91 protein-coding genes and 4 tRNA genes are annotated in these 106,511 nt (G+C 65.7%); 23 read left to right on the forward strand and 72 right to left on the reverse strand.

What is annotated here, in order from left to right; translation table 11 throughout:
* Nucleotides 1-30 precede the first annotated feature (30 nt).
* The 6 genes from BN3001_RS00090 to BN3001_RS00115 all read right to left on the reverse strand — a co-directional run bounded on the left by BN3001_RS00090 (nucleotide 31) and on the right by BN3001_RS00115 (nucleotide 6,826).
* The gene (locus BN3001_RS00090) at nucleotides 31-831 is read right to left on the reverse strand and encodes a murein hydrolase activator EnvC family protein (protein WP_148362906.1); all 801 of its coding nucleotides are present in this window, start codon (nucleotides 829-831) and stop codon (nucleotides 31-33) included.
* A 159-nt stretch (nucleotides 832-990) separates the two neighbouring features.
* Nucleotides 991-1,488 carry a Cys-tRNA(Pro) deacylase gene (gene ybaK, locus BN3001_RS00095; RefSeq protein WP_058269811.1) on the reverse strand — a complete coding sequence of 166 codons (498 nt, stop codon included), beginning with the start codon at nucleotides 1,486-1,488 and terminating at the stop codon, nucleotides 991-993.
* 9 nt (nucleotides 1,489-1,497) lie between these two features.
* Entirely contained in the window at nucleotides 1,498-4,392 is a 2,895-nt protein-coding gene (gene uvrA / locus BN3001_RS00100) for an excinuclease ABC subunit UvrA (protein WP_058269812.1), read from the reverse strand.
* A gap of 127 nt (nucleotides 4,393-4,519) precedes the next feature.
* Nucleotides 4,520-6,130, reverse strand: coding sequence for a DUF4153 domain-containing protein (locus BN3001_RS00105; RefSeq protein ID WP_058269813.1), 1,611 nt, complete (start codon nucleotides 6,128-6,130; stop codon nucleotides 4,520-4,522).
* A 16-nt stretch (nucleotides 6,131-6,146) separates the two neighbouring features.
* Nucleotides 6,147-6,365 (reverse strand): helix-turn-helix domain-containing protein, encoded by a 219-nt coding sequence (locus tag BN3001_RS00110; RefSeq protein ID WP_058269814.1) that lies wholly within the window; start codon nucleotides 6,363-6,365, stop codon nucleotides 6,147-6,149.
* A gap of 2 nt (nucleotides 6,366-6,367) precedes the next feature.
* Nucleotides 6,368-6,826 carry a DUF2975 domain-containing protein gene (locus tag BN3001_RS00115; RefSeq protein ID WP_058269815.1) on the reverse strand — a complete coding sequence of 153 codons (459 nt, stop codon included), beginning with the start codon at nucleotides 6,824-6,826 and terminating at the stop codon, nucleotides 6,368-6,370.
* Between the two features lie 247 nt (nucleotides 6,827-7,073).
* Here BN3001_RS00115 and BN3001_RS00120 point away from each other — a divergent pair, with 247 nt between their 5' ends.
* From BN3001_RS00120 to BN3001_RS00135, 4 genes are all read left to right on the forward strand, one after another.
* Complete coding sequence (locus tag BN3001_RS00120) at nucleotides 7,074-7,940, forward strand: Mrp/NBP35 family ATP-binding protein (RefSeq protein WP_058269816.1); 867 nt, start codon at nucleotides 7,074-7,076, stop codon at nucleotides 7,938-7,940.
* A gap of 320 nt (nucleotides 7,941-8,260) precedes the next feature.
* Nucleotides 8,261-9,379, forward strand: a complete 1,119-nt coding sequence (locus BN3001_RS00125; protein WP_058269817.1) for an NAD(P)/FAD-dependent oxidoreductase — start codon at nucleotides 8,261-8,263, stop codon at nucleotides 9,377-9,379.
* Entirely contained in the window at nucleotides 9,376-11,040 is a 1,665-nt protein-coding gene (locus BN3001_RS00130; RefSeq protein WP_058269818.1) for an NAD(P)/FAD-dependent oxidoreductase, read from the forward strand. Before BN3001_RS00125 ends, BN3001_RS00130 begins: the two co-directional genes overlap by 4 nt.
* A gap of 67 nt (nucleotides 11,041-11,107) precedes the next feature.
* Nucleotides 11,108-12,025 carry an Abi family protein gene (locus tag BN3001_RS00135; protein WP_058269819.1) on the forward strand — a complete coding sequence of 306 codons (918 nt, stop codon included), beginning with the start codon at nucleotides 11,108-11,110 and terminating at the stop codon, nucleotides 12,023-12,025.
* A gap of 78 nt (nucleotides 12,026-12,103) precedes the next feature.
* Here the strand turns inward: BN3001_RS00135 and BN3001_RS00140 are convergent, their stop codons facing one another.
* From BN3001_RS00140 to BN3001_RS00150, 3 genes are all read right to left on the reverse strand, one after another.
* Nucleotides 12,104-12,379 (reverse strand): PTS sugar transporter subunit IIB, encoded by a 276-nt coding sequence (locus BN3001_RS00140; RefSeq protein WP_058269885.1) that lies wholly within the window; start codon nucleotides 12,377-12,379, stop codon nucleotides 12,104-12,106.
* A 122-nt stretch (nucleotides 12,380-12,501) separates the two neighbouring features.
* Nucleotides 12,502-13,374, reverse strand: a complete 873-nt coding sequence (locus tag BN3001_RS00145) for a 4Fe-4S cluster-binding domain-containing protein (protein ID WP_058269820.1) — start codon at nucleotides 13,372-13,374, stop codon at nucleotides 12,502-12,504.
* 23 nt (nucleotides 13,375-13,397) lie between these two features.
* A complete protein-coding gene (locus BN3001_RS00150; protein WP_058269821.1) occupies nucleotides 13,398-15,698 on the reverse strand; it encodes a formate C-acetyltransferase/glycerol dehydratase family glycyl radical enzyme in 2,301 nt (766 codons plus the stop codon).
* Between the two features lie 352 nt (nucleotides 15,699-16,050).
* On the opposite strand from BN3001_RS00150, the gene BN3001_RS00155 reads away from it, so the two are divergent.
* The 4 genes from BN3001_RS00155 (at nucleotide 16,051) to BN3001_RS00170 (ending at nucleotide 19,191) form a co-directional block, all read left to right on the forward strand.
* On the forward strand, nucleotides 16,051-16,809 hold the full coding sequence (locus tag BN3001_RS00155) for a DeoR/GlpR family DNA-binding transcription regulator (protein ID WP_058269822.1): 759 nt from the start codon (nucleotides 16,051-16,053) through the stop codon (nucleotides 16,807-16,809).
* Between the two features lie 372 nt (nucleotides 16,810-17,181).
* On the forward strand, nucleotides 17,182-17,613 hold the full coding sequence (locus BN3001_RS00160; RefSeq protein WP_058269823.1) for a PTS sugar transporter subunit IIA: 432 nt from the start codon (nucleotides 17,182-17,184) through the stop codon (nucleotides 17,611-17,613).
* Between the two features lie 91 nt (nucleotides 17,614-17,704).
* Nucleotides 17,705-18,799: a PTS fructose transporter subunit IIC gene (locus tag BN3001_RS00165; protein ID WP_058269824.1), complete on the forward strand. Its 1,095-nt coding sequence runs from the start codon at nucleotides 17,705-17,707 to the stop codon at nucleotides 18,797-18,799.
* 74 nt (nucleotides 18,800-18,873) lie between these two features.
* The gene (locus BN3001_RS00170; protein WP_058269825.1) at nucleotides 18,874-19,191 is read left to right on the forward strand and encodes a PTS fructose transporter subunit IIB; all 318 of its coding nucleotides are present in this window, start codon (nucleotides 18,874-18,876) and stop codon (nucleotides 19,189-19,191) included.
* Nucleotides 19,192-19,355: 164 nt separating this feature from the next.
* Here the strand turns inward: BN3001_RS00170 and BN3001_RS00175 are convergent, their stop codons facing one another.
* The 6 genes from BN3001_RS00175 to rpsA form a co-directional block, all read right to left on the reverse strand.
* A complete protein-coding gene (locus BN3001_RS00175; RefSeq protein ID WP_058269826.1) occupies nucleotides 19,356-19,991 on the reverse strand; it encodes a hypothetical protein in 636 nt (211 codons plus the stop codon).
* 1,045 nt (nucleotides 19,992-21,036) lie between these two features.
* On the reverse strand, nucleotides 21,037-23,328 hold the full coding sequence (gene uvrB, locus BN3001_RS00180; protein WP_082629844.1) for an excinuclease ABC subunit UvrB: 2,292 nt from the start codon (nucleotides 23,326-23,328) through the stop codon (nucleotides 21,037-21,039).
* 168 nt (nucleotides 23,329-23,496) lie between these two features.
* Complete coding sequence (locus tag BN3001_RS00185) at nucleotides 23,497-24,105, reverse strand: lytic transglycosylase domain-containing protein (RefSeq protein ID WP_058269827.1); 609 nt, start codon at nucleotides 24,103-24,105, stop codon at nucleotides 23,497-23,499.
* On the reverse strand, nucleotides 24,098-24,727 hold the full coding sequence (gene coaE / locus BN3001_RS00190; RefSeq protein ID WP_058269828.1) for a dephospho-CoA kinase: 630 nt from the start codon (nucleotides 24,725-24,727) through the stop codon (nucleotides 24,098-24,100). The genes BN3001_RS00185 and coaE overlap by 8 nt, the downstream gene beginning before the upstream one ends.
* A 103-nt stretch (nucleotides 24,728-24,830) precedes the next feature.
* Nucleotides 24,831-25,247: an RING finger protein gene (locus tag BN3001_RS00195; RefSeq protein ID WP_058269829.1), complete on the reverse strand. Its 417-nt coding sequence runs from the start codon at nucleotides 25,245-25,247 to the stop codon at nucleotides 24,831-24,833.
* Between the two features lie 227 nt (nucleotides 25,248-25,474).
* Nucleotides 25,475-26,665, reverse strand: a complete 1,191-nt coding sequence (rpsA, locus tag BN3001_RS00200; RefSeq protein WP_058269830.1) for a 30S ribosomal protein S1 — start codon at nucleotides 26,663-26,665, stop codon at nucleotides 25,475-25,477.
* 254 nt (nucleotides 26,666-26,919) lie between these two features.
* Between rpsA and BN3001_RS00205 the strand changes: the two genes are divergently transcribed.
* Nucleotides 26,920-27,723, forward strand: a complete 804-nt coding sequence (locus tag BN3001_RS00205; RefSeq protein ID WP_197407424.1) for an HAD family hydrolase — start codon at nucleotides 26,920-26,922, stop codon at nucleotides 27,721-27,723.
* A 2-nt stretch (nucleotides 27,724-27,725) separates the two neighbouring features.
* Entirely contained in the window at nucleotides 27,726-29,039 is a 1,314-nt protein-coding gene (locus tag BN3001_RS00210; RefSeq protein ID WP_058269831.1) for an L-cysteine desulfidase family protein, read from the forward strand.
* 75 nt (nucleotides 29,040-29,114) lie between these two features.
* Here BN3001_RS00210 and BN3001_RS00215 read toward each other — a convergent pair whose 3' ends face one another.
* From BN3001_RS00215 to polA, 3 genes are all read right to left on the reverse strand, one after another.
* Entirely contained in the window at nucleotides 29,115-30,527 is a 1,413-nt protein-coding gene (locus BN3001_RS00215; RefSeq protein ID WP_058269832.1) for an MATE family efflux transporter, read from the reverse strand.
* 156 nt (nucleotides 30,528-30,683) lie between these two features.
* A complete protein-coding gene (gene rnhA, locus BN3001_RS00220; RefSeq protein ID WP_058269887.1) occupies nucleotides 30,684-31,193 on the reverse strand; it encodes a ribonuclease HI in 510 nt (169 codons plus the stop codon).
* A 65-nt stretch (nucleotides 31,194-31,258) separates the two neighbouring features.
* Complete coding sequence (gene polA, locus BN3001_RS00225) at nucleotides 31,259-34,027, reverse strand: DNA polymerase I (RefSeq protein ID WP_082629845.1); 2,769 nt, start codon at nucleotides 34,025-34,027, stop codon at nucleotides 31,259-31,261.
* A gap of 314 nt (nucleotides 34,028-34,341) precedes the next feature.
* Here polA and BN3001_RS00230 point away from each other — a divergent pair, with 314 nt between their 5' ends.
* Nucleotides 34,342-36,432: a glutamine synthetase III family protein gene (locus BN3001_RS00230; RefSeq protein ID WP_058269833.1), complete on the forward strand. Its 2,091-nt coding sequence runs from the start codon at nucleotides 34,342-34,344 to the stop codon at nucleotides 36,430-36,432.
* A gap of 165 nt (nucleotides 36,433-36,597) precedes the next feature.
* On the opposite strand, the gene BN3001_RS00235 is transcribed toward BN3001_RS00230, so the two are convergent.
* Nucleotides 36,598-37,179, reverse strand: a complete 582-nt coding sequence (locus BN3001_RS00235; protein WP_058269834.1) for a manganese efflux pump MntP — start codon at nucleotides 37,177-37,179, stop codon at nucleotides 36,598-36,600.
* A 147-nt stretch (nucleotides 37,180-37,326) separates the two neighbouring features.
* Here BN3001_RS00235 and BN3001_RS00240 point away from each other — a divergent pair, with 147 nt between their 5' ends.
* Nucleotides 37,327-38,253 (forward strand): zinc dependent phospholipase C family protein, encoded by a 927-nt coding sequence (locus tag BN3001_RS00240; protein WP_058269835.1) that lies wholly within the window; start codon nucleotides 37,327-37,329, stop codon nucleotides 38,251-38,253.
* A gap of 106 nt (nucleotides 38,254-38,359) precedes the next feature.
* On the opposite strand, the gene ligA is transcribed toward BN3001_RS00240, so the two are convergent.
* Entirely contained in the window at nucleotides 38,360-40,573 is a 2,214-nt protein-coding gene (gene ligA / locus BN3001_RS00245) for an NAD-dependent DNA ligase LigA (protein WP_082629846.1), read from the reverse strand.
* 278 nt (nucleotides 40,574-40,851) lie between these two features.
* Between ligA and BN3001_RS00250 the strand changes: the two genes are divergently transcribed.
* The 3 genes from BN3001_RS00250 (at nucleotide 40,852) to BN3001_RS00260 (ending at nucleotide 44,574) form a co-directional block, all read left to right on the forward strand.
* Nucleotides 40,852-41,175 (forward strand): metal-sensing transcriptional repressor, encoded by a 324-nt coding sequence (locus tag BN3001_RS00250; RefSeq protein WP_058269836.1) that lies wholly within the window; start codon nucleotides 40,852-40,854, stop codon nucleotides 41,173-41,175.
* Nucleotides 41,176-41,204: 29 nt separating this feature from the next.
* Nucleotides 41,205-43,844, forward strand: a complete 2,640-nt coding sequence (locus BN3001_RS00255; RefSeq protein WP_148362908.1) for a heavy metal translocating P-type ATPase — start codon at nucleotides 41,205-41,207, stop codon at nucleotides 43,842-43,844.
* Between the two features lie 109 nt (nucleotides 43,845-43,953).
* Nucleotides 43,954-44,574, forward strand: a complete 621-nt coding sequence (locus BN3001_RS00260; protein ID WP_058269838.1) for an NUDIX domain-containing protein — start codon at nucleotides 43,954-43,956, stop codon at nucleotides 44,572-44,574.
* 75 nt (nucleotides 44,575-44,649) lie between these two features.
* On the opposite strand, the gene BN3001_RS00265 is transcribed toward BN3001_RS00260, so the two are convergent.
* From BN3001_RS00265 to pfkB, 3 genes are all read right to left on the reverse strand, one after another.
* The gene (locus BN3001_RS00265) at nucleotides 44,650-45,408 is read right to left on the reverse strand and encodes a DeoR/GlpR family DNA-binding transcription regulator (protein ID WP_058269839.1); all 759 of its coding nucleotides are present in this window, start codon (nucleotides 45,406-45,408) and stop codon (nucleotides 44,650-44,652) included.
* A 195-nt stretch (nucleotides 45,409-45,603) separates the two neighbouring features.
* Nucleotides 45,604-46,869 carry a zinc-binding dehydrogenase gene (locus BN3001_RS00270; protein ID WP_058269840.1) on the reverse strand — a complete coding sequence of 422 codons (1,266 nt, stop codon included), beginning with the start codon at nucleotides 46,867-46,869 and terminating at the stop codon, nucleotides 45,604-45,606.
* A 67-nt stretch (nucleotides 46,870-46,936) separates the two neighbouring features.
* Nucleotides 46,937-47,866, reverse strand: a complete 930-nt coding sequence (gene pfkB / locus BN3001_RS00275; protein ID WP_058269841.1) for a 1-phosphofructokinase — start codon at nucleotides 47,864-47,866, stop codon at nucleotides 46,937-46,939.
* Between the two features lie 347 nt (nucleotides 47,867-48,213).
* Between pfkB and BN3001_RS00280 the strand changes: the two genes are divergently transcribed.
* Both BN3001_RS00280 and BN3001_RS00290 read left to right on the forward strand, forming a co-directional pair.
* Complete coding sequence (locus BN3001_RS00280; RefSeq protein ID WP_058269842.1) at nucleotides 48,214-50,085, forward strand: PTS mannitol transporter subunit IICBA; 1,872 nt, start codon at nucleotides 48,214-48,216, stop codon at nucleotides 50,083-50,085.
* Nucleotides 50,086-51,101: 1,016 nt separating this feature from the next.
* Nucleotides 51,102-52,394, forward strand: a complete 1,293-nt coding sequence (locus BN3001_RS00290) for an Nramp family divalent metal transporter (protein WP_082629847.1) — start codon at nucleotides 51,102-51,104, stop codon at nucleotides 52,392-52,394.
* A gap of 583 nt (nucleotides 52,395-52,977) precedes the next feature.
* Here the strand turns inward: BN3001_RS00290 and BN3001_RS00295 are convergent.
* The 27 genes from BN3001_RS00295 to BN3001_RS00425 form a co-directional block, all read right to left on the reverse strand.
* Nucleotides 52,978-55,128 carry an FtsX-like permease family protein gene (locus BN3001_RS00295; protein ID WP_058269844.1) on the reverse strand — a complete coding sequence of 717 codons (2,151 nt, stop codon included), beginning with the start codon at nucleotides 55,126-55,128 and terminating at the stop codon, nucleotides 52,978-52,980.
* Entirely contained in the window at nucleotides 55,118-55,927 is an 810-nt protein-coding gene (locus BN3001_RS00300; protein ID WP_058269845.1) for an ABC transporter ATP-binding protein, read from the reverse strand. Before BN3001_RS00300 ends, BN3001_RS00295 begins: the two co-directional genes overlap by 11 nt.
* A gap of 77 nt (nucleotides 55,928-56,004) precedes the next feature.
* The gene (locus BN3001_RS00305) at nucleotides 56,005-57,060 is read right to left on the reverse strand and encodes a sensor histidine kinase (protein ID WP_058269846.1); all 1,056 of its coding nucleotides are present in this window, start codon (nucleotides 57,058-57,060) and stop codon (nucleotides 56,005-56,007) included.
* The gene (locus BN3001_RS00310) at nucleotides 57,057-57,722 is read right to left on the reverse strand and encodes a response regulator transcription factor (RefSeq protein ID WP_058269847.1); all 666 of its coding nucleotides are present in this window, start codon (nucleotides 57,720-57,722) and stop codon (nucleotides 57,057-57,059) included. The genes BN3001_RS00305 and BN3001_RS00310 overlap by 4 nt, the downstream gene beginning before the upstream one ends.
* A gap of 82 nt (nucleotides 57,723-57,804) precedes the next feature.
* The gene (locus BN3001_RS00315; protein WP_058269848.1) at nucleotides 57,805-58,125 is read right to left on the reverse strand and encodes a Gfo/Idh/MocA family oxidoreductase; all 321 of its coding nucleotides are present in this window, start codon (nucleotides 58,123-58,125) and stop codon (nucleotides 57,805-57,807) included.
* A 32-nt stretch (nucleotides 58,126-58,157) separates the two neighbouring features.
* Entirely contained in the window at nucleotides 58,158-58,841 is a 684-nt protein-coding gene (gene deoC, locus BN3001_RS00320) for a deoxyribose-phosphate aldolase (protein WP_058269849.1), read from the reverse strand.
* Nucleotides 58,842-58,980: 139 nt separating this feature from the next.
* Entirely contained in the window at nucleotides 58,981-59,973 is a 993-nt protein-coding gene (locus BN3001_RS00325; RefSeq protein WP_235814992.1) for a CobW family GTP-binding protein, read from the reverse strand.
* Between the two features lie 72 nt (nucleotides 59,974-60,045).
* Nucleotides 60,046-61,104: an NAD(P)-dependent alcohol dehydrogenase gene (locus BN3001_RS00330; RefSeq protein ID WP_058269850.1), complete on the reverse strand. Its 1,059-nt coding sequence runs from the start codon at nucleotides 61,102-61,104 to the stop codon at nucleotides 60,046-60,048.
* 159 nt (nucleotides 61,105-61,263) lie between these two features.
* Nucleotides 61,264-61,950: an ABC-2 transporter permease gene (locus BN3001_RS00335; protein ID WP_058269851.1), complete on the reverse strand. Its 687-nt coding sequence runs from the start codon at nucleotides 61,948-61,950 to the stop codon at nucleotides 61,264-61,266.
* Between the two features lie 40 nt (nucleotides 61,951-61,990).
* Nucleotides 61,991-62,944 (reverse strand): ABC transporter ATP-binding protein, encoded by a 954-nt coding sequence (locus tag BN3001_RS00340; RefSeq protein WP_058269852.1) that lies wholly within the window; start codon nucleotides 62,942-62,944, stop codon nucleotides 61,991-61,993.
* The gene (locus BN3001_RS00345) at nucleotides 62,944-63,330 is read right to left on the reverse strand and encodes a GntR family transcriptional regulator (protein WP_058269853.1); all 387 of its coding nucleotides are present in this window, start codon (nucleotides 63,328-63,330) and stop codon (nucleotides 62,944-62,946) included. The genes BN3001_RS00340 and BN3001_RS00345 overlap by 1 nt, the downstream gene beginning before the upstream one ends.
* Nucleotides 63,331-63,553: 223 nt before the next feature.
* Complete coding sequence (locus BN3001_RS00350; RefSeq protein ID WP_197407425.1) at nucleotides 63,554-63,868, reverse strand: DUF4298 domain-containing protein; 315 nt, start codon at nucleotides 63,866-63,868, stop codon at nucleotides 63,554-63,556.
* Nucleotides 63,869-64,010: 142 nt separating this feature from the next.
* Nucleotides 64,011-65,456, reverse strand: coding sequence for a sensor histidine kinase (locus BN3001_RS00355; RefSeq protein ID WP_235814993.1), 1,446 nt, complete (start codon nucleotides 65,454-65,456; stop codon nucleotides 64,011-64,013).
* On the reverse strand, nucleotides 65,437-66,174 hold the full coding sequence (locus BN3001_RS00360) for a response regulator transcription factor (RefSeq protein WP_058269854.1): 738 nt from the start codon (nucleotides 66,172-66,174) through the stop codon (nucleotides 65,437-65,439). Before BN3001_RS00360 ends, BN3001_RS00355 begins: the two co-directional genes overlap by 20 nt.
* An 18-nt stretch (nucleotides 66,175-66,192) precedes the next feature.
* Entirely contained in the window at nucleotides 66,193-66,741 is a 549-nt protein-coding gene (locus tag BN3001_RS00365) for a UBA domain-containing protein (protein WP_058269894.1), read from the reverse strand.
* 143 nt (nucleotides 66,742-66,884) lie between these two features.
* Nucleotides 66,885-67,343: a PTS sugar transporter subunit IIA gene (locus BN3001_RS00370; protein ID WP_058269855.1), complete on the reverse strand. Its 459-nt coding sequence runs from the start codon at nucleotides 67,341-67,343 to the stop codon at nucleotides 66,885-66,887.
* Nucleotides 67,344-67,407: 64 nt separating this feature from the next.
* Nucleotides 67,408-68,286 (reverse strand): ROK family protein, encoded by an 879-nt coding sequence (locus tag BN3001_RS00375; RefSeq protein ID WP_328585276.1) that lies wholly within the window; start codon nucleotides 68,284-68,286, stop codon nucleotides 67,408-67,410.
* A gap of 41 nt (nucleotides 68,287-68,327) precedes the next feature.
* Nucleotides 68,328-69,230, reverse strand: a complete 903-nt coding sequence (locus BN3001_RS00380) for a ketose-bisphosphate aldolase (protein ID WP_058269856.1) — start codon at nucleotides 69,228-69,230, stop codon at nucleotides 68,328-68,330.
* A 52-nt stretch (nucleotides 69,231-69,282) separates the two neighbouring features.
* A complete protein-coding gene (locus BN3001_RS00385; RefSeq protein WP_058269857.1) occupies nucleotides 69,283-70,140 on the reverse strand; it encodes a class II fructose-bisphosphate aldolase in 858 nt (285 codons plus the stop codon).
* Between the two features lie 100 nt (nucleotides 70,141-70,240).
* The gene (locus BN3001_RS00390) at nucleotides 70,241-71,341 is read right to left on the reverse strand and encodes a PTS fructose transporter subunit IIC (protein WP_235814994.1); all 1,101 of its coding nucleotides are present in this window, start codon (nucleotides 71,339-71,341) and stop codon (nucleotides 70,241-70,243) included.
* Between the two features lie 56 nt (nucleotides 71,342-71,397).
* On the reverse strand, nucleotides 71,398-71,796 hold the full coding sequence (locus BN3001_RS00395; RefSeq protein WP_328585277.1) for a PTS fructose transporter subunit IIB: 399 nt from the start codon (nucleotides 71,794-71,796) through the stop codon (nucleotides 71,398-71,400).
* 223 nt (nucleotides 71,797-72,019) lie between these two features.
* Complete coding sequence (locus BN3001_RS00400) at nucleotides 72,020-72,892, reverse strand: MurR/RpiR family transcriptional regulator (RefSeq protein ID WP_058269859.1); 873 nt, start codon at nucleotides 72,890-72,892, stop codon at nucleotides 72,020-72,022.
* 275 nt (nucleotides 72,893-73,167) lie between these two features.
* A complete protein-coding gene (locus BN3001_RS00405) occupies nucleotides 73,168-74,292 on the reverse strand; it encodes a DUF1648 domain-containing protein (protein ID WP_058269860.1) in 1,125 nt (374 codons plus the stop codon).
* Nucleotides 74,289-74,699 carry a GntR family transcriptional regulator gene (locus tag BN3001_RS00410; RefSeq protein ID WP_058269861.1) on the reverse strand — a complete coding sequence of 137 codons (411 nt, stop codon included), beginning with the start codon at nucleotides 74,697-74,699 and terminating at the stop codon, nucleotides 74,289-74,291. The genes BN3001_RS00405 and BN3001_RS00410 overlap by 4 nt, the downstream gene beginning before the upstream one ends.
* A gap of 243 nt (nucleotides 74,700-74,942) precedes the next feature.
* The gene (locus tag BN3001_RS00415) at nucleotides 74,943-75,731 is read right to left on the reverse strand and encodes a nucleoside/nucleotide kinase family protein (protein WP_058269862.1); all 789 of its coding nucleotides are present in this window, start codon (nucleotides 75,729-75,731) and stop codon (nucleotides 74,943-74,945) included.
* Nucleotide 75,732: 1 nt separating this feature from the next.
* Complete coding sequence (locus BN3001_RS00420; protein ID WP_058269863.1) at nucleotides 75,733-76,668, reverse strand: hypothetical protein; 936 nt, start codon at nucleotides 76,666-76,668, stop codon at nucleotides 75,733-75,735.
* 127 nt (nucleotides 76,669-76,795) lie between these two features.
* The gene (locus tag BN3001_RS00425; protein ID WP_058269864.1) at nucleotides 76,796-77,713 is read right to left on the reverse strand and encodes a magnesium transporter CorA family protein; all 918 of its coding nucleotides are present in this window, start codon (nucleotides 77,711-77,713) and stop codon (nucleotides 76,796-76,798) included.
* 265 nt (nucleotides 77,714-77,978) lie between these two features.
* Between BN3001_RS00425 and BN3001_RS00430 the strand changes: the two genes are divergently transcribed.
* From BN3001_RS00430 to BN3001_RS00445, 4 genes are all read left to right on the forward strand, one after another.
* The gene (locus tag BN3001_RS00430; RefSeq protein ID WP_058269865.1) at nucleotides 77,979-79,139 is read left to right on the forward strand and encodes an extracellular solute-binding protein; all 1,161 of its coding nucleotides are present in this window, start codon (nucleotides 77,979-77,981) and stop codon (nucleotides 79,137-79,139) included.
* Between the two features lie 162 nt (nucleotides 79,140-79,301).
* Nucleotides 79,302-81,020, forward strand: a complete 1,719-nt coding sequence (locus tag BN3001_RS00435; protein ID WP_058269866.1) for an ABC transporter permease — start codon at nucleotides 79,302-79,304, stop codon at nucleotides 81,018-81,020.
* Nucleotides 81,021-81,023: 3 nt separating this feature from the next.
* Nucleotides 81,024-82,100 (forward strand): ABC transporter ATP-binding protein, encoded by a 1,077-nt coding sequence (locus BN3001_RS00440; RefSeq protein ID WP_058269867.1) that lies wholly within the window; start codon nucleotides 81,024-81,026, stop codon nucleotides 82,098-82,100.
* Nucleotides 82,101-82,382: 282 nt separating this feature from the next.
* A complete protein-coding gene (locus tag BN3001_RS00445) occupies nucleotides 82,383-82,913 on the forward strand; it encodes a pyridoxamine 5'-phosphate oxidase family protein (protein WP_058269868.1) in 531 nt (176 codons plus the stop codon).
* Between the two features lie 17 nt (nucleotides 82,914-82,930).
* Here the strand turns inward: BN3001_RS00445 and BN3001_RS00450 are convergent, their stop codons facing one another.
* The 10 genes from BN3001_RS00450 to BN3001_RS00490 form a co-directional block, all read right to left on the reverse strand.
* On the reverse strand, nucleotides 82,931-83,578 hold the full coding sequence (locus BN3001_RS00450) for a VanZ family protein (protein WP_058269869.1): 648 nt from the start codon (nucleotides 83,576-83,578) through the stop codon (nucleotides 82,931-82,933).
* A gap of 183 nt (nucleotides 83,579-83,761) precedes the next feature.
* The gene (locus BN3001_RS00455) at nucleotides 83,762-84,409 is read right to left on the reverse strand and encodes a GntR family transcriptional regulator (protein ID WP_058269870.1); all 648 of its coding nucleotides are present in this window, start codon (nucleotides 84,407-84,409) and stop codon (nucleotides 83,762-83,764) included.
* Between the two features lie 144 nt (nucleotides 84,410-84,553).
* On the reverse strand, nucleotides 84,554-86,047 hold the full coding sequence (locus BN3001_RS00460) for a basic amino acid/polyamine antiporter (protein ID WP_058269871.1): 1,494 nt from the start codon (nucleotides 86,045-86,047) through the stop codon (nucleotides 84,554-84,556).
* Nucleotides 86,048-86,122: 75 nt separating this feature from the next.
* Nucleotides 86,123-86,899 (reverse strand): dimethylarginine dimethylaminohydrolase family protein, encoded by a 777-nt coding sequence (locus BN3001_RS00465; RefSeq protein ID WP_058269872.1) that lies wholly within the window; start codon nucleotides 86,897-86,899, stop codon nucleotides 86,123-86,125.
* A gap of 476 nt (nucleotides 86,900-87,375) precedes the next feature.
* Nucleotides 87,376-87,519 (reverse strand): hypothetical protein, encoded by a 144-nt coding sequence (locus tag BN3001_RS08280; RefSeq protein ID WP_156410029.1) that lies wholly within the window; start codon nucleotides 87,517-87,519, stop codon nucleotides 87,376-87,378.
* Between the two features lie 59 nt (nucleotides 87,520-87,578).
* Nucleotides 87,579-87,653, reverse strand: a tRNA-Val gene (locus BN3001_RS00470).
* 365 nt (nucleotides 87,654-88,018) lie between these two features.
* Nucleotides 88,019-88,234 (reverse strand): type II toxin-antitoxin system RelB/DinJ family antitoxin, encoded by a 216-nt coding sequence (locus BN3001_RS00475; RefSeq protein WP_058269873.1) that lies wholly within the window; start codon nucleotides 88,232-88,234, stop codon nucleotides 88,019-88,021.
* Nucleotides 88,235-88,625: 391 nt separating this feature from the next.
* A complete protein-coding gene (gene mnmA, locus BN3001_RS00480; RefSeq protein ID WP_058269897.1) occupies nucleotides 88,626-89,741 on the reverse strand; it encodes a tRNA 2-thiouridine(34) synthase MnmA in 1,116 nt (371 codons plus the stop codon).
* A gap of 28 nt (nucleotides 89,742-89,769) precedes the next feature.
* On the reverse strand, nucleotides 89,770-91,041 hold the full coding sequence (locus tag BN3001_RS00485) for a cysteine desulfurase family protein (RefSeq protein ID WP_058269874.1): 1,272 nt from the start codon (nucleotides 91,039-91,041) through the stop codon (nucleotides 89,770-89,772).
* Nucleotides 91,038-92,102, reverse strand: coding sequence for a putative ABC transporter permease (locus BN3001_RS00490; RefSeq protein ID WP_082629855.1), 1,065 nt, complete (start codon nucleotides 92,100-92,102; stop codon nucleotides 91,038-91,040). Before BN3001_RS00490 ends, BN3001_RS00485 begins: the two co-directional genes overlap by 4 nt.
* A 268-nt stretch (nucleotides 92,103-92,370) precedes the next feature.
* Between BN3001_RS00490 and BN3001_RS00495 the strand changes: the two genes are divergently transcribed.
* Together BN3001_RS00495 and BN3001_RS00500 are read left to right on the forward strand one after the other, a co-directional pair.
* Nucleotides 92,371-92,446: transfer RNA gene (locus BN3001_RS00495), tRNA-Gly, on the forward strand.
* A 38-nt stretch (nucleotides 92,447-92,484) separates the two neighbouring features.
* Nucleotides 92,485-92,558, forward strand: a tRNA-Cys gene (locus BN3001_RS00500).
* 591 nt (nucleotides 92,559-93,149) lie between these two features.
* Here BN3001_RS00500 and BN3001_RS00505 read toward each other — a convergent pair.
* The 12 genes from BN3001_RS00505 to gap form a co-directional block, all read right to left on the reverse strand.
* On the reverse strand, nucleotides 93,150-93,881 hold the full coding sequence (locus BN3001_RS00505) for an anti-sigma factor antagonist (RefSeq protein WP_058269875.1): 732 nt from the start codon (nucleotides 93,879-93,881) through the stop codon (nucleotides 93,150-93,152).
* A 112-nt stretch (nucleotides 93,882-93,993) separates the two neighbouring features.
* A complete protein-coding gene (locus tag BN3001_RS00510; RefSeq protein ID WP_235814996.1) occupies nucleotides 93,994-96,237 on the reverse strand; it encodes a SpoIIE family protein phosphatase in 2,244 nt (747 codons plus the stop codon).
* Between the two features lie 187 nt (nucleotides 96,238-96,424).
* Nucleotides 96,425-96,515, reverse strand: a tRNA-Leu gene (locus BN3001_RS00515).
* Nucleotides 96,516-96,652: 137 nt separating this feature from the next.
* Nucleotides 96,653-97,693, reverse strand: a complete 1,041-nt coding sequence (locus BN3001_RS00520) for an ABC transporter ATP-binding protein (RefSeq protein WP_058269876.1) — start codon at nucleotides 97,691-97,693, stop codon at nucleotides 96,653-96,655.
* Nucleotides 97,694-98,848 (reverse strand): ABC transporter ATP-binding protein, encoded by a 1,155-nt coding sequence (locus BN3001_RS00525; protein ID WP_058269877.1) that lies wholly within the window; start codon nucleotides 98,846-98,848, stop codon nucleotides 97,694-97,696.
* A 1-nt stretch (nucleotide 98,849) separates the two neighbouring features.
* Nucleotides 98,850-99,809 (reverse strand): ABC transporter permease, encoded by a 960-nt coding sequence (locus BN3001_RS00530; RefSeq protein ID WP_058269878.1) that lies wholly within the window; start codon nucleotides 99,807-99,809, stop codon nucleotides 98,850-98,852.
* 13 nt (nucleotides 99,810-99,822) lie between these two features.
* A complete protein-coding gene (locus tag BN3001_RS00535; protein WP_058269879.1) occupies nucleotides 99,823-100,863 on the reverse strand; it encodes an ABC transporter permease in 1,041 nt (346 codons plus the stop codon).
* A gap of 155 nt (nucleotides 100,864-101,018) precedes the next feature.
* Nucleotides 101,019-102,650: a peptide ABC transporter substrate-binding protein gene (locus BN3001_RS00540; RefSeq protein WP_058269880.1), complete on the reverse strand. Its 1,632-nt coding sequence runs from the start codon at nucleotides 102,648-102,650 to the stop codon at nucleotides 101,019-101,021.
* Nucleotides 102,651-102,863: 213 nt separating this feature from the next.
* The gene (gene secG, locus BN3001_RS00545) at nucleotides 102,864-103,121 is read right to left on the reverse strand and encodes a preprotein translocase subunit SecG (protein WP_058269881.1); all 258 of its coding nucleotides are present in this window, start codon (nucleotides 103,119-103,121) and stop codon (nucleotides 102,864-102,866) included.
* 110 nt (nucleotides 103,122-103,231) lie between these two features.
* Entirely contained in the window at nucleotides 103,232-103,996 is a 765-nt protein-coding gene (gene tpiA / locus BN3001_RS00550) for a triose-phosphate isomerase (RefSeq protein WP_058269882.1), read from the reverse strand.
* On the reverse strand, nucleotides 103,989-105,179 hold the full coding sequence (locus BN3001_RS00555) for a phosphoglycerate kinase (protein WP_058269883.1): 1,191 nt from the start codon (nucleotides 105,177-105,179) through the stop codon (nucleotides 103,989-103,991). The genes tpiA and BN3001_RS00555 overlap by 8 nt, the downstream gene beginning before the upstream one ends.
* A gap of 101 nt (nucleotides 105,180-105,280) precedes the next feature.
* Nucleotides 105,281-106,306: a type I glyceraldehyde-3-phosphate dehydrogenase gene (gene gap / locus BN3001_RS00560; RefSeq protein WP_058269884.1), complete on the reverse strand. Its 1,026-nt coding sequence runs from the start codon at nucleotides 106,304-106,306 to the stop codon at nucleotides 105,281-105,283.
* Nucleotides 106,307-106,511: the final 205 nt, after the last annotated feature.

Raw genomic sequence — 106,511 nt, forward strand, 5'->3', positions numbered from 1 at the left:
ACACATCTAGATGTGTATAAGAGACAGCGGCTAGTCCGCGCGCGCTGCGGCGGCCGCGGCGGCCTTGCGCTGCTCCTCCTCGCGGGCGGCCTCGATCTCGGCGTCACGCTTGGCCATGAGGTCCTTGACGTCCTGGTCAAGCCCGTCCACGACCCTCTGGGACTCCCGTCGCCTCTCCTCCATGGCCGCCCGCTGGCCCCTGAGCGTGTCACCAAGGTCCTGAAGCCGCCTCTTCTGCGCCTCGAGGTCGGCCTTCTGGCTCTCGAGCTCAGACTTCTGGCGCTCGAGCTCAGAGCGCTGACGCTCCAGCTGGGCCTTGAGGTTCCTTATGGACTCGATCTGCTCGTTCTGCGCCTGGGCGATCTTGTCGGAGTAGTAGATGCTGCTGGCAAGGTCGTCGAGGGACGAGGAGTTCAGCACGATGTCCAGCATGCTGATGCCGCCCGAGGTGTAGGTGGCCGCGACGCGCTCGCCGAGCTGCCTGCGCTTGTCGTCCATCTGCCTCTGGCTGCGCTCGACGTCCGCCTGCTTGGCCGCGATGGCCTTCGTGGACTCGCCGATCTTGTCCTGGGTGCCGTCTATCTGCCTCTGGGTGTCGTCAAGCTGGGCCTGGGTCTGGTCCTGCTTGTAGGCGAGCTCCTCGAGCTGGGCTCCCAGGGCGTTGAGCTTGTCCTCGGCGGCATCGAGCCGAGACTGCGCGCCCGAGAGCGCGTCGAGCGTCTCCTGGGTGGCCTGGGGCTCGGCATGGGCGCGCGCGGAGAGGAGCCTCGTGGTGGAGAGCACCAGCCCCGCGGCCAGTGCGATGGACTGTCTCCTTGTGACGCCCGCCATGTGTGCCCGCACCCCCGTCCACGCCATGACCGCCACGACGACGGTCGCCTAGGAACATCCACTATAGCGCAGCACCAGGCGTCCCTCCCCGAGAGGGCGAGCCCTGCCAGCTGCGCGCAAGCTGGCCTCTAGCGACGCGCGATGACGCGCCGTCGCAGCCTACCCGCGCACGATGTCCGCGAAGCGCGCGCCGACGAAGGACGCGAGCTTGAGGGGGTCAAGCTCAAGGCCCAGTCCCCGGCGCCCCCCGGAGATGCCGATGGCCTCAAAGAGCTGCGCCGTCTCCTCGATGAGCGTGGGAAAGGGCCGCTTCATGCCGATGGGCGTGCAGCCTCCGCGCACGTAGCCCGTCGTGGCCTCGAGGTCCCTCATGGGCACGAGCTCGAGGGACTTCTCGCCCGCCGCCGCGGCGGCCTTCTTGAGGTCGAGCTCCTCGGCCACGGGCAGGCAGCAGACCACGTGGTCGCCCGAGGGCGCCACGCACACGAGCGTCTTGAACTGGGACTGAGGGTCGGCGCCCGACTCCTCGGCCATCCTGAGGCCCAACCCGCGCGAGACGTCCGTCTCGCCCGCGTGCTCATGGACGACGTAGGCGATGCCCGCCCGGTCGAGCTCGCGCATCGCGTTGGTCTTTTCCGGTCGCCTCTTGCGTGCCATGGCCCTCCCCTATGCGCGATCCGCCATGCGGGCGCGGTCGCGCTCGAGGATGGGGGCAAGGTAGCGGCCGGTGTGGCTTTCGGGCAGGAGGGCGATCTCCTCGGGCGTCCCGTAGCCCACGATGGTGCCGCCGCCCTCGCCGCCCTCGGGTCCCAGGTCGATGATGCGGTCGGCCATCTTGATGACGTCCAGGTTGTGCTCGATGACCAGCACGGTGTTGCCCACGTCCACGAGCTTCTCGAGCACCTCAACGAGCATGCGCACGTCCTCAAAGTGCAGGCCCGTGGTGGGCTCGTCGAGGATGTAGAACGTGCGCCCCGTCTGCTGGCGGTGAAGCTCCTTGGCGAGCTTCACGCGCTGGGCCTCGCCTCCCGAGAGCGTCGTCGCGGACTGCCCCAGGCGGATGTAGCCCAGGCCCACGTCAAAGAGGGTCTGCAGCTTGCGCTTGACCCGCGGGATGTTGCCAAAGAACGCCAGCGCCTCCGTGACCGTCATGTCCAGCACGTCACTGATGGTCTTGCCGTGGTAGGTGACCTCGAGGGTCTCTCGGTTGTAGCGCTTGCCGTGGCAGACCTCGCAGGGCACGTAGACGTCGGGCAGGAAGTTCATCTCGATCTTGATCTGGCCGTCTCCCTTGCAGGCCTCGCAGCGCCCGCCCGACACGTTGAACGAGAAGCGCCCCGGGCTGTAGCCGCGCGCACGACTCTCGGGCACCGAGGCAAAGAGATTGCGCAGGTCGTCCCAGAGGCCGATGTACGTCGCGGGGTTTGAGCGCGGCGTGCGGCCGATGGGGCTCTGGTCGATGTCGATGACCTTGTCGATGGTCTTGCGTCCCTCGGCGTCGACCAGCCCCTCAAGCGAGCGGTACGCGCCCACCGGACGCTGCGAGTGGTGCACGGCGTTGGTGAGCGCGGGCGCGAGCGTGTCCGTGACGAGCGACGACTTTCCCGACCCCGAGACGCCCGTGACCACGGTAAGCGTGCCAAGCTCCACCTGCACGTCCACGCCCTTGAGGTTGTTGGCCCGGGCGCCCGTGAGCTCGATGGCGCCGGCGTCGGGACGCCGGCGCGCCTCGGGCAGCTCCACGATCCTCCTGCCCGTGAGGTAGGCCCCCGTGATGGAGTCGGGATGCCTGCAGATGTCCTCGGGGGTGCCCGCGGCGACGACGGACCCGCCCAGCTCGCCGGCGCCCGGGCCCATGTCGATGACATAGTCGGCGGCGCGGATGGTGTCCTCGTCGTGCTCCACCACGATCACGGTGTTGCCCTGGTCGCGCAGGCGCTTGAGCGTGTCGATGAGACGATCGTTGTCGCGCTGGTGCAGGCCGATGGAGGGCTCGTCCAAGATGTAGAGGACGCCCATGAGGCCGGCGCCTATCTGGGTGGCCAGGCGGATGCGCTGCGCCTCGCCGCCCGAGAGCGTCGCCGCGGCGCGGGACAGCGTCAGATAGTCAAGTCCCACGTTGACCATGAAGCGCAGGCGCGCGACGACCTCCTTGACGACGGGCGCGCCGATGAGATGCTGACGCTCGGTGAGCGTGAGCCCCTGGAAGTACGCCAGGCACTCGGCGCAGGACATCTCGCAGACCTCCTGGATGTTGCGTCCGCCCACCGTCACGGCAAGGTACTCCGGCTTCAGTCGGGCGCCGTGGCAGCTGGGGCAGGGCACCTCGCGGATGTAGCGCTCGAGGTGGGTGCGCATCGTCTCGCTCGTGGTCTCCTGGTACTTCTCGAAGAGGATGGCCCGCACGCCCGAGAACTTCGTGAGCCAGCTCGTGTCGCGACCGCTCAGCGTGTGATAGTTCACGCGCACCTGGGTGTCGCCCAGGCCGTCAAGAAGCGCCCTCTGCGTCCGCTTCCTGAGGTCCTGCCAGGGCGTCTTCTCGCTCTCGCCCAGATGCTGGCAGACGGCGGCCAGAATCTGGGGATAGTAGTTGGACTTGCCGACGACGCCGGCGAACACGCCTCCCGCGACGGAGAGCGTGGGGTCCTCGATGAGCGCCTCGGCGTCCACGATGCGCCTCACGCCGATGCCGTCGCAGTCGGGACAGGCGCCGTAGGGGGCGTTGAACGAGAAGTCGCGGGGCTGGAGGTCGTCGATGGAGTGGCCGTGCTCGGGGCAGGCCAGCGCCAGCGAATACTGGAGCAGGTCTCCCTCCTCGCCCGCGGGGGCGTCGCGGCCGGGAAGGAGGTAGAAGGCGACGCGGCCCGAGGCCAGGCGGCAGGCCGTCTCGACCGCCTCGACGATGCGGCCCAGGCTCCCCTCGCGAATGACCACGCGGTCGACGACGACCTCGATGGAGTGCTTGTACTTCTTGTCGAGCTTGATGGGGTCGGACCCCAGCTCGCGCACCTCGCCGTCCACGCGCACGCGACTGAAGCCCTCCTTCGAGAGGTCCTCGAAGAGCTTGGCGTACTCGCCCTTGCGCCCCAGCACGACGGGCGCCAGGACCAACGCGCGCCTGCCCTTGCCGGCGACGAAGACCTTGTCCGCCACCTGGTCGGTCGTCTGGCGCTCGATCACGCGGCCGCACTCCGGGCAATGGGGCGTGCCGACGCGCGCAAACAAAAGGCGCAGGTAGTCATAGATCTCCGTGACGGTGCCCACCGTGGAGCGAGGGTTCTTCGAGGTGGTCTTCTGGTCGATGGAGACGGCCGGCGACAGGCCGTCGATGGAGTCGAGGTCGGGCTTGTCCATCTGTCCCAGGAACATGCGGGCATAGGACGAGAGGCTCTCCACGTAGCGACGTTGCCCCTCCGCGTAGATCGTGTCAAAGGCGAGGCTCGACTTGCCCGAGCCCGAGAGCCCCGTGATGACCACGAGCCTGTCACGCGGAATGGTGACGTCGACGTCGCGCAGGTTGTGCTCGCGCGCGCCGCGAATGACGATGGATTCAGATGCCATGTGTGCCGCCTTGATAGATGAACATGCCCTACGTTCAGCCGCATATCCCTATACCCGCTGCGGCACGCCGTCTATCGTAGGCCTCCCGTCCATCCCGCGCCGCTCGCCGCGGCCCAGTCACGAAATCTCACCTGCCGCCCGAGAGGAGCTCCGCGGCCGTCAGCGTCGACCAGGTTTCGCCGTCCCAGTAGTGCTCGAGGGCGTCGAGCTCGAGGCGCGCCTGGTCCTCGCAGGCAGGGCTTTCCTCGGCAAGACGCGCGATGGCCCACCTGGCGTCGGGAGAGAGGGACCCCAGGTAGTCGACGTCGATGACCTCGATGCTTCCCGACAGGTAGCCGTCCACGTTGAACGAGGCGATCCGAGCGGCGGGCCCGCTGAGGATGAACGCGCACCAAAGCGCCAGGAGAAAGGCGAGCGACAGCCTGAACGTCGGCAGGTGCGGGAGGGCGATGCTCGCCCCCACGAGGGCGACGAGGCCCGCGATGGCCACCATGCCCAGGTAGGTGAGGGCCCTCAGCAGGCTCAGCCCATAGACTCCCACGTACAGGCTCATGCGCAGGGCGGCCGAGGCGAGCACGACGAGCGTGGCCGCAAGAAGCAGATACTGCAGGACGCCCACGTGACGCGCCGACTCGGCGTCGCGGCGCAGCCACCGGCTCACGAGCACGACGGCCAGGTTGATGGCGGCGTCGGCGACGAGCTGGAAGAAGCCCGAGCGCGCGTAGGCGGCGTAGCCCCCGAACGCCGCCGTGGAGGCGGCCCCCCCAAAGAGATAGGCAAACTGGATGATGACGAAGACGGCATACACGACGTCAAGCATGAGGAGGGGCACGGTCACGGACAGGGCGCTCGCGTCGCGCCGTCGAGCGGACGGCGCGCCTTGCACCTGAGAGCCCTGACGGTCGGCGAGGGCGACGAGCAGCGAGAAGGACAGCGTCCCCACGACGGCCACGCGCACGGCCCGCCAAACCCAACGCTCCCAGCCCTCCCCCACCCACAGGAAGCTGTCCTCAAGAAGGCGCATGAAGACGGCGTCCGCAGACGCCAGGAGGGGAACCACCAGCGCGAGGACCACGACGCCCGCCAAAAGTCCCAGCCCTGCGGAGACAAGGCTCCTCGTCGCCAGCGAGGGGCGCAGCGACAGCAGGCGGCCCGCGTTTCTCACCTGGGCGCTAAAGAAGAAGGCCAGGGCCGCCAGACAGCCCCTGAGCGAGAGGGCGATCCTCTCGGCGCCGCCCGAGAGCAGCAGGAACGTAAGGACGCAGCAGGGCCCCAGCACGAGGGAGTTGAGGAGCCTGAGCTCCGTGCTGGCCGTGAGGGAGGGCGCCACAGACAGAAGGGCGCAGACGACGGCGAGGGCAATCGTCTCCCTCCCCAGGCGTCGAGGACCGCGCCCCAGCACGAGGGCGACCGCAAGGAAGCACAAGAGCGAGAGGGTCACGCCCACGCCGCCAAGACAGGGAAAGAAGGGGGCGAGACCCAGCGGCAAACCGTCCACGCAGGCGGTCCACAACAGCGCGAGGAGGAGGGCCAGGCCCAGGCACGGCAGATCCTTGGGACCGGGGGCAAGATTCTTTGGGCCCGGGGCGAAATCCCGGGGACCCGCAGGGCCGGGGGCGACCTCCGGTCTTGAAGGCGTCGCCTCGTCACGTTGCGGCGCGAGGGGCGCCAGGGCAGCGTTTGAGGTAAAGCTCGCCTCGGGGGCCGGCGGGCGGCCCTCGTCACGACGTTTGTCCATGATGTGTCGCTTTCTGCTAGGGTTTCTCTTCAGGCAGATATTCCAGCAGGTCGGCGGGCTGGCATCCCAGCTCCCTGCACAGCGCCTCGAGCGTCGAGAAGCGGATGGCCTTCGCCTTGCCGTTCTTGAGGATGGACAGGTTCGCCATCGTGACCCCCACGCGCTCCGAGAGCTCCGTGAGGCTCATGCGGCGGTCCGCCAGCACGAGGTCGAGCTTCACCCTGATGCTCCCCATCCCTACACCACCAGGTCGTTCTCGTCCTTGAGCTGGGCGGCGCCCTCGGTGAAGGCCGAGAGCGCCACGCAGACGACCGCCAGCGAGACGCAGAACACGAGGGCGACGGAGAGCGACGCCACGACGGAGAAGACGATCTGATCGGCCGAGGCCACGTAGGCGACGGTAACGGCGAGCCAGACAAGGACGTCGATGGCGGCAAGGTAGCCCATGGAGCGCAGGCGACGCGCGTTGTTGCGGGAGAAGACCTCGCCCTCCCCTATGGCCGAGAAGAGCGTCCATGACACGACGGCCAAGGCCATGAGGGGCGCCACGCCCAGGGCGAACGCCAGGGTCGAGCCGGAGGGGACGACGTCGCGGGCCTCTATGGCGGGTATGACGAGCGCCAGGACGAGCACGCACGCCGCGACGGCAAGGAGGTCGATGGCCTTGAGCACCACGGACATCTCGCGCTTGGACATGGCTGCCTTCCCTCTCTCTATCTGACGCTGCCCAAGAGCATAGCAGTTTTATATCGAATTTCAATAAGAACTTATCGTTTTTCGATAAATACTTTGATGCGAAACGCCGGGCTGGACGCTACGCGCGCCGCAGACCCCGCGCAGGCGCCCCTCCCCTCTCATGGGTAGAATGGACGAGACAGCCAGACCCCGACAGCGCGCGGACGACGCGCTGGCTTCATTGGGTTCATCCAGGAGAGGAACGTTCATGCCAGACATCGACAAGGAGGCCCTGCGCCGCGAGGTTGACGCGGCGCTCGGCCACAATCGCGCGGCCGCACAGGCGCAGCAGGGCCCGCAGCGCTTCATCCCCGGGCCAGGAACGACCATCAAGCACGTCATCGGCGTCGTCTCCGGCAAGGGGGGCGTCGGCAAGTCACTCGTGACGGGCGCCCTGGCCGTGAGCCTCTCTCGCGCGGGAAGGAAGGTCGGCATTCTCGACGCCGACATCACCGGCCCCTCCGTGCCCAAGATGTTCGGCATGGGCGGCCGGCACGCCCGCGCCGTCAACGAGAGGATCGTGCCCCTCGTCTCGAAGGGCGGCATCAAGGTCATGAGCACCAACCTCGTGCTTGAGAACGAGACCGACCCCGTGCTGTGGCGTGGCCCCATGCTGATGGGCGCCCTACGCCAGTTCTTCGAGGACACCGACTGGGGCGAGATCGACTACCTGCTCGTGGACATGCCCCCCGGAACGGGCGACGTGGCGCTCACCGTGTTCCAGAGCCTCCCCGTAGAGGGCATCGTCATCGTCAGCTCCCCCCAGGACCTCGTCCAGATGGTCGTGGGCAAGGCGCTCAACATGGCCGCGATGATGGACGTCCCCGTGGTGGGCCTCGTGGAGAACATGAGCTGGCTCTCCTGCCCCCACTGCGGCGGGCGCGTCGAGCCCTTTGGCCCCAGCCGCCTTGCCGAGACGGCCGAGCACGTGGGCATCGCCGCCCTGGACGAGCTGCCCATCGACCCCGCGCTCGCCGCCGCCTGCGACGCCGGCACCTTTGAGGAGGCCCTGCCGGAGGGTTTCGTGGCGAAGGCGCTCGACCAAATCCTGGCCCACGAAGAGCTGGAGGGATAGGGTCCGATGGCGCCATCGAGCAGAACGGGCGCGCGGAGGTCGTCGCGCGCGGCGCGGCGCGAGGAGCTGCTGCGCGCGGCGGCGCGGGTGGAGGTCCCGTCGTCCGTGGACGTCTGCGTCGTGGGCGGCGGGGCCTCGGGCCTCGTTGCGGCCGTCTGCGCCGCCGATGCCGTCGCAGTCGGCGGAGGTCGATGGGGTCGTCAGGAACACCGGGCTCGACGCGGGGGTCAGCCATGGGGTCCCGTTCCGCCGGGGCGGGAAGTGCGGGCCGGGCGCCTGCCCTGGGCCTGTCTCTGATACCCAGCTAGGCCGGCGCCGGCGTGCTCGTGGCGGACGCCGCGCCCGAGTGCGGCAGGACCATCCTCGCCACGGGCAACGGGCGTTGCAACTTTTCCAACGTGTCGCTCGACCTCAGGCGCTACAACGACCCCGCCTTCGTGGGGGCCGTCTTCGGCGAGAGGCCCCTCGACGACATCCTCGGCTTCTTCAGGGACTGCGGCCTGCGCTGGGGTCTGGAGGAGGACCGCCTGTACCCCCGCTCGCGACGGGCCGCGAGCGTCCGCAACGTGCTTCTGGCGCGCCTGGCGCGCTCGGGGGCGGTCGTGGCGGCCGCCCGCGCGGCCCTGGGGGCGCGCCGGGAGCGCGACCGCACCCTGCTGCGCCTCTCCGGGGTGCCCGACCACGGCCTCGACGCACGTCTTTCGTGCCGCTCCCTGGTCATCGCCTGCGGAGGCGCCGCCCAGCCCTGGCTCGAAGACCTAGGGCTTGCGACGCGTGCCGCGCATCCCGCGCTCTGCCCCGTCGCCTGTGAGCGAGACCCCCTTCTCGCGCTGGACGGCCTGCGCGCGCCCGTCGCCCTGTCCCTCGTGAGCCGGCGGTCAGGCCTGCCCCTGTGGCGCGAGCGCGGCGAGGTCCTCGTGCGCCCCTACGGCATCTCGGGCATCGTGAGCCTCAACCTGTCGCGACGGGCCGCCGCAGGGGACACGGTGCTCATCGACCTTGCGCCCGACCTCTCGTCATCGGAGCTGCGACGGCTGGTGGACCCGCGGGCGCACGGACGCGCCGCGCGGGGCCGTCTGGACGGCGTCCTCGACCCCGAGCTCGCCGCCCTTCTGGAGAGGCGTGCCAAGGGCGACGTGGAGCAGCTCCTTGCGCTGGCGAAGTCCTATCCCCTGGTCGTGCGCGGCCTCGCCGACCAGGGACATGCCCAGGTGTCGTCGGGCGGCCTCGTCACCGGGCAGTTTGCGCCCGACACGCTCGAGGCGCAAGAGCTTCCGGGCGTCTTCGCCTGCGGCGAGGCGCTTGACGTGGATGCCGACTGCGGGGGATTCAACCTGTCCTGGGCCTGGAAGAGCGGCATGGTGGCGGGTGCGGCGGCAGCCGCTCGCGCGTTGGGGTGCTCCCGGTCGCACGCGAGCGGTGAGGAGGAGGGCCGATGATCGACGTCTCCAACGTGCGCGTGGAACTCGGACCCCTCGACGGCAGCGAGGAGTCCGAGCGGGCCGCCCTCCGGCGGGCGGTGTCGCGCAAGCTGCACCTCACCCCGGACGACCTGGCGTCCCTGGAGCCGCGCAGGCGCTCCGTGGACGCTCGCAGGAAAGCTCAGCATGACGTCCACCTGCTCTTTACCGTGCGCGTGCGTCTGCGCGGCGGCGCCAACGCCGAGCAGGAGCTGCTGAGGCGGCTGGCCCGCCGCCAGGGACGCGACGTGCGGCTTGCCAATGACAGACCGCTGCGGGCGCCTCGCGCGCCGCACGGCGGGATCACGACGCGCCCCGTGGTCGTGGGGGCGGGCTGTGCGGGACTCTTCTGCGCGCTCACCCTCGCCGAGGCGGGCCTTGAGCCCCTGCTTGTTGAGCAGGGCTACGAGGCTGACCGCCGTGGCAGGGACGTGCGGCGCTTCGTTGAGACGGGCGAGCTCGACCCCCGGAGCAACATCCAGTTCGGGCTGGGCGGCGCCGGGGCCTTCTCGGACGGCAAGCTGGGAACCGGCACCAAGAGCGTCGCTCACGGGCTCATACTCCAGGCGCTCGTCGACGCGGGGGCCCCGCGCCAGATCCTCTGGGACGCCAAGCCTCACGTTGGCAGCGACGTGCTGCCCCGGGTGGTGACCCGGCTCTGCGAGCGAATCCGGCAGGCCGGCGGCGAGGTACGCCTTGGATGCAGGCTCACCGAGCTTTCGCTGGCCGGCGGCCGAGTGACGGCGGTCACGCTCGAGACCGTCTCGCCGACGGGAGACGTCACCAGGGAGCGGGTCCTCGCGAACGACGTGGTGCTGGCCTGCGGCCATTCCGCCCGCGACGTGTTCTCGCTCCTTAAGGAGCGGGGCGTGGCGCTCGAGCGCAAGACCTTCGCCATGGGCGTGCGCATCGAGCACGAGCAGCACATGGTGGACCTGGCGCAGTACGGCCCCTGCGCCGGGCATCCCGCCCTGGGGGCCGCACCGTACAAGCTGGTCGCCAAGGCGGGCGCGCGGCGAGCGGCCTTCTCGTTCTGCATGTGCCCGGGCGGGTTCGTGGTGGCCGCGGCCAGCGAGCCTGGCGGCGTGGTCACCAACGGCATGAGCCTGAGCGACCGCGCGGGACGTAACGCCAACGCCGGCCTGCTCGCCAACGTCTTTCCCGACGATCTCGCAGGCGACGACGTCCTGGCGGGCGTGGCGCTCCAGAGGCGCTGCGAGCGGGCCGCCTTCGAGGCGGGAGGCGGCAGCTACGTGGCGCCCGCCCAGCTGGTGGGCGACTTCCTTGACGGCGTGGCGTCAAGCGCCGGCGCCGAGGTGCGGCCCACCTACCCGCGCGGCGTCGCCTGGGGCAGCGTCGAGGGCTGCCTGCCGGCGTACGTGACGCAGGCGCTGCGCGCCGCCATACCCCAGATGGACCGGCAGCTGCGCGGGTTCGCCAGCCGAGGCGCCGTGCTCACGGGCGTCGAGACGCGCTCGAGCTCGCCAGTGCGCGTGACGAGGGGCCCTGACCTGCAGTCCGTCTCGACGAGAGGGCTCTGGCCCTGCGGGGAGGGCGCGGGCTACGCGGGCGGCATCATGAGCGCGGCGACCGACGGCATACGCGTCGCCCGGGCGCTCGCGGAGGGCCTGGGACGCTAGGAGGGCATCCGGGACGAGCCCCGCGGCGGGCGGGGCGCCCGGACGGCAAGAGGACCGGAGGACCCGCATGAACAAGGTGTTTCTGAGCATCGACGAGCAGATCGCGCTGCTGAGGTCTCGCGGCGTCGCCTGTGACGAGCGGGCGGCAGACATCCTGACCCGCGAGGGCTACTACGCCATCATCAACGGCTACAAGGGGCCCTTCCTCAACGAAGGCGCCCAGGTCGAGAAGGATCACTTTGCGCCCGGCACCACCCTGGAAGACCTCTACGCCCTCTGCCGCTTTGACCGCGAGCTGCGCGGCCTCACCTTCAAGCAGATCATGCACGTGGAGACCCTCCTGCGCTCCGTCATCTCGCTGAGCTTCTGCGAGTGCCATCGCAGGCCCAACGCCTATCTCGACCGCAACAGCTACACGAGCGAGCGCCACTACCTGCGCGGCGCCGGCGAGTACCAGAAGGACCTTGACTGGCTCATGAACACGCTGTCGCGCTACGCCCATGCCCAGGCGGGGCAGGACAACGTCCGTGTGACCTGGTACCAGACGCACTATGACGCCATTCCCCTGTGGGTCATCTTCTCGGACCTGACCTTTGGCAACCTGCGCTACTTCTACGCCCTCATGCGCAAGGCGGAGCAGCAGGCCGTGTGCGAGCGCATCATGCAGTCGAGCGGGCGGGGCGCCAAGGAGCGCCTGCACCTGACGCCGCGGGGCGTCTACGCTGACCTGATGTGCCTGGTGGACGTCAGAAACGCCTGCGCGCACGAGGAGCGACTCTACTCGACGCGATTCGGCCAGGACGCCACGACGAGCTTCACCGATGTCCTGCGCGTCGTCCGGCGCTATCTGACCAAGGACGAGACCCGCCAGTTTGGCATGGAGCTCGTGCGCATGATGGACGAGTTCTCCCAGGGGCAGGCGTCTCTCTTGCGCATCCTGAGCACGAGCGGCATCAGGGAGGCGGCCCAGGAGCTCACGGGATAGCGCGGACGCAGTCAGACGTCAGGCGCCGGGCACCGGACGCGTCATCGACGCCCAACGACCCGCCCGCGCAACGCGCGACTAGCGCAGCGCCTCGATGAGCCGAGCAAGCTCGACGTCCTGCCCCATGCCCGTGAGGAAGGCCACGCCGTTGATGGTGGGGACGTCGTAGCTCCTGTCGTCCCTGACCACCGCCACGTAGGCGTCGGCGCCCTCAAGGGCCGCGTCGAGCTCGGCCATGGAGACGGCGCGGATCTCGGCCTTCACGCCGCGCTCGGCCAACAGGCCCTCGATCCTCTTTGCCACCGCATGCGACGTGGCCACGCCGGCCCCGCAGGCGACTACGACCTTTGCCATGCTGCACTCCCCCAACGACGCGTTTGCAACGGGACGGACGGCGCGAGGCCGCCTCTCCTGAGTATACCAGCCGGAACGCTCAGACCCCAGGCGAGCAAAGGGACGGGCGGCGAGGCGGCGCGTCACTCGCCGTGAACGACGGCCTCGATTCCCTCCGCCTCAAGCGCGTCCACGACGTCCGCGACGTCGGAGCCGCCCAGCTGGGGCACGCCCGCCATGGCGTAGCCTCGCCCGGATGACGCGTACTTCGCCTCGCCAAGCTGATGGAAGGGCAGGACGTCCGCGCGCGAGATTCCCAGGCCCCTGATGCGCTCGGCGTTGGCCCTCGCGTTTGCCAGCCCCCGCGTGAAGCCCGGCACGATGGGCAGGCGTGCGACCACCGCGGCGCCCAGGCCCAGGACCGCGCGCAGGTTTGCGTCACGCAGCCCCACGTCAAGGCCGAGCACCGCCATGCTGCGACCGGGCGAGGCTATCTTGAAGTCCACGAGAAGGAGGTCGCAGGCGGCCACGAGACGGTCGGGGTCAGCCAGGGGGACCGCGAGGGTCGTCTCGACCGCCGTATGCACGCCCCGGCGATGGGTCTCCTCGAGCACGGCGAGGGAGAACTCCTGGTTGCGTCCCGCCAGGCACTCTCCGCCTGACAGCGTGATGCCGCCGCCCGACTCGTCAAAGAAGGTCCTGTCACGCACCAGCTCGTCCACGAGCTCGCGCACGCCACGCTCCCTGCCCACCACCTCCTTGGCGCCGGTGGGACACTCGCTGGCAGGGCGCGGGCAGTCGATGAGGCCGTTGCCGCCCGGCGCCATGGCGCAGTGTATGCACAGCCGCGACTTCCAGGACGGCTCGGGCTCAAACGAGAGGTTCTCGGGATTGCAGCACCAGGGACAGCGAAAGGGACAGCCCTTGAGAAAGGCGACCGTCCTGATGCCACCCCCGTCGTGCAGCGAGAAGCGCTGCACGTTGGTGACGATGCCCGCAAGCTCGCCCTCGTCCATGACCCCCCTCCCCTCTTTGCGCCCTACAGCTCGTGTTCCGTGCGGTTGATGATGTCGTTCTGGATCTGCGGACTCAGCTCCACGAACATCGCCGAGTAGCCGGCCACGCGCACCACGAGGTCACGATGGTCCTGGGGATGCCGCTGCGCGTCAAGCAGCGTCGCCTTGTCAACCACGTTAAACTGAATGTGCTGGACGTCAAGCCTGCAGAACGCCCGCAGATACGCCATGAGCTTGCGCAGGCCAGCCTCCCCCGCCAGCGTGCTCGGCGAGAACTTGACGTTGAGGAGCGAGCCGTTGGAGTCTCTCCAGTTGTCCAGCTTCGCGACGCTCAGGAGGCTGGCGGTGGGGCCGCTCTTGTCACGTCCCACCATGGGCGAGAGGCCGCCGTCGGCGAGCTGCTCGCCCGCATGGCGTCCGTCGGGCGTGGCGCCGACCGCCTCGCCCAGAGGTATGTGGGCGCTCACCGTGTACGACCCCGGCTGGAAGGTGCCGCCGCGGGGGTTCTCGTAGGTCTCCACCTGCCTGCCGTAGTGGCGCAAAAAGCGGGCGCCCAGATGGTCGACCTCGTCTATGTCGTTGCCGTACTTGGGATAGCGGTGCATGAGGCGCTGGCGAAGCTCCTCGTCTCCCTCGCCTGACCAGTTGCGCCGAAGGACCTCGAGCAGCTGGGCATACCCCAGGCTCCCCTCCTCGAAGACGGCCTTCTTCATGACCGCGAGGGAGTCGGCGAGGTTGGCGGTTCCCACGCCCTGGACCCCGGAGGGGTTGTAGCGCGCGCCGCCCGCCGTGATGTCCGCGCCCGCCTCGAGCGCGTCATGCACGAACGTGGACAGAAGCGGCGTGGGACTCGTCGCACGATGGGCGAGGTCGCAGGCGTCGCACCCCTTGACCATGAGGGCCACGTAACGATCGATGGTGCGCTCGACCTCCTGGCACAGGTCCTCAAAGCTCGTAAAGCCCTCGGGGTGCTCGCGCAGCGTGATCTCGAAGCACTTCATCATGTTGAACATGCTGATGTCGTGCAGGCCGTACATGCGCCCGGGAATGGAGAGCTCCACGCAGCCGACGACGGCGTAGTCGCGCGCGTCGTCGACGCTCACGCCGCGGTTCGTGAAGGCGCGAACGTTGACCTCGTCGTTGAAGCACTGGGGAATGCCGTCGCCCAGGCGGATGACCTCCGCGGCCTTGTGCAGGAGCGAGTCGGGCGTGGTCGGGTGCACGCGCAGAGACAGGTTGGGCTGGGGCAGGCGCGTGTCGTGCTGCAGGTCGAGAAGGAGCTCCGAGAGCTCGTTGGACGCGTCGCCCCCCTGGGCGTCCAGGCCGCCCACCACGAGGTTGTAGCCCGTCGGGAACCCGCCGAAGAACTTGGCGCTCTCGGTGGACCTCAGAAAGACCACCGTGTTGCACTTGAGGTAGAAGCACTGGAGGAGCTCGCGGACGGCGGCGTCGGAGACGCCCCGCTCCACGGTCGCGCGCCAGTAGGGCAGCAGGTAGCGGTCCATGCGCCCCAGCGAGATGGAGCTGGCGTTGCTCTCGTGCTGCAACGCCACGCAGAAGATCCAGACGAGTTGCAGGGCGTCATAGAGGTCGCGTGCGGGCCTCGTGGCGACGTGGTCCAGGACCTCGGCGATCCGCTCGAGCTCGCCTCGACGCACGTCGTCGGTCGCGACGTCGGCGGCCTTAATCCGCACCTCTCGCCCCAGGCGGCCCACGTAGGCGACGAGAGCCTCGACGCAGATGAGGGCGGCCTGGTAGAAGAGGTTGTCTGGGGACGCGCAGGCGCGCTCGGAAAGCTCGCGGCAGATGTCTCCGAGGCCGCGGCTCAGGAGCATCTCATAGTCGGGAATGATATGGCCCTGCCCCTTGTCGGTCTGGGCGACGGCAAAGACCTTGTCCCTCTCGGCGGACTCCACCTCGGCCGGGCGATGGGCCCTGTACCAGTCGTTGAGCGACCTGCCGCTCCAGTACGGCGCCAGGACCTCTCGATAGAACGCCTTGTCTTGTTCGCTGACGTCAAAGCGGTCTTGGGGACGCTCGGCAAAGCAGTCGAGCTCGTCCAGAATCCAGTAGGGGCTCATCTCGGGCGAGACGACGCCGGCGCGCGGCGTGGCCGTCCTGTTGCCAACCAGCAGGTCATCGTCATCGATGACGATGACGTGCCGCTCAAGCAGATGCCGAAAGGCCTTGGCACGACGCAGGATGGCCGGCTCGCCCTCGGTCTTCTGGTAGCTCTCCATGTACAGCGTGGCCCGCTCAAGATCCACCTGGCGACGTTGAGTGACGAGCCGGTCCTTGATTCGTTGGGTGCGAGCCGTGAGCATGGGCCTCTCCCTCTGTGCCTCCCGCACATGACAACGACGGGATTTCCTGATAAGTACCAATATGTTATCCTGATTGATATTGTTCGTAAAGTATTTGACCAAAAAATAATATCAAACAATATACGTGAACGAAGCATGCCTGGGCTCGCCCCTACGATTGTGGCTTAGCCTTACGAACGCTCGCCTGGCGTCAGGGCCTGCGCCATTGCCTCCTTGGAATCACGAGGGCGGCAGATTCGCGTGGGAACTTCCTGAGGAAGGGCAGGAGTGAGGGACAGGAGGCCCACCGACGGCGCTTCCCTTGTATCATGGGGCTTGATCGGCAGCGGGTTGACAGATCGTGAGGGGCCACATGTTCAAGGCGGAGCGACTGGACGCCATCCTTGAGGAAGTCGCGTTGGAGGGGCGCGTCACCACGACGGCGCTCGCCAAACGCTTCGGCGTGAGCGAGGACAGCATACGCAAGGACCTGCAGGGGCTGGGTGCGCAGGGCAAGCTACAGCGGGTCTATGGGGGCGCCGTCAGCATCGACACCGAGCAACCCAGCCGCACCGTGACATCCCGACTCGACTGCCACCGCACCCAGAAGCTCGAGATTGCCCAGAAGGCCTACGACCTCATCGAGGACGGGCAGACCATCTTCCTTGACATCTCCTCGACGAACCTGTTTCTGGCGGACCTCCTCGCCCAGGGCGACAAGAGGGTCATCGTCATCTCGAACATGCTCGACGTCGTGAAGAAGGTCGCAGCGGGCAGGAACATCGAGGCCCAGTGCCCCGGCGGCAAGGTGAACCTCGAGCTCTCCGGCTTCGTGGGGGCCTCGACGGCCCGCATGCTCGGCAAGCTGCGCTTTGACATCTCCTTCCTGGGGACGCTCGAGATGAACATCGAGGAGGACTGCGCCTCGACCTTTGACATGGAGGACGGCACCATCAAGCAGACCGTGCTCGAGAACTCTCGCAGGTCATATCTCGTGGCGGACTCCCACAAGTTCAACAAGCGGGGCGAGTATCGCTACGCCAGGCTCAGCGACTTCACCGGCATCATCACCGACGGGGAGGACGCGGCGCACCGTCAGGCGGCGGCCGCCCTCGACATCGAGGTCATCTGACGTCTGACCCGCATCGCCAAGGGAGCCGTCTCGTACGCCACAGCTGACCCCGGAAGGCGCATCCCCATCAACGTCATCGCCTATGTTCGGTACCTTTGGCATCGAGATGCCGGGGTGTCGCCGTGCGTCCCGCGTCACGATGCGCCCATCTCTGCCGCAGCCTGAGACACCGATGGCATGAGGGATAGCTAAATAGTATTGATTGTTGTTTAATTTACTTGCGCTCCATTTGTCGAAAAAACAATAATTAATCTTGAAGTATCAGTAACTTATCGGTAGTATCGCGCTTAAATGATATCAATTAATTATGAACAATAGAATTCAGTCAATTAGCTAGAGCCTGCAAAGGCCCTGAGGCGGAAGGAAGCGGCGATGAAGCTCATTGATGAGGGATTGGTCCGCCTGGACGTGAAGGCCAGCACGAAGGAGGAGGTCATCTCCCTGCTGGCCGACTCCCTGGATTGTGAGGGCAGGCTTGAGGACCGCGACCAGTACGTCCTGGACGTCCTCGCCCGCGAGAAGGAGTTCAGCACCTCCATCGGGTTTGGCGTCGCTACGCCCCACGCCAAGGCAGACAGCGTGAGAGTCGCGTCGCTCGGCTTTGCGCGCCTTGCCCGTCCCCTGCTCTGGGGCGAGGACGAGGTGAGCATGGTGTTCCAGATCGCCGTCCCCCTCGCCGAGGCGGGAGAGCGTCATCTGCAGATTCTGGCGTCCATCTCGCGGCGTCTCATCCATGAGGACTTCCGTACGCGCCTGGCGGCGGCAAAGACCGCGAGGGAGGTGCTGGAACTTCTGGCCGAGTGAGTGTGCGTCAAGCCTCTCGGCCACACGACACACCCACAAGCGAGCGTCAGCAAAGCGCCCAAAAGGGCAATACCATCAGAAAGGCGAGATCATGAGCAGTAACGCGAGCGTCTTCAAGGACATGAGGCAGCACCTCATGAACGGCGTGTCCCACATGATTCCGGTCGTGGTGACGGGAGGAATCCTCTTTGCCTTCGCCACCATGCTCTCCATGAGCACCGTCACGACCGAGGGCGCCGTCACGGCGTCCAACCCCGTCATCGACCTCTTCAAACAGGTCGGCGGTATCGGCCTGGGGCTCATGGTTCCCGTCCTGGCCGCCTTCATCGCCAACTCCATCGCAGATCGTCCCGGCATCGCGCCCGGCATCATCTGCGGGCAGCTCGCCGTCAACGTCGGCTCCGGCTTCATCGGCGGCATCATCGCGGGCGTCCTCGCGGGCATCGTCGCCGAGCAGATCAAGCGCATCAAGCTTCCTCAGTCCATGCAGTCACTGATGCCTATCCTCATCATCCCGATTCTCACCACCCTGATAGTGGGCGCCATTACCCTCTATGTCATCGGCGGCCCCTGCGCATGGCTGCTGAGCACCCTCACCACCTGGCTCACGAGCATGAGCGGCACGGGCGCCATACTGATCGGCGCCATCACGGGCGCCATGATCGGCTTTGATTTGGGCGGCCCCGTCAACAAGGTCGCCTACTCCACGGGCGTCGCCATCGTCGGCACCGAGGTGGCGGCAGGCGCCAACTGCGCGTTCTTTGGACCCATCGCGCTCGCCATCTGCCTTCCCCCCATCGCCCTGGGCATCGAGTCCTACCTCCTCAGGGGCAAGTTCTCCGACGAGGAGCGCGACGCCGGGATCGGCGCCATCATCATGGGCGCCTGCGGCATCACCGAAGGGGCCATCTCGTACACCACGGCTGACCCCGGAAGGCTCATCCCCATCAACGTCATCGCCTGCGCCGCTGCCGGAGGCATCGCCGGCGCCCTCGGCGTGTACTGCAACGCTGCCTGGGGCGGACTTGTGGTGCTTCCCGTCACGTCTGCCCTCACCTACCTCATTGCCCTCGCGGTCGGCATCGCCATCCATGCCGGGCTTGTCTTCCTTCTGAAGAAGGACTACGTCAAGCCCGAGACGGTTGACGCAAGCGACGAGGACGTCGATTTTGAGATCGAGTTCTAGTACGAGTCATACGGCGGTCGGAGGGGCCGTTACCGGGCCTTCCGCAACCATCTGGATATTGAGAGGACCATTTCATGAAGATTCTCGCCGTCACCGCATGCCCGTCCGGGGTCGCGCACACATACATGTCTGCAGAGGCGATCAAGGTGGCCTGCAAGAAGGCCGGCATCGACTGCAAGGTCGAGACGCAGGGGTCTATCGGCATCGAGGACGAGATTGGTCCCGATGACCTCAAAGGTGCCGATGCGGTCATCCTGACCACAGACATGCCCATCAAGAACGTCGAGCGCTTTGAGGGTCTTCCCAAGGTCAAGGTCCGCGCCGGCGTCGCCATCAAGCAGGCGGACGCCCTCATCGCCAAGGTGAGCGCGGCACTGAAGGATCGCGCGTAGGGGCGTCTCCCTTCACGAAGGTCTCCCCTTCACGACGGAGCGACCGAAAAACGGTTTTATCCGCAGGGCAGACGCGAGTCGCTCAAAGCGATGGTCATCCATTCGAAGCGTCAGGGGTCAGGCGAGCTTTCTCGCTTGACCCCGTCCTCTGTCGCGTGCGCCTCTCAGGTCGTCCGCCCGCTTTGCGAGACCCAGCGAGGCAGCCTTCTTCTCACGTCGACGTTTCGCATGCGAGAGGTGCGCGGCACGCCAAAGCCCTCGAGAAGCCTACGCATGTAGCCAAGGTCCCGTGCCTGCTGGTACGAGAACCTCATGACCTCAAGCCGTCGCGAGAGCCTTGACTCCCTCAGGCGCTCGGCCGTCATCGTTTGTATGGCGTGCTCGCTCACGGACGTGGCCCCCTCGGACTTCTCGACATCTTCTGCGAGGTACTTGCCCCAGCCGCCCAGCTCCCCGGCGACGCTACGACCGCCGGGGAGATCCCAGAAAAAGTCGACGCGGAACATCCCACCTTCGATCTCGTTGGGGACCTCCACCTGAAGCTCAGGAATCTGGTATCCCAGCTCGATCATTGCGGCGCGGGCGCAGGACTCTCCGCCATTCTCGGACCTCCCGTCGGCAAATGAGAGGGTCACCTTGGCCTGATTCAGATTGTCGCTCCCGCCCCAGAGCCCTAAAGCCTCTCGCAGGTCTCCCCTGCCGGACCCGCTCATCCTGAGATAGGAGTCGGCAATCGCAAGTCCCCTGGAAAAGGGCAGGTGGCGCATGCAGTCGAAGGCGGTGCGCGCGACGGAGGTCACGGGTATTCCTCCCACACGCACCGGCCGTTCATGTGGGAGCCAATGCCAGACCAGCGACTCGCTCGAGGAGCGCCCCACGTTGGGGCAGCTCGCGTGAATCCGGTTGAGATAGGCGTAGGAAATCTCAAGCCCATGCACGACAGCGGCCGTCGGTCCACAAAACACCCAGTTTGGATGGGCGTCAGAGAGGCTTCTTGCCAGATGAAGCACCCGCGCCTTCGGTCCCAAGCCAGCCCAGTACTCGCTGCCTGCATAGAGCCCGCGAAAAACGCGTGTCGCGAGTCCCCTCCTGCAAAGCTGACAAAGGCAGTCACGCATGGGCCTCGATTCAGGCCTCAGGCAGCGCAGACGCTTGTTGGCTTCTCGCAATTGGCTTAGGCATTCTTCCTGGCCCCTTATGAGAGGGCGCGTATCGACCTCCCGAGTGGACGGTCCGCTCAAGCTCTGAGCTGCAGTCGTTCCCACAGTGGCCCTCCTCGCCTGATTTTGCATGTCGAAGTGGTGAGTCGATGACTCAATCCTGGGCGACGAGACTTGCAGCGTGCTAGCCCAGTGCTGGCGGGAGGGTGCGAGTTGAGCCTAATCCAAATGAAGACGCTGATCACCGACGGTACCTACGGGAGGTTTCGCGCATTGGCGGCGATGTGCGCCTAGGAAACCCCCACATTTTGAGGACGGGAGATTGTTTTTTGTAGTCTTGGGGCATCGAAGGGTATTCCCATAGGTTTGAGAGTCCCGCGCGCGGGTTCTAATAGGTTTGACGGCCTCTCCCGTGCAGAGCTATAGGTTTGAGGAAAAAGGTGAATTTCTACCTGGGCAAACGCCGCGACGGTTCCTCAAACCTATAGCTCTGCCTCCTCCGACCTCTCAAACCTATAGGTGCGTGGTGGCGCCGCCCTCAAACCTATAGGTGCGGCGGGTTGCGGCACGCGAGCCCAGGGGACGGCCCGCACGACGGCGGCGCGCAAGGCACGCCCGCGGCCCATAGCAGCAATGCCGGCGCATCACAGCCATATCGACCATGAGCAAGGGACGCGCACCGCCCCTAGCGCTTGCCACGCTTGCGGAACCTGCGTCGGGTCGCGTGCGCGCTCCCCTTGCGGTCCGTCGCCTTCAGGCGCGCGATCACGTCGTCCGCGCTCTCGCCTGACAGACGGGCCCTCAGCGCCACGACCTGGTCGCGCAGCCGCGCCGCCCGCTCAAAGTCCATCTCGGCGGAGGCCTGGATCATGTCGTCCTCAAGCGATCCCAAGAGCTTCGAGACCTCCTCCTTGGGAAGCTCCGCCAGCTCGGCGGCGACGGCGTCGGCGGCAGCCTCGCGATCCTCGGGCGAGGGGACGCCCTCGGAGCCCGCCGCCGTGAAGAACTCGCCGTCGACGCGCGACTTGTCGCCCAGGGTGCGATTGGCCTCCTCGATGAAGCTGGCGACGTCCGTGATGGACTTCCGGATGGTCTGGGGCACGATGCCGTGCTCCGCGTTGAACGCCTCCTGGATGGCACGGCGGCGCGCCGTCTCGTCCATGGCCTCGCGCATGGAGTCCGTGATGCCGTCGGCATACATGATGACCTGGCCGTTGGCGTTGCGGGCGGCACGGCCCATCGTCTGGATGAGGCCCCTGCGATTGCGCAGGAACCCCTCCTTGTCGGCGTCCAGGATCGCCACGAGCGAGACCTCGGGGATGTCCAGGCCCTCGCGAAGCAGGTTGATGCCCACCAGCACGTCGATCTTGCCCAGGCGCAAATCGCGAATGATCTCCACGCGGTCGAGCGTCGCCGTGTCGGAGTGCATGTAGTTGACGCGGACACCCTCGTCAAGCAGGTGGTCCGTGAGGTCCTCCGCCATACGCTTCGTGAGCGTGGTCACGAGCACGCGCTCCCGGCGCTCGACGCGGCCCCTGATCTCGTCCAGGAGGTCGTCTATCTGCCCGCGCACCGGCCGCACGTCGACCGTGGGGTCCAGAAGGCCCGTGGGACGAATCACCTGCTCGACCTCCTGCTGGCTCACGCGCTCCTCATAGTCGCCGGGCGTCGCCGAGACGTACAGGAACTGGCCCACCCGCTGCTCGAACTCGTCAAAGCGCAGGGGGCGGTTGTCCAGGGCCGAGGGCAGCCTGAAGCCGTGGTCCACGAGCGTGACCTTGCGCGAGCGGTCGCCCTCGTACATGCCGCGGATCTGCGGCACCGTGACGTGGCTCTCGTCGATGATGCAGAGCATGTCCTGGGGAAAGTAGTCGATGAGCGTGTAGGGCGGCTCGCCGGCCTGGCGGCCGTCCATGTGCCGGGAGTAGTTCTCGATGCCCGAGCAGTACCCCATGGTCTCAAGCATCTCCAGGTCGTAGCCCGTGCGCTGCGAGAGGCGCTGCGCCTCCAGGACCATGTCGTTGGCCTTGAGCTCAGCCACCCGCGCCTCGAGCTCCTCCTCGATGGTCTTGATGGCATGCGTGACCTTGGGACGTTCGGTCACGTAATGGGAGGCGGGCCAGACGGGGATGGCGTCAAACTCGCGCACGACCTCGCCGGACACGCTGTCGATCTCGGCGATGAGCTCCACCTCGTCGCCAAAGAAGCTCACGCGCAGGGGGTTCTCGGCGTAGGGGGGAAACACGTCCACGGTGTCGCCCCGCACGCGGAAGGTGCCGCGCGCAAGATCGTAGTCGTTGCGGTCGTATTGAATGTCGATGAGCTCCCGTATGAGGTCGTCGCGCTCGAGCGGCACCGCCTTGTCGACGTTGGGCGCCAGGCCGGCGTAGTCCTGGGGCGAGCCGATGCCATAGATGCAGCTCACCGAGGCGACAACGATCACGTCGCGTCGCGAGAGAAGGCTCGAGGTGGCCTGGTGGCGGAGCTTTTCGACCTCCTCGTTGATGGAGGCGTCCTTCTCGATGTAAGTGTCGGTCTGAGGGACGTATGCCTCGGGCTGATAGTAGTCGTAGTAGCTCACGAAGTAGACGACGGCGTTGTGGGGAAAGAGCTCCTTCATCTCGCTCGCCACCTGGGCGGCAAGCGTCTTGTTGGGCTCCATGATGAGCGTGGGGCGCTGAGTGGCCTCGATGGTCTTGGCCATGGAGAAGGTCTTACCCGACCCGGTCACGCCCAGCAGCGTCTGATAGCGCAGGCCCCGCTCGATGCCCTCGGAGAGCTTGGCGATGGCCTGGGGCTGGTCGCCCGCCGGCTCAAAGCTCGAGACCACCTCCAGGCGCTCGTCGCCATGCTCAAGGCCAAAGCGCCTGAGCTCGGCGCCGACGCGCTCCTTGGCCTCTGCCGTGCCGGCGAGGGGCTCGTAGCTGATCGTGGTCCCGGCGTCATCCACAAACGTGCGCCGCTGCTGAGCTGACATGTCCCCCCTCATCGCAAAGTCGCGGCGTCATCCGAACGACCGCACTGAGCTGTCCTTGCCCATTCTACCGCCGCACGCTCGGCGGGGGCGCGCGTCGCATGTCCGGCGCGCCGCGGGTCCGCAGGCGTCATGTGCTCTCACCCGCACGCCTCAACCGCGCGGCGCGGTCTAGCCCACGCTCAGCCCGTCGGGATAGAGAGCCTTGTACTGCGCGTAGGCCTGCCTGACGCGCACCAGGTAGGCGGCCGTCTCGGCGTACTGGATGTTGCCCGCCACGTCCCCTCCGCCCGACTGCCAGCTGCTCACGTTGCCGATGCCGGCGTTGTAGGCCGCGATGACCTCGTCCTGCGATGACAGGTGCCGGCTGAGGTAGCCCAGATACGCCGTGCCGTAGACGATGTTAGTGGTAGGGTCGGTAAGTCGCGCGGGGTCATACGCCGAGCCGCTCACCACGCCCAGCCTCGCCATCTCCTGAGCCGTCGAGGGCATGAGCTGCATGAGGCCGACCGCCCCGGCAGACGACGTGACGCCAGCGTCCCAGTTGCTCTCGCACTTGATGACCGCGCACACGAGATACGGGTCAACCCCCTGCTCGGCGCTGGCCTGCTCTATGACGGAGGCGTGCCTCACCGGGTAGAACCAGCTGCGGACGAGCTGGGCGGGGGCAAGCCCCACGACGACGTCCGTCGCAAAGGTCAGCAGGCAGACGGCGAGCAGGGCGAGCAGGGGCACGACCCTGAACCAGCGAAAGAAGCGCGGTGCCCTGCCGTCAGCCACGATGTCCTCGCTCCTTTGCCCACGCCCGGTCCTGATGGGCCTTCCACCATACGCGAACGTCCGCCCTCAGTTCGTCGAGACTGCCGGAGTTCTCAATCACCACATCAGCGTGAGCACGCAAAAACTCGTCACTCGGCTGCAGGGCGCGGCGACGCTCAAAGTCCGCCAGATCCATGCCCCGGCCTCGCGCGCGGGCGCGACGTCGGTCGAGGGGACAGGTGACGCAGACGACCTCGTCAGCAAGAGGAAGCAGCCCCATGGCGCGGTCTAGCAGGGGAACCTCGACCACGACCACCCTGCTGCCCGTCTCTTCGAGCCGTGACAGGTCGCGGCGCAGCAGCGCGATGACGTACGGCAGCTCAAGCTCCTCCAAGAGCCGCGCCGTACGCTCGTCAACAAAGGCGCGCCGCGCGAGAAGGGAGCGGTCAAGCCGGCCCGTGCGTCCGTCCACGATGTCCGCGCCAAACGCGCGTGCGACGCTCTCGAGACAGGAGCTTTCCGGCTCAAGCGCCTCGCGCGAGAGTCGGTCCAGGTCAAGCCGGGCGGCCCCCAGCCGCTCGAGCTCCGTGGCGACAGTCGATTTTCCGGAGGCTATCCCTCCCGCGAGAAAGACCGTGTACATGAGCACCCCCTGCCGCAGCCCAGCCTGTCGTCCGCCAGCCGGGTCGCCCGCGAGCGCGACGACGCACGTCTCGCGGCGCCGCCACCATCAGGTCAAAGAGGCGTCAGGCCCTGATCTCGAACTTCTGACGACACTGGGGGCAGGTGATTCGCACAAGCCCCTTGCCGCGCGGCACGCGGACGCGCTGGTGGCAGTTGGGGCAGGTCGCATGCTTGTACTGACGGCTCTCCTCAAGGGCCGCCCGGGGGTCACGCAGCCACACGCGCGCCGGGCCTATGCGGTCGCAGAAGCTCTCGTTCTCGTTGCGGCGAGCCGAGACGTTGGTGGACAGCGTCCTGAACGTCGCGTAGGCAAGCAGAAGGAGCAGGACGACGGTAAGGGGGGCCCAGCGGCCAAAGAGGTTGACGAGGGCAAGAAGCGCGCTCAGCGCGAGGGCGGCCATGCCCAGCTCGTCCATGCCGTTGCGACCCCGCATGAAGTCGTTCGCCTTGTCCTGAAAGCTGCCCTTAGAAGTAGCCATGACCTCGTCCTTCCCAATGCCGCGGCGTAGCGCCGTCTCGCGAGCGCATCGATGTCGTATGTCACTGTAGCATGCCCAATGTCGCAGGGGTTCACACGCCGGCGGCCTGCATGCGATTATTTCTCACAACGTCTGCGCCTGCGCCACCCCTGCGCCACGTGTCGCGGGGCACAAAGAAGGTGGGGCCGCTCGGCGGCGACCCCACCTCAGACGATCAACGTGTGTGCCTACTCGGCGTCGGCAGCCTCGTCCTTGGGCTCAGAGCGCTCCTCGGAGGCGTCCTCGCCCTCCAGGGGCTTAACCTCGACCTCATAGCCGAGGGTCTCAGCGGCGGCCTTCATGGAGAGGGAGATGCGGCGACGGTCGAGGTCAACCTCCATGACCTTCACCTGCATCTTGTCACCCACGCTGCACACCTGCGCAGGGACGTCCACGTGCTTGTTGGCCATCTCGGAGATGTGCACCAGGCCCTCCACGCCGTCGCCCAGGTCGACGAAGGCGCCGAAGGTGACGAGCTTGGTCACGACGCCCTCCACGATGGCGCCGGCAGGATACTTCTTGACCAGCGACTTCCAGGGGTCGTCCGTGGTCTGCTTGAGGCCCAGCGAGATGCGCTCGCGGTTAAGGTCGACGTCCAGGACCTGCACCTCAACCTCCTGGCCCTGCTTGACGACCTCGGAAGGATGGTTGACGTGATTCCAGGAGAGCTCGGAGATGTGGATGAGGCCGTCGATGCCGCCGAGGTCCACGAAGGCACCAAAGTCCACGATGGAGGAGACGGTGCCCTTCAGGCGCATGCCCGGCTTGAGCTTGGAGAGAATCTCGGAGCGCTCGGCCTTGCGGGCCTCCTCGAGCACGGCACGGCGGGAGAGGACGACGTTGTTGCGGTTGCGATCCATCTCGATGACGCGCGCCTCGACGCGCGTGCCCAGATAGGCGTTGAGGTCCTTGACGCGGCGAAGGTCCACCAAGGACGCGGGAAGGAAGCCGCGCAGGCCGATGTCCAGGATGAGGCCGCCCTTGACGACCTCGATGACCTCGCCCTCGACGTTCTCGCCCAACTGGTACTTCTCCTCGACGCGCTTCCATGCGCGCTCGTACTCGGCGCGACGCTTGGAGAGGATCAGGCGACCCTCCTTGTCCTCCTTGGTGATGACCATGGCCTCGATCTGGTCACCCCTGGCAACGACGTCCTCGGGATTGGCGTCCTTGCGAATGGAGAGCTCATGCTGGGGGATGACGCCCTCGGACTTGTAGCCAATGTCAAGCAGGACCTCGTCATGCTCGATCTTGACGACGGTGCCCGTCACAAGATCGCCCTCGTCGAAGTTGGTGATGGTACCGTCGATGAGGTTGTTCATCTCCTCGTCGGAAACGTCATCTAGGGAGAAGATCGACGAGTTCTGAATCTCACTCAAAGGTGGACCCCTTTCAAAAGCGGGGCCCCGATCTACATGATCGCTGCCTAGGGCGCTCGGCGGTGCGCGTCGCGCAATTGGAAACTTACATGCTCTCGGGGGCCGACAGATACAGTCGCATGGCACCATGCACATGCATTGTTGAGAATAGCATTTCTCGGCGCGTCGTTTCAAGTTTTAGGGGAAAATCGCCGCAATGGGTACACTGGTCTGGTGCCCAGGCGACGAGGCCGCTCTTGACGATTGGAGGCGCCGTGATCAAGGCCGTCCTGTTCGATCTTGACGACACCCTCATCGACATCAACTTGGGCGCCTTCATGGCACGCTATCTTGCGGGCCAGGCACGCATCCTCTCGCGCGTGTTCAGGGTCGCGCCGCCTTTTGCCTACCTCGCCGTCGTCGAGGGCTACCTGAGGATCGACAGCTTTGCGCGCACGGACGACCTCACGAGCGAGCGGCTCTTCTTTCAGACCGTCTGCCGGCGCGTGGGCCGCCCGCTGGACCTTGACGTGCTCGCGGAGCCCCTCGCGTACTATGACGCCGAGTACATCGACCGGTTCAGGGGCGGCATCGTCCAGGCGGGACCGCGCGCGGGATCGCACGAGGCCATCGCGGCGGCGCGCTCCCTCGGCCTTGAGGTTGCACTCGCCACCAACCCGGTCTTCTCGCTTGCCGTGGACAGGACGCGCATGCGCTGGGGCGAGATCGACCCCGCCATATTCGCGGGCGTCTCCCACTGGGCCAACTCGCGCCGCTCCAAGCCGTGCGCACGCTACTATCAGGAGTTCGTGAGCTCACTGGGCCTCATCCCCCAGGAGTGCCTCATGGTGGGCAACGACGCCGGCAGGGACTTTCCCCGGCCCGCCATCGGCATGCCGACGGCCTACGTGGGCCATGGGCGGCCCGGCAGGGGCGTCTTTCGCGGCAGCCTCCTCGAGCTGGCTCACCGCCTGCCCGAGCTCGTCGTATCCTTGAACGAACGAGAGGGCCGCGGCGCCGTTGGCCAGGCTTCGCCGTCGCGACCAACCGACTCTTACCACGACCGCACCCGGAGGTAGCCTTGGACCAGGCAAGCTATGCCAACCATCTGCTCATCCTGAGGGAGGAGCTCGTCTTGGCCCTTGGCTGCACGGAGCCCATCGCCGTCGCCCTTGCCGCGGCGCTCGCCCGCTCCGTCTTGGGGGTGGAGCCGGAGCGTCTCGAGGTCGCCTGCAGCGGCAGCATCATCAAGAACGTCAAGAGCGTGACGGTGCCCAACTCAGGGGGACTTCGCGGCATCGAGGCCGCCGCCATTCTCGGCGCCGTGGGAGGGGACGCGACGGCATCCCTCGAGGTGCTCCAGGGCGTCACGCCACAGGAGCTACGTCGCACGAGGGAGCTCCTCGACCAACCCGGATACTGCAGCGTGACGCTTGAGGAGGGCGTGCCCAACCTCTACGTGCGCGTGGTGGCCCGGGCGGCGGGACACGAGGCCGTCGCGCGGATCGAGGAGCGTCATACCAACGTGACGGAGCTCTCTCTTGACGGCGGCGCGACGCGAGAGGAAGCCGCCTCACGTACGCCCGTGGGGTGTGAGGACCTGCCCGTCTCCTCCGCCGCGGGGCGGGCAGAGAGGGGCGCTCTCTCGCTTGCCTCCATCTGGGAGTTCGCCCACGACACGAGCCTGGCTGACGTGGACGAGCTCATCTCTGGCCAGTTGAGCTGCAATGACAAGATCTCGCGCGCGGGGCTGAGCGGCAGCTGGGGCTCGAACATCGGCTCCACCCTCTTGGCGAGCAGATCCAATGACGTGTGCTGCCGGGCGCGAGCTGCTGCGGCGGCGGGCTCCGACGCCCGCATGAGCGGCTGCCCGCTGCCCGTCACCATCGTCTGCGGCAGCGGCAACCAGGGCATCACCTGCTCGGCCCCCGTCCTCGAGTACGCGCGCGAGCTGGGGGCGAGCCACGAGGCGCTCGTGCGTGCCGTCGTGCTCTCGGACCTCACCGCCGTGCACGTGAAGTACTACATCGGCGAGCTCTCCGCCTTCTGCGGGGCGGTGTGCGCCGCCTGCGGCGCGGGAGCGGGCATTGCCTACCTGCGCGGATGCACCTTCGACCAGTACGGGGCAACCGTCGTCAACACCCTGGCCAACGTGGGTGGCATCGTCTGCGACGGCGCCAAGCCCTCCTGCGCCGCCAAGGTGTCCGCCGCCGTGGACGCGGCCGTTCTCGCAGGCGACATGGCGTTCGCCGACAAGAGCTTCAAGGCGGGCGACGGGCTCGTCGGCGCTGACGCCGAGAGGACCATCCGCACCATGGGCCGCGTGGGCCGCGTGGGCATGCGCCCCACCGACGTGGAGATCCTCAACATCATGATCGGCAAGACGGACGTGTAGATCAGGGGGCATGCGGGAAGACGGCCGTCCTTGCGCCGCCCTCCTTACGGGGCGCCGGCCGAGGCACCATCCCCGTCAGCCGCCATCCTGGCCGTCCGGCAGCTCGTCATGCCCGACGCCCCTCTCTCCCTCGCCTTCCAGCTCGCGAAAGAGCGCGGCGCCGAAGGGGATGGCTATCGCGATGCTCATGAGGTCTGCCACCGACTGGGAAAGCTGGACGCCCAGGAGCCCCAAGGTGCTCGACAGCAGCACGACGACGGGCCCGAGGACGATACCCATGCGCGCAAGGCCCACGAGCGTCGCCCGCCACATGCGACCGGTGGTCTGCAGCGAGAAGTTGATGATCATGGCGACGCCCGTGAGCGGCAGCGTCACCGACTGGAGCCGGAGGGTCAACGTCGCGATGCGGATGACGTCGGGGTCATCGCGCAGCAGGGCCACAAGCTGAGGCGCCAGCGCGAACGTGACTACGCTGATCAGCGCGACGGCGGCAAGGGACATCCTGACGGCCACGCCGAAGCCCTCGCGCATGCGCTCGTAGTTGCGCGCGCCGTAGTTGTAGCCGCACACAGGCTGATAGCCCTGCCCGATGCCGATCTGGACGTAGTTGCCAAAGCTCACGATGCGACCGACGATGGCAATCGCCGCGAGCGCGGCGTCCCCGAAGGGACGAGCCGCGCTGTTGAGCAGCGTCGTCGCAATCCCGGCGACGACCTGACGAGCCATCGAGGGAAAGCCGCCGTTTGCCATCTCGGCGAAGACGCCTCCGGTGACGCCGAAGGCGCGCCGCGAGAGGCGCACGAGGCCGCACGTCTGCAGGCCGGCGACGAGCAGAAGGAACGAGACGAGCTGGCAGATGATCGTCGCCAGGCCGGCGCCGGCGATGCCGAGACCAGCGCCAAAGATGAGCGCGGGAGCAAGGGCGACGTTGAGCAGCGCCCCCGAGACGAGCGCCACCATGGCGTAGCGCGCCTCCCCCATGAAACGCAGCTGCATGTTGAGGGTCAGGGAGGCCGCCATCCACGGCGCCCCGACGAGGATGAGCGAGACATAGGTGCGCGCGAAGGGCAGGATGGTGTCCGTGGACCCCGCGAGGCGACACAGCGGCTCGAGAAAGACATGTCCGACCACGGCGAGCACGAGTCCGCACAAGAACGAGAGCGCGAGGCCCGTCACGGCCATCGTGGCGGCGGCGTCCTCATCGCGGCCGCCCAGATAGCGGCTCATCGCATTGCCCGCCCCCTGGCCAAAGAAGAATCCTATGGCTTGGATGAGCGTCATGGTCACGAAGGCGACGCCGATGGCGCCCTCGGCCGCAGTCGAGATGCGCCCTATGAAGTAGGCGTCGGCAAGGTTGTAGATCGTGGTCACGAGGTTCGAGACGATCGACGGCAGGGCCAGGGACATCACCAAGGGCCCCACCGGGCCCTCCGTCATCTGCCGAAACTTCTCGTCCGCCCCGCCTTCCGCCACGCCAACGCCTCCCACGGCTCGCCTCCCGCAGCGCCACCCCGCAGGCTGACAGAAAAGTGTGAACCCTCTCGCGAGCACGAAAGGCCAGACGGCTCATTCTTGACGAGAGGGACACACTCCGCAGGCCCCTGGGGGCGCCGCGCACTGCCGGCGAGGGCCAGGGCCGTATGGCTACCCCTCGAAGCCCTCGTCGCGCACGAGCGGACCGGCCTGGCCGTCTGCGGCGCTCGTCGCCAGCTCGTCACAGAGCTCGTTGAGCTGCGTGCCCGCATGCCCGCGCACCCAGACCCAGCTGACCTCATGCGGGCGGGCGGCGGCAAGGAGGCGCCGCCAGAGGTCGGGGTTCTTAACGGGCTGCTTGCTCGAGGTCGTCCATCCCCTTTTGACCCAGCCCCAGACCCAGCCCTTGGTCATCGCGTTGATGAGGTATTGGGAGTCGGAGTGCAGCTCGACGACGCAGGGCCTCGTGAGCGCCTCGAGGGCCGCGATGGCCGCAAGAAGCTCCATGCGGTTGTTGGTGGTGCGCGCGAACCCCTGGCTCAGCGTCCGACGGTGCTCCCTGCCCGCTGAGTCCACAAAGCGCAGGACGGCGCCGTAGCCGCCGGGACCGGGGTTGCCCCGCGACGACCCGTCGGTCCAGACCTCCACCGACGCCGGGGACAGGGGGGCGGGGCCCACCATGCCCGGATGCGCGCTCGCAAACGCCTCCAGGCTCATGCCCGCCACGTCGTTCTCTCCCGCCGCCACTACTTGGCCTCCGCCCACGTGGGGCCATAGCTCACGTCGGCAATGAGCGGCACGCGCAGCTCGACCACGGATTCCATCGTCTCCTTGACCAGGGCCGAGAGGGTCTCGACCTCCGCCTGGGGTACCTCAAAGTCAAGCTCGTCGTGAATCTGGAGCACGAGCCGGGAGGCGAGGCCCTCCGCACGCAGGCGCTGCGCCACCTGGATCATCGCGATCTTGATGATGTCCGCCGCCGACCCCTGCATGGGGTGGTTCATCGCCGTGCGCTCCGCGAAGCTGCGAAGCTGGAAGTTGCGGCTGTTGATGTCGGGGGTGTGGCGGCGGCGCCCGTACATGGTCTGGGCGTAGCCCAGCGAGCGCGCCGTCTCGACGCTCGTGTCAAGGTAGCTGCGAACGCCGGGGTAGGCCTCAAAGTAGCGGTCGATCATCTCCTGGGCCTCTCCTCGGCCGATCTTGAGCGAGCTTGCGAGGCCGTATGCCTGCTGACCGTACACGATGCCAAAGTTGACGGCCTTCGCGCGGCTCCTGAGCTGGGGCGTCACCTCCTCCATCGGCACGCCGAACACGCGCGCGGCCGTGGCGCGGTGAAAGTCGGCGCCCGAGTTGAAGGCCTCCACCAGATGCTCGTCGGCGGACAGGTGCGCGAGGAGCCTCAGCTCGATCTGGGAGTAGTCGCAGGCCAGGAACACGAATCCCTCGGGGACCGTGAAGGCGGTGCGCACGCGATGGCCCAGCTCCGACCTCGTGGGGATGTTCTGCAGGTTGGGGTCCGAGCTCGAGAGCCGCCCCGTGGCGGCCACGGTCTGGTTGAGCGTCGTGTGGATGCGCCCGTCCGACCTGATGTCCGCAGGCAGCGCGTCCAGGTAGGTGCTCTTGATCTTGGTGCGCTCGCGGTACTCAAGCACGGTCTGCACGCGCTCGTCCCTAACCGCAAGGTCCTCGAGCGTCTTCGCGTTGGTGGAGTAGAAGCCCCTCTTGGTCTTCTTGAGGCCAAAGGTGGGCAGCCCCCACACGTCAAAGAGGACGTGCGAGAGCTGCTGTGGGGAGTCAAGGTTGAAGTCCTCCCCTGCGGCGCCCTTGATGGAGGCGACCATCTGGTCGATCTCGTGGCCAAGCTCGTCGGCCTGCCTCTTGAGGATGACGCGGTCCACCGCAAGGCCCGTGCGCTCCATCTGCAGCAGCACCGGAAGCAGCGACATCTCGAGCCCGTGAAAGAGCTCCGTGGCGTCCTCGGCGGCGAGGGCGGCGTCGAGGGGGTCGCGCAGCGAGCGAGCGAGCCAGGCGTCTATGGCCGCCTGCGGAAGCCCCTCGGCGGGCTCCGGCGCGGGCGCGCCCAGCAGCTCCGCCGAAAGCTCGGCGGGAGCATAGGACGACCGGTCGCTTTCACGCAGATAGGCGGCAACGCTCGTGTCAAAGATGCGCATGGGGTCAACGTCCCAGGCGTGGATGACGGCGTCTTGGGCGGAGTCAAGGGGAAGGGCAAGGTGCAGCAGCGCCTTCACGTCCGCCGAGACCACCCTGCCGGACCGGACGAGGAGCTCGACGCCCTCGACGGCCTGCGGCCCCGTGAGACAGAGCAGGTCGTCGCCGGCGGCGGCCCACACGCGAGCGGGCGCGTCGGCGTCAAAGAGCGAGGCCTGACCCCGACGTCCCTCGGGGTCGTCCAGAGCGGCGCCCACCCAGGAGCCGGCCGCGACCGCCGCCCTGAGCGCCTGGGAGGCCCTCTCGCCCGTGAGAGGCTCGGGCAAGGCGGGGGGACCGGACGGGGCGGCGCCGTCAGAGGAGCCCGCCTCGACGCCCGCGAGCCGAACGAGACGCTTGGTGAGGCCGGTGAAGCCCAGGGCGCCGAAGGCGGCTGTCACCTCGGCGGGGTCAAAGGTGGGAAAGCGCGCGTCAGAGAGCCGGACCTCTATGGGCGCGTCCGTCCGTATCGTGGCGACCTTGCGGCTGAGCAGGGCGTCGTCGACGTGGGCACGGAGGTTCTCGCCCATCTTGCCCTTGACCTCGTCGGCGTGCGCTATCACCTCGTCAAGCGATCCGTAGCGCACGATGAGGGCCGCCGCCTTCTTGGGCCCGATGCCCGGCACGCCGGGAATGTTGTCCGAGGAGTCGCCCTTGAGCCCGTAGAAGTCGGGCACGAGCTCGGGCGTGATGCCGTGATACAGGTCATCGACGCTCTCCGGCGTCATGATGGCGACGTCGGAGACGCCCTTCCTGGTGGACACGATGCGCACGTGGTCGGTGGCGAGCTGGTACATGTCGCGGTCGCCCGTGAAGAGGTACATGTCAAAGCCCGCACGCTCCCCCTCGCGGGCGAGCGTGCCGAGGATGTCGTCGCCCTCCCAGCCCGGGCACTCCGCCACGGGCACGTCAAGCGTGCGCAAGAGGTCCTTGACCATGGGAAACTGCTCGTGCAGCGCCTCGTCCATGGGCGGGCGCTGGGCCTTGTACTGAGGCAGCATGTCCATGCGGACCTGGGGCAGGCCCTTGTCAAAGGCGCAGATGACGCCGTCGGGCCTGAAGGACTCCATCAGCTTCACGAACATGTTGAAGAAGCCGAAAAGCGCGTTGGTGGCGCGTCCGTCGGGAGCGCTCATGGGCTGGCGGATGGCGTGAAAGGCGCGGTGCATGAGCGAGTTGCCGTCGATCACGGCGATGGTGCGCGGGGCGGGCTCAGGCGGGGCGGTCATGTCGGCGGTGGGGGCCGGACGTGTGGTGTCGAGGTCTTCCAAGGCGCTTCTCCTTGTCGGCAGGGGGCTCTCCCCCATTGTAGACAGTGGCGCCGCATGACGTCGTCGCCGCCCCCGCCTCTGACCGGCCGGCCGCATCGACCGCAGGTCGGGCGGGGCGGGGGCGCCAGCCACATGGCGCGGGAGGGTGAAATATGATGGTGGGCATGATGCGCGCGGCCCGCGCGGTCAAACTGCACGGGGACCAGTCCCTCGGTCGCGCGGCGTCGCCGACGCGGATTGTTACAGACGATGGGTCAGATGAGGGACCGTCGGGGTCAAAGGGCCTCCATCGTATACCATGGGCCGTGGCGGCGTACGCCAGGCCGCGCGCAGAGTGAAAGGGAGCCCGCATGGCACGAGACAGGGTCAGCAACGAGTACGGCAGTCTGGTCTTTACCGACGCAGACATGCAGGACCGCCTGCCCAAGCCAAGCTACAAGGAGCTGCGTCGCACCATCGACGAGGGCAAGCCCATCGACCTGGGCATCGCCAACGAGGTGGCCCACGCCATGAAGGACTGGGCCCTCGAGCGCGGCGCCACCCACTTTACGCACTGGTTCCAGCCCCTCACGGGCATCACGTCCGAGAAGCACGACGCGTTCATAACCCCCAAGGACGACGGCACCGTGCTCATGACCTTCTCGGGCAAGGAGCTCGTCCAGGGCGAGCCCGACGCCTCGAGCTTTCCCTCCGGCGGCCTGCGCGCCACCTTCGAGGCGCGCGGCTACACCGTCTGGGACCCCATGAGCCCCGCCTTCATCAAGGACGAGGTCCTCTGCATCCCCACGGCCTTCATCAGCTATACCGGCGAGGCGCTCGACAAGAAGACGCCGCTGCTGCGCTCCGAGGTGGCCATCGAGAGGCAGGCCAAGCGCGTGCTCGCCCTCTTTGGCAAGAACCCCGGGCGCGTGGTCACCACGTGCGGCCCCGAGCAGGAGTACTTCCTCATCAAGGAGGAGGACTTCGAGGCGCGCCCCGACCTCATCCTCACCGGTCGCACGCTCTTTGGCTGCGAGCCCGCCAAGGGCCAGGAGCTTGAGGAGCACTACTTTGGCGCCATCCGTCCCACGGTCAACGCCTTCATGAAGGAGGTGGACGACGAGCTCTGGAAGCTGGGCGTGCCGGTGCGCACCAAGCACAACGAGGTCGCGCCCTGCCAGCACGAGCTCGCGCCCATCTTTGAGCAGGGCCCGCTTGCCATTGACGACAACCTGCTGACCATGGAGAAGCTCAAGCTCCTGGCGACCCGCCACGGACTCGCCTGCCTCGAGCACGAGAGGCCCTTCGACTACGTCAACGGCTCGGGCAAGCACGACAACTGGTCGCTCTCGGCAGACGGCGAGAACCTCCTGGAGCCCGGCGACGACCCCGAGGACAACCTGCAGTTCCTCGTCATCCTCGCCTGCCTCGTGGCGGCCGTTGACGAACACGCCGACCTGCTGCGCGCCTCCGTCGCCTCCGCGGGCAACGACCACCGCCTCGGCGCCAACGAGGCGCCCCCCGCCATCGTCTCGGTCTTTCTGGGCGACGCCCTGACGCCCGTCGTCGGCGCGCTCATCAAGAAGGAGCACACCGAGAGCGCCAATCGCGAGGAGATCGACCTGGGCGTGCCGGCGCTGCCCAACGTCCTGCGCGACAACACCGACCGCAACCGCACCTCGCCCTTCGCCTTCACGGGCAACAAGTTCGAGTTCCGCATGTGCGGCAGCCAGCAGAACCTCTCCGACCCCAACGTCGTGCTCAACACCGCGGTCGCCGAGCAGCTTGACCGCTTCTGCTCCTACGTGGCCGATCGCTCCGACGAGGACTTCCAGGTCGTCGCCATGCGCTTCGTGCGCCACAGCTTTCGCGACCATCGGCGAGTGCTCTTTGACGGCAACGGCTACTCCGACGACTGGGAGAAGGAGGCCGAGCGGCGCGGGCTGCCCAACCTCAAGAGCACGGCCGACGCCCTGCCCTGCATGGTCACGCCCGAGAACATCGCCCTGTTCGAGAAGTACGACGTGCTCTCCGAGAACGAGTCGCGCGCCCGCTACGCCGCCGCGTCGGAGCAGTACGCCAAGCTGCTCAACATCGAGGCGAACACCATGAGCTACATGGTGCGTCACATGTACCTGCCGGCCCTCATCGACTATTCCGGCGACCTCGCGACCGCCATCGCCACGAAGAGGGAGATCGGCATCGTCGGCACGGCGGAGCAGGAGCTCGCGCAGCTCATCACCAATGGCATCGACGAGATCTACGCGACGGTGGGCGAGCTGGAGGCCACAAACGCCAAGGCCCGCGCGGTCGAGGGCTGCGCGGAGCAGGACCTCTACTACCACGACGAGGTCATGCCCGTCATGAGGCGCCTGCGCGCCTCCGTCGACGCCATGGAGAAGGTCTGCGGCCACGACTGGTGGCCCGTGCCCAGCTACAACAGGATGCTGTTCTGGGTCTGAGGGCCCCTTGACGGCCTGCGCCCGTCAGCGGTTTTCTCGGATGGATGCCGGGGATGCTCGGCACCCCCCGGCCAAAGTGTGCGTTACGAAGGCTAGCTTCTGCGTCTGCGCAGGATTTGATTATCAAGACCCGTCCAAACGTACACGTTGGGACGGGACGCCCCGCTACAGCCCCACGAAGGCCCTCACGCCGATAAGGACGAGGACGATGCCGCCCGTCACCTCGGCGCGCTCTCCCAGGAGGCAGCCGAGTCGCCTCCCGATGACGAGGGCGACGACGCAGCAGGCGAACGTGGTGAGGCCGATGACGCTCACCGCAAAGGGCAGGCTCACGACCTGCGCGCGCAGCGAGATGCCCACGGCAAAGGCGTCGATCGCGGTGGCGACGGCCTGGAACGTGAGCTGGGCCAGCGAGAGGTGCCGCACCGAGCCGTCCTCGTTGAGGCCGTTGGGGCACTCGGTTTCGCTGCGCAGCGCCTGCGTCCCCTCCTTGATCATGTTGCCGCCGATGACCAGGAGGATGACGAGCGTCACGACGCCGGAGTACCTCTCGATGAGCTCGGCGGCCATGCCCCCCAGCAGGTAGCCTCCCAGGGGCATGAGCGCCTGAAACGCGCCAAAGAAGAGGGGCATCAGCATAAGCCGCCGCCGGCTCTCGTGGGCGTACGCGAAGGAGTTCGAGACGGTGACGGCGAAGGCGTCGGCAGAGAGCGCCAGGCCAAGAACGACGATGTCAGCAGGGCTCATGTCCCTCCCAAGGTCGATATGGTGCCACGGATGCGGCCGCAAGGCAGCCAGACCATGGTACCCGAGACGAGCGGACGACTGGCGCACGCCACCAACAAGCAGAAATCGACTACCCTAGACCTGCCGTCCCTTTGAATCGAGGTCCGCATGCCCGCCATCATCACCCATCACCTCTTTGGGGAGGAGGCCTCCCTCCTCCTGCCCGCCCAGCTCCTCTCCACCGAGGGGGAGAAGCTCGCCTTCCTCCTGGGAAACCAAGGCCCCGACCCCTTCTTCTTCCGAATCAGGGCACTGCCTCCCACGGTCGCCTCCTGCCATGAGCTTGGCAACCGCATGCACGAGGGGCGGGTCTTTGAGGCCTTCTCGAGCCTGCGGGAGGGAGTCGGGCATCTCCGCACCGCCGACACCTGCGTGGGACGCGCCTTCGTGCTTGGCCTTTTGGCTCACTACCTGCTCGACAGCACTGCCCATCCCTTCGTCTACGCCCAGGAGAACGCCATCTGCGGCGCGGGCGTGGGGCTCGAGGACGCCCACGGGCAGGTCCATGCCCTCATCGAGAGCGACATCGACGTCTGGATGCTCAGGGAGCTGCGCGGACGCGCCGTCGCCGAGGCGACGGCGGCGGGCATGCTCGCCCGAACGAGGCGGATAGGCCAGGTGGCGAGCGCGCTTCTCTCGCAGACGGCGCTCGAGGTCTTTGGCGTCGAGCTCAGCGCCAGCGAGTATGCCCGCTGCGTGGATGACTGCGAGTTCGTGTACGCCGCCATCGAGCCGGCGGGTTCTCCCCGCTCTCGCGCGCTCACGGCGCTCGAGCGCGCGGGCAGGCGCTTCTCGCTGCTCGACGCCCTGGCGCACGCCCCCGCGAGGGACGACGACTGCCCTGCGGCAAACCTGGCTAGGCGCCCTTGGGCCGACCCTGCCACGGGCGAGGTCAGCACCAGGAGCTTTCCCGACCTCTTTCAGGAGGCCCTTGACGCGTGGGGCGGCCTTTCCGAGGCGTACGTGCGAAGTGACGCCGACGCCCTCGGGGCGCGCCTGCGTCAGCGCAACTACAACGGCGAGCTGATGGGCTAGGGCTGCCGGCGCGCCCGGGCCGGCGCGACCGACGCCGCGCTGGAGGGGCGGGCGTGGCAGCCACGCCCGAGACCGTATGACCCCTGCCTGGCGAGGCGCCTTGTGCCTAGCGAGGAGCCTCGCCCGTTAAGAGGATGCGCTCAAGAGCGGCCTCGTCGAGCACCGGCACGCCCAGCTGCCGGGCCTTCGTGAGCTTGGAGCCCGCCGCCTCGCCCGCCACCACGAAGCTCGTCCTCTTCGAGACGGACCCTGACACCTTGGCGCCCAGGGACTTGAGCAGATCGCCTGCCTCCGCACGGCTGTGCCTCTCCAGCGCGCCCGTGAGCACGAACGTCAGGCCTGCCAGCGCCTGGGGGCGCTCAGGCTCCCTGCCGAACGACTCGTCCTCAAGGACCACCCCCGCCTGCCGCAGGCGCTCCACGACGGCCACGTTCTTGGGGAGCGAGAAGAACTCGCGCACCGAGGCGGCGATCTTGGGACCGATGCCCTCCACCTGCGAGATGTCATCCTCGCTCGCCGCCATGAGCGCCTGCACGGAGCCAAAGCGCGCCGCGAGCGCCGCGGCGACGTTGGCTCCCACATGGCGGATGCCCAGCCCGAAGAGGACCTTTGCGAGACCCGCGCGCTTGGACGCCTCGATCTCGCCCATGACCTTGCCGGCGATGGTGGCCCCCACGAGGATGGGGTCGCCCTTGCGATGGTCCTTGGAGCTCGTCTCGTAGCTGCGGCCCGTCTCGACGCCGGCGAGCGTGAGCTCGTCGAGGCTGTCGTAGTAGTCCGCCACGTCCGTGAGAAGCCCCTGCTCGACCATGCGAGAGACGATCTCCTCCCCCAGCCCGTCGATGTCCATGGCAGGACGGCTCCCCCAGTGGATGAGCCGCTCGACGGCCTGGGCGGGACAGTCGATCGACACGCAGCGATAGGCCACCTCGCCCTCCTCGCGCACGACGGGACTCCCGCAGGCGGGACAGGCGTCCGGCATGTCCCACAGGGGCCTGGCCTCATGGGCCCGGGCCTCGTCACCCTCGACGACGGGACCCACGACCTCGGGAATCACGTCGCCCGCCTTATGGACCACGATGACGTCGCCCTCGCGAACGTCCTTGCGGCGCACCTCGTCGATGTTGTGGAGCGTCGCGCGCGCGATCGTGGAGCCGGCGACCATCACCGGGTCAAACTCGGCGACGGGCGTGAGCACGCCGGTGCGACCCACCTGCACGCGAATCTCGCGCAGCACGGTGCGTCTCTCCTCCGGGGGGAACTTAAAGGCGACGGACCAGCGCGGCGCCCGCGCCGTAAAGCCCAGCGCCTGCTGGGCGGCAAAGGAGTCCACCTTGACCACGACGCCGTCGATGTCGTAGTCAAGGTCCTCGCGATGGGCGAGGGCCTGCTCGCAGAAGGCGTGCACCTCGGCGGAGCTTGCCACGCGGCGGGCGTGGGGGTTTACCGAGAAGCCGCACGCGCGCAGCCACGTGAGGAAGTCCCACTGCGTGCGCACGGACAGGGTCGCCTCGTCGGCGACGGCATAGATGAAGGTCCTGAGGTCGCGCAGCCTGGTGATGCCGGCGTCCTTCTGCCTGAGGCTGCCGGCGGCGGCGTTGCGGGGGTTGGCAAAGGGCGGCCGTCCGGCGGCGTCATTCTGCTCGTTGAGTCGGACGAAGCTCGTCTTGGGCATGTAGACCTCGCCGCGGACCTCGACCTCCCAACCCAGGCCGCCGCCCTCGACGGCACCGAGGCCCGCGCGCGCCAGCGCCCGGGGAACGTCCTTAATCGTGAGCGCGTTTGCCGTCACGTTCTCGCCGGTCGTGCCGTCGCCGCGGGTGGCGGCGCGCAGCAGCTGACCGTCACGGTACGTGAGGGCGATGCCCAGGCCGTCGATCTTGAGCTCGCAGGTGTAGGCCACGGGGCGCTCGGCCGTGGCGCCCAGGGCCTCGTCCGTGCGCGCGAGCCACTCGTCAAGCTCGCCGAGGTCCATGGCGTCGTCGATGGAGTACATGCGCCTGGCGTGGCGCACGGGCTCGAACTGCGCCGACACGTAGCCGCCCACGCGCTGGGTGTAGCTATCGGGCGAGACGAGCTCGGGATGCGCCGCCTCGAGGGCCTTGAGCTCCTGGAGGTGACGGTCAAAGTCGGCGTCCGACATCTCGGGGTCGTCGAGGGCATAGTAGGCGAAGGCGGCGTGGGACAGGATCCGGTTGAGCTCGGCGGCACGGACGGCGGGGGCATTGGCGCGCCGGGGCGCCGCGGGCGTCCGGGCCTCGTCCGTGGGCAGGGGGCCGTCCTTTCCGTCACGCAAGGGCAGCTGCGCATCATCTGACATGGGACCCCGCCTTCCGGTTGCCGTCTGGTCACATGGGTCATTATGCCATGGGCTCGCGGCGCCGACGGCGTGGTCACGCCCGACTCACCGATGCCTGACGCGACGGGATGTCGCGCTACGATGACGTTCGACGCCGTGACGCCCGGCAGGATGCCGCTCGCCGGGGGGTGACGCCCACGTCCCTTTCTTTGTCTGAAATATACCGCATAGGGGTATAGTGCTGACGACATGACATACCCTACTTGGGTATATGAACCATTCGATGTGGGAGGCATACCATGGACGCCCAGACCGAGACCCATCCCGCCTGCGCCGGCCGCGACCACAAGCACACGCCGCGGTCGCAGGAGCTCAAGCGCACGACCGTCAATCGCCTCAACCGGGCCATCGGGCAGCTGGGAGGCGTCAGGGCCATGATCGAGGAGGACCGCTACTGCGGAGACGTCCTCACCCAGCTGGCGGCCGCCAATAGTGCCGTCAGGGCCGTGTCCCGGATGCTGCTCAAGGATCACCTCGAGACCTGCGTGGTCGAGCAGATTCAGGAAGGCAACACCGCGGTCATCGACGAGGTCATGACGCTTCTCAGGAAGTTCGGCGCCTGATGGCGGGCGTGGCGAAGGGAGGTCGCACCATGGCACGCACCGCTCCCGTCAGGGAGACCTTTGACGTCACGGGCATGACCTGCGCCGCCTGCCAGGTGCGCGTGCAGAAGGTCGCGTCTCAGGTCGCGGGCGTCACGAGCGCCCGCGTCAACCTGCTCAAAAACTCGATGGACGTGGAGTATGACGGCAGCCCCGCCACCGTCCAGGCCGTCATCGACGCCGTCGGCAAGGCGGGCTACGGAGCCGCGCCGCGCGGGCCCCTCCCGCCCGCGCAGGGGTGCTCGCAGGACGCTCGGCCCTCCCCCGAGGCGGGGGCCTTCGTCGACCCCGCCATCAGCGCCAACAAGGCCACGCGTGCCGGGCTCCGTCAGCTCGTCTGGTCGTCCGTCTTTGCCCTCCCGCTCTTCTACGTCGCCATGGGCCCCATGTTCGGCTGGCCGCTCCCCTTCCGGCTGGGAGCCCCGGAGGGGCTGGGAGTGCGCGCCCTCGTCCAGCTCCTGCTGAGCGCCCCCATCCTGCTGGTGAACCACAGGACCTTCTCGCGGGGTTTCTCGTCCCTCCGGCAGGGGGCGCCCAACATGGACTCGCTCATAGCCATAGGGTCGTCCGCGAGCTTTGCCTACAGCCTCGTCACCTTGGGGCAGATGCTCTGGGCCTACGGGTCGGGACGTCCCGAGGACGTCATGGGCCTTATGCGCTTCCTGTACTTTGACTCGGCCGGCATGATCTTGGCCCTCGTCGCCCTGGGCAAGTACTTCGAGGCGCGTGCCAAGGGCAAGACCACGAGCGCCATCAGCGCCCTCATGGACCTTACGCCCAAGACGGCCACCGTGCTCAAGGACGGCAGGGAGACTCAGGTGCGCGCCGAGGACCTCAGGGTGGGTGACCGCGTCGTTGTGCGTGCCGGCGAGTCCATGCCCGCCGACGGCGTCGTCGCGCAGGGCAACGCGTCAGTGGACGAGTCCGCCCTGTCGGGCGAACCCATGCCCGTCGAGAAGGCGCCCGGCAGTCCCGTGACGGCGGCGACCGTCTTACGACGCGGCTGGATTGGCGTGGACGTCACCGCCGTCGGCGCGGACACGACCCTGGCCGCCATCATCCGTCTCGTGGACGAGGCCACGAGCTCCAAGGCGCCCATCGAGCGGAGGGCCGACCGCGTCGCCGGCGTCTTCGTGCCCGTGGTGCTAGGCCTTGCGGCCCTCACCTTCCTCACGTGGTGCGTCATCGGCGGTCCCGACAGGCTCTCCGTCGCCTTCGAACATGCGGTCGCGGTCCTCGTGATCTCGTGCCCCTGCGCCCTGGGGCTGGCGACGCCCACGGCCATCATGGTGGGCACCGAGCGCGGCGCGCGCTACGGCATTCTCATCAAGAGCGCCGAGGCCCTCGAGGCCGCCGGCTCCCTTGACGCCGTCGTCTTTGACAAGACGGGCACCCTCACTGAGGGCGCGCCGCGCGTCGTCTCGCTTGACGTGGCGCCCGGCGTCACCGAGGACGACCTGCTTCGTCTGGCCGGCGCCCTCGAGCGCAAAAGCGAGCATCCGCTCGCGGAGGCCATCTGTGCCTGCGTGGACGAGCGCGGCGTGCAGGTCTCGGACAATGTCAGCTCCTTTGAGCAGGTCGCGGGCGGGGGCGTCCGTGCCCGGGTGGACGGGGACGTCGTGGTCGTGGGCAACGAGCGTCTCATGGGCGAGGTGGGCGTCTCGCTGGGAGAGCTTCGTCGGCTGGCACAGCGGGCCGCCGCCCAGGCGCAGACGCCGCTCTTCGTGGCCAAGGACGGGGCCGCCCAGGGCCTCATCTCGGTCGCCGACCGCCTTCGTCCCAGCGCGCAGCCCACGGTGGAGCGCCTGCGTCGTCAGAAGATACGCACCGTTCTGCTGACGGGTGACCAGAGGCGCACGGCCGAGGTCATCGGACGCGCCCTTGGTGTCGACGAGGTCATCGCCGACGTGCTCCCCGCCGACAAGGAGCGCCACGTTCGTGCACTTCAGGAGGATGGCCACCGGGTCGCCATGGTGGGCGACGGCATCAACGACGCCCCCGCCCTCGCCCGGGCGGACGTCGGCATGGCCGTCGGGGCGGGGACCGACGTCGCCATCTCCAGCGCCGACATCGTCCTCATGCGCTCCGACCCCGCTGACGTCGCGAGCGCCATCGAGCTCTCCCGAGCCACCCTGCGCGACATTCGTCAGAACCTGTTCTGGGCCTTGCTCTACAACTGCGCGTGCATTCCCGTGGCCATGGGCGTCCTGTCCCCGTGGGGCGTCACGGTCAGCCCCATGGTCGGCGCCGCCGCAATGGGGCTCTCGTCCGTGTTCGTGGTGACCAACGCGCTCAGGCTCTTTAGGTGGCGCCCCTCGGTGGCCCGCGAGGCGACGCCCCCCGATCTTTCTTCCCCCTTTGCCCACGAAAGCTCACGGCGGGAACCCGCCGCGACCATCAAGAAGGGAACGAGCAACATGACGACCAAGACCATCGACATTGAGGGCATGATGTGCGCACACTGCGCGGCTCACGTAACCGAGGCGCTGGAAGGCCTCAAGGATGTCAGGGACGTCCGCGTGTCCCTCGAAGACGGACAAGCCACGCTCGACGCCGGCCCGCTCGTCTCAAACGAGCGCCTGCAAAAGGCCGTCGAGGCCGCCGGCTACACGGTGACGGGCATCCGCTGAGCGGTCGTGCTCGGAAGCGCGGGTGACACACGGCGGACCGGGCGACGTGGAAGCGTGCACACGTGCGCTAAGCTGAGGCTGACGGCAGGCGCGAGCGGATGGGGGCACCATGGACGACGCGATGGCGCGAGACGCGCACGGACTCACCGAGGCGGAGTTTCTTGCCGGCTATCGGCCCAAGGACTACCCTCGCCCCTCCCTGACGGCAGACGTCTGCGTGTTCAGGCGCACGCCCCAAGGCGCCACGCACCTGCTTCTCATACGGCGGGGCGCCCATCCCTGCCTGGGCAGGTGGGCCACCCCCGGCGGCTTCTGCAACCCCGACGAGTCCGCCGACCACTGCGCCGCGCGCGAGCTTGCGGAGGAGACGGGCGTCGCGAATCTGGACCTTGAGCCCCTTGCGCTCTACAGCGCGCCCGGTCGGGACCCGCGCGGGTGGGTGGTCTCGTACGCGTTCGTGGCCTGGGTCGATGAGGACGTCGCCGTGCGCGCGGGCGACGACGCCGAGCGCGCCGGCTGGTTTTGCCTTGACGCCCGACGTCGGGAAGACGTCGTCACGCTGGCGCTCAGCGCGGGTGACGTGCGGCTCTCCTTGGAGCTTCGCGAGACCCGCGCGCCCCTCACGGGGTGCCGTCGCGCCCAGGTGCTACGGCAGGAGGGGCTCGCCTTTGACCACGCGCGCATCGTGGCCGACGCCTGGCTCCTGCTGCACGACGCCGGTCGCCTCTAGAGGACGGGGCCCGGCACGGACACCTAGGCCCTGCCAAGCGGCACGTGAGGTCGGACGGCACGTGAGGCGCACGACCTAGATCACCTCGACGCCCGCCTCCTTGCAGCGCGTCACGAAGTCAAGAGAGAGGCCCTCGTCCGAGACGACGTAGTCCACGTCAGCGATGTCGCAGATGGGAAAGGTGCTGCGCTTGCCCTCCTTCGTCGAGTCGATGAGCACGACCGTCTCATCCGCCCGCTCCACGCAGCTCGCCTTGAACACGGCCTCGTCACCGGAGCCGCAGGTGAAGCCGCCGCGGTTCTCATAGCTCGTCACGCCCAGAAAGAGCTGGTCAAACGCGAGGGAGCCAAGGTTCTTGACCGCCCGGGCACCCGTGACGCTCATGGACTGCCGGTTGAGCTCGCCTCCCACCACGTAGGTGGTGACCTGGTCGAGGTTGGCAAGCTCCATGGCGACGGTGAGCGAGTTGGTGAACACGAGCAGGCGCTGGTTGGGCAGGGCCGTGGCAAGCGCCGTCGTCGTCGTGCCGGAGTCGATGAAGATCGTGGTGTCCGGGCGGACGAGCTCGATGGCCTTGCGCGCGATGTCGTTCTTCTTTGCGACGTTTCTCGCCTTGCGGTGCGCAAGCAAGTCGTCCGTGCCCACCGCATAGTCCACGGAGCGCGCGCCCCCGTAGACGCGAATGATGCTGCGCTGCTGGTCCAGGACCTTGAGGTCGGTGCGCAAGGTCATCTCGCTCACGTCGGGGAGCTCCTTCTTCAGTTGGGCAAAGACGATGCTTCCCTCGCGGTTCACCAGGTCGACGATCTTATCCCTGCGCTCGGCCATGTCCATATGATTTACTCGCCCTCTCATTTTTGAAACAACAGCGTCTCTAGCATACCCGCCCTTGTACGCGTCGTCACATAAAAACGGCGAGCGTGCCGTTCGCACGCTCGCCGCCTGTGTGACCTTGGGAGACGCTGGTTGGCATGCCGCCAGTCAGGGTCCGCTTTGGCGCCCTCGACCGTGGCCCGCTTTCGCTCCCGTCTACTTTTGCACCCAGTTGTCAAGCAGGTAGCGCTCGGCCTTTGGGCTCCACAGCCCCTTGTGGGCGTCAACGATGTCCGCGAGCTCGCCGTAGCGGGCGTCCTCCCCTGCCTTGGAGCGCAGGTCGTCCAGGGCTATGAGCGGCATCTCGATGTGCGTGTAGATGAGCTTCTTGCCGCCGGGAATCTTGGGAAGGTTGAGCGTGGTCTCGGGAGCCGCGTCAAGGCCGCCCACGTGCGTGACCATGACGGCGGGGTCAATGCGACCTGCCGCCGTGAGCTCGAGGGACTCGATCTCGTCCGCCGTGTTGCCGCCCGTGGTGCCCATCACGTGCTGCGAGCCGTAGTGGACCTCGTAGAAGTTGATGGGCGCCTGGAAGTTCTTGTCGGTGGGGCCGGCAAAGAAGTTGAGGCAGCCGTCACGGCCCAGGATGAGGCTCGACTGGGTGACGACGGCGGCGACGGGAGCGTAGCACAGGACGTCGTCGTAGCCCTCCCCGCCCGTGATCTCGCGCAGGGTCGCTACGGGGTCGTCCACGACGCCGGTGTTGACAAAGTGCAGCTCGATGCCCTCGTCCCTCAGGACCTCCTCGGGCGGGAAGAGTCGCTCGGCGCGGTCAAGGCGCTCCTGGTTGATGTCAGCCACCACCACGAGGCCCGGCCTGCGGTCGCAGTGCAGCGCATAGGTGAGGGCGCCGAGGCCCATGGGGCCGGCCCCCGCGTTGATGCAAAGCTTGCCGCCCTCGCGGATGCCCATGTCGTGGGTGTAGACGCCCATGCGGGTGTGATAGGCGGCATGGAACGCGCCGATGGAGCAGCTCATGGGTTCGGCGAGAGACGCCTGGTAGTAGGCCTCGCCCTCGTAGACGAGGAAGCAGCCCGTGGCAAAGACCTCCTGCGGGAGGATGCAGTAGGTGGTGTCGCCGCCGCAGAACTCGTAGGAGTAGCCCGGAGAGTCCATGGATCCCTTGTAGTTGAGGGCGGGCTGGATCGTGAACTTCTGGCCCGGCTTGTACGTGTCGGCATACTTGGCGCCCACCTCGACGATGTCGCCGGCAAACTCGTGGCCGGTGATGGCGGGATGCTCGGCCACGTCGGCGTGGACGCGCTTGTGCTCGGGACCCAGGATCGCCATCTTGTACGTTGACATGCAGATGGAGTCCGTCACCACCTTCACGAGCATCTCGTCGTCCTTGATCGGGGGAAGCTCGAACTCGTCGATCCTGATGTCATGTGCCGCGTGGAGACGTGCTGCCTTGGCCTTCATGATGCCCCTTTCGTTTACGTGCGTTGACTGGAACGTCCTCGTGCGCCGCAGGGAGGCGCGCGTCGCGCTAGAGCTCCTCTACGATCACCTTGCCGGCCAGGTCGTCCACGAGCGAGCGTGGGGCCGCCTGGGTTCCCGACTGCATGACGTTGGCGGCGCCCGTCGCCACGCCCAGACGCGCGGTCTCCTCGATCGAGAGGCCCGCCTGCTGCGCCACCGCGACGGCCGCCACGACGGAGTCCCCGGCGCCGACGGTCGAGCCCACCGGCACCTTGGGCGCGCGCGCCCTGACGGTGCGCTCGGGCGTCACGAAGAGCGCCCCCTCTCCCCCCAGTGAGACGACGACGCGCCGCGCCCCCTTGTCCATGAGCTCATGTGCCGCAGCCACTATGGAGGCGGTATCGGGAAGGTCGCGGCCGACGAGGTCCGCGAGCTCGTGGTCGTTGGGCTTGATGAGGGCCGGGCCCGCCGCGATGCCCGCCGCGAGGACCTCCCCGTCTGCGTCGAGAAAGGCCTGGGCGCCCACCTCTGAGATGGCATGAATCCAGCGGGCGTAGGTGTCGGTGGGCGCACCCTTGGGCAGGCTGCCCGCCAGGACGACGACGTCGCCGGCGTCGAGGTCGGCAAGGAGAAGGTCAAGCAGGGCCTCAAGGTCCTCGGACGTCACCAGGGGGCCCGGTTCGTTGATGTCCGTGTTGGTATGCCTTGCCTTGTCCACCACCTTGAGGTTGGTGCGCGTCTCCCCCTTGGGCGTGACATAGACGAGGTCGATGCCAAGCTGGCCGACCATGTCTGCGATGCGGCTTCCCGTGGCGCCCGCCAGCAGCGCGTAGGCCTTGGAGCTGCCGCCCAGCTCCTTGATGACCTTGGAGACGTTGATGCCCTTGCCGCCGGCGTCGATCCTGACGTCGGAGATGCGGTTGACCGCATCGACGGCGAACCCATCAACCTGGACCGTCTTGTCAAGGGCCGGATTGAGACAAACCGTGCGAATCATGCTAAACCCCCCGATTCCGTGACCGCGCCTAAGGTCCTGCCCCCTGGGCGCTTGCAGCCTGAGACGCTGGCGGGACGTCTGATGAAACACGTTACTTTTGTTTCAACAGTAACTTCATAGTAATAGCGTTAGCTCTCTTGTCAACACAGGCTGGTTATTTCGTAAAATAATCGCCTTTACTACCGATTAACCTGTTTTTTCGACCGTTCACCGCTTGCATCTGTACAGTTTTGTTTTGTTGAAGCAAAAAAAGTATATTGTGCATTCAACAACAGTTATGTTGTGCTGGCTGTTTTTTCAACGAGTGTGACAGCAGGTACCCGTAGAAGAGAGGGAAGGGGAACGCAATGGCAACGGCACGAGAGAAGGTGGCACGGTTCGGTAAGTTCTTATCGGGCATGGTCATGCCAAACATCGGCGCCTTCATCGCCTGGGGCTTCTTGACAGCCCTGTTCATCGAGACGGGTTGGATACCCAACGAGCAGCTGGCGACCGTCGTCGGCCCCATGCTCAAGTACTTCATCCCCGTGCTCATCGCCGGCCAGGGCGGCTACGCCGTCGCCGGCAACCGCGGCAGGGTCATCGGCGGCATCGCCGTGTTCGGCGCCATCATGGGCAGCGACTACACCATGCTCATGGGCGCCATGCTCATGGGACCCTTGGCCGGCCTGGTCATCAAGAAGTGGGACGAGTGGGCTGACGGCTGGAAGCCCGAGGGCCTCGAGATGCTCGTCGACAACTTCTCGCTCGGCCTCATCGGCCTTGGCCTCGCCATCATCGGCTTCTTTGGCATCGGCCCCTTCATGGGCGCCATCCTCGTCGTGTTGCAGGCCGGCGTCCAGGCCCTTGTCAACCTTGGCCTGATGCCCCTGCTCGCCATCTTCATCGAGCCCGCCAAGGTGCTCTTCCTCAACAACGCCATCGGTAACGGCATCTTTGTTCCCATCGGCACCGAGCAGGTCAAGTCCGTCGGCGAGTCCATCATGTTCATGCTGGAATCCAACCCCGGGCCTGGCGTCGGCATGCTCCTTGCCTATGCCGTGCTCTGCCGTGACAAGGACACGAAGCAGTCCGCGCCGGGCGCCATCATCATCCAGTTTTTGGGCGGCATCCACGAGATCTACTTCCCGTACGTGCTCATGAACCCCCGCGTCATCATTGGCCCCATCGCCGGCAACATCGTCGCGATCCTGTTCTCGGTCATCTTTGGGCTCGGCCTCGTCGGCCCCGCCTCGCCCGGCTCCATCATCGCGTTTGTCTCCATGTCGCCCAAGAGCCAGGTCCTGCTCATCCTCGTGGACGTCATCCTTGCCGCCGCGGTCTCCTTCTTCGTGTCGGCACCCTTTGTCCGCAGCTACGTCGCCGTCGGGTCCGACGATGACGTCGACGGCCAGGGAGCCATCGACGCAGGGTCCGCCGTTGACCCCACCGCAGGCGCGGCGAGCGCCGTCTCGAAGATCGTCTTTGCGTGCGACGCCGGCATGGGGTCTTCCGCCATGGGCGCGACGCGCTTCTTCCGGCGCGTCAAGGAGATCCGCCCCGACATCAAGGTCGAGCATGCCTCCGTGGACGAGATTCCCTCCGACGCCGACGTCATCGTCTGCCAGAAGATGCTCGCCGAGCGGGCTCGCAAGGCCGCCCCTCAGACCGCGCAGTTCGTCGTCATCGGCAACTTCATGAACGACCCCGCGCTCGACGCTCTGCAGACCCAGCTCACCACCAACGTGCAGATGCAGCACGCCGCCGTCGCGGCCACCAACGCCGCGTCGGCAGCCATCGAGGGCGCCGGCGGGGAGGCCGCCTGGAACATCGGCGCCGCTGACGTCTCTCTTGGCAACGTCGCCGCCGACAGGGAGTCTGCCATCCGCGCCTGCGGGGCGATGCTCGTCAAACGCGGCTACGTGGACGAGGCCTATGTTGACGCCATGGTCGAGCGCGACCGCGAGGTGAGCGTCTACATTGGCAACGGCGTCGCCATCCCGCACGGCACCAACGAGGCAAAGAGGCACGTCAAGTCCACGGGCGTCGTCGCGATGCAGTTCCCTGAGGGCATTGACTTCAACGGCGAGAAGGCCTACGTGCTCTTTGGCATCGCCGGCAAGGGCGACGAGCATCTGCAGGTTCTCGCCAAGATCGCCGACGCGCTGTCCGACGAGACGCGTGCCGACAAGCTCCGCACCGTCACGGACGTGACGTCATTCCTCAAGGTCCTGGGGTAATAAGGCCCTAGGGCAGCAAGGCCCTGGGGTGGCAAAGGCGCAGGGCGTGGTCCTTCCGGGACTGGGCACCGAACCAGTCCCGGATCGACCTCAGGTCGGTCCCGATCCAGCGAGCGCCACGCCGCAAGAAAGCGCCACGCTGCAAGAAAGCGCCACGCTGCAAGAAAGCGTCGCGCGGCAAGAAAGCGTCGCGCTGCAAGAAAGCGCCACGCGGCAAGAAAGCGCCACGCTAGAGCTAATAACTGATTGGCACCCTTGCACTCTGCGGTGCCCCATACGGGAGCGGCCGGTGGAAAGACCACGAGCCGCTCCCGTCTTTGCGCTGCTTGCCACGTCGCGCCTTTCGGCGCGAAACGGCGCGACGCAAAATGTCTACTGAAGCCGTCAGCAATCCGAAAATGACAGCGAAAAACCGACCCGAGAACGACGCCAGAGTCAGTCCGGGAAGCGAGCCGGAAATCAACCCGGGGACTGCCCCCTGGCAAGCTGGCCCTTGGCAAGCTGGCCCTTGGCAAGCTGGCCCTTGGCAAGCTTCCCCTTGGCGGCAGTCGCTACTCGACAGGCCGAAGGATACCTCTGAGACCACAATCCAGGAGATTATCAATGACCAAAACGGGGCTGTCCTGTCGCTAATTTTGCGTTTCCCCAGGATTCGCAAAATTAGTGACAGGACGCAGCGCTTCTGGTCATTAAATTCTGGACGCTGATGCACCTGGCTCCCTGGGCACCCGGCCCTCTGGGCGCCTGGGCACCTAACCACCCGGCGTCCGTACCTCTCGTTAGCCAAAACACGACGGACATATCAAAATATCGCTGAAATTGACCGCATTTTGTAATGTATGTCGTGTTTTGGCTAAAGCGCCTCACACGACCATGTTGCGCTTGGCCGTGATGCCTGGAGTATCCTAGGCGCATGAGGTCCGACCAAACGAGGCCCTGGCCCGGGAGGTCCCGGCCTAGAATGCCTTAAACCCGCAACCCCCGGCCGGAAGGCTCCCCCAATCCGAGAGGCACCTATGCAATCCCCCGACAACTCCAGCGCCACGTCGCCCGCCGGTGGCCTCCTTCGCGAGATTTTTGGCAGCCACCACAGCGGACAGCGAGGCGGTCTTGACATCCTCAAGTTCATCGGCCCCGGATTTCTCGTGACCGTGGGCTTCATTGACCCGGGCAACTGGGCCAGCAACATGGCCGCAGGCTCAGCGTTTGGCTACTCCCTGCTCTGGGTGGTCACCCTATCCACCGTCATGCTCATCGTCCTGCAGCACAATGCCGCGCACCTGGGCATCGCCACCGGCCTGTGCATGAGCGAGGCCGCGACGCGCCACCTCCCCCGCTGGGTCTCGCGACCCGTGCTCCTCACAGCCGTGCTCGCGACCCTGGCAACCACCATGGCCGAGGTGCTGGGCGGTGCCATCGCCCTCAACATGCTCGTTGGTCTCGACCTGCGCCTGGGCTCCGTTCTCGTGGGGACCGCGTCGCTCTCCCTGTTGCTGACCAACTCCTACCAGCGCGTCGAGCGCTGGATCATCGGCTTCGTGTCGCTCATCGGCATCTCGTTCCTCATAGAGCTGGCCCTCGTCAAGGTGAGCTGGGCGCCGGCCGCCGCCGGATGGGTGGTCCCCACCCTGCCCGGCGGGTCCATGCCTATCGTCATGAGCGTCCTGGGCGCCGTCGTTATGCCGCACAACCTCTTTTTGCACTCCGAGATCATCCAAAGTCGCCACTTTGAGACCAAGGGGGACGACGCCATCAGGGAGCGCATGGACTACGAGTTCACCGACACCCTGTTCTCCATGATCGTGGGCTGGGCCATCAACTCCGCCATGGTCATCCTTGCCGCCGCCACATTCTTCCAGCACGGCATCCTCGTGGACGACCTCGCCCAGGCGGCGTCGGTGCTCGCGCCCATGGTCGGCCCCGCAGCGAGCCTCATCTTTGCCCTGGCCCTGCTCATGGCGGGACTTAGCTCCTCCGTCACCGCCGGCATGGCGGCGGGCACCATCACGGCAGGCATGTCGGGCGAGCCGTACGACATCCGCGACCGTCACTCGTCGCTCGGCGTCATGGCCACCTTCGTGCTGGCGGTTGTAGCCATTTTCTTCGTGCGGGATGCCTTTGAGGGGCTCGTCTGGTCGCAGGCGCTGCTGTCCGTACAGCTGCCCGTCACGATAGTGCTGCTCATCTGGCTCACCTCGTCGCATCGGGTCATGGGACGCTACGCCAACGGACCCTCCCTCAAGCTGGTCCTGTGGGCCATCGCGGCCATCGTCATCGCCCTCAATGTGATGCTGCTGCTCAACGTGTAGGGCGCGTCGTGGCGCACCGTCGCACGCGAGCAGCCAAAGGGAGACGGGCCAGCCCCCCAGGCCACACGCGAGCTTCTAGACAAGTTGAATCGCACGCGCGGGCCGGTCGCGTCGCCCGGCGCACGGGCCGGACAGCCCGCCGCTCCGGGCGACCTACTGGTGCGCGTCGGACGCCGTAGCCAAAACACGACATTCGTTACAAAAAACGGCAAAAACCGGCAATATTTTGATACGTTCGTCGTGTTCTGGCTAATGAAGGCGAGGGTGTCACGACACGGAGGGCGCTATGGCGCTGATTGACGCGGCATGATCCCCGCCGGCAGCACGAATCGGGCAGCCCGGCGCGGGCAGCTCGACACAGGCAACCCGGCGCGGGCACCAGGGTCCGCGCCGGAGCCCACGCCGGTGGCGCGCTGGAGCCCACACCAGAGGCGCGATGCTAATGACCAGAAACACTCAATTTTGGCACTAGTTTTTTGAATCCTGGGGAAACGCAAAATTACTGACAAAAAGCTCGCGCCGATGTCATTGATAATTCCTGGGATACAGCTGCAACTGTAGCCTCCGGCTGCCAGGGCCGACCCTATGCCAGCAGCCTGCGCCCCAGCGCCCCTCGCACGATCGCGGAGCAGCACAGGTACGTGACAAGCAGGTACCCCCCATAGACCACGACGACAATGCCGACGGCGAGCGACACGGGAACGAGGGGCGAGACGCCAAGGGCCGAGAACAGGTTGCGGTTCATGACCCAGATGACGCAGGCCGTATGGCAGAGCGCAAGTGCCAGCGGCACCAGGAAGTACAGGAGCGTCTGGGTGCGCACGCTTCCCAGGACCTGCCTCCTTGTGCAGCCGAGCTGCGCGAGCGTGCGATAGCGCCCCACCGAGTCGACCGTGGACGAGAGCTGCTGCACGGCCAGCACGGACCCCGCCGACACGAGCAGGACGAATCCCAGGTAGAGCGCGAGGAAGGTGATGAGCATCTTGAAGCCGAGCGCCTCCGTGCGCGTGGAGCTGGCCGAGTCCGCGAAGCTCAGCGGCCAACGCCCCGTTCCATAGTCATACCCCTCTCGAAGGTCCTCCTCGGAAGGCGGGAGAGCCTCGGCAAACGCCTTCTCCATGAGCGCCTCTGCCTGGTCGGCATCGACGCCGTCCGCATATCGCACGTTGAGGATGCTCGTGTCGGGCAGGCCCCTGGTGGCACGCAGCGCGTCGATGACGTCGTCGGGCACGACGAGGACGCACTGCACGTCGGGCAGCTGCGTCACCCGAAGCACCTGGCGCACGAGCTGGCGCGACGACCTGAGCTCGACGCCCCCCACGCGCAGCGTCCCCCCGTAGGACGAGACCGCCTCGGACAGGCCCTTGGTGAGGTCAAGGCAGTTGTCCACGGCGTAGGTGCCCGCAGGCAGCGTCACCGGAGGATGCCCCGACAGGGCGCGCGTGGCGTTGAGCTGGCTCACACCGATGACGGAGACGCCGTAGCGCAGGAGGGTGGCATCCTTGCCCAGCGCCGAAGACTCGACGTCGTAGCCCACCGTCTGCGCCAGCTTACCCCCCGTGAGGTCGGGATCCGACCATATGTCCACCTGGGCGCTCTGACTCACCAGCTCGCGCCAGGTGGCGGAACGAGTCGCAAAGTAATCCGCCGCGCTCCAGTTTGAGGCGTCAAGCCGCTCGCGCGCGTCCTGGGCCCTGTCGGTGTACTGGTCGAGGTCGGCAAAATGAAACATGGGCGCGACGATGGAGTGGTCAAACTGCGTCCCCTCCTCGAGGGCCGAGGAGAGCACCGAGGACACGCCCATGCCCACCGAGAACGACGTGACGCCAAAGAAGAGCAGCACGCACACGATCCAGAGCGAGACGAAGGCCGTGTTGATGCGAGAGGCGAGCTGGCGCATCGTGAACGGTGACAGTCCCCTCAGATAGAGGCCGCGCGTGCGTCGCACGATGCCGACGACAAGGCCCGCCACCGAGGACACGAACAGCAGGGAGCCCACGAGCATGAGCGCCGTCGCGGCGGAGAACTTGGCATCGGTCACGTCAAGGAGGCCGTTGAGGGCCAGCAGCCTGTAGGCGTACGCCAACAGCGCGACGCTCGCCACGAAGCACAGCGCCGAGGGCAGCACCCCGCGCACGCCCACCCGCTCTGACGCGCTGCGAGCGGACAGGAGCGTCGCCAGCCGGCAGCGACTCACCTCAATGACATTGAGGACGCCCACCACGACGAATATGACGGCAAAGCACAGAACGGTACGGCCGAGCGCGGTCGATGACAGCACGAAGCGGTAGGAGGAGAGGTCAAGCGAGAACATCGACATGCTCGCAAAGCACAGGAGCTGCGAGAGCACGACGCCCAGGGCGAGGCCCGCCGCGAGCGAGGAGAGCCCCACGAGAGCGGTCTCGAGAAGGACGATGCCCGCAACCTGGCGCGCCTTCATGCCCAGCAGGAGGTAGGTGCCAAGCTCATGCTTGCGGCGGCGAAGGATGAAGCGGTTGGAGTACGCCACCAGAAAGCCGAGCACGCACGCCACGGCCACCGAGAAGAAGGCCATCACGCGGTCGATGGTGGCGACCATGTCCGGGTTGCTGGCGTTGACGTCGGTCATGAGGCGCTGGTCGGCGATAGAGTTGAAGGCGTAGAACACCATGACGCCCAGCAGGAGCGTCACAAAGTAGATGGTGTAGTCCCGGGCGCTGCGGCGCACGTTTCTGACGGCGAGCCTAGCCAACATGGGACGCACCCCCGCCCAGGAACGACACGACCTCCATGATGCGGCCGAAGTATCCCTTGCGGTCGTCGGTGCCGCAGACCACCTCGTTAAAAAGCGTCCCGTCCTTGATGAAGACCGTGCGCTGCGAGAAGGACGCCGCGTAGGCGTCATGCGTCACCATCATGATCGTCGCGCCGGCGTTGCGATGGATCTTCTCGAGCGTCTCCAGGAGCACCCGGGCGCTCTTGGAGTCGAGCGACCCCGTGGGCTCGTCGGCGAGGACGAGCGAGGGGGCGCCCACCACGGCGCGCGCCGCGGCGACGCGCTGCCGCTGGCCGCCCGACATCTGGTGGGGATACTTGTCGAGCACGTCCATGACGCCCAGGCGCTCGGCGACCACGCGCACGCGCGGGCCGATCTCCACGGGACGCGACCCCTTGATCGTGAGCGCGAGCGCCACGTTCTCAAAGCCCGTAAGCGTCTCGACGAGGTTGGCGTCCTGAAAGATGAACCCCAGGCGCTCCCGACGAAAGCGCGCGAGCTCCCTGCCCCTGAGCCTCGTCACGTCCTCGCCGGCAAGGCGGATGCTCCCCGACGTGACGGCGTCTATGGTCGCCACGCAGTTGAGCAGCGTGCTCTTGCCGGAGCCGCTCGGCCCCATCACGCTCACGAACTCCCCGTCCCTCACGGTAAGGCTCAGGTCGTTAAGGGCGGTGGTCATCGCCCCTCCCCTGCCGTAGACCTTGCCGACGTTGTCTATGCAAAGAAGGTCCTCTCGGGCATGACGTCCCGATGACGGGCGTACGACATGTGCAGCCATGACACTTCCTTTCATGTGGTTGTCCCCATGCTACGGAAGCGTCTTGCCCAAAGCCATCGAACGGTCTTACCCCTTCCTTACGATGTCGTAAGGAAGTCGAAGGAGGTGTCCGCCAGGGCGAGGCGATCGGCGTCGTGGGGAAAGCCCACAAGGACGCGCGTGCCCTCGCCCTTTTCGGAGGCCACCTCGAGCACGAGCCCCATGCGCTCGCAGATGCGGGCGGCCAGGTAGAGTCCCATGCCCGTGGACCCCTCGCCCGCCCGTCCGTTCTCGCCCGTGAAGCCGCGGTCAAAGATGCGGGGCAGGTCACGGGCGGGAATGCCCCTCCCGTCGTCCGCGACGCAGAGCTCGGTGAGGCGCCCGCCGGAAGGGCCGTCCGTGACGCGAGCCGAGAAGCGCAGGTGGGTGGCACCGTACTTGGCAGCGTTGACGACGACCTGTGACAGCACGAAGCCCACCCACTTGGCGTCGGTGGGCACGACGAGCTTCTCGGGGACGAGAAGCTCCGGCGTCACTCCGCGCTCGATGAGCAGGCGCGCCTCGGCCTTGCAGGACGCGCGACAGAGGTCCGCAAGACGCGTGTCCCGAATGACGTAGTCCGCTGCCACCGAGCCCACGCGCGCGTACCAAAGCGCCTGGTCGACAAGACGAGACACGCGGGACAGCTCACGGCGCACGGCATCCGGGCCGTCCGCCCCCTGACGGCCCGCCGCGAGCGTCGCGGCGGTGATCGGTGCCTTGACCTCGTGAATCCATCCCTCGACGTACTCCCGGTACTCGCGCGAGGCCCTCCTCTCGGCCTCTACGTCCGAGGCGGCGGAGGCGCCCATCGCCTGGAGGGCGTCGTACACGAGGGCCGCGCGGTTGCTCTGCGGGTCGGGCACGAGCGTGGCGAGCTGCCAGGCATGCTCAAGTGACCTCGGCAGTTGCAGAAGCGCCGTGAGAAACCGGGCGTCGGCCCAGCGCGACGTCACTGCGGCGACCGCTCCCCCCAGGGCGAGGGAGAGCGCCACGAGGGCGACGACGCTCGCCCCCAGGCCGACGAGCGCGCAGACGCAGCACGCGAACGCCGACGGGACGAGCCACGCGACGACCTGGACCACATGGTCCTGCAGCCACTCCCCCCACGTCATAGCGAGTAGCCCCATCCGCGATGCGTCACGAGCGTGCCTGCCGGCACGCCGAGCGTGGCGAGGGTGCCGCGCAGGCGGTTGACGTTGACCGTGAGCGTGTTGTCGTCCACGAACTCGTCCGACTCCCAGAGCTCGCACATGAGGTCCGTCCTGCTCACGACCGCGCCCCGGGCGCGCACGAGCGCAAGGAGGATCCTCAGCTCGTTGCGGGTGAGCTCCGTCGTCGCTCCCTCATATGAGGCCGTGGAACGTGCCGCGTCAACGGAGATGCCGCGCCAGTCTATGGCCTGGTGCGCGGTTGCGTTACAGCGGCGAATGGCGGACTGCACGCGGGCGAGGAGGACCGCCGGGCTGTAGGGCTTCGTCACAAAGTCGTCCGCGCCAAGGTTCATTGCCATGACCTCGTCAAACTCGCTGTCCGACGAGGTGAGGACCACGATGGGCACGTTGCTGTGCCTCCGCACGTCACGGCAGGCCGAGAGGCCGTCGGCCCCGGGAAGATGCAGGTCAAGAATCACGCAGTCAGGAGCGGCCCTGAGGATCTCTCCCACGACGTCCTCAAACTCGTCGCACGTCGTGACCGCGTAGCCATTGAGGCCAAGGAGCCGCGCGCACTCCTCGCGCAGCGCGACGTCGTCCTCGACGACCAGCACCCGTGTCATCGCTGTCTCCCTTCCGCGTCCGCCGGAGTCACCGGCAGCCACCAGCATAGGGGATGCGGGCCTGCGACGTCACGCCGCGACGTCACGCCACGACGTCCCGAGGCGCGAGGGCCCCGGGACGTCGATGCGCACGCATGCGGAAGCGGCCGCGTCGAGAGCGAGGGTCAGTCACGGTCTCGACGCTGGTGGCGTCCAGCGCCGCGTCGACGATGGCCTCGCGATAGGCCATGTAGGTGTAGGTGTTGGCGACGCCCAGCTCCTCCTGGGCGGCGGCGAGGCTGCCCTCAAAGGGGTCGCACAGGGCGACGAGACGGGCACCCCTGACCCTCCCGTTGCAGCCGCGCGCGTGCACGAGGCCCGCGCGCCCGCATCCGGCGAGGCACGCCCCAAGGCCGTCAGCCATGCCGGCCCGCCCCTTTTTCTTGTGACTGGGTCCTACTCGAGGCCTGCGGCCCTCATCTCCTGGACGATCTTGATGCCCGAGGAGGTGCCCAGGCGCGTGGCGCCGGCGTCGATCATCGCCTTGGCAGTCTCCCAGGAGCGAATGCCGCCCGCAGCCTTGACCTGCACGTCGGCGCCCGCATACTCCTTCATGAGACGGACGTGCTCCACCGTCGCGCCAGCCGTGCCAAAGCCCGTGCTCGTCTTGACGAAGTCAGGCTTGACCTCGGAGGCGATCTTGGCGGCGGCGATGATGTCCTCCTCGCGCAGGTAGCAGGTCTCAAAGATGACCTTGCTCGTGACGTTGGCCTCGCGGCCGAGGGCGACGAGGCGCTCCATCTCGGCCTTGATGTAGTCGTAGTCGCGCTCGAGGAGCTTGCCCACGTTGAGGACGTAGTCAAACTCCTGGCAGCCGTCCTTGATGGCGTTGGCGACCTCGGCGGCCTTCGTCTCGATGGTCGTCTGCCCCAGGGGGAACGAGACGGCGGCGCCGGTGAGCACCTCGGAGCCCTCGAGGAAGCCTCGACAGAGGCTCACGGGATAGGTGTTGATTGCCACAGACTTGAAGCCGTACTCCTTGGCCTCGTCGCAGAGCTTCCTGAAGTCCTCCGTCGTGGCATAGGCGTGCAGGTTGGTGTGATCGACCATCGCCGCAACTTGCTTGACCGTGTAGCTCATGGTGCCTCCTTGTCGTGTGCCGCTTGTTGTGCCTGCGTCCTGCCGTGTTGTGCGTCGCATCTTATATTTTAACTACAACGATGTATGAGCATGTGCATACAAGCGCGCCGCGCGCGTGATGGCACTCGTACGGCTCGTGTCACTCATGGTGGTGCTCGTGATCGTGGTGGTGCTCATGGCGAATCTCGGCAACGTCGCGCCACAGCGCGGGGACGAACACCTCCCGAAGCCAGCTCCTCTTTAGGTCGTCCCCGATGAAGACGCAGTGAGACTCCGTCGGGGCGTCGGAGGCCGCGGCGTCTCCCGTCACGGCCCAGGCCCGCTCCACGAGGTCAAAGCGAAGCCACTGGCCGCCGCAGGGCAGCGAGCCCTTGGCACGAGCCAGGTGGCCGAACACGCCCGCGGAAAGCGCGTCCAGCACCCACAGGAGATGCGACGGGGAGGGCAGCTCGGCATGGTCAAGCGCAAGCGTCTCGAGTTCGGGCGTCTCGTCAAGGGTCTCGTTCCCCTCGACCTTTGAGCGCGAGTCCCGCCCGCGCCTCCCATCTGCAGTCTCGAGGAGCGAGGCCCACCATGCGTCGGGCAGCTCCCCATAGGGGTGACCCACGACCTGCGCCTTGGGATTGAGCTCTCGCACGAGGGCGGCGACCGGATCGGCGTCATCCACCGCCCTGACCTTGGAGACGACGACCGTCCCCGCGGCCCTCAGCTGGTCGTCGAAGATCTCGCCCTGGCGGCGGCGCTGATTCTGCCACGACTGCGCGTCCACGATGGTCACCGGTGGCAAAAGCTCGATCCTCTCCCAGCTCACCTGCGTCAGGTTGTCCATCACGTTGCCGAGCTTCGCGACGCCCGTGGGTTCCACGACCAGGAACGTTGGGTCGAGCGTGTTGGAGATCGTGAGCACCGAGCTGGCGAAGTCCTGCTTGCCCGAGCAGCAGATGCAGTTCTCGACCGACTCCCAGACCTTGAGGTCGCTGTCGTCGCGCAGGCGTCGGGCGTCCACGTCAGCCTCGCCGTACTCGTTCTCGTAGATGACGACGTCCTGGCCCGTGCGCCTCACGAGCTCCTGGATGAACGTCGTCTTTCCCGCGCCGAGAAACCCGGATACGACCAGAATCCTCACGAGCACCCCCAGAGTCCTTGCCGTGCCACACAAAAAGGCGGGGCCGCCCCAGGGACGGCCCCGCCGCGCCGCCAAGAGCTAGTCGATGACGACGACCGGCTTGATGAGGTCGGCGGGCTTGTCCCTCATGAGGAACAGCGCCTCCTCGAGGTGATCCCAGCCGTGGAAGACGTGGGTGCACTCAGGGTGCAGGTCAAGACGGCCGGCGGTGACGAGGCTGGAGAGCTTTTCCATGCGCAGGCGCCCGCCAGGCATGAGACCGCCGCGGATGTCCTTGTGACCCATGCCGACGCCCCACTCGACGCGCGGGATGTTGATGTAGTCGCCCGAGCCGAGGTAGTTGACGTTGCCGATCTTGCCGCCGGGCTTGAGGGCCTTGACGGCAGGCTCAAAGGTCTCGACGGTGCCGCCGGCGATGCAGACGCGGTCCACGCCCTTGCCGCCGGTAAGCTCCATGACCTGCTCGTCGATGGGGCCGTCCTTGTACGAGATGAAGTCCGTCGCGCCATAGCCCTTGGCGGCCTCGATGCACACGGGGCGGGTGCCGACGGCGATGATGCGCGAGGCGCCGCGCAGGGCCGCGCCCGCGACGCTCATGAGGCCCACGGGGCCGATGCCGATGACCAGGACGGTGTCGCCCAGCTGGACGTCGGCGAGCTCGACGGCATGGAAGCCGGTGGGAACCATGTCGGACAGGATGCAGGCGTCTGCGGGGTCCATGCCCTCGGGCATGAGGGCGAGGTTGCCGTCGGCGTCGTTCACGTGGAAGTACTCGGAGAACACGCCATCCTTGAAGTTGGAGAACTTCCAGCCGGCGAGCATGCCACCGGAGTGCATGGAGTAGCCGGCCTGGGCCTCGAGGGAGTTCCAGTCGGGCGTGATGGCGGGAATGAGGACGCGGTCGCCGGGCTTGAAGTCCTTGACCTCGGAGCCCACCTCGACGACCTCGGCGGAGGCCTCGTGGCCCAGGATCATGTTGTGACGGTCGCCGATGGCACCCTCCCACAGCGTATGGACGTCAGAGGTGCAGATGGCGACGGCGAGCGGCTTGACGATGGCGTCGAGCGGACCGCACGCGGGCGTGTCCTTCTCGATCCAGCCGGACTCGCCAATTTTGAGCATGGCATAACCCTTCATGGAACACCCTCTTTCTGCTAGCTGACCATTGACGTTGCTGTCGGGAGGCCCCTCATGCGACGGCCTCCTCTGCCTTCACGCATTCTAACATGGGGGCGTGCAGGCGCGATGGTTGCCGCGGTGCACGACATGTCCCCGGGACACAAGGACGCGCGACCCTTACATGCTGCGCGTCTCGAACAGCCTCACCGAAACGAGGGCGCTCATGCCGTAGAGCGCGAGGGCGACGGCAAGCGCGAGGGCGACGGCGAGAGGCGGCGGGGCAGCCATCGGGGCAGTACGGTCTCCAAGGAGCGGCGCCAGCGTCGTAAAGCCCAATATGGGCAGCAGAAGCACCACCATGGAGGTGATGCGCGTTCCCTTGGTGACTCCCAGGCGCACGATGAGCGGCAGGAGCACGGACGCCGCCACGAGCAGGGACGTCATGGTGAGGCAGACCGAAACAAGAAGCTCCTCGGGCGAAAAGACAAGCGACGTGAGGCCGTCCAGGACCCCATGCGCGCCACCTAACGGAGACGCCAGGCAGACGACCGCAAGGGCCACGAGCGTGCATACGACCGCATCTGCCGCGACAACCACGAGCACACCCACATACCGACACAGCACCAGGTCGCGGCGGGAGCAGGGAAGCGTCATGCGAAACGGCCCCCATCCGCCGACCTCGTCATTGGCGAACACGCCATACATGTACAAGTAGGCGGCCATCGCGACGACGGTGGACGCCGCAACCGGCACGGAATGCGTGGTGGCAGCTATGAACCCGGCAACGACGACACCGGTGATCAGCGACTGCCTAAGCGGTCGCGCCATGACCGTCAGGTCAACGCAAAGTGCCCTTCCCACCATAGACCCCCTCGGCACGGGCGCGTTCATCTCATGTCCTCTTTCATCTCATGTCCTCTCGATGCAGGCTCCCTTGACGCGGACCCTCTCGTCGTGACCTCGTCGCGGCGTCTTGACTTACCGCGTCATCACCTCGCGGAACTCCCGTCAGGACGAGGGCAAGATACTCGTCCAGACTCGCACGGTCGATGTGAAGGCCCGGGCGCTCCCGTGCGACGCTGCGCCTGTTTGGCACCAGCACGTCCACGCTGTACTCGTTGTGACGCACGCGAATCCCAAGATCCATGATGTCGCCAAGCTCATCCGAACGGCAGCGCACAATGCCCGCGTCGTCGCAGATCGCGTCACGGTCAAGGTCGAAGAGGATATGCCCCTCATCCAGACAGGCCACTCGGTCGGCGACGCGCTCGAGGTCGGACGTGATGTGACTCGAAAGCAGCACGCCGCCCCCCTCCGTCGTCATGAAGTCGCGAATCAGGTCAAGCGCCTCCCCGCGAGCGATGGGATCGAGTCCCGCCGTCGCCTCGTCCAGCAGGAGCAGACGGGGGCGATGGGCAAGGGCAAACGCCAGCGAAAGCTTCATGCCCATGCCGCGCGAGAGGCCCTTGACCTGCTTGTCAAGGCCCAGGCCAAGGTCATGGCACAGGCGGTCAAATTCTCGGCCGTCCCAGTCCTGATAGACGGCCCGACCGATTCGTGCGACGTCCTCGACGCGCGTCTCTCCCGCAAAGGGGCAGCTGTCGGGAACAAAGCCCACCTTGTCACGAGCTGCGGCAAAGGCGGTCGAGCGGGCGTCGGCGCGCACGCCCAGGACCTCCGCGGTGCCGGCGTCAGGAAGCACCACGCCCAGCAGGAGCCTGATGAGGGTGGTCTTGCCGGAACCGTTTCTGCCCACCAGCCCCAGGACCATGCCCTCCTCCAAGGAGAGGTCCACCTGATCGAGCACGAAGTCGCCATAGCGCTTGGTCAGCCCCCGCGTGCAGAAAAGACGTGCCATCATATCTCCTCTCGTGGTGCGTCAGCGAGTAGGTCGAGCATCTGATGCAGCTCCTCAGGGTCGATGCCCGCGCTCAGGGCCTGGTCAAGCGCCTGGGAAAGAAGGCTCTCGACCTGGCGCCGACGCCCCTCGAACAACAGCTCGCGGTTGCCGCGGGCCACGAAGCTCCCCTTGCCCTGGACCGTGTCGATGAAGCCCTGGCGCTCAAGCTCCGCATAGGCCCGCTTTGTCGTGATGACGCTGATGCGCAGGGAGTTCGCAAGCGAGCGGATGGAGGGGAGCAGCTCGCCCTCGCTCAGCTCGCCGGCAAGGATGGCGTCTCGAAGCTGCGAGGCGACCTGCTCGTAGATGGGCTGGTCACTCGCGTTTGAGATGATGAGGTTCACGCGCACCCCCTGGTTTCGCTCCCGTCACACGAATGTATATATACACTATATACAGTTGTGACCGAGCGGTCAACGCACGCCTACGAAAGCCGACGCCCGGCACTGGCAGAATCGTTCTGGGAGTTCCCTGCGGTTTTGCCCGGGGATAGATGACTGCGTCATGGGGCATGAAGCCCGAGGCGCTAAGGGCGAGGTATGACCGCACGGGCGCGGCGCGCCCCCATCAGCGGTCGCGAATGACGACCGTCGCCAGCTCCAGCATGCGTATGGCCAGCTCGACGTTCTCTCCCATGAGGTCAAAGACGGCGTCCTCGGAGAGCACGCCGCGAGGGAGGTCGTCGGGGAGAAGCCCCTCGTTGTCGGCGGCGACGTCCTGCATGTAGCCACCCTCGACATAGTAGTCCCTGAGCAGCGGATAGGACTTCTGGCTGCGCTCAAATTCGTCCAGCGCCGCAGCGAGGCCGGCGGCCGCGGCGGCATGTGAGTTGAGGATGGACTCCATCTTCGTGATGCGATCTATGCGCTCAGCCGTGTCCAAGGTGCCGTCCTTTCAAACGAAGGCGTCCTCCGGTGGGTGACGAGTCGTGCCCGTCAGGCGAATCATAGCGGAGCATGCGGACGTGTGCGTCTGTCAAGCCGGGACGCGCGCGCCATGGACGCGGGTAGAGGGCCCCTCCCCTCTACCCCTGACGAGGCAGATACATGGTGAAGCACGACCCCACGCCCTCGCGAGACACCAGGCCGATGCTGCCCCCGTGCCTCTCGACGATCCACTTGGCGATGGAAAGCCCCAGACCCGACCCGTGCTGGCGGGAGTCGCGCACGTTCTCCGCCCGGTAGAAGCGATCAAAGACATGCGTCGCCGACGCCTGGGTCATGCCGATGCCCTCGTCCCTCACCCGGAGCAAGACGCCGTCCCCATGGGCAACGTGACCCGCCCCCGTCGCGTCCGCACTTGACGCACCTGCGCCCGTCGCGCCCGCGCCCGCGACGTCCACGTCCAGGGAGATGCACGAGCCCGCGGAGGAGTACTTGCGGGCGTTCTGCACCAGGATTCGCAGGCACTGCTTGACCATCGCCACGTCCACGACGGCCTCAAAGGAGGCGTCAGCGCACGCGGCGTCACCAAACTCGCGGCTGTACTCATGCTCGGCGTCTATCATCCGCGATTCCTCCCACACCTCGCGGGCAAGCGAGGCGAGGTTGGCGCGCACGAGGTTGAGGTCGTTTCTGCCCGAGTCGCCCCGAGCCAGGAACAGCAGCTGCTCCACCAGCTCCTGCATGTGGGCGCTCTCCTGCTTGAGGGCATGGATGGACTCGTCCAGCACCTCCGGGTCGGACTTTCCCCATCGGTCGAGCATGTTTACGTATCCCTGAACCACGGCTATGGGCGTGCGCAGCTCGTGGCTCGCGTCATTGACAAAGCGCATCTGCTGGAGCTTGGCCTCGTGCATCCTGCGCAACAGACCGTTAAGCGCCACCTCGATGCTCGCGAGGTCCTGGTCGCCCGTTGACACGCGGGGCTCGTCCACGCTCGCCCGGTCTATGGCCTGCTCAAGCGTCTGGATCTGGCTGCCTCCCAGACTGCCGGCCCGCCCCAGCTCCTCTGCTCGCAGAGCCAGGTCGTTGAGGGGGGCGAGCGCCCGCCGCACGCGGCGCTGCTCGTCAAAGAAGCCCAGCAGGCCCAGCGCTTCCACCGTGCCGACCACCACGGCGAGCGGCCAGAGGTCAAGAAGGTCGGCACCAAGCGGAAACGAGCGCGCCGCAGCCGGCGGCACGGTGACGACGTAGCGCAGATCGGCGGGGTTGGCGCGGTTTGGCATGCTCGCCGTCACGCTGACGCCATCCGCCGGCGCCAGCAAGAGCGGGCCCCAAAAGCTCCCCGACGGGAGCTGGTCATTGTAGCCATGAATCAGGATGACGCTGGCGCAGGCGAGCAGCAGCAGGTCAAAAAGGAGGTAGCCAACCAGCCGCCGCCACCAGTATCCCCAACTTATGGCCCAGGCCGTGGACGAGAAGCGCCCGGTCGCGCGACCGGGCCGACCAAAGCGGGCGGGCACGGCGGCCGTACGCGTACGCGCGCCCTCGCCCTCGCCGCGCATCCCGTCAGACCTCACGAATGACATAGCCAACCCCTCGAACCGTGGAAATGAGGCTCGAGTCACAGCCGGCGGCGGCGAGCTTGGCGCGCAGGTGGGCGATGTGCACGTCCACGTTGTTGGTCTCGCCGACGAACTCGTAGCCTAGCGCCTCCGTCGCAAGGCGCTCGCGGCTCACCACGACGCCCACGCGCTCCAGGAGCACTCTGAGCACCTCAAACTCACGATTGGTCAGCTCGACGAGATGTCCCAGGGCGCGGACCTCCCGCCGCTCCACGTCAAGCGACAGACGTGCGGGAGCGGGGGCAAAGACGGGCCCGTCGCCCTGCGCCGCCCCCGCCGAGGCGCCTGCGCCCACCGAAGGCGAAGCGGGGTGCGCGGGGGTCTCGTGCCGCCTGAGCGCCAGGCGGATGCGAGCGAGCAGCTCCTCGATGGCAAAGGGCTTCGTGACGTAATCGTCGGCCCCGGCGTCGAGGCCGGCGACTTTGTCCATCACGGCGTCACGGGCCGTCAGGAGGATGATGGGCGTCTCCTTGGCCTTGCGCAGACGCCTGAGCACCTCCATGCCGTTAAGCCCCGGCAGAAGGACGTCAAGCAGGATGAGGTCGTAGTCGCCGGCCAGGGCAAGGTCCAGCCCCGCCCTGCCGTCCGTCGCCTTGTCCACGTCATAGCCCTCGTGCGTCAGCTCAAGCTCGACGAAGCGCGCGATTCTCTCCTCGTCCTCGACGACCAGAATCCTGGTCATGAGAGCTATGCCAGCCCGTTAGTCATGGTTGCCCGTCACATCCCTCTTGATGGTCGTGACGGCGTCCGCGGCCTTGCCCATGGCATCGTTCACGTCCACGGTGACGCGCTCGACGCCCTCCAGGCGGTACCGCACGTCAAAGAACAGCCCCAGGATGAGAAGCCAGATGGTGGCTCCCCATAGGAAGATGCCAATGACGGGAACGAGCACGGGCACATTGACGATGTCCTCCTTATGGCGCGTCGCGATGAACTTGGTGCGCAGTCCCTTGCGCAGCAGGCGCTTGATGACCTTCCATGCGCCACCGACGTGCCCGGAGAAGTCAGACTTGCTGCTTGACGCCCGATAGGCGCTCTGCGCAGCGATCATCTCGGCGGAGACGGGCGTCTCGGCCTCGCTGTCGGCGGTGGCGTAGCTCGCCGAGCGCGGCGCCGTCTTGCCCGCGCGCTCAAGCCAGATGATGGCGTCGAGCACATCGCCGCCCGTCATCTCGAGGGCGTTCTTGGCGTCTCCATAGCTGACGTCGCACTTTTCGCGCACGAGCTCAACCTTGTCAATCAGTTCCATGGCCACGAGCCTCCCTGAACCAAGAAGGACGCCTGTCGTCCTTGCTGATGCCATGGTCCGACATAAAGATTAAGCGATTCTTGGGAGAGAGTTAAGAACGCATGACGTTTTTTTTGCTGACGAGGCAACGGCGGCGCCTGCCGTCACTCCTCTTCCAGCCGCTCGTTGATGGCACGCACGATTGCCTCGGCGTCATCGGCATCGCGCAGCAGGGACTTGAAGTCGTCGTCCATGAGAAGGACGGCCGTCTTGGAGAGCAGCTTGATATGCGTGGTACCCGCCTCGCCGTCAGGCACCAGAAGGGCGACGCAGATGTCAACGGGCTGCTCGTCAAAGGACGGCCAGACGAGTTTTGACCCGTTCTTGTAGACGATAATCGTCGCCGCCGTAATCGCCGACGATTTGGCATGAGGGATGGCGAACCCCTCCATCATGCCCGTGGGACCCATGTCCTCCCGCTGGAGGAAGGACCGATAGACCGCGTCAGAATTGCTGGTCACCCCAAGTTCGCAGGCCTTGTCGGCCAGGTCGCGCAGCACTTCGTCCCTGCTGGCGGCGTGCCGGCCCAGCATGACGTTCTCAACACCGATGAACCCTGCCATGCACGTACCTCCTACATCGCCCTCCTGGCATACGGCCCCTCCACGCATGAGACCTTCCGCATGTTCAATCGCCCCGAAGCGCTCTCCTACCCAACTCCAGCGCCCCCAGGATGCCCTGATCTCCTGCGCAGCCCGACGGGACGATATACGTGTCGAGGTCCTCGATCTCGGGCGTTCTGACATATCCGGCCAGAATACTTGACATGCCGGCACGTATCAGGGGGAACAGCTGAAGTTGGCTCATGACGCCGCCCCCGAGAACTATCCGTCGCGGGGCATAGCAGAGGACGTAAGTCGCAAGACCTTGCGCCAGATATGCCGCCTCAAGTTCCCAGACGTCATCCCTGCCTTCCAAATCGGCGGCAGGCCTGCCCCACCTGCTCTCAATGGAGGGGCCCGAAGCAAGCCCCTCAAGACAGCTCGGATGGTAAGGGCAGACGCTTGGCAAGCCGTCGCCCTCCATGCGCGTTACGGGGATGTGTCCTGCCTCGGCGTGAAGCATCCCATGCAGAAGCTTGCCGTCCACGAGCACGCCAGCGCCGATGCCAGTGCCGACCGTCACATACACCAGGCAGTCCAGGCCCTTGCCGGCACCATACGTCGCCTCGCCCAAGCAGGCGGCGTTGACGTCAGTGTCATACCCTACCGGAACGTTCAAGTCGGCAGCCAACGCCCCCCGAAAGTCAACGTGCCGCCAGGCGACCTTGGGCGTCTCCAGCACGTAGCCAAAGGACGCGTCGGAAGGATTCACGCACGTCGGACCAAACGCACCGACGCCCAGGGCATCTATGGAGCGCCCGGAAAACCACTCGACCATCCGGGCAATCGACGAGGCGGGGTCGGTCGTCGGAAACGCAGTCCGCTCAAGAATGTCGCCGTCCTCGGTGCCCACGGCAAGCACCATCTTGGTGCCGCCCGCTTCGATGGCTCCTATCCTCGACACGCCGACCACTCCCCTCAACTGACGCGACTCAAACGAGACGATTACGCAAGCCCCTGACGCCACGGGGAGATACCCGCCTCGCGGAACAATGCCGCCTTGCCCACGCTGTCAAATAGGCGCATCTTCTGCGCGAGCACCCGCTTGCCCGCCTCGATGCACGCCGGGAAGAGGTTGTTGGGATCCCATCCCGAATCAGGACGCTGAAGAATCTCACGGGCTGCGACAAAAAATGCGCTCTTGTAGTCCGACGAGATGTTCACCTTCTGAATGCCGATGCGCACCGCCTCGGCAATCTCCTCGTCAGGGTTGCCTGAGCCGCCATGCAGCACCAGCGGGACGTCAACGACCTCCTTGATCTTTTTGAGGACGTCCATGCGAAGCTTGGGAGTGACGCCCTTGGGATACAGGCCGTGACAGGTTCCGATGGCGACGGCAAGCGAGTCAACGCCCGTGCGCTCCACAAAGGCCTTCGCGTCGTCGGGGTCGGTGTATGTGACCTCCGTCATGCCACCCTCAATCGTGGTGCCAGTAGTTCCAATGGTGCCCAGCTCGCCCTCGACGGACACGTCGAGCATGTGGCAATACCGCACGACCTCGGACGTCTTGGCGACATTCTCCTCAAACGGGAGAAGCGAGCCGTCAATCATGACCGAGCTGAACCCGTCATGGACGGCGCGCATGACGGATTCGATGGAGTCACCATGATCCATGTGCAGGACGAAGGGAACATGGCTGCTCGAGATGCGGGCGACCATGTACCGTGCGAACTCGTCCTTGCAATAGTCAAGCTCCGTCGGATGAACCGCGATGATGGCAGGCGAGTCATTCTCTTCGGCGGCCTCGACGACCGTGCGGAACAGGTTTGACTCAGAGACGTTGTAGGCCCCGACGGCAAAGCCCTTGCTCTTTGCGACCCCCAGCAGAGTGCTCATGTTCACAAGCATCGTTATCACCTTTCAGTGGACGTGGTCTCCCTCGACGGCAGGCAAGACGCGCCTACCATGCCTTACCCTTGGAGCCCGCGAGCTCGATATAGCTCTGGACGACCTTGGAGGCCTCGAGATAGGCCCTGTGCAGAAGCTCCGGATACTCTATGTCGGGATCAGTCTGCAGGGCCTTCGCGACGAAGTCGCGCTGCGCAATCATGTAGTCGGTGCCGACGTTGATCTTGTTGATGCCGCACGCGATGGCCCGGCGGATGTTCTCCGCACCCGAACCCGAACCGCCGTGCAGCACCAGAGGCACGTCAGTCGCGCTCCTGATCGCCTCGACGATCTCAAAGTGAAACGTCGGCACATACCCCTGGGGATAGTCACCGTGAGTGGAACCAAAGGACACCGCCAGGGCATCGACGCCTGTCTTCTGGATGAACTCTATGGCCACGTCGGGGTTGGTGTACATGGCCGCCTCGGTAAATCCGGCACCCGTGCCCACGAGTCCCATGCTGCCGACCTCCGCCTCGACGCTTGCGCCGAACTCCTGGGCAAACTCGACGATTGACCTCGTGATTCTCACGTTTTCCTCAAACGCGTGCCCCGACGCGTCAATCATGACGCTGGAGAACCCCTCATGCAGGCAGCGCTTCAGGTGCGCGACGTCGCTGCCATGGTCAAGGTTGATGGCGACGGGAACGGGAGCCTCCTGGGCCATGCGAATGATCGGGCGCGTGAGGACGTCGCAGTCAAAGTAGGCTTTCACATGGTCCTGGAGCAAGTCTATGATGATGGGCGAGCGCATTTCGGTGGCGGCATGGATGATGCCGGCCGCAGACTCAAGGTCGAAGGCGTTGATCGCCATGACGGCATAGCCTTCCTGACGTGCCTTCTGGAGCATTCCGCGCATTGACTCATACATGCTTCCGCACCCTTCATGGTCGTTGTGAGGCAGTCAACGTGGTATCGGGCCAGGCCCTTCGTGCGGCGTGCGCCGCCACCTGCGGCGCACGCCCGACGCACTAGGAGAAGCTCAATCCGGAGAGGTCAACCTCCTCCTCTTCCTTCTCGGTCCCGAGATCGTCAATCTCCTCGGGCTTGAGAGGCTTCTTGATCAGAAGCAGGATGACTGCGGTGACGAGCGAGCCCGCGAAGAGCGCCACGAGCGCCCAGCCGGGATTGGTCATGGCCGGCACGACGAACATGCCACCGGAAGGCACCATGGACTCGACGCCCATGGAGAAGGCGATGGCGCCGCACGTCGCGTCACCCAGCGCGGTGGCGATGACGGTACGAACGAGGTCGTTCATCGCGATGGGGATGACGCCCTCGGTAATCATGCAGACGCCCATAGGGAACGCGACCTTAACGTTCTCGACCTCGGAAGCCTTGAAGATGGGCTTCTTGAGGAGGCGCGACAGCACCAGGGCGAGCGTGACGCCAAAGGGAGGAACCATGGAGCCCAGGACCTTCACGGCCTCGGGTCCATAGATGCCGTCTGCCATCATGCCGTCACAGATGAGGTTGGGAACCTTGGAGATTGCTCCGCCATAGTCAAGGTGCTGGATGAAACCGAGGATGAAGCCGTACATGACCTTCTGGCTCTGGTCGAGCCCCGTGATGAAGGCAGTCAGGGCGCCGGTGAGCGCGGCGATGGGGCCGCCCAGGACGAAGACCATGATGACGCCGGCGACGATCGCCGTGATCGTGGGGATGATCATCATCGGCATGAGCGCCTCCGCCCACGAGGGCACCTTGAGGTACGTCTCAAGCACGAGGGCGACATAGCCCGCAATGAGGCCGCCGATCATGCCTCCGAGAAAGCCCGCCCCCAAGAACGAGGCGACCTGCCCCATGAGGAAACCGGGGGCAAGGCCGGGACGGTCGGCGATCGCATAGGCGATGTAGCCCGCGATGAAGGAGGGAAGCAGGCCCATGCCAAAGACGCCGATCGTGGTGAGGGCGTCAGGAATGGTCATCCCGGTGAGCTCCGTGACGTTTTGCCCACCGGTCAGATTGCCAATCGCTATGAGAAGTCCGGATGCGACGACGAGTGGGAGAAGGTAGCTAATTGCGGTAAGGACGGGTGCCTTGATGCCAACCCTTTTCATCTTTGATGCCATAACGCGACTCCTTTGAACAAACAGTCTTATGCAAGCGCCCGGGCACGCTATGTGACCTAGGCGTCCCTCTCGAGTTCCTCATGTATCTTGCGAATGATCTGCTTGGGGGCCTTGATCGCGAGGCCGGTGGGTATCTTCATGACCTTCTTGCCCTTAAAGCGGTCGGTCCCCTCCACATGGACGTCAACGCACAAGAGCACGCAATCCGCTGCGGCGATTTGCTCGGGAGTGAGCTCGTCTTCCACGCCGATAGTGCCTTGGGTTTCAAGGTGAATTTCGTCGCCCGCAGCTTGAGCGGCATCCACTATCGCCTTCTTCGCCATGTAGGTATGAGCGATGCCGCTGCAACACGCGCAAATGCCCACTATCCTCATACGCACTCCCCTTCCCCCTCGTTGACGGTCACGCGGCGTTCCACATCTTCTCATGTGGTGGAACGTTTTTCCATGATACATATTTATTTGAAACACAATTCCTTTTAGTGCAATGCCCCTGTAATCGGTAGAGATACTGCGGCGAGTGGCATAGTTCTTTGCATGACCTGCCAGTAAATTCCTCTTTTTTGAAACAAGTGAAAACTCATTTCATTACTGTTTTACCTGGTATAAAGAGAGCGGAATTCCGCTCAAGACGGGGCAATCCACGTCGTACAAAAAATGGCGTCAGGATGTTTCAGCGCTAGCAGAGCGTCGGCGTTGACTCCTTGTCCCGGCCCAGGCTCTTCTGCTCGAGGCGCGCCAGGCCACGCGCGCTCTTCCAAGTCGTGAGCAGGAAGATGAAGATCGTCTCCACCAGAAAGTCCTCTGCCATATGCGTCGAGAACTGCCCGCCCGTCAAAATCTGATCGCGTGTCACCGAGGTCAGCTGCACATTTGAACGCTGCGCAAGCTCAGACCCAGGATTTGAGGTGAGGAAGACGATTGGCGTCCCGCTGTCCTCCGCGTTGTCAACTATCGTCTCAAGCCGCCGCGAATATCCTGAGGCAGAAACGACAAACAGAAGGTCGCTTCTCCTTAGCGACAGGGAGGACAGAATCATCTCCTCCGTCGTTGCGGGACAATGCGCCCGAATGCCAATCTGCCCCAGCTTGAATGAGAAGTTTGAGCAGACGGGAATCGAGTTTCCCACCGCAGCGAACAAAATGGTGTCTGACTCCATGATTAGGTTGACGACCTGGCAAATCTGCGCTTCTTTTAGACGAGCCGCCGTCCCAGCAAGCTCCTGGATACGATTTTCAAGGACATAGGACACGGACGCCTCGATGTTGTCCATCGACACCTCAGAGACGTTCTCCCCCGTCTCGGCAGCGGTCCCCGTCTGTTCGCTTGCGATTGCCAGCCGTAAGTCCGAAAAGCTCTCAAACCCGATGTGTCGCACGAAACGCGAGACGGTAGCACTTGACGTTCCGCTTCCCTGGGCGATTTCTCGAACGGAAAGGCGAGTCACGTCAGCCGTATGCTGCACGATGAAATCCGCGACTTTTCGCTCAGTCTCGGAAAGGGACTCATAATGCGCGAGAACCTTATCGATGGCGCTCCTCCACTCAACCATGACCCTTCCCATCCACTGAACGCCGCAGACATGCTATCGACATCAGGTCGTCTCACGTATTGGAATTTTTTTTCATAGTACACCGTTTATTGAAACTCTTGGCATGAGCGAGAAGGCACGTCCACTAGCGTCCATATTCTCCCTTCCAGTGGCACAGAGGCGGCAGATGCCACGCCAAAGTCGAGAACTGCCCATCCTGCGATACAAGAAGGGCGCGACCTCATATGGTCGCGCCCTCAAAGGCGCACATCCCCACAGAATCACACAACAACGCCTCAGCCCTGCCCCGACCAGGCGAGTGCCAGCGACGTCAGCATCACGACAATCAACAGCGCGATCAGGAGCGCCCCGGCGGGACGCGCCAGGTTGACGGTCCATCCCACCCCAAAGCGCTTGGGAACGAAGACGCTCGGATCGTCGGGGTTCCAGTACAGAATGCCACCCTTCCAGCGCGCGTCCTCGGCGTCGGAGGGCATGTCGGGAGCAGCCGTCATGCCGAGCTCTGCACCCATGCGCCGCGCCAGGCGAGAGCCGCCCTGTCCGTAGTAGATCGCGATGGCCACCTGCGCCACGACGATCGCCACCGCAAGCACCACCGTGAGCGCACCCGCGTCACAGAGGCTAATGACACCCAAAAGCGCAAGGTAGAAGCCCATGCCCTCAAACAGGGTGAGCGCCAGGCCGCAGACGAGCAGCGTGACCGACTCCGCCCGGGCGAAGGCCCCGTAGGCATAGGCCGAGACGGACGGAGCCGCAGGGTCTACGGGCCGTCGAGACCGCACGATGATCATGGACGAGCAGGCCATGACCGCAGCGGTGACAGCGGCCAGCACCACCGGAAAGAAGACGGCGTGAGGGGACTTTGGCTCCCAGCTGTCCACGATGCCGTCAAGCCCCGCATGCATGGGAAGCATGTCCGGGAAGCGCCCGTAATTGATGGCGCCAAACGCAGCCAGGCCGAGGATGGCCGGTAGGTAGAGGAGGTTGGTCCATGACGGCAGAGGCTGGGGCGCGTCTTCGACGACCGAGGCCATGCGAACATCCTGACGTGCCGACCAGCCTCGGTCCAGCTTGAGGGCGCGAACGCGACGACGCAGGGCGAGCATGAGCGCCACGGACGCCAAGATTGGCACGAAGGGTCCCGTCAGAATGACGGCAGGCAACGACGACGCACCCGCCACCAGCAGGGACACCGCGCCACCCACGACGCAGGCCAGCGTCACGACGAGCATCACGGCGGCATAGCCGCGACGGTAGCGCACGACGGAAGGGGCGTGCACGGCGGAGCGCGGGATGGTGATGGTAAAGCATTCCGTAGGCGGGACGACCCAGGGCACGATGGCCAAGGCTGCGCCGATAAGCACGACAGGCACGCAGGCAAGAGCTACGAAAAGGGTCATGACGTCTTTCCTCCCCTGGTAAAGGCAGCCTGCGCCGCCTCGGTCACAAGACGAACGAACGCCTCCTGGTCACCGCCGCTGGCGCGCCACTCAGTGGCAAGACGCCCGACGAGGGCGCTGGCCTTGCGCGCCTGCGCGGAGGTTGGCTCGGCGACGGGGCCAGGGCCCGGCACGTCCGCAACCAGCGCCCCTTGACGACCGCGCATGACCACGAAGCCCTCGTCGCGCAGGACCGCATAAGCACGATTGACGGTGTGCAGGTTGACGCCCAGATCGCTGGCGAGCGTGCGGACGCTCGGCAGGCGGTCCTGGGGCTGAAGCTCTCCCGACGCGATGCCGGCGACTATCTGGTCTCGTATCTGCAGGTAGACCGGTCGTTCCTTGAACTTGTCAATGCCCAGGAACATATGACCTCCCCTCTCGTGCCTCGCCGTCGGTCCAAGTCCGGCGACGCTTTTTTTGTTATATGTGTACTATAACACTTACAACAGATGAGGCAAGAAGCATGATTTTCGGCAGGGCACACGGCGGCGCCGGCGGTCAAGAGGCCGTGAGAAAGCGCGACGGCGCAAAGGCACATGGAGCGCGCGGCGCGGCACACCGCCCAACGGACGGGCCGCACGGCGCAACAAGCAAGGCCGGCACGAGGCCTAGGGAAGCACCCAGCGCACGTCACCCTCGCCCACCAGGTCAAGCGTGACGTCCGCCTCGCCATGGGCGTCTAGGATGCGCCGGACGTTGGGGCCGTCGACGCGGCGATAGTGGTCGAGCGCCTCGGCGGGCGTGAGGCCTCCTTTGACCTTGCGACGCACCAGGCGGTCGCGCAGCTGTTCCTCCGAGGCGCGCAAAAACACGGCATCGTCACACAGAAGTCGCAGGTCGCGCCAGCCAGGCTCGTCCAGAAGCAGCCAGTTGCCCTCGACGAGGACCACGTCGCCCACGATGGGCACGGCATCTGCGACCACGTCATGGATGCGCCGGTCATAGCGAGGCCACGGCTCGCGCGACCCCGCGCGAAGACGACGCAGGGTGCCCGTCAGACCCGCAAGGTCAAAGGACTCGGGCGCCCCCTTGATGGCGGCAAGGCACACGGGCCCCATGCCTTGCGGCATCGTCACCGCATGCGACGAGAGGTATGCCTGCGCATGATGGAAACCGTCCATGCCCAGGCACTGCAGGCCCTCGCAACATCCCGCGTCGCCAGCCAGCCTCACGAGGAATTGACCCAGCGTGCTCTTGCCCGCGCCCGGCGGAGCGCATAGGAATACCACCAGGGGGCGCTCCCCTTTGGCGTCTTCGCATGGTCTGACCGCAAGACGCAGGTTTTCCCAGCGCCGCAGCAGGCGCATGAGCACCGCATTCACGCAGCCCACCGAAAATGACGCCGGATAGGAAAAGCCGTTCACCTCGAGCTCGTAGGAGAGGGCGGCGGCGCCCACGCTAGGCCCTTTTTCCCGGAAGCTCATGGGGCCGTGCGACGGGCGCTGCCGCTCGCGCGCCAAGAGCGCTGGTCAGCGCCAGTTTCACGATGTAGAGAGCGGCCAAGGGCACGAGGACGGGAATGACGAGGGTGGTCACGGCCATGACGGCCAGGCTCTCCACGAAGGCGCTGAGCTTGTCCTGCGCCCAGGTGGTAACGTTGCCAACCGCGCTGGCGGCGTCTCCCACCGCCGAGACGGCACCGTTGACGGCGCCGGAAAGCTGCCCCACCAGGTCTTGCGGGACGTTATCGCCCGAGCCGGTCGAGCCCTCAGCGGCGGGAGCCTCGGCCGTCGTCTGGCTGACGGACTCTATGGCGGCGTTGATCGACTCGTCATAGGTCTCCTGGATCTTGTCGGTCAGCATGACCGTGGCCGGGATGGAGCCCCAGACGACGACGCCGATGAGGACCAGGTGCACCGAGAAGGCAAAGAGGATGCCCTTCCATTGGTTGTGCCTGGGAAGCAGGACGGACAGCGCCCCCATCGCGCAGCAGATCGGGATGATGATCCCAAAGACCACAAAGCCCAGCGTCGTCAGGAGGTACTTTTCCAGAAGGATGGCGCCCAGGATGATGGTGAAGTCCTTGCTGAACCCCGCCAGCTGGTCCGAGATGGCGCTCCCCGCGTCGCCGGGGGCGAGCGAGATGGCCGTCGACGCGACGGCAGACGAGACGGACAGGCCCATGACCGTGCCCTTCTTCTGGTCGAGCACCTCGATCTGGTGGGCATAGGTCTGGGGCGTCGAGAACGTCCTGGCAAGCGCCGTGACGGAAAGGACCGCAAGCAGGAGCAGGACGACGACGCTCGCCAGCTGGGCTCGCGAGAACCTCGGGCGCCTGTCCGGCTCGACCCTCTCATGACGCGCAATCTGGTCGGCTCTCTCGATCGTGTCCATGGCTACCTCCGCCTCTCCTGACGCACGATGCGCTCCACCCGCGAACTCAAAAGCTTCAAGGACCTGGCCCTGCCCCGCCAACGTGGCGCTCACGCCTATGGGGCACGTCCGCGCTTCCCTTTGACCCCTACAGCCACCCGCGGCGCTTGAAGTACCCATAGCAGCCCAGCACGATGACGACCGACGTCAGGACCACCAGGGGATACCCCCACTCCCAGTCGAGCTCGGGCATGTTACGAAAGTTCATGCCGTACCAGCCCACGATGAGCGTGAGCGGGGCAAAGATGGCCGTGACCACCGTGAGCACGGTGACGATGTGGTTCTGCTGCACGTCCAGGTGCATCTTGTAGAGGTCGCGCATCTGGAGGGCCTGGTCGCGCAGGGTGGCCGCCTGGTCGTGCATCTTGTCCAGCCGACCGTACGCGACACGAAAGTAGCGCAGGTCCTTCTCGGGAAAGAAGCCGTTCTCGTTGGCCATGAGCACGCCCATGAGGTCCATGAGGTGGTCATAGTGGTCGCTCAGGTCTCGCAGCTCGCCGCGCATCTCGTTGATGCGTCGCGACGCGTGGGGCGCGGTGCCGTCCATGATGGCGATCTCCATGTGGTCGAGCTCGCGCTCGTACTCACGCAGCAGCTCGGCGTCTCCGCGCACGATCCTGGTGACGAAGGCCGAGAAGAAGCGTGCCAGGCTGGGGTCGCGCCACCGCCGAATGCCTGACATGTCCCTTACGAGCCGCTCTGCGGTAAGGGCCGTGTCGATGAAGACGATGCCCTTCTCGTCCATGGCGAAGGCAAAGCAGGCCTCCGGGCCGTCGGGGTCGGCGCGGTCCGGGATGAAGATGGTGCCCGTGATCGAGTCGTAATTTGCCTCAGCCTGCGTGTCAAACACGGCCGTGACGTCCGGCTCGAAGTCTATGCCCATGTCAAAGTCATGCTCGCGGCGACGCCACTCCTCGGGCGTGAGGATCGCCACGAACTGACGCCCGTCCGAGAGAAGCTCGGACTCGTCGCACTCCACGAGCGTCTCGTCGATGAGGTAGAACATGGCGACTCCCTAGGCTGCGCGCATGTCAGACGCACACAATCCTACCCTAGCTCCGTCGCACGTGCAGACGAAACGGCGCCCGCCTTGCGGCGTACCGCTGAGCGCCCCGCATCCTCATCTCACGGCCGGACCAGGGCCAATACAATACGTCTTAGGTAAGCTGTATGTAATGTCCGCATAAGCAGCTGTGCATGCGACCGGACGCGTGGCAACACCAAGCAGAAGATGTCGGGCAGAACGTAAGAACGTGGAAAGAGGGGAACGCATGAAGAGCATCTCTCGTAGGAACTTCCTGGCGGCGGCGGCAGGCGTGACGTCGGTGGCGGGACTCGCCGCCTGCAGCGGGTCGGGATCGGGCTCCGCCTCCTCCAGCGCCGGCGGCAGCGACGACAGCCTGGGCAGGATTGCCTCGCAGGACGTCATCGACGCCGGCAAGAAGGACGGCACGCTCGTGGTCTACGGCTCCGCCGAGGAGGCGCACGTGGCCGCCTGCTGCGAGAACTTCCAGAAGCTCTTTGGCATCGAGACCCAGTACCAGCGCCTCTCCACCGGTGAGGTCGAGTCCAAGATCGAGGAGGAGAACGGCAACCCGTCCGGCGACGTCTGGTTTGGCGGCACCACCGACCCCTACAACGTCGCCGTCACCAAGGGGCTGCTTGAGCCGTATAAGGCCGCCAACGCCTCTCACCTGATCAGCGACGCCTACAAGGACGCCGACGGCTGCTGGTATGGCATCTACAAGGGCATCCTCGGCTTCTTCTACAACAAGGATGAGCTTGAGCGCAAGGGCATCGACGCCCCCAAGGACTGGCCCGATCTCGTGGACGAGAAGTACAAGGGCCTCATCTGGCTGTCCAACTACAACACCGCCGGCACCGCCAAGCTCGTCCTCAACACCGTCATCCAGAAGTACGGCCATGACAAGGGCATCGAGTACCTGGTCAACCTTGACAAGAACATCCAGGTCTACACCAAGTCCGGATCCGGCCCGTCCAAGAACGTCGGCACCGGCGAGTGCGCCATCGGCATCGGCTTCCTGCATGACGCGATCTACCAGATCGTCGACAACGGCTATGAGAACATCGGCCTGGTCATCCCCTCCTCCGGCGCCTCCTTCGAAATCGGCGCCACGGCCATCTTCAAGGGCGCAAAGCACCCCAACGCCGCCAAGCTGTGGATCGAGTACGCCCTCTCGCCCAATTGCGTCGAGCGTGCGCAGGAGGTTGGCGCCTACCAGTTCCTCGTGCTCGACGACGCCAAGCAGCCTGAGGTGGCCTCCAAGTACGGCCTCGACCCCAACAACGTCATGGACTACAACTTCGAGGACGCCAAGGCGCACACCGAGGCCTACGTCAGCGACATCATGACGGCCCTCTCGCAGTCCGGCTCCAACACGAGCGACCCGAGCCGCTTCCAGACCGAGTAGCCCGCGGCCTGGTCCCCAGGGACAGGTCCGTTTGCTTGCCAGGTGGATGGCATGCCCATCCACCTGGCTTGCGTTGGGGGCGACCAGACCGCTCGCACGAAGGACTCATGACCGCAGGACGCCTGTGCCAGGGCACCCACGTACCATCCGAGGAGGGAAACGATGGCAAGGAACCAAGGCGCCGAGCTCGATAGGAAGAAGCTGATGGCCGACCCCATCATGGTCACGACCATCGCGGTTCTCATCGCGTTTCTGACGCTGTTCATCCTGTATCCGCTGGCCATCCTCATGGTGGACAGCGTCGTGGGCGACCGGGGGCCCACGCTGGACATCTTCCGGCGCGTCCTGGCGATGCCCGCCTTTGACAAGGCCATCGCCAACACGCTGAGGGTGGGCTTTCTCGTAGGCATCCTGGCCTCGCTCATCGGCCTGCTCTTTGCCTACGTCGAGGAGTACGTCCAGCTCAAGACGAGGTTCATGGACGGCCTCTTCAAGGTGGTGTCCATGCTGCCGGTGGTGTCGCCGCCCTTCGTCCTGTCGCTCTCCGTCATCATGCTGTTTGGCAAGTCGGGCATCATCACCCGCTTTCTGCTGGGCATCTATGACAACAACGTCTACGGCTTCTGGGGCATCGCCCTCGTGCAGACGCTCACGTTCTTTCCCGTCTGCTACATGATGTTCAGGGGCCTGCTCAAGAACATCGACCCCTCCCTTGAGGAGGCCGCGCGCGACATGGGCGCCTCGCGCTGGAAGGTCTTCACGTCCGTGACCTTCCCCTTGATCCTGCCGGGCCTGGGCAACGCCTTCCTCGTGACGTTCATAGAGTCCATCGCCGACTTTGCCAACCCCATGCTCATCGGCGGCTCCTACGACACGCTTGCCACCTCCATCTACCTGCAGATAACCGGGGCCTACGACAAGCAGGGGGCTGCGGCGATGGCCGTGGTCCTGCTCTTTATCACCCTGGTGATGTTCGTCGTCCAGAAGTACGTGCTCGAGGCCAAGTCCACGGCGACGCTCACGGGCAAGGCGAGCCGCGCGCGTATGCTCATCACCGACGCCTCCGTGCGCATCCCGCTCACGATTCTATGCGCCGCCCTGGCCATCTTCGTGGTCATGATGTACGTCTGCGTGCCCTTTGGCGCCCTCTTCAGGACCTGGGGCTACGACTTCACGCTCACCACCAAGTGGTTCAAGCAGGTCTTCACCATGCATCACGGCCTCGAGGCCTTCCGTGACTCCTTCGTCCTCTCACTCGTCGCCAGCCCCATCACGGCGCTGCTCTCCATGATCATCTCCTACCTCGTGGTCAAGCGCAGCTTCCGGGCCAAGGGCTTCATCGAGGCCGTCTCGATGCTGGCCATGGCCGTCCCGGGCACCGTCCTGGGCGTCGGCTATATTCGCGGCTTCTCGGGCGGCATCTTCCACACGGGCGTGCTTCAGGGCCTCTACGGCACCGGCGCCATCCTCGTGATCGTCTTCATCGTGCGGTCGCTGCCCACCGGCACGCGCTCGGGCATCAGCGCCCTGCGCCAGATTGACAAGTCCATCGAGGAGTCCGCCTATGACATGGGCGCCAACTCGCTGCAGGTGTTCATGACCGTGACGCTCCCGCTCATAAAGGACTCGTTCCTCTCGGGGCTCGTCACCGCCTTCGTGCGCTCCATCACGGCCATCTCGGCCATCATCCTGCTCGTGACCCCGCAGTTCCTGCTCATCACGGTGCAGATCAACGAGTTCGCCGAGAAGGGGGCCTATGGCGTGGCCTGCGCGTTCGCGACGATCCTCATCATCATCACCTATGGCGCGGTCTTGCTCATGAACCTCGCCATCAAGCGCTTTGGCACGAGCGCCAAGCTAACGACAGAAGTGGAGGGCTAGACGATGTCCAAGGAGAAGAAGGGCGTTCGCCTGGAGCACATATCAAAGATCTACCAGGACCCCAAGACGGGCAAGGACTTCTATGCCGTCCACGACGCCAACATCAGCATCGAGCCGGGCGAGTTCGTCACGCTGCTGGGCCCCTCGGGCTGCGGAAAGACCACGATCCTGCGGATGATCGCCGGGTTCGAGAGCCCTGACGAGGGGGAGGTCTATCTGGGCAACGAGGCCATCAACGAGCTCACGCCCAACAAGCGCGACACGGCGATGGTCTTCCAGAGCTACGCCCTGCTCCCCCACTACAACATCTTTGACAACGTGGCGTATGGCCTCAAGCTGCGCAAGATGGACAAGGCCACCATCCGCGAGAAGGTCATCAACATCCTGGGGCTCGTGGGCCTGGAGGGCATGGAGGACCGCATGACCAACCAGCTCTCCGGCGGTCAGCAGCAGCGCGTGGCGCTGGCGCGCGCGCTCGTGCTCGAGCCGGGCGTCCTGCTCTTTGACGAGCCACTTTCCAACCTTGACGCCAAGCTTCGCGTGGACATGCGCACCGAGATTCGCCGCATCCAGCACAACGCCGGCATCACGGCCATCTACGTCACGCACGACCAGTCCGAGGCCATGGCCCTCTCGGACAAGATCATCGTCATGAAGAAGGGCCTGGTTGACCAGATCGGCGACCCGCAGACCATCTACTACCACCCGGTTGACGAGTTCGTGGCCGACTTCATCGGCGAGTCCAACTTCCTGCGCGGAACGGTTCTCGAGAGGGACGGCAAGGGCGGCGTCATCGAGGTCAACGGTGAGCGCATCACGGTGAGCGACACCAACGGCAGGAACGTCCACGACGCCGCGACGCTCGTGTTGCGCCCCGAGTCCGTGCACGTGGAGGACAAGGGGGTCATGCGCTGCAAGGTGACGCTCTCGCGCTTCATGGGTCACTATCAGAACTACCACGTGCTCTGCGGGGACCAGCTCGTCAAGATCACGGAGTTCAACCCCAAGAACAAGAAGATCTACGAGGCGGGTGACGAGGCGTACGTGAACTTCTCGGCCGGGGACGTCCACGTGCTGTAGGCGGGCGACCGTAGGCAGGCGGCGATCAGCGCCGCGGCCCCGAGCGACGCGGCCCTGTGCCTCGGCCCGAGCGACGCGGCCCTGTGCCGCGGCCCTGAAGGCCCCCTGGAACGCCCCGGCTCTAAGGCCGGGGCGCTCATCTTGCCTTATGACTCACTTTTGGCCTGCGCTGGTGCTCATCTTGCCTTATGACTCACTTTTGGCGCCATAGAGGCCCACATCTGAGTCAAATGACAAGATGAGCCGGGTAAGATGCGATTCGCACGCAACCAAGGAGGCATCATGCGCAGAAGAGACCGCGAGATCACCGACTTCGACGAGATCGTCAACGTCATGCGCAGGTGCGACGTCTGCCGCATCGCCCTCAACAGCGATGACTACCCCTACATCGTTCCTCTCAACTTTGGCATGGACGTGACGGACGGTCGCATCACGCTGTACTTTCACAGCGCGAACAAGGGAACGAAGCTCGACCTCATCGCCCGGGACGCCCGGGCGAGCTTCGAGATGGACTGCGACCATGCCCTTATCATGTATGACGAGCAGATGAGCTGCACGATGGGCTACGCGAGCGTCATGGGTCGCGGCATCATCGAGGTTGTGCCCGCCGAGGGCAAGGTCGCGGCCCTCAGGGCCCTTATGGCCCAGTACCACGAGGCGGACTTTCCCATCAACGAGAGGCTCCTGCCCGCGACGACGGTCCTCAAGATGACCGTGACCGAAGTCACCGGTAAGCGCCGCGACAACGTCCACGCCGACCGCAAGGGGCGCGTCGAGCATCCGTTCGAGAGGGGCGCGAAGGTGCGGGGGTAGGCGTCGTAGGTGCCTTACTAGCCGATGAGCCGAGAGAACTGGAAGGGATAAAAGAGGAGCACCCGAAAGAGGAAGGCTATCGCGGCGAGCGCGACAGGGCTGACGCCACGGAGGCGCGCGGGCGCGCTATGGCGCCCCCGCCCCTGCCTGCGGCGCCCGGCCACGAGCCACCAGACAACGAAGCCAGCCGCCGTCCCCACCGTGTTGGCGATAAGGTCGTCAATGTCGGTGACTCGCGCCGTCACAAGCTGTGACAGCTCAATGAGCAGCGAGAACGTGACGCCAAACGCGAGCGTCGGAGCAATGCGCCTAAAGCGGGTGGACAACGCCGGCACGAACACGCCCAGGGGGACGAACATGAGGATGTTCAAATAGAACGGCATGCCGACGCTCGCAAAGGGAACGAGGTTGACGCTGCCATGGATGATTCCCAGGGGCTCTCCCGTAACACGGTCGACGACGCCCTGTGGAGGAAAGAGGACATCCACAAGACCGCCAGCTCCCGTGTGGTCAAACACCTGCCACAAGTAGAGCACGAACAGGACGGAGAGCGCCAGCTCCCCTTTGCCAAGACCGTGGCGACGCCTGACGAGCGCAAGGTAGATGAGACACGGGGCAAGCGAGCATGCGAGCTCATACAGGCTTCCGAGCGTCGGCGAAACCATGGGCGCCTTCCCTTCTCAGCGTGACTTACGTCACATGATAGTAGAGAGGCGCACCGGGGAGAGGTGACTGGAAAGAATGGGATGCATGTCGCAAGGCCGACAACCGTCCGAGCGCCGCGAAAACAGACTACCTTCATCCCGTCAGACGGCGCACACGTCCTGCGCTCTCGGCGATGGCTCCGGCTACCAGGTGGTGAACTTGGCGTTCCGGACGTCCCAGTGCACGTCACGAATGTAATCGCTAAGCTCGTTGAGCGCTCCCCGCTCAAAGAGCTCTACGATCCTTCGGTGCTCGTCGTTTGCCTTCCCAACGAGACGACGCGCCTCCTCGCGACTGACCTGTGCGTAATCATGCCGAATGAAATGACGGTTCAGCTGGTGTAGCAGCTGGTGCAGCCGTTCGTTTCCGCAGCGGACGGCGTAATACTCGTGAAAGTCGCGCTGCAGCTTGTCATAGTTGTTGAGTAGTCCCTGCTCGATCGCAAGTCCCATGGAATCCACCAGAAAACAAAGTTCCCTGATGTCCTCGGCGCCCATCCGAGGGCGTGCGAGACGGGCCGCCTGCCCGTCAAGGGGTCCGATGGTCTCAAAGATCTCGCGGGCCGAATCCTCGTCAAAGCCCTTGACTTTAAAACCCCTGCGAGGCTCGTTATCCAGGTACCCGTCGCTCGAGAGCTGAATCAGCGCCTCGCGCACCGGGGTGTGCGAAACGCCAATGGCATCACAGACGGACTGCTCGCTCACACGGTCTCCCGCGGACAGCTTGCCCTCGTTGATGAGGGATGCAATGTAGTCGTAGACGTGCTCTTTAAGCGATCTGTAGGTTTTCATCGAGCCGGCCCTTGCTAGAGAGGATGCCTTCTGAACCATGCTAGCAGTTCGGCCGTCCGAAGCGGACGGCCGAACCGACTATGCCCAGCGATCCTTCCTCACGCGGCGCCGTCCTCCTTGGATCTTCCCTCGCGCGGCGCCGTCCTAGATGATCGGCATGATGCCCGAGAAGTGCAGGCACAGTGACAACACTGCAAGGCATACGACGACGAGCGCAATCAGCTTGTCTCGCCTGAGGGGCAGCGGCACCTTGCCTCTCCCCTGCTCGCCCAACCAATAGACCGCGATCGCGGGAGCAAAGAGGACGGTCGTTACCATGACGCCCTGCAGGCCGCAGGTCCACACCAAAAAGATCGTGTAGACAAACGCCAGCGTGCCAAAGAGCCGCGCCCGCGACACGGTGGGGGCGTGCTTGCCGTCTAGGTGCTCGCGCCTCCAGCCGATGAGCATGTAATACGCTGCGGAGCACACATAGGGAACAAGGATGGTATTGACGGCGCACGTGTAGAAGAACTGGTAAGTGCTGTTTGCGTAGACTGCGATGACCAGGAACACCTGCATGATCGCGGAACTGACCAGGATCGTCGTGACAGGAGCTCCCTGGGCGTTGGTCTTGGCAAACGACTTGGGAAACACGCCCTGCACGGCAGCCTCATACGGCGTCTCTGACGCGATTATGACGTAACCCAGCAGCGCGCCAGTGAGCGAGAGAATGACTCCCAGGTTCACGATGGATGCGCCGACCGGCCCGATCGCCGCATCAAGCACGCCCGCCATGGAAGGCGTGGCAAGCTCGGCCATCTGCGCACGCGGCAGGATGCCCAGACTCAGTATCGAGATGGCCACGTAAAGGACGAACACGCTGATGAAGCCCATCGCCGTTGAGCGACCGACGTCCTTGACGTACTTGGCGCGTCCCGATATCACGACGGCGCCCTCAATGCCCGTGAAGATCCAGACGAGCGCGATCATGGTGGACACCACCTGGGCTCCCAGGTCGGGACCGCTCGTCTCGCCCCAGAAGTTCTCCAAAAAGATTCCCACGTCAAACCTGCCGAGCAGAACGATGGAGAGCACGAACATGCCAAGCGGCACGAGCTTGGCCAAGGTGACGATGACGTTGATGCCCGCCGCCTCATGCACGCCCCGTGACACCAGATAGGTAACCACCCAGAGGGCTACCGACGCGCACACGAGCGACGGGAGATTATTACCCCCATCAAACACTGGAAAGAAGTAACCGAGCGAGCTAAACAGCATAAGCAGGAAACTCACGTTGGAAAGGCAGGCGCTGATCCAGTATCCCCACGCCGAGTTAAAGCCAACATAGTCGCCAAACCCGGCCGCCGCATAGGCGTAGATTCCGCCCGTCAGCTCCGGACGCGCCTGTGACAGGCCCTGAAACGCCTGCATTAGAGAGAACACGCCGGCAAAGCAAATGAGCCAACTCACGATGACCGCGCCGGAGTTTGCTCCCCCGGCAGAGAGGTCGCCCGCTAAGGAGAAGATTCCCGCACAGATGGTGGCGGTAATCACCATCATGGTCAGTCGAAACAGACCGAGGCCGTTCTTGTCGATGACGTCTTCGCTCTCCAGCCTTATGCCTGGGGCGCGCTCAATGCTCTTTGCTGCATCCATGATATTTCCCCCTATGTGGCAGGATGCGGGCGACAAGCGCGCCTCGCACCCTGCCGTCGAGCGACATGATGCCATCTAGAAACGCAGGGACAGGCAGGAGAGTCCACCGTCTATCTTGCGATACTCGGAGGTATCCACGACCAGCGTCTTGTAGCCCAGGTCCTTGACCGCCTTGAGCACGGTCGGATATCCCTTCGCCACGATGACGGTGTCGTTGACCCAGATGCAGTTAGCGCCGTACGCCTCCTCTTCGGGGACTACTATCTTGTGGTAGTCGGCAAAGTCGGGCTTGTCGATGAACTCGCCCGACACGAGCATGTTGTTGTTCTCGATATAGTTGACGCCCGTCTTAAGATGCAGGACCTTCTCGAGGGGAACCTCGCTGACCTCAAGGTGCCACCCGTTCAGGATCTTGGTAAACTGCCGTATGCCCTCTTCGTTCGTGCGCGCGGAACGACCCACGTAAAAGTGATCGCCAACCATCATGACGTCGCCGCCCTCAAGCGTGCCGGGCGCCTCGATGCGGGCAATGTGCTCGTCGTCAAAAAAGCGACGGATGATGGGCTCAATCTCGACCTTCTCGCCGTTGCGGGACGAGGCTCCGGGGTTGGTGATGACGGCACCGCAACGCGTGATGAGGGCCGGGTCTTCCACAAAGCAGCTGTCGGGGTACTCCTCGAGCGCGGGCAAAACGGTAACGTCAACGTCGCACCTGCTCAGCGCATCGATATAGTCGTTGTGCTCCTCAATCGCGCGGTCATAGTCCGGCTTGCCCAGCTCGGGGGCCGACGTGATGCCGTCAAGCAAGGAATGCGAAGGACGACGGACGATGACGTGGTTGAACTTCTTCATGGTCGCTCCGTTTCATTATGGCCACCCTGATGGAGTAGCCTCGTTTATGATGCTGCAATTATATATTATAGATTGTGCACAATATATAATTAGAAGCGAGCGGCCGATTTGGATGCGCAAGCGGCCTTGGGAGCAGAGCGCAAGGTCCTTTTCCCGTCGCCAGAAATAAACGTATGAGGTCGGGAGCACGGGAGGGCGCGAAGGCGTGGGAGTCTTCGGTGAAAAGCAAGGTGACCATGAACAGCTGAGCGCGGATGCCCACGACAATCAGAAAGTTCCGTATGGCGTTGTTTGCGTTGAGTCCACCACCACGAGCCCAGCAGATGATCGTCGCCCTGCGTCTCATCATCTCGGCGGGAAGCAACGCGACCGAGAAGCAGCAGCAAAAGCAGCATATATGCATGGCGATAGCAATAAGGGCGCATCTTCAGCCAGGCACGATCGTCTCAAAGAAATATAGCGCAGATTATCAACAATCAGAAAGAAGGCTTTTCGTCATTAATTTTGCATCCCCCCAGGATTCGAAAAATTAATGACCAAATCTCAGGCATTTTGTCATTAGCACCGCCAAGCGCCCCGGTATCAATAGCTTGACTTAACCCCCAGCCAAGTAGTGTCATGGTATTCCTGATAATATGCAAAACAGCCCAGAGATATAGCCTCTGAGCTGCTGAGTTAATGGTGGGCGTTATAAGATTTGAACTTATGACCTCTTCCGTGTCAGGGAAGCGCTCTCCCCCTGAGCTAAACGCCCGAACATGTTCCGCCGCACGTGGGGCCGTGCAGCGCGTTAGCTATATTAGACGAAGGCGACAACAAGCGCAACAGAAACTTTGTCCACCTCACAAGAATGGCGAGACCTCGCGCGTCCGCACTCGATGCCGCCAGCTGCGCCCGACACGCCCCCGCGCCCACTCCTCCTGTGCTCGCCCCGCCGTTGGCCACGCAGCGCCCGCGTCATCGGCGACGTCGCGGCGCGTCTCTCATCATCACCTGCGTCCGCAGCTGCCGCGCGCTACACCCACATGTGACGGATGCAATGGCTCATCTGGGCATCCTTGAGCCTCAGGGTAAAAGGGCACGGCGCCAGCCGATAGGCCAACATGAACACCTTGAGCCTTAACCAATGACCGTTGTATCGCATCGCCGTCGCCTCACATCTCCAGTTGCCGGAACCCCCACCTCAAAGGGAAAGGTCCCGGCGCGGTTGAACGCTGCGATAAACATCCGAATGGCGTTGGACGGGGTGGTACCGATCTGCTCGGTCGCCGCAAAGAACCTGTCCTTCTCCTCGGGCATGACCTTCGCGACGATCGGAGTCATCTTGTCCTTCATATGATTCTCCGAGCTATGGGTGTGCTGCGTGGGTTCTACGTGGGTGCTGCGTTTTGCTGCTGCGTCTAAGTATAAAGTATGATTTGGTATGCCTTAGTATTCTTTTGTTATACCGCCACTTCAACATACGCCTTTCAGGATGCAAAGATCCTGAAAAGCTTGATGAGCTGGCAAACGGCAAAGAAGGCGACGTCAACGGCAGCGGGCATAGGGGCAACGTCGGGCGGGAAGGGGCGACAAAGGATGCCGAGGCATGTGGTTGACGCGACACGGCGCCGGGTTGGTGCGACATGACGCCGGGTTGGTGCGACATGACGCCGGGTTGGTGCGACACGACGCCGCGGCCGTGACATCGCTGCTCCCAGCCATGCAGTCCTCTCTCGGCGAGAGGTCAGCGAGAGACGATTCCCCCGCCTAGGCAGCGCAGACCGTCATAGACCACGACGCTCTGCCCGGGAGCGACGCGACGCTGCGTGCTCGAGAAGTGCACGATGGCAGCCGCGCCCGCGGCCACAGGCTCGCGCCCCAAGATAGGCTCCACCTCCGCCGGGACGAGCGTGCCCGTGTGACGACAGCGCACCGTCAGGGCGTCCCCCCGCGGCGGCTCCCCGGAAATCCAGCGCACGTCCTTCAGACGCAGCTCGTCGCACATGAGTCCCGGACTGTCAGGATCGTCCGTCACGTAGACCACGTTTCTCTCGACGTCAGTGTCCACCACGTAGCGGCGCGGGCCGCCACCCAGGTCAAGACCCCTGCGCTGTCCCACCGTAAAGAGAAAGGCCCCCTCGTGGCGGCCCAGCTCCCGCCCCGTCTCCCATTCCACGATCTTTCCGGGGCGCCGCTCGAGCGCGTCCAAAAGGAAGCTCCTGATGCCCACCTCGCCCACGAAGCAGATGCCGTCGGAGTCGGGCTTGGTCTCCACCCCCAGGCCTCGCTCGGCGCACATGCGGCGCACCTGCGCCTTGTCGCGCACGTCACCCACGGGAAAGAGCGTGTGCGCCAGGACCTCCTCGTCCACGCGCCAGAGGAAGTAGGTCTGGTCCTTGTGCTCGTCGCGGGCGCGCAGCAGGTGCGCGTGGCCGTCGCCACCTGCCCTCACGCGGGCATAGTGTCCCGTCGCCACCGCGTCGGCACCCGCGGCGAAGGCGCGCCGGGCAAAGCTGCCAAACTTGATGGTCTGGTTGCACATGACGTCAGGGTTGGGCGTATAGCCGCGCGCATAGGCGTCCACGAGGTAGTCCACGACGGTCGCCTTGTACTCCGCCTCGCAGTCCCACACCTCAAGCCCGATGCCCAACGTCACGCACACGCGCTCGGCGTCGGCAAGGTCGTCGCTCCAGCGGCACTTGAACCCCGGAAGGTCACGACTCCAGTTTCGCATGTAGACGGCGCGCACGTCATAGCCCCGCTCAACGAGCAGCGCCGCTGCCAGGGCAGAGTCCACGCCCCCGCTCATTCCCAGGTAGACCAGGGCACCAGGGAACGCCGAGGACGCCTCGTCCCCCATGGGGCGCCGGGGCGCCCGTCTTCGCTCGTCACGCATACGGCGACCTCCCTCCCACGGCGACGCGCAGCTCCCGCGACGCCGCGCACATATCGTCCTCTGACAGGCGCAGGCGGCCCATCTCGTCGTGAACCGCCGCCACGAGCGCCTCGGCTGCGTAGGTGACCTCGTCCTCGGTGGTCGGCCGACCCAGGGTCAGCCGCAGGCTTCCCGCCGCGACTTCGTCGGGAACGCCGATGGCCGACAGTACGTGGCTCACGCGCATCTTGCTCGCCGCGCAGGCGGAACCCGTCCCCACGCTCACGCCGCGCCTCTCCAGCAGGATCACCAGCCTGCGAGCGTCAAGCAGCGGAAAGCACAGGTGTAAAAGGCCCGGCAGGCGGCGCGCGTCCTTGCGAGGGCCCGACACCCAGGCCCAGGGGCAGGCCGTCAGAATCTGTCGTTGCAAGCGGTTGCGCAAGTCGCGCAGGCGGCGCGACTCCTGGGCACGCAGCCCGTCGGCCAGCTCGAGCGCCGCCGCAAACGCCACCACGCCCGCGACGTTCTCGGTACCGGACCTCAGGCCGCCCTCCTGCCCGCCGCCCAGGATGAGGGGGCTGAGCGTCACGTCATCCGACGCCCAGAGAAGGCCCACCTGCTTGGGCCCGTATATTTTTGAGGCCGAGAGGGTCATGAGGTCCGCACCCAGGGTACTCACGTTGACGGAGAGGTGCCCTGCGGCCTGGGAGGCGTCCACGTGCAGCCAGAGGGGGCGCCTCTCCCCCACCTCAAGGCGACGACGGCGCTCGGCCGCCACGACCTGCGAGAGCCGGCGTATGGGCTGTATGGCGCCGATCTCGCCGTTGGCAAGCTCCACGGAGACGAGTCCCACCTCGGCCGAGAGGGCGGCCTCGAGCGCGCGCGGGTCCAGACGACCATCCGAGCCCACGCCCATCACGCGATGCGGGCGCGCCGCCGCGCAGGAGAGCACGCTCTCGTGCTCGATGGCGTCAACCAGCACCATGGCGTCCGCCTGGGCGTCAACGGCGGCAAAGGCTAGGTTGTTCGCCTCCGTGGCGCCGGCCGTCAGCACCAGGTTGTCAGGACGGGCTCCGATGACGCGTGCCAGGCGCCTGCGCGCGTCCTCGACGGCGTCCTTCGCCTGCCGGGCACGCCGATAGGGGGCGGAGGGGTTCCAGAACCTCTCGCCCAGGTAGGGCAGCATGGCCTCGATGACGCGGGGGTCCATGGGCGTCGCAGCGGCATAGTCAAGGTAGACCTCGCGCGCGCCCGTCGCCGGGACGCCCTGGCATGACGTCGTCATGTTTCCTCCTCGCGCAGGGGTTCCGTCGCCCCTGGCACAGTCACTGCCGCCGTCCTCTCCGACGCGCCCGACGCCGCTCCTGCCGTCGAGCCCACCGCCACGTCGGCCGGCATGGTGCAGGCCATCGCGGCCGATGTGTCCGTCGCGACCGTGCCGTTGACCCCCGGAAGGCCGGCCGTGGGCAGCTGCTGGCCCACCACCATGTTCTGGAAGCGGTTTGCCATCCACTCATCCGTGTAGTGCTCGTCGATGAACGTCTCGAAAGCGTTTTGCGGCGTCGCCCCCATCTGTCGCTGAGAGCGCATGTAGAACGCGGAGACGGTCAGGAACACGTCCAAGGCGAGATACGCGCTCAAGAGCGTCACGAACAGCACCTGTCGGCTCGTGGTGGGCTCGCCGATGCGAAAGAGCAGGTCAGGCATCGCCAGGCGCACCCACACCAGGCCCAGCAGCCCCCACAGCGCCATGGAGCTGCACGACACCCACTGCGTGATGTGGTCAGGAAGCCCCAGATACGTCCATGACTGAGCGTGGAAGATCCGGTCCATGGACCAGCCCGCCAGCTGCTCGATGAGCCCGCCGGCCACGGCCATCACCACAAACTGCACGGGAGCGCTCGCATGAAGGCGCCGCAGGGCAAAGCCCAGATAGGTGAGGGCAACGGCGCCCACGCCATAGAGGGGCGAGAAGGGGCCCCACACCAGGCCGACGCGGCTCTGCCTGACGCCCTCGCTCGCGAACATCCAGAGCTCCTCGAGCACGAGGCCCGCGACCGAGGCGATCACGAAGATATAGACGACCTGATACCAGCCAAAGTCCATGATGTCCAGGTAGCGCTCGCGAGTGCGGACCGCGTGATTCAGCACCTCGCGACGCTGCGCGCGGGAGAGATGCCCGCCGCGCAGCTCGGGCGAGAGCGTCGTCTGGGCCATCTTGCGGTGGTCTATGGCGTCATCGAGGTCTTTTCCACGCCCCAGCCAGGTCCAGAACTGACGCAGGAGAAAGAGGGCACCGCGAACGGCGAGCAGCAGCACGAAGAGGGTGAGGATACTGGTGAGCATGCAACTCCCTATACGAGATCAGGCCGCAGGCGGCGTCGCCCGAGGCGGGCAGGAGCGGGCGAGACGTCCTCAGCGGGCGAGCCGGTCCCAGGCGGGCGGGACAGCTCCGGGCGCTGGCGAGACGTCCGACGGTTTTACGAGGCATCCCTATCCTATACGTAGCTCCTCTCGACCGCAGCTGAAAAGACCTAGCCCACGGCACTTTCGTAGTTTTCAAAAAAAGTGCTTGCATCGTACAGTCCGGTCACGTATATTATTCCTCGCGTTCGCGGGCTTAGCGCAGTTGGTAGCGCGCCACCTTGCCAAGGTGGAGGTCGCGGGTTCGAACCCCGTAGCCCGCTCCATGTATTTTCTGGGCCGACGCGTTCGGCCTTTTTTGTACGGCGAGATGGCCAAGTGGTAAGGCAGAGGCCTGCAAAGCCTTTATCCCCGGTTCGAATCCGGGTCTCGCCTCCAAGAACGTGAGAGGGCAGCCCTTCGGGACTGCCCTTTTCTTTCTCTCCCCCTTCCTCCACCCTTCTGTGCGCCCTTCCTCCACCCTTCTGTGCGCCCTCTCCCACCCTTCTTTGTCCCTTCTCCCCTTCTTCTGTGGTCTTCTCTACAGGGTTTTCCTGGTTCGCGTGGCGCGTTCCCCTCCGGCGTGGTGGCACGGACGGATTCCTTTACGTTTGCAAGCCTTGAGCCCGCACGCCAATACGTTTGAGAGACCCGGACCCACACACCAATACGTTTGAGAGCGTCAGCTAGACGAAGCTATAGGTTTGAGAAATCGGCGCGACGTTTGCCCAGGTAATAATCTCTGCAAATCCTCAAACTTATAATCCTGTGGATGGGACACCCTCAAACGTATTGCGCTGTGCCGGGGGCACTCTCAAACGTATTGCGCTGTGCCGGGGGCACGCTCAAACGTATAGGAATCCCGGGCACGACGCGGGCGCGGGTCTCAAACGTATAACAATGCGAGACGAGATCACCTTCATAGGCCAAACCCCCTACCTCTCAGCTACACCCTCTCGCGGCTTGCCTCCAAGCGACGCGGCTTGCCGCCTAGCGACGCAGCTTGACGATGCGTACCAGGGTGCCTTTGCCCCAGGGCTTGCGACCGATGGTCACGGAGTCCGCGAGAAGACGCATGAGCCTGATGCCCCGGCCGCGCTCGGACGTCTCGTCCACGCAGGGGACGGCCTCCCCCGCCCGCAGCTCAAAGCCGCAGCCGCAGTCCGTGACGTCAATGACGACGCGGTCCTCGTAGCACGCGAGCACCACGAGGGCGCACTCGCCGGCGGCGTGGTCGATGGCGTTGCCGATGGCCTCGCCCACCGTCAGCATGAGGTCAAACAGGCGGTCCGAATCCATGCCGACCCGGGACAGATGGCGCTCCACGCTGGCGCGCGTGCCGGCAAGGTCCGAAGGGTCGATGCGCACGACGCAGCGCCAGAGCGGAACGGCGGACGCCGGCAGCTCCTGCACCTGTCGAGAGCCGCCCGCGCCCGAGACGGGCGCGAAGTCAACGAGCCTTGACAGCCTCAGGGTGCGCATGACGCACTCGTTGGCCTCGGTGATGGAGAGAAGCCCCCCCACGGAGCGCATGCGACGAATCTCGCCCAGGACGAAGCCCAGGCCCGTGGAGTCGATGGCGGTGGCGGCGGCCATGTTGAGAATGATGCGCCGGCAACCGTCATCGATGAGGCCCTCCACGAGCCGTCGCGTGCGAGGGACGGTCGTGACGTCCAAATCACCGCCCACATGCACCACCGCGATGTTGGGATGTGTGTCCATGGACTGCTTGTTCCCCAAAGCCCCGGGAGCTAGACGGGGCGACGCTGAGCGCCGTGCGACGTGACGCGAAGGGGGCGCCGTGCGACGTGACGCGCCCGACGCCCCGTCGGCATCACGGTGCGAGGCCACCGCCCAGACTGTCAAAGCGTAGCAGCACCATGGCGACGTCATCCTCGAGCTGACGGTCGGTGAACGCGTCCAACGTCGCGAGCAGACGGTCAAGGAAGCCCTCATAGCCCCGGGTCGCCTGGGTCATGACGGCGTCGCGCAGGCCCTCCTCGCCAAAGAACGCCCCGTCCGGCGAGCGCGCCTCCGTGGTCCCGTCGGTATACAGCAGCAGCAGGTCGCCCTCCGAGAGCCTCACCCTGCCGTTCTTGTAGTCCATCTCGTGAAAGGCGCCCACGACCCCCGACTGTACGTCCAGGCTCTCGATCTCGCCCGTGTCGCCTCTCACGAGCAGCGCCGGCGGATGTCCCGCAGAACAGTAGGTAAGAAGGCTCACCCGCAGGTCCACGATGCCCACGAAGAGCGTCGCGAAGGTCTCAAGGCGCGAGAAGCCCAGCAGGAAGTCGTTAAGCAGGCGCACCATGCGCGCGGGCGAGAGGCCCTGCCACGAGTAGGCGCCCAGCGCCGTGCGCACGGCGGCCGAGACGGATGCCGCCTCCACGCCCTTTCCCGAGACGTCACCCATGATCACACAGGCACGCTCGTGAGGCAGGCGCACGAGGTCGTAGAAGTCGCCGCCCACGTAGGCCGTCGCCGTGGCGGAGGAATAGATGCCCTGGGCGGACAGGCCCCTCACGCTCTGAAGCTCGTTTCTCATCCCCGTCTGCAGGGCCTGGGCGATGCGCTGGTCCTGCCGGCGCGCCTCCTCGCCCAGGGTGAGCTCCCGGATGTCATGGGCGACTACCCGCAGAAAGCGGAGCTCAAGGTCATCGAAGGGCTCGGCGGTGGCGTCGCGCAACACCAAGAACACCTGTCGGCGCCCCCCTAGGCAGCCCAGGTCAAGCACTGCCCCTCGGTCCGACGCCCCGTGCGCGTCGAGCCATCGGGCCAGGTCGGATTCCGTCGCGATGCCCAGGACCTCCGACTCGGCCACGTCGCCGTGGGCGCAGGCAACCAGGGGCGTCGTCAGCCCCAGATCCACGGCAAGCGGCACGTCACCTCCCGGCAGGGCCACCGTGACGTTGCCGTCAGCTCCCGTGACGACGCGCACGGCGCAGGGGGTGGCACGCAGCTCCTGACAGGCGCTCGCGAGACAGGACAGGACCGGGGCCTCCTTGGCCCCGCTGGCCTCCATGAGCCGCGCGCGAAGCCGGGAGGCCACGTTGTCCAGGTGGTCCCCCTTGCGCTGGCGCAGGGCCGAGAAGGCGCCCACGAGCTGCACGGAAAGGTATTGGGCGACGGCGTCCAGCAGTTCGGCGTCCTCACGACGCGTGGGATGCACGTGCTCCCACCCCACCTCGATGAGGGCGATCACGTGGCCGCCAAACCACACGGGCACGGCGATGAAGCTCACGAACGGCGGCAGCGTCTCGGCACGCACCTCAAAGACCTCGCGGGTCTCCTCGTCCACCATCTCGCGAAACGCCGGGCGTCCCCGCCTGAGGGCGTCGCGTCCCGGCTCGAGCACCCTCAGCCTGAGGGCGCGACCCGCACGCGTGGTGAGCTTCTCGATCATGTAGCCAAAGGGCATGTAGCGAGACACCCGCGCCTGCCTGAGGGCGGAGCTGCGCCCCCGCAGGTGGTAGCCGTCACCCTCGGCGACAAAGAAGAGGGAGCCCGTGGCCTCCATGGTCTGGGTGATCTCCTCTATGACCTTCTCGAGCAGGGTCGTCACGTCCCGCGTGCCCAGGGTGCCCAGCACGATGTCAAGCGTGCCCGCGAGCCGGTGGTTGGCGCGCGAGAGCTCGCCCACGAGACGCTCGCGCTCGTCGTCGGCGGCCTTGGAAGCATCCGCCTCGTGCGCGACGACAAGATAGGGCCCGTGGGCAGAACCATCCGTCATGCCCACCTCGCGAGCGCGGACGGCAAGCTCGGTCTGGGCGCCGTCACCCGTGAGGCAGGTGAGCAGCTGCTGACTCCCGTCCACGGGAAACGGCAGCGAGGAGGGAGAGAAGGGCCGTCTGGGCACCACGCCCACCGCAGGGGGAAACAGGGCGCGCACGTCCGTCCCGACGAGACCTCGAGGGCCGTGGACGAAGAGCCGCTGCGCATGCTCGTTGGCCAGCAGCACGCGCCCCGTCCCGTCAAAGGCGAGGACGGCATCGCTCGTGAGGGCCAGCAGGCCGGCGAGGGTGGCGTTGACGCCGCGGGCGCCGATGCCGTCAATCCGCCGAACGATCTCTCGCGCCATCATGACCTCCATCAGTCGTGGCGGGCGTGCCCTGGGCCCGATGCCGCAGCGGTGGGTCCCGCAAGGCGAGCGTCCATGGGACGCGGTGAACTCCCATGAGACGAGGCGAGCCACCCATGTGAGAAAAAAGAGCGCTCCCGTTGGTTGGCCTGTGGCCTCTACCTGCGGGAACGCTCTTTGACACTCGTGGTGTCGGAGGCGGGACTTGAACCCGCACGACCTTTTAGTCAGTCACTAGCACCTCAAGCTAGCGCGTCTGCCAATTCCGCCACTCCGACATTCGTTTGGTGCGAAAGAAACGATACCACAGCGCCGTAATCGTGGCAACAACAATTTTTACGACGACGCCGTGCCCCGCCGTCCGCGACCCACAGCTCGCGGCCCGTGAGGCCACGCCCTCAGACCGCACCCTCACCTACAGCCGTATCGAGCTCTCCTTGATGGGGTTCTTCTCGGCAAAGTGGCAGGCGCAGTAGTGCCCGGGCAGCACCTTACGCAGCGTGGGCACCTCACTCGAGCAGCGGCCCTGGGCGATGGGGCAGCGCGTGTGGAAGGGGCAGCCGCTGGGCGGGTCGATGGGGCTCGGCACGTCGCCGGCCAGGATGATGCGCTTGCGAGCGTGCTGAATGTCCGGGTCGGGCACCGGCACCGCCGAGAGGAGCGACTGGGTGTAGGGATGATGCGGCTCCGTGTAGAGCGACTTCCAGTCGGAGTGCTCCATCAGGTGACCCAGGTACATGACGGCCACGCGGTCCGAGATGTGCTGGACGACCGACAGGTCATGGGCGATGAACAGGTACGCCGTGCCAAACTCGCGCTGAAGGTCGGACAGGAGGTTGAGCACCTGGGCCTGGATGGACACGTCCAGGGCCGAGACGGGCTCGTCGCAGATGATGAGCTTGGGCCTGAGGGCAAAGGCGCGGGCGATTCCCACGCGCTGGCGCTGCCCCCCCGAGAACTCGTGCGGGTAGCGGTTGATGTGCTCGGGGTTGAGGCCCACGACGTCCAGCAGCTCGCGCACGAACGCCGTGCGCTCGGCGGCGTCGGGCATGACGTTGTGGATGGTAAGCGGCTCGGAGACGATCTCGCCGATCGTCATACGCGGGTTGAGCGAGGCATAGGGGTCCTGGAAGATGTACTGCATGTCGCGGTGCATGGACTTGAACTCGGCCCTGCTCATCGTGGAGACGTCCTTGCCGTCAAAGATGACGGTGCCCGAGGTGGGCGTCGTGAGGCGCATGATGGAGCGGCCGGTCGTGGACTTGCCGCAACCCGACTCGCCCACGAGGCCAAAGGTCTCGCCCGGATAGATCTCAAAGCTCACGTCCTCGACGGCGTGCACCTTCTTGGAGCCCTTGCGATGCGCGGAGATCACGCCGCCCTCGACGGGAAACTCCTTGGTGAGGTGCTCGACCTTGAGCAGGGGCTGAGTGCCCTCATGCCTGTCCTGTCCCATCTATGCCTCGCCTCCTTCCTGTGCCGCGGCATGCCTGGGGGCATGCGCCTTTGGCGTGTCGGGCGCGGACTTGCCCCGCGTGCGCGAGGTGGCGGGGGCATTGGCGGCGACGAAGGCGGCATCGCCCGCAAAATGGCAGCGGGCGTAGTGACCCGTCTCGCTCACGTGCAGCTCGGGCGCCATGGTGTGGCAGCGCTCTGTGGCATAGGGGCAGCGCGGCGAGAAGGGGCAGCCGGCAGGCACGTTGACCAGCGAAGGCGGGTTGCCCGTGATGGGCGTGAGCGGGCGCTTCTCGTCGATGACGGGATCAGGGATGGAGCGGTTGAGGCCCCAGGTGTAGGGATGCAGGGGGCTGTAGAAGATCTCGTCGGCCGTGCCGAACTCCACGGGCTGGCCCGCGTACATGACCATGATCTTGTCCGCGACGTCGGCGACGACGCCCAGGTCGTGCGTGATCATGATGATTGCGTTGCCGTTCTTCTGCTGCATCTCCTGCATGAGCTCGATGATCTGCGCCTGGATGGTCACGTCGAGGGCCGTGGTGGGCTCGTCGGCGATGAGGATGTCGGGGTCGCAGGCAAGCGCCATGGCGATCATGACGCGCTGGCGCATGCCGCCCGAGAACTCGTGCGGGTAGTCCTTGACGCGCTGCTCCGGGTTGGGGATGCCCACCATGTCAAGGAGCTCGACGGAGCGCTGAAGGGCCTCCTTCTTGGAGTAGCCGCGATGCAGCCTGAGACCCTCGCCCAGCTGACGTCCGATGGTGTACACCGGGTTGAGGGAGGTCATGGGGTCCTGGAAGATCATCGCGATGTCGTTGCCGCGAATGTGCTCCATCTCCTCCTCGCTCATGGCGAGAAGCGACTTGCCGTGATAGCGCACGTCACCACCCTCGATGCGCCCCGGGGGCATGTCGATGAGCCCCATGATGGTGAGCGAGGTCACTGATTTGCCGGAGCCGGACTCGCCCACGACGCCAAGGGTCTCTCCCCTGTCAAGGGTGTATGAGACGCCGTTGACGGCCTTGACCACGCCGTCCTGCGTATGGAAGTACATCTTGAGGTCGTCGACCTCCAGAAGGTGCTCGCCCTCGGGAACGGGCAGCTCCTTGAGGTCAACATAGTTCTCGTCGCGCTTCTTTCGTCCAAACAGCATCTTATGCATCCTTCATCTTAACGTCGAGGGCATCGCGCAGGCCGTCACCGAGCAGCGTAAAGGCGAGGACGGTGAGCAGGATGGCGAGACCCGGCATGATCATGAGCCAGGGCTGGGTGGCGATGAACTTCTGCCCGTCCTCGATGAGGATGCCCCACGAGGGATCGGGGGGCACGACGCCCATGCCCAGGAAGGACAGGGCGGCCTCCGTGAGGATGGCGCCACCAATGTTCATCGTGGAGTACACCACGATGGACGCGACGGAGTTGGGGAAGATGTGGCGCATGATGATGCGCGCGTCCGATGCGCCCATGGAGCGCGCCGCGTCAACGTAGTCGTTCTCCTTGACGGAGAGGATCGCCGAGCGGAACACGCGGGCGATGGACGGCCAGCCGAGCACGCCGATGGCGATGAAGACGTTCTGGATGCCCGAGCCCAGGACCGCCAGCATGACGATCACGAAGAGGATGTACGGGAAGGCCAGAAAGACGTCGGCCAGGCGCATGATGACGGTGTCCCAGAAGCCGCCGTAATAGGCGGCGACGGCGCCCATGACGAGGCCGATGAGGGTGGAGATGGCCGTGGCCAGCAGGCCGACGGCAAGCGAGATGCGCGCGCCGTAGACGACGCGCGAGAGCACGTCGCGACCCACCTGGTCGGTGCCGAAGGGATGCGCGGCGCTCATGGGCAGGCGCGCGTCATAGAGCTGCGCCGTGGGCCCGCCCAGGGTCTGCGGAACCCAGAGGTCGGCCGTGAGGGCGACGAGCACAATGAAGACAATCCAGATGACCGCCATGATGGCCAGGCGGTTGCGCCTGAGGCGCGCCAGGGCGTCACCCCAGAGCGTGCGCGAGGGCGCGCCCGCATCGATCGTCGTTCCCTCGGCCGGCGCGGCGTCGCGCTGCTGGTCGGGCGTCTCGACGGCGACGGGCTCGCCCTTCATCCATGACTTGAGGCTCATGTCAGCCTCCCCCCTATCCCTGATCCTTGGAGCTGCCGTACCTGATGCGAGGATCGAGGAAGGCGTAGCTGATGTCCACGATGAGGTTGATGACCATGACGACGATAACGATGATCGTCACCGAACCCATGACGATGGGCCAGTCGCGCTGCGTGATGGCGCGATAGGTCTCAAAGCCCACGCCCGGCCAGTTGAACACCGTCTCGGTGAGGATGGCGCCGGCGAGCATGCCTCCAAAGTCGATGCCGATGTAGGTGACGACGGGGATGAGGGCGTTCTTGAGCGCGTGATGCAAGATGGTCGCCCGACGGGAGAGGCCCTTGGCCCGGGCGGTGCGGATGTAGTCCTGGTTCATGACCTCGAGCAGCTGCGAGCGCATGATGCGCGCCGTGTAGGCCGTTGAGACCGAAGCCAGCGTGATGGCAGGCAGGATGTAGTACATGCCCGCGTTGAACTCGGCGGTGGGACCCCCCGCCCCCGAGATGGGCAGATAGAAGCCTCCGCCCGTCCAGTCCTTGACCATGATGCCAAAGAAGAGCTGCAGCAGCATGCCCAGCCAGAACGCGGGCATGGCGACGAGGATGGACGTAGAGAGGGTGACGAGCACGTCCCAGAACGAGTAGCGCTTGATGGCCGACACCATGCCCGCCAGGATGCCGATCACCGCCTCGACGAGGATGGCGACGGCGGCAAGGCGGATGGTGTAGGGATACTTCTCCATGAGGATGGACGAGACGCTCTTGCCGGACTGCTGGTAGGAGACGCCCAGGTCACCTTGGAGAAGCCCGCCCAGATACAGCGTGTAGCGCTTCCACAGGGGGGTCTCGACGGGATTGCCGCTCTCGTCAAGGATGGGCTTGCCGTCGGCGTCGGTGTCGATGAGGTGATACGTGGCACGCAGGTTGAGCTCGGTCTGCGGATCGAGCTTCTTCTCTCCGGCGATGAGCTTGATGGGGTCACCGGGGACGATGTTCTGCATGGCAAACAGAATGAGCGTGACGCCCAGAAACACCGGGATGAACTGAAGAACGCGCTTGACGATGTACTTGCCCATACGAAGGACTCCTCCATGAGACGCCCCAGGCTTGGTCCTTTCTGGCGGGGGACGCCCTATCGCTCATACAAAACGAGGGGTGGGACACCGTGCTACCGATGCCCCACCACCATCGTGTGTCGCTACGACCTACGCGAAACCAAAATCAGCAAGACCTAAGCTTGGATGCTTGCGGTCGCAAAGTCAACCTTGCTCTGCGGATCAAGGTAGAGCTTCTCGATACGGGAGCTGCCGACCCAGTTGTGCGAGTAGAACATCAGGGGAATGATGGGCATGTCCTCGCCCAGGGTCTTGTTGATGGCGCGGAAGGCCTCCTTGCGCTTGTCCTCGTCCGTGATCTGGCGCGCCTCGTCGATGGCCTTGTCAACTGCGGGGTTGTTGTACTTGGAGTAGTTGTTGTCCGCAGTGCTGTAGAAGTTGGGATAGATGAAGTTGTCCATCGTGGGATAGTCGGCGATCCAGCCGAGACGACCCATCTGGAAGCTGCCGTCACCGAGCTTCGTGAGGTAGGACGCCCACTCCTGGGACTCCTGCGTCACCTTGAAGCCCACGGCCTCGAGGTCGCTCTGGATGATGGACATGATGTCCTCGTGGCCGCCGCCCGAGTTGTAGCTGAGCGTGATCTCGGTGCCCGCGAGGTTGTTGTCGTCCACGAGCTTCTGGGCGGCCGCCTTGTCGTACTTGCAGTCGGGCCAGGAGTTGTCCATGCCGGGGTCAAGAATCTTGGGGAAGACGCTGTCGGCAGGGGTGCGCGTGCCCTCGAAGAGGGTGTCGCAGATGTTCTGGCGGTTGATGGCCAGCGAGATGGCGTGACGCACGGTCGCGTCGGTGATCTTCTCGCAGTTGACGGCGAGGTAGTACACCGAGAGCTCAGCGCCGGTGAGGACCTGGTGGCCCTTGGTGACGGTATAGCCGTCCTCGGACTTGCCGTACTTCTCGCTGATCTCGCCAAAGCGGCCCGTGGGGATCTGCGCCATATCGAGGTTGCCGCCCTCGAACTCGCGGAAGGCGGTGGTGGGGTCCTTCTGGATGGAGAAGTTGATGGCGCCGAGCTTGGCCTTTTCGCCGTAGTAGTCGTCAAAGCGCTTGACGTTGATGTACTGGTCGGCCACCCAGTCGCCGTCCATCATGAAGGGGCCGTTGCCGATGGGGTGCTTGAGGAACGACGCGGGGTCGTCCAGCGCGGCCTGGGGCACCGGCGCGAGGGCGGGGTGCGAGCAGACCGTGGGGAAGTCGGCCATGGGGGCGTTGAGCTTGATGACGAGGGTGTTCTCGTCGGGGCAGGTGACGCCCGAAAGCTCCTTGGCCTTCTTGCTGAGCATCTCCTCGTAGCCCACGATGGGGGCAAGGTGGTAGTTGATCTCGGAGGGGGTGGGCATGTCGGGGTCGCAGATGCGCTCGAAGCCGCGCTTGAACGCCTTGGCGTCCACGGCATCGCCGTTGTGGAACTTGGCGCCCTTGACCAGGTGGAAGGTGAACTCGGTGTCGTCGTCGTTGGACTCCCAGGACTCGGCCGCCTTGGGGACGACCGCGCCCTTTGCCCAGTCGTAGTCCGTGAGCGCGTCAAACAGGATGTGCTCGACCTGCGTGCCCTGGTCCTCCTGGGTGTTGTAGGGGTCAATGGCAACGGGGTTGTTGATGTAGTACTTCAGGGTGCCGCCGGCGCCCGTGCCGCCCTCAGAGGACCCGGCGTTCTTCTTGCCGCATCCGGCAAGGGCCGCGAGGGCCGTCGACGCGAGCCCCCCCGCAACGAAGCCACGGCGCGTTACTGCATGGTTCTGATGCATGAAGTTCCTCCGTTTCCATGCGCGACGAACATGACGCCGTCGCGCAACTCTATGGGAAAACATGGGGATACCGCTTAACCAGCCCATGTTTATGGATAGTAGTACCTATTTTATGCCAAGGCATGCAGGTATTGCAACGCTAGGCCAAACAGGACGCCCATCGAAAACTTTCCCCCGCTGGCGACATTGCCGCCCGCGGGCGATCCGATTGCGCTACACGCCCAGGATGGTGCCGTTGGGGAAGGTGATGGCAAGCACCAGCACGCAGACCACGAACACCGTGGTCGTGATGAGGGTGAGGCGGTCGAGATTATGCTCGAGGATGCCCGTCCCCGCGCTGGCGTTATACAGCGAGGCGGCGATCATGTCCGACACGCCCGTCCCCTTGCCGGAATGCATGAGGATGAGGACGATGCTGAGGAAGGCCGAGACGAACATCAGGATGAGGACGATGGTGTTGAAAATACCCACAGAGGCTCCTTTGACGACGGGGCCGGCGACGCCGTCGCATCGCCGGCCCCCGACACATGCGCATTCGCTGGTACTTTAGCACAGATGAGCGCGGCGCACGTCCGGCCTGCCTACATGGCCGCCCTCACCATGGCGGCGAAGGAGTCCGCCTTGAGCGACGCGCCGCCCACCAGGGCGCCGTCGACGTCCCTCTGATCGAGGAAGCCGGCGACGTTCTCGGGCTTGGCCGAGCCGCCGTACAGGATGCGGATGCCGTCGGCCGTCGTGGCGCCGAAGACCTCGGTGAGCGTCGCGCGGATGGCGGCGCAGACCTCCTGGGCGTCGTCGGCCGTGGCGGTCTTGCCGGTGCCGATGGCCCAGATGGGCTCATAGGCGACGACGTACGCCGAGGGGTCCTCGATGGTGAGGCCTGCCGTGTCCTTCTTGATCTGGTCGACGACAAAATCAACATGAGTGCCGGCCTCGCGAACCTCAAGCGGCTCGCCGCAGCAGCTGATGGGGATGAGGCTGTGGGCCATCAGGGCCTTTGCCTTGCGGTTGACGTCCTCGTCCGTCTCGCCAAAGTAGCCCCGACGCTCGGAGTGACCGATGATGCAGTAGCGAACGCCCACGTTGGTGAGCATGTCAGGAGCGGTCTCGCCGGTGAAGGCGCCCTTCTCCTCCCAGTAGACGTTCTGGGCGCCCAGCGCGAAGGGCGCGGCCTCCTGCTCGATGACCTCCGCGACGCCCTTGAGGTCAACGGCGGGCGGGCACACGACGACGTCCACGTCGCCGCTGCCGTCGGCGAGCTCCTTGGCAAGGCCCTGCGCGAGGATGACGCCCTCGGTGTAGGTCTTGTTCATCTTCCAGTTGCCGGCGATCATACGGTTACGCATCGAGAAGCGCCTCCACTCCGGGAAGGGCCTTGCCTTCGACGAGCTCCATGGATGCGCCACCGCCAGTGGAGATCCAGCTCATCTTGTCGGCCAGGCCAAACTTATTGATGGCGGCCACCGAGTCGCCGCCGCCGATGATGGACGTGCAGTCGGCGTCGGCGATGGCGCGGGCCACGGCCTCGGTGCCGGTGGCAAACTGGTCCATCTCGAAGACGCCCATGGGGCCGTTCCAGAAGACGGTCTTGGCGCCCTTGACGGCCTCGCAGTAGAGCTCGACGGTCTTGGGGCCGATGTCCATGCCCATGCGATCGTCAGGGATCTTGTCAGAGTCCACGACCTCGCCCTGGGCGTCCTCGCCAAAGTGGTCGGCCACGACGTTGTCCACGGGAAGCAGGATCTTGCAACCCTTGGCCTCGGCCTTCTTGAGCATCTCGCCGGCGCGCTCGACCCAGTCCTCCTCCTTGAGGGAGGTGCCCACCGTGTAGCCCTTCGCCAGGAAGAACGTGTAGGCCATGCCGCCGCCGATGATGAGGGTGTCCGCGGCGTCGATGAGATGGTCGAGGACGCCGATCTTGGAAGACACCTTGGAGCCGCCGACGATGGCGACGAAGGGACGCTCGGGCTCGGCGAAGATGGAGGTCAGGGTGTCGACCTCCTTCTCGAGCAGGAAGCCCGCGACGGCCGGGATGTGGGCGGCGGGGCCGACGACGGAGCCCTGGGCGCGGTGCGCCGTGCCGAAGGCGTCAAGGACGAAGACGTCGCCGTAGGAGGCGAGCCTCGTGGCGACCTCGGGGTCGTTCTTCTTCTCGGCCTTGAGGAAGCGGACGTTCTCAAGGACGAGGATCTGGCCGGGCTTCAGGGCCTTGACCGCGGCCTCGGCCTCGTCGCCATAGGTGTCGGCCACGAACTTGACGTCATAGCCGGTCAGCTCGGCCAGCTTGTCGGCTGCGGGCTTGAGCGACAGCTCGGGCTCGGGACCGTCGCCCTTGGGGCGACCGAGGTGGCTCATCAGGATGACGGCCGCGTTGTGATCCTTGAGGTAGGTGATCGTGGGGATGGCGGCGCGGACGCGCGTGTCGTCGGTGACGACGCCGTCCTTGAGGGGAACGTTGAAGTCGACGCGCACGAGGACGCGCTTGCCGTCCACGTTGACGTCACGGACGGTCTTCTTGGTAAATGCCATGCTCGCTCCTTCTGGTAGCGGTGCCCGTGATACGAGGGAGGGTGCGGCCGCGGCCCAAGGACCTGCGACCGCACCCCCCATGAGGCTACGAGTGCTCCCGCCTAGGCGACGAACTTCTCGAAGTACTTGATGGTGCGGACCATCTGAGAGGTGTAGGAGTTCTCGTTGTCGTACCACGAGGTGACCTGGACGAGGCTCTGGCCGTTGCCGAGGTCCTGGACCATGGTCTGGGTGGCGTCAAAGATCGAGCCGTGGGTCTCGCCGATGATGTCGCGCGAGACGATGTCGTCCTCGTTGTAGCCGAAGGTCTCGGGGATGGACTCGGCATAGGCCTTCATCGCGGCGTTGACCTCGTCCACGGTGACCTTCTTGTCAACGACGGCGTAGAGGTTCGTGAGCGAGCCGGTGGGCGTGGGGACGCGCTGGGCTGCACCGATGAGCTTGCCGTTGAGCTCGGGCAGGACGAGGCCGATGGCCTTGGCGGCACCGGTGGAGTTGGGGACGATGTTCTCGGAGGCGGCGCGAGAGCGACGCTTGTTGCCCTTGCGCTGGGGGCCGTCGAGGGTCATCTGGTCGCCGGTGAAGGCGTGGATGGTGGTCATGATGCCCGAGACGATGGGGGCGAAGTCATTGAGGCCCTTCGCCATGGGAGCGAGGCAGTTGGTGGTGCAGGAGGCGGCGGAGATGATGTCGTCGTCAGCAGTCAGCGACTCGTGATTGACGTTGAAGACGATGGTGGGCAGGTCATTGCCCGCGGGAGCGGAGATGACGACCTTCTTGGCGCCGGCGTCGATGTGGGCCTGCGCCTTGGCCTTGGAGGTGTAGAAGCCGGTGCACTCGAGGACGACGTCAACGCCAAGCTCGCCCCACGGCAGCTTGGAGGCGTCAGCCTCGGCGTAGATCGTGATCTTCTTGCCGTCCACGATGATGGAGTCCTCGGTGGACTCGACCTTGTGGTCGCGGGAGTAGTTGCCCTGGGTGGAGTCGTACTTCAGAAGGTAGGCAAGCATGTCCGGCGAGGTGAGGTCGTTGATCGCGACGATCTCGGTGCCCTCGTGCGAGAACATCTGACGGAACGCCAGACGGCCGATGCGGCCGAAGCCGTTAATAGCAACCTTGACTGCCATACTGTCTCCTTTCGCGAGGCCATCTGGAGGCCGTTCCTCCGACTGGCCACTCACATGCACGCAACATATTTTACCCCTTTTGCCATGACAGCGTGATGTTCGACGCGTCGTCGGCGCCTTGGGGCGGCAGGCACGCTCACGAGCCGGTCCCGTCGCGAGGGGGTCGGCGCCCCGACGCCAGCTGCGCCTTCCCGCCGCCCGCGCG

This window comes from Olsenella massiliensis, from assembly GCF_001457795.1.
GTDB classification, from domain to species: Bacteria; Actinomycetota; Coriobacteriia; order Coriobacteriales; family Atopobiaceae; genus Olsenella_F; species Olsenella_F massiliensis.

What these genes read in the sequence shown, in the direction of transcription:
- BN3001_RS00475 (WP_058269873.1), bottom strand. Translation starts at nt 88,234, where the DNA reads ATGAAGGACAAGATGACTCCGATCGTCGCGAAGGTCATGCCCGAGGAG.
- BN3001_RS00235 (WP_058269834.1), bottom strand. Translation starts at nt 37,179, where the DNA reads ATGAGCCCTGCTGACATCGTCGTTCTTGGCCTGGCGCTCTCTGCCGAC.
- BN3001_RS00460 (WP_058269871.1), bottom strand. Translation starts at nt 86,047, where the DNA reads ATGGATGCAGCAAAGAGCATTGAGCGCGCCCCAGGCATAAGGCTGGAG.
- BN3001_RS00250 (WP_058269836.1), top strand. Translation starts at nt 40,852, where the DNA reads ATGGACGCCCAGACCGAGACCCATCCCGCCTGCGCCGGCCGCGACCAC.
- BN3001_RS00165 (WP_058269824.1), top strand. Translation starts at nt 17,705, where the DNA reads ATGAGCAGTAACGCGAGCGTCTTCAAGGACATGAGGCAGCACCTCATG.
- BN3001_RS00465 (WP_058269872.1), bottom strand. Translation starts at nt 86,899, where the DNA reads ATGAAGAAGTTCAACCACGTCATCGTCCGTCGTCCTTCGCATTCCTTG.
- BN3001_RS00155 (WP_058269822.1), top strand. Translation starts at nt 16,051, where the DNA reads ATGTTCAAGGCGGAGCGACTGGACGCCATCCTTGAGGAAGTCGCGTTG.
- tpiA (WP_058269882.1), bottom strand. Translation starts at nt 103,996, where the DNA reads ATGCGTAACCGTATGATCGCCGGCAACTGGAAGATGAACAAGACCTAC.
- BN3001_RS00505 (WP_058269875.1), bottom strand. Translation starts at nt 93,881, where the DNA reads ATGGACACACATCCCAACATCGCGGTGGTGCATGTGGGCGGTGATTTG.
- BN3001_RS00520 (WP_058269876.1), bottom strand. Translation starts at nt 97,693, where the DNA reads ATGGGACAGGACAGGCATGAGGGCACTCAGCCCCTGCTCAAGGTCGAG.
- BN3001_RS00160 (WP_058269823.1), top strand. Translation starts at nt 17,182, where the DNA reads ATGAAGCTCATTGATGAGGGATTGGTCCGCCTGGACGTGAAGGCCAGC.
- pfkB (WP_058269841.1), bottom strand. Translation starts at nt 47,866, where the DNA reads ATGATTCGCACGGTTTGTCTCAATCCGGCCCTTGACAAGACGGTCCAG.
- BN3001_RS00230 (WP_058269833.1), top strand. Translation starts at nt 34,342, where the DNA reads ATGGCACGAGACAGGGTCAGCAACGAGTACGGCAGTCTGGTCTTTACC.
- BN3001_RS00525 (WP_058269877.1), bottom strand. Translation starts at nt 98,848, where the DNA reads ATGCTGTTTGGACGAAAGAAGCGCGACGAGAACTATGTTGACCTCAAG.
- ligA (WP_082629846.1), bottom strand. Translation starts at nt 40,573, where the DNA reads ATGTCAGATGATGCGCAGCTGCCCTTGCGTGACGGAAAGGACGGCCCC.
- BN3001_RS00270 (WP_058269840.1), bottom strand. Translation starts at nt 46,869, where the DNA reads ATGAAGGCCAAGGCAGCACGTCTCCACGCGGCACATGACATCAGGATC.
- BN3001_RS00195 (WP_058269829.1), bottom strand. Translation starts at nt 25,247, where the DNA reads ATGGCTACTTCTAAGGGCAGCTTTCAGGACAAGGCGAACGACTTCATG.
- BN3001_RS00380 (WP_058269856.1), bottom strand. Translation starts at nt 69,230, where the DNA reads ATGCTTGTGAACATGAGCACTCTGCTGGGGGTCGCAAAGAGCAAGGGC.
- BN3001_RS00540 (WP_058269880.1), bottom strand. Translation starts at nt 102,650, where the DNA reads ATGCATCAGAACCATGCAGTAACGCGCCGTGGCTTCGTTGCGGGGGGG.
- BN3001_RS00355 (WP_235814993.1), bottom strand. Translation starts at nt 65,456, where the DNA reads ATGTCATTCGTGAGGTCTGACGGGATGCGCGGCGAGGGCGAGGGCGCG.
- BN3001_RS00555 (WP_058269883.1), bottom strand. Translation starts at nt 105,179, where the DNA reads ATGGCATTTACCAAGAAGACCGTCCGTGACGTCAACGTGGACGGCAAG.
- BN3001_RS00395 (WP_328585277.1), bottom strand. Translation starts at nt 71,796, where the DNA reads ATGTATCATGGAAAAACGTTCCACCACATGAGAAGATGTGGAACGCCG.
- BN3001_RS00370 (WP_058269855.1), bottom strand. Translation starts at nt 67,343, where the DNA reads ATGGCAGGGTTCATCGGTGTTGAGAACGTCATGCTGGGCCGGCACGCC.
- BN3001_RS00240 (WP_058269835.1), top strand. Translation starts at nt 37,327, where the DNA reads ATGCCCGCCATCATCACCCATCACCTCTTTGGGGAGGAGGCCTCCCTC.
- BN3001_RS00390 (WP_235814994.1), bottom strand. Translation starts at nt 71,341, where the DNA reads ATGGCATCAAAGATGAAAAGGGTTGGCATCAAGGCACCCGTCCTTACC.
- BN3001_RS00115 (WP_058269815.1), bottom strand. Translation starts at nt 6,826, where the DNA reads ATGTCCAAGCGCGAGATGTCCGTGGTGCTCAAGGCCATCGACCTCCTT.
- BN3001_RS00455 (WP_058269870.1), bottom strand. Translation starts at nt 84,409, where the DNA reads ATGAAAACCTACAGATCGCTTAAAGAGCACGTCTACGACTACATTGCA.
- BN3001_RS00385 (WP_058269857.1), bottom strand. Translation starts at nt 70,140, where the DNA reads ATGTATGAGTCAATGCGCGGAATGCTCCAGAAGGCACGTCAGGAAGGC.
- BN3001_RS00485 (WP_058269874.1), bottom strand. Translation starts at nt 91,041, where the DNA reads ATGACGACGTCATGCCAGGGCGTCCCGGCGACGGGCGCGCGCGAGGTC.
- BN3001_RS00280 (WP_058269842.1), top strand. Translation starts at nt 48,214, where the DNA reads ATGGCAACGGCACGAGAGAAGGTGGCACGGTTCGGTAAGTTCTTATCG.
- BN3001_RS00295 (WP_058269844.1), bottom strand. Translation starts at nt 55,128, where the DNA reads ATGTTGGCTAGGCTCGCCGTCAGAAACGTGCGCCGCAGCGCCCGGGAC.
- BN3001_RS00510 (WP_235814996.1), bottom strand. Translation starts at nt 96,237, where the DNA reads ATGGCGCGAGAGATCGTTCGGCGGATTGACGGCATCGGCGCCCGCGGC.
- BN3001_RS00150 (WP_058269821.1), bottom strand. Translation starts at nt 15,698, where the DNA reads ATGCTCACGGCTCGCACCCAACGAATCAAGGACCGGCTCGTCACTCAA.
- coaE (WP_058269828.1), bottom strand. Translation starts at nt 24,727, where the DNA reads ATGTACACGGTCTTTCTCGCGGGAGGGATAGCCTCCGGAAAATCGACT.
- polA (WP_082629845.1), bottom strand. Translation starts at nt 34,027, where the DNA reads ATGGGGGAGAGCCCCCTGCCGACAAGGAGAAGCGCCTTGGAAGACCTC.
- BN3001_RS00265 (WP_058269839.1), bottom strand. Translation starts at nt 45,408, where the DNA reads ATGGACATGGCCGAGCGCAGGGATAAGATCGTCGACCTGGTGAACCGC.
- BN3001_RS00145 (WP_058269820.1), bottom strand. Translation starts at nt 13,374, where the DNA reads ATGGACGAGGGCGAGCTTGCGGGCATCGTCACCAACGTGCAGCGCTTC.
- BN3001_RS00105 (WP_058269813.1), bottom strand. Translation starts at nt 6,130, where the DNA reads ATGGACAAACGTCGTGACGAGGGCCGCCCGCCGGCCCCCGAGGCGAGC.
- uvrB (WP_082629844.1), bottom strand. Translation starts at nt 23,328, where the DNA reads ATGTCAGCTCAGCAGCGGCGCACGTTTGTGGATGACGCCGGGACCACG.
- BN3001_RS00300 (WP_058269845.1), bottom strand. Translation starts at nt 55,927, where the DNA reads ATGGCTGCACATGTCGTACGCCCGTCATCGGGACGTCATGCCCGAGAG.
- BN3001_RS00535 (WP_058269879.1), bottom strand. Translation starts at nt 100,863, where the DNA reads ATGGGCAAGTACATCGTCAAGCGCGTTCTTCAGTTCATCCCGGTGTTT.
- BN3001_RS00450 (WP_058269869.1), bottom strand. Translation starts at nt 83,578, where the DNA reads ATGGTTTCGCCGACGCTCGGAAGCCTGTATGAGCTCGCATGCTCGCTT.
- BN3001_RS00255 (WP_148362908.1), top strand. Translation starts at nt 41,205, where the DNA reads ATGGCACGCACCGCTCCCGTCAGGGAGACCTTTGACGTCACGGGCATG.
- BN3001_RS00260 (WP_058269838.1), top strand. Translation starts at nt 43,954, where the DNA reads ATGGACGACGCGATGGCGCGAGACGCGCACGGACTCACCGAGGCGGAG.
- BN3001_RS00315 (WP_058269848.1), bottom strand. Translation starts at nt 58,125, where the DNA reads ATGGCTGACGGCCTTGGGGCGTGCCTCGCCGGATGCGGGCGCGCGGGC.
- ybaK (WP_058269811.1), bottom strand. Translation starts at nt 1,488, where the DNA reads ATGGCACGCAAGAGGCGACCGGAAAAGACCAACGCGATGCGCGAGCTC.
- BN3001_RS00305 (WP_058269846.1), bottom strand. Translation starts at nt 57,060, where the DNA reads ATGACGTGGGGGGAGTGGCTGCAGGACCATGTGGTCCAGGTCGTCGCG.
- BN3001_RS00310 (WP_058269847.1), bottom strand. Translation starts at nt 57,722, where the DNA reads ATGACACGGGTGCTGGTCGTCGAGGACGACGTCGCGCTGCGCGAGGAG.
- BN3001_RS00445 (WP_058269868.1), top strand. Translation starts at nt 82,383, where the DNA reads ATGCGCAGAAGAGACCGCGAGATCACCGACTTCGACGAGATCGTCAAC.
- BN3001_RS00430 (WP_058269865.1), top strand. Translation starts at nt 77,979, where the DNA reads ATGAAGAGCATCTCTCGTAGGAACTTCCTGGCGGCGGCGGCAGGCGTG.
- BN3001_RS00425 (WP_058269864.1), bottom strand. Translation starts at nt 77,713, where the DNA reads ATGTTCTACCTCATCGACGAGACGCTCGTGGAGTGCGACGAGTCCGAG.
- BN3001_RS00290 (WP_082629847.1), top strand. Translation starts at nt 51,102, where the DNA reads ATGCAATCCCCCGACAACTCCAGCGCCACGTCGCCCGCCGGTGGCCTC.
- BN3001_RS00530 (WP_058269878.1), bottom strand. Translation starts at nt 99,809, where the DNA reads ATGAGCCTCAAGTCATGGATGAAGGGCGAGCCCGTCGCCGTCGAGACG.
- rnhA (WP_058269887.1), bottom strand. Translation starts at nt 31,193, where the DNA reads ATGGTGGGCCCCGCCCCCCTGTCCCCGGCGTCGGTGGAGGTCTGGACC.
- BN3001_RS00365 (WP_058269894.1), bottom strand. Translation starts at nt 66,741, where the DNA reads ATGGAACTGATTGACAAGGTTGAGCTCGTGCGCGAAAAGTGCGACGTC.
- uvrA (WP_058269812.1), bottom strand. Translation starts at nt 4,392, where the DNA reads ATGGCATCTGAATCCATCGTCATTCGCGGCGCGCGCGAGCACAACCTG.
- deoC (WP_058269849.1), bottom strand. Translation starts at nt 58,841, where the DNA reads ATGAGCTACACGGTCAAGCAAGTTGCGGCGATGGTCGATCACACCAAC.
- BN3001_RS00400 (WP_058269859.1), bottom strand. Translation starts at nt 72,892, where the DNA reads ATGGTTGAGTGGAGGAGCGCCATCGATAAGGTTCTCGCGCATTATGAG.
- BN3001_RS00130 (WP_058269818.1), top strand. Translation starts at nt 9,376, where the DNA reads ATGATCGACGTCTCCAACGTGCGCGTGGAACTCGGACCCCTCGACGGC.
- BN3001_RS00360 (WP_058269854.1), bottom strand. Translation starts at nt 66,174, where the DNA reads ATGACCAGGATTCTGGTCGTCGAGGACGAGGAGAGAATCGCGCGCTTC.
- BN3001_RS00405 (WP_058269860.1), bottom strand. Translation starts at nt 74,292, where the DNA reads ATGACCCTTTTCGTAGCTCTTGCCTGCGTGCCTGTCGTGCTTATCGGC.
- BN3001_RS00410 (WP_058269861.1), bottom strand. Translation starts at nt 74,699, where the DNA reads ATGTTCCTGGGCATTGACAAGTTCAAGGAACGACCGGTCTACCTGCAG.
- BN3001_RS00170 (WP_058269825.1), top strand. Translation starts at nt 18,874, where the DNA reads ATGAAGATTCTCGCCGTCACCGCATGCCCGTCCGGGGTCGCGCACACA.
- BN3001_RS00330 (WP_058269850.1), bottom strand. Translation starts at nt 61,104, where the DNA reads ATGAAGGGTTATGCCATGCTCAAAATTGGCGAGTCCGGCTGGATCGAG.
- BN3001_RS00120 (WP_058269816.1), top strand. Translation starts at nt 7,074, where the DNA reads ATGCCAGACATCGACAAGGAGGCCCTGCGCCGCGAGGTTGACGCGGCG.
- BN3001_RS00435 (WP_058269866.1), top strand. Translation starts at nt 79,302, where the DNA reads ATGGCAAGGAACCAAGGCGCCGAGCTCGATAGGAAGAAGCTGATGGCC.
- BN3001_RS00340 (WP_058269852.1), bottom strand. Translation starts at nt 62,944, where the DNA reads ATGGCACGTCTTTTCTGCACGCGGGGGCTGACCAAGCGCTATGGCGAC.
- BN3001_RS00090 (WP_148362906.1), bottom strand. Translation starts at nt 831, where the DNA reads ATGGCGGGCGTCACAAGGAGACAGTCCATCGCACTGGCCGCGGGGCTG.
- BN3001_RS00490 (WP_082629855.1), bottom strand. Translation starts at nt 92,102, where the DNA reads ATGCTCACCAGTATCCTCACCCTCTTCGTGCTGCTGCTCGCCGTTCGC.
- BN3001_RS00335 (WP_058269851.1), bottom strand. Translation starts at nt 61,950, where the DNA reads ATGGTGGGAAGGGCACTTTGCGTTGACCTGACGGTCATGGCGCGACCG.
- gap (WP_058269884.1), bottom strand. Translation starts at nt 106,306, where the DNA reads ATGGCAGTCAAGGTTGCTATTAACGGCTTCGGCCGCATCGGCCGTCTG.
- BN3001_RS00420 (WP_058269863.1), bottom strand. Translation starts at nt 76,668, where the DNA reads ATGGACACGATCGAGAGAGCCGACCAGATTGCGCGTCATGAGAGGGTC.
- mnmA (WP_058269897.1), bottom strand. Translation starts at nt 89,741, where the DNA reads ATGGGGGACGAGGCGTCCTCGGCGTTCCCTGGTGCCCTGGTCTACCTG.
- BN3001_RS00110 (WP_058269814.1), bottom strand. Translation starts at nt 6,365, where the DNA reads ATGGGGAGCATCAGGGTGAAGCTCGACCTCGTGCTGGCGGACCGCCGC.
- BN3001_RS08280 (WP_156410029.1), bottom strand. Translation starts at nt 87,519, where the DNA reads ATGACACTACTTGGCTGGGGGTTAAGTCAAGCTATTGATACCGGGGCG.
- BN3001_RS00140 (WP_058269885.1), bottom strand. Translation starts at nt 12,379, where the DNA reads ATGGCAAAGGTCGTAGTCGCCTGCGGGGCCGGCGTGGCCACGTCGCAT.
- BN3001_RS00135 (WP_058269819.1), top strand. Translation starts at nt 11,108, where the DNA reads ATGAACAAGGTGTTTCTGAGCATCGACGAGCAGATCGCGCTGCTGAGG.
- BN3001_RS00440 (WP_058269867.1), top strand. Translation starts at nt 81,024, where the DNA reads ATGTCCAAGGAGAAGAAGGGCGTTCGCCTGGAGCACATATCAAAGATC.